This window comes from Actinacidiphila polyblastidii, from assembly GCF_036353415.1.
Classification (GTDB): domain Bacteria; phylum Actinomycetota; class Actinomycetes; order Streptomycetales; family Streptomycetaceae; genus Actinacidiphila; species Actinacidiphila polyblastidii.
In genome coordinates this window covers 1-115,343 of sequence record NZ_JAZEWV010000005.1, presented here as the reverse complement: position 1 = coordinate 115,343, position 115,343 = coordinate 1, and the positions used below count along the sequence as shown (strand labels likewise).

The 115,343-nt window shown below is 73.9% G+C and carries 90 protein-coding genes, 3 tRNA genes and 3 pseudogenes (1 of these 96 running past the window's edge); 50 read left to right on the top strand and 46 right to left on the bottom strand.

Translation table 11 applies throughout. The annotated features are described in order from the left end of the window. The 5 genes from V2S66_RS08875 to V2S66_RS08855 all read left to right on the top strand — a co-directional run. Positions 1-303 carry the end of a sugar phosphate isomerase/epimerase family protein gene (locus tag V2S66_RS08875; protein WP_330794002.1) on the top strand. The gene continues 543 nt to the left of window position 1, outside the view, so the window shows 303 of its 846 coding nt (coding positions 544-846); the start codon falls outside the window, past its left edge; its stop codon occupies positions 301-303. Between the two features lie 303 nt (positions 304-606). Beyond that, a complete protein-coding gene (recD2, locus tag V2S66_RS08870) occupies positions 607-2,829 on the top strand; it encodes an SF1B family DNA helicase RecD2 (RefSeq protein ID WP_330794001.1) in 2,223 nt (740 codons plus the stop codon). A gap of 125 nt (positions 2,830-2,954) precedes the next feature. Next, complete coding sequence (locus V2S66_RS08865; RefSeq protein WP_330794000.1) at positions 2,955-4,244, top strand: citrate synthase; 1,290 nt, start codon at positions 2,955-2,957, stop codon at positions 4,242-4,244. Positions 4,245-4,724: 480 nt separating this feature from the next. Continuing rightward, positions 4,725-5,474, top strand: coding sequence for an SDR family NAD(P)-dependent oxidoreductase (locus V2S66_RS08860; protein WP_330793999.1), 750 nt, complete (start codon positions 4,725-4,727; stop codon positions 5,472-5,474). Positions 5,475-5,671: 197 nt separating this feature from the next. Continuing rightward, positions 5,672-6,412, top strand: a complete 741-nt coding sequence (locus V2S66_RS08855; RefSeq protein ID WP_330793998.1) for a DedA family protein — start codon at positions 5,672-5,674, stop codon at positions 6,410-6,412. Positions 6,413-6,517: 105 nt separating this feature from the next. On the opposite strand, the gene V2S66_RS08850 is transcribed toward V2S66_RS08855, so the two are convergent. Beyond that, entirely contained in the window at positions 6,518-6,721 is a 204-nt protein-coding gene (locus V2S66_RS08850) for a MarR family transcriptional regulator (protein ID WP_330793997.1), read from the bottom strand. A 264-nt stretch (positions 6,722-6,985) separates the two neighbouring features. Between V2S66_RS08850 and V2S66_RS08845 the strand changes: the two are divergent. Continuing rightward, a pseudogene (locus V2S66_RS08845) lies at positions 6,986-7,480 on the top strand (substrate-binding domain-containing protein); the annotation flags it as partial. Between the two features lie 108 nt (positions 7,481-7,588). Here V2S66_RS08845 and V2S66_RS08840 read toward each other — a convergent pair. Further along, complete coding sequence (locus V2S66_RS08840) at positions 7,589-8,434, bottom strand: class II fructose-bisphosphate aldolase (RefSeq protein WP_330793996.1); 846 nt, start codon at positions 8,432-8,434, stop codon at positions 7,589-7,591. An 85-nt stretch (positions 8,435-8,519) separates the two neighbouring features. After that, the gene (locus V2S66_RS08835) at positions 8,520-9,410 is read right to left on the bottom strand and encodes an SIS domain-containing protein (protein ID WP_330793995.1); all 891 of its coding nucleotides are present in this window, start codon (positions 9,408-9,410) and stop codon (positions 8,520-8,522) included. 224 nt (positions 9,411-9,634) lie between these two features. Between V2S66_RS08835 and V2S66_RS08830 the strand changes: the two genes are divergently transcribed. Next, the gene (locus tag V2S66_RS08830; protein WP_330793994.1) at positions 9,635-10,294 is read left to right on the top strand and encodes a hemerythrin domain-containing protein; all 660 of its coding nucleotides are present in this window, start codon (positions 9,635-9,637) and stop codon (positions 10,292-10,294) included. A gap of 71 nt (positions 10,295-10,365) precedes the next feature. Here the strand turns inward: V2S66_RS08830 and V2S66_RS08825 are convergent, their stop codons facing one another. The 3 genes from V2S66_RS08825 to V2S66_RS08815 form a co-directional block, all read right to left on the bottom strand. Further along, positions 10,366-10,869 (bottom strand): MarR family transcriptional regulator, encoded by a 504-nt coding sequence (locus tag V2S66_RS08825; RefSeq protein WP_330793993.1) that lies wholly within the window; start codon positions 10,867-10,869, stop codon positions 10,366-10,368. Positions 10,870-11,039: 170 nt separating this feature from the next. After that, the gene (locus tag V2S66_RS08820; RefSeq protein WP_330793992.1) at positions 11,040-12,239 is read right to left on the bottom strand and encodes a lactonase family protein; all 1,200 of its coding nucleotides are present in this window, start codon (positions 12,237-12,239) and stop codon (positions 11,040-11,042) included. Between the two features lie 200 nt (positions 12,240-12,439). Continuing rightward, positions 12,440-13,315 (bottom strand): SigB/SigF/SigG family RNA polymerase sigma factor, encoded by an 876-nt coding sequence (locus V2S66_RS08815; protein WP_413966336.1) that lies wholly within the window; start codon positions 13,313-13,315, stop codon positions 12,440-12,442. A 202-nt stretch (positions 13,316-13,517) separates the two neighbouring features. On the opposite strand from V2S66_RS08815, the gene V2S66_RS08810 reads away from it, so the two are divergent. Continuing rightward, entirely contained in the window at positions 13,518-14,705 is a 1,188-nt protein-coding gene (locus V2S66_RS08810; RefSeq protein WP_330793991.1) for a baeRF2 domain-containing protein, read from the top strand. Between the two features lie 142 nt (positions 14,706-14,847). Beyond that, a pseudogene (locus V2S66_RS34510) lies at positions 14,848-15,135 on the top strand (STAS domain-containing protein); the annotation flags it as partial. Between the two features lie 272 nt (positions 15,136-15,407). Here V2S66_RS34510 and V2S66_RS08805 read toward each other — a convergent pair. From V2S66_RS08805 to V2S66_RS08775, 7 genes are all read right to left on the bottom strand, one after another. Beyond that, positions 15,408-16,364, bottom strand: coding sequence for an SDR family NAD(P)-dependent oxidoreductase (locus tag V2S66_RS08805; protein ID WP_330793990.1), 957 nt, complete (start codon positions 16,362-16,364; stop codon positions 15,408-15,410). Positions 16,365-16,516: 152 nt separating this feature from the next. Continuing rightward, entirely contained in the window at positions 16,517-17,302 is a 786-nt protein-coding gene (locus tag V2S66_RS08800; protein ID WP_330793989.1) for a hypothetical protein, read from the bottom strand. Further along, the gene (locus tag V2S66_RS08795; RefSeq protein WP_330793988.1) at positions 17,299-17,721 is read right to left on the bottom strand and encodes an acyl-CoA thioesterase; all 423 of its coding nucleotides are present in this window, start codon (positions 17,719-17,721) and stop codon (positions 17,299-17,301) included. The genes V2S66_RS08800 and V2S66_RS08795 overlap by 4 nt, the downstream gene beginning before the upstream one ends. Then, the gene (ettA, locus tag V2S66_RS08790; protein WP_330793987.1) at positions 17,721-19,385 is read right to left on the bottom strand and encodes an energy-dependent translational throttle protein EttA; all 1,665 of its coding nucleotides are present in this window, start codon (positions 19,383-19,385) and stop codon (positions 17,721-17,723) included. The genes V2S66_RS08795 and ettA overlap by 1 nt, the downstream gene beginning before the upstream one ends. A 186-nt stretch (positions 19,386-19,571) precedes the next feature. Then, positions 19,572-20,003: a single-stranded DNA-binding protein gene (locus V2S66_RS08785; RefSeq protein WP_330793986.1), complete on the bottom strand. Its 432-nt coding sequence runs from the start codon at positions 20,001-20,003 to the stop codon at positions 19,572-19,574. A gap of 141 nt (positions 20,004-20,144) precedes the next feature. Then, positions 20,145-21,971 carry a dynamin family protein gene (locus V2S66_RS08780; RefSeq protein WP_330793985.1) on the bottom strand — a complete coding sequence of 609 codons (1,827 nt, stop codon included), beginning with the start codon at positions 21,969-21,971 and terminating at the stop codon, positions 20,145-20,147. A 5-nt stretch (positions 21,972-21,976) separates the two neighbouring features. Then, positions 21,977-23,623 carry a dynamin family protein gene (locus tag V2S66_RS08775; RefSeq protein WP_330793984.1) on the bottom strand — a complete coding sequence of 549 codons (1,647 nt, stop codon included), beginning with the start codon at positions 23,621-23,623 and terminating at the stop codon, positions 21,977-21,979. A 336-nt stretch (positions 23,624-23,959) separates the two neighbouring features. On the opposite strand from V2S66_RS08775, the gene V2S66_RS08770 reads away from it, so the two are divergent. Next, positions 23,960-24,032 (top strand) — tRNA-Arg (locus V2S66_RS08770). Between the two features lie 231 nt (positions 24,033-24,263). Here the strand turns inward: V2S66_RS08770 and V2S66_RS08765 are convergent. The 3 genes from V2S66_RS08765 to V2S66_RS08755 form a co-directional block, all read right to left on the bottom strand. Then, positions 24,264-24,644, bottom strand: coding sequence for a nuclear transport factor 2 family protein (locus tag V2S66_RS08765; RefSeq protein ID WP_330793983.1), 381 nt, complete (start codon positions 24,642-24,644; stop codon positions 24,264-24,266). A gap of 20 nt (positions 24,645-24,664) precedes the next feature. Continuing rightward, the gene (locus tag V2S66_RS08760; protein WP_330793982.1) at positions 24,665-25,378 is read right to left on the bottom strand and encodes an SDR family NAD(P)-dependent oxidoreductase; all 714 of its coding nucleotides are present in this window, start codon (positions 25,376-25,378) and stop codon (positions 24,665-24,667) included. A gap of 218 nt (positions 25,379-25,596) precedes the next feature. After that, complete coding sequence (locus V2S66_RS08755) at positions 25,597-26,550, bottom strand: LysR family transcriptional regulator (RefSeq protein ID WP_330793981.1); 954 nt, start codon at positions 26,548-26,550, stop codon at positions 25,597-25,599. A 120-nt stretch (positions 26,551-26,670) separates the two neighbouring features. Between V2S66_RS08755 and V2S66_RS08750 the strand changes: the two genes are divergently transcribed. From V2S66_RS08750 to V2S66_RS08740, 4 genes and pseudogenes are all read left to right on the top strand, one after another. Further along, positions 26,671-26,973, top strand: a complete 303-nt coding sequence (locus tag V2S66_RS08750) for a muconolactone Delta-isomerase family protein (protein ID WP_330794172.1) — start codon at positions 26,671-26,673, stop codon at positions 26,971-26,973. 287 nt (positions 26,974-27,260) lie between these two features. Further along, positions 27,261-27,335: pseudogene (locus V2S66_RS34505) on the top strand (hypothetical protein); the annotation flags it as partial. A gap of 76 nt (positions 27,336-27,411) precedes the next feature. Continuing rightward, positions 27,412-27,783, top strand: a complete 372-nt coding sequence (locus V2S66_RS34500) for a hypothetical protein (protein WP_413966349.1) — start codon at positions 27,412-27,414, stop codon at positions 27,781-27,783. A 131-nt stretch (positions 27,784-27,914) separates the two neighbouring features. Further along, the gene (locus V2S66_RS08740; protein ID WP_330793980.1) at positions 27,915-28,574 is read left to right on the top strand and encodes a GOLPH3/VPS74 family protein; all 660 of its coding nucleotides are present in this window, start codon (positions 27,915-27,917) and stop codon (positions 28,572-28,574) included. 55 nt (positions 28,575-28,629) lie between these two features. Here the strand turns inward: V2S66_RS08740 and V2S66_RS08735 are convergent, their stop codons facing one another. From V2S66_RS08735 to V2S66_RS08715, 5 genes are all read right to left on the bottom strand, one after another. After that, complete coding sequence (locus V2S66_RS08735) at positions 28,630-29,262, bottom strand: TetR/AcrR family transcriptional regulator (protein ID WP_330793979.1); 633 nt, start codon at positions 29,260-29,262, stop codon at positions 28,630-28,632. Positions 29,263-29,286: 24 nt separating this feature from the next. After that, complete coding sequence (locus V2S66_RS08730; protein ID WP_330794171.1) at positions 29,287-30,246, bottom strand: ABC transporter ATP-binding protein; 960 nt, start codon at positions 30,244-30,246, stop codon at positions 29,287-29,289. Positions 30,247-30,602: 356 nt separating this feature from the next. Further along, a complete protein-coding gene (locus V2S66_RS08725; RefSeq protein WP_330793978.1) occupies positions 30,603-33,482 on the bottom strand; it encodes an FtsX-like permease family protein in 2,880 nt (959 codons plus the stop codon). Position 33,483: 1 nt separating this feature from the next. Beyond that, positions 33,484-36,885, bottom strand: coding sequence for an ABC transporter permease (locus V2S66_RS08720; RefSeq protein WP_330793977.1), 3,402 nt, complete (start codon positions 36,883-36,885; stop codon positions 33,484-33,486). A gap of 182 nt (positions 36,886-37,067) precedes the next feature. Further along, positions 37,068-37,472 carry a globin gene (locus V2S66_RS08715; RefSeq protein ID WP_330793976.1) on the bottom strand — a complete coding sequence of 135 codons (405 nt, stop codon included), beginning with the start codon at positions 37,470-37,472 and terminating at the stop codon, positions 37,068-37,070. Between the two features lie 94 nt (positions 37,473-37,566). On the opposite strand from V2S66_RS08715, the gene V2S66_RS08710 reads away from it, so the two are divergent. Next, positions 37,567-38,481, top strand: a complete 915-nt coding sequence (locus tag V2S66_RS08710; RefSeq protein ID WP_413966335.1) for a methyltransferase domain-containing protein — start codon at positions 37,567-37,569, stop codon at positions 38,479-38,481. Positions 38,482-38,526: 45 nt separating this feature from the next. Here the strand turns inward: V2S66_RS08710 and V2S66_RS08705 are convergent, their stop codons facing one another. From V2S66_RS08705 to V2S66_RS08635, 15 genes are all read right to left on the bottom strand, one after another. After that, the gene (locus V2S66_RS08705; RefSeq protein ID WP_330794169.1) at positions 38,527-39,240 is read right to left on the bottom strand and encodes an N-acyl homoserine lactonase family protein; all 714 of its coding nucleotides are present in this window, start codon (positions 39,238-39,240) and stop codon (positions 38,527-38,529) included. Continuing rightward, positions 39,240-40,412: an FHA domain-containing protein gene (locus tag V2S66_RS08700; protein WP_330793975.1), complete on the bottom strand. Its 1,173-nt coding sequence runs from the start codon at positions 40,410-40,412 to the stop codon at positions 39,240-39,242. The genes V2S66_RS08705 and V2S66_RS08700 overlap by 1 nt, the downstream gene beginning before the upstream one ends. A gap of 79 nt (positions 40,413-40,491) precedes the next feature. Continuing rightward, positions 40,492-41,820, bottom strand: coding sequence for a vWA domain-containing protein (locus V2S66_RS08695; RefSeq protein WP_330793974.1), 1,329 nt, complete (start codon positions 41,818-41,820; stop codon positions 40,492-40,494). A gap of 60 nt (positions 41,821-41,880) precedes the next feature. Continuing rightward, positions 41,881-43,368 carry a protein phosphatase 2C domain-containing protein gene (locus V2S66_RS08690; RefSeq protein WP_330793973.1) on the bottom strand — a complete coding sequence of 496 codons (1,488 nt, stop codon included), beginning with the start codon at positions 43,366-43,368 and terminating at the stop codon, positions 41,881-41,883. Positions 43,369-43,371: 3 nt separating this feature from the next. Beyond that, on the bottom strand, positions 43,372-45,879 hold the full coding sequence (locus V2S66_RS08685) for a serine/threonine-protein kinase (RefSeq protein WP_330794168.1): 2,508 nt from the start codon (positions 45,877-45,879) through the stop codon (positions 43,372-43,374). 168 nt (positions 45,880-46,047) lie between these two features. Continuing rightward, a complete protein-coding gene (locus V2S66_RS08680) occupies positions 46,048-47,337 on the bottom strand; it encodes a hypothetical protein (RefSeq protein ID WP_330794167.1) in 1,290 nt (429 codons plus the stop codon). Between the two features lie 100 nt (positions 47,338-47,437). Then, positions 47,438-48,448: a glutamate ABC transporter substrate-binding protein gene (locus V2S66_RS08675; protein WP_413966334.1), complete on the bottom strand. Its 1,011-nt coding sequence runs from the start codon at positions 48,446-48,448 to the stop codon at positions 47,438-47,440. Between the two features lie 35 nt (positions 48,449-48,483). After that, positions 48,484-49,938: a hypothetical protein gene (locus tag V2S66_RS08670; RefSeq protein ID WP_413966333.1), complete on the bottom strand. Its 1,455-nt coding sequence runs from the start codon at positions 49,936-49,938 to the stop codon at positions 48,484-48,486. Positions 49,939-50,239: 301 nt separating this feature from the next. Further along, the gene (locus V2S66_RS08665; protein WP_330794164.1) at positions 50,240-51,214 is read right to left on the bottom strand and encodes an N-acetylglucosamine kinase; all 975 of its coding nucleotides are present in this window, start codon (positions 51,212-51,214) and stop codon (positions 50,240-50,242) included. A gap of 56 nt (positions 51,215-51,270) precedes the next feature. After that, the gene (locus tag V2S66_RS08660; protein WP_330793972.1) at positions 51,271-52,533 is read right to left on the bottom strand and encodes a 6-phospho-beta-glucosidase; all 1,263 of its coding nucleotides are present in this window, start codon (positions 52,531-52,533) and stop codon (positions 51,271-51,273) included. Beyond that, a complete protein-coding gene (locus tag V2S66_RS08655) occupies positions 52,530-53,438 on the bottom strand; it encodes a carbohydrate ABC transporter permease (protein WP_330793971.1) in 909 nt (302 codons plus the stop codon). Before V2S66_RS08655 ends, V2S66_RS08660 begins: the two co-directional genes overlap by 4 nt. 5 nt (positions 53,439-53,443) lie before the next feature. Further along, a complete protein-coding gene (locus tag V2S66_RS08650) occupies positions 53,444-54,394 on the bottom strand; it encodes a carbohydrate ABC transporter permease (protein WP_330793970.1) in 951 nt (316 codons plus the stop codon). Beyond that, positions 54,394-55,725: an extracellular solute-binding protein gene (locus tag V2S66_RS08645; RefSeq protein WP_330793969.1), complete on the bottom strand. Its 1,332-nt coding sequence runs from the start codon at positions 55,723-55,725 to the stop codon at positions 54,394-54,396. Before V2S66_RS08645 ends, V2S66_RS08650 begins: the two co-directional genes overlap by 1 nt. A 128-nt stretch (positions 55,726-55,853) precedes the next feature. Further along, positions 55,854-57,083 (bottom strand): ROK family transcriptional regulator, encoded by a 1,230-nt coding sequence (locus V2S66_RS08640; protein WP_330793968.1) that lies wholly within the window; start codon positions 57,081-57,083, stop codon positions 55,854-55,856. Positions 57,084-57,332: 249 nt separating this feature from the next. Continuing rightward, positions 57,333-58,289, bottom strand: a complete 957-nt coding sequence (locus tag V2S66_RS08635) for a mechanosensitive ion channel family protein (RefSeq protein WP_330794163.1) — start codon at positions 58,287-58,289, stop codon at positions 57,333-57,335. 315 nt (positions 58,290-58,604) lie between these two features. Here V2S66_RS08635 and V2S66_RS08630 point away from each other — a divergent pair, with 315 nt between their 5' ends. From V2S66_RS08630 to V2S66_RS08620, 3 genes are all read left to right on the top strand, one after another. Continuing rightward, positions 58,605-59,141, top strand: a complete 537-nt coding sequence (locus tag V2S66_RS08630; RefSeq protein ID WP_330793967.1) for an HNH endonuclease — start codon at positions 58,605-58,607, stop codon at positions 59,139-59,141. 368 nt (positions 59,142-59,509) lie between these two features. Next, positions 59,510-62,083 (top strand): aminopeptidase N, encoded by a 2,574-nt coding sequence (gene pepN / locus V2S66_RS08625; RefSeq protein WP_330793966.1) that lies wholly within the window; start codon positions 59,510-59,512, stop codon positions 62,081-62,083. Positions 62,084-62,608: 525 nt separating this feature from the next. Then, positions 62,609-64,036, top strand: a complete 1,428-nt coding sequence (locus V2S66_RS08620; protein ID WP_330793965.1) for an alkaline phosphatase family protein — start codon at positions 62,609-62,611, stop codon at positions 64,034-64,036. Between the two features lie 258 nt (positions 64,037-64,294). On the opposite strand, the gene V2S66_RS08615 is transcribed toward V2S66_RS08620, so the two are convergent. Together V2S66_RS08615 and malQ are read right to left on the bottom strand one after the other, a co-directional pair. After that, positions 64,295-64,537 carry a hypothetical protein gene (locus V2S66_RS08615; RefSeq protein ID WP_413966332.1) on the bottom strand — a complete coding sequence of 81 codons (243 nt, stop codon included), beginning with the start codon at positions 64,535-64,537 and terminating at the stop codon, positions 64,295-64,297. 47 nt (positions 64,538-64,584) lie between these two features. Continuing rightward, the gene (gene malQ / locus V2S66_RS08610; protein WP_330793964.1) at positions 64,585-66,657 is read right to left on the bottom strand and encodes a 4-alpha-glucanotransferase; all 2,073 of its coding nucleotides are present in this window, start codon (positions 66,655-66,657) and stop codon (positions 64,585-64,587) included. 284 nt (positions 66,658-66,941) lie between these two features. On the opposite strand from malQ, the gene V2S66_RS08605 reads away from it, so the two are divergent. Beyond that, entirely contained in the window at positions 66,942-67,691 is a 750-nt protein-coding gene (locus tag V2S66_RS08605; protein WP_330793963.1) for an ABC transporter ATP-binding protein, read from the top strand. After that, a complete protein-coding gene (locus V2S66_RS08600) occupies positions 67,688-70,297 on the top strand; it encodes an ABC transporter permease (protein ID WP_330793962.1) in 2,610 nt (869 codons plus the stop codon). Before V2S66_RS08605 ends, V2S66_RS08600 begins: the two co-directional genes overlap by 4 nt. Positions 70,298-70,355: 58 nt before the next feature. Here V2S66_RS08600 and V2S66_RS08595 read toward each other — a convergent pair whose 3' ends face one another. Next, a complete protein-coding gene (locus V2S66_RS08595) occupies positions 70,356-71,360 on the bottom strand; it encodes a hypothetical protein (RefSeq protein WP_413966344.1) in 1,005 nt (334 codons plus the stop codon). Positions 71,361-71,577: 217 nt separating this feature from the next. Then, complete coding sequence (gene pepN / locus V2S66_RS08590; protein ID WP_330793960.1) at positions 71,578-74,196, bottom strand: aminopeptidase N; 2,619 nt, start codon at positions 74,194-74,196, stop codon at positions 71,578-71,580. A 192-nt stretch (positions 74,197-74,388) separates the two neighbouring features. On the opposite strand from pepN (V2S66_RS08590), the gene V2S66_RS08585 reads away from it, so the two are divergent. From V2S66_RS08585 to V2S66_RS08565, 5 genes are all read left to right on the top strand, one after another. Then, entirely contained in the window at positions 74,389-75,030 is a 642-nt protein-coding gene (locus tag V2S66_RS08585; RefSeq protein ID WP_330793959.1) for a DsbA family oxidoreductase, read from the top strand. A 29-nt stretch (positions 75,031-75,059) separates the two neighbouring features. Then, positions 75,060-75,446 carry a VOC family protein gene (locus V2S66_RS08580; protein WP_330793958.1) on the top strand — a complete coding sequence of 129 codons (387 nt, stop codon included), beginning with the start codon at positions 75,060-75,062 and terminating at the stop codon, positions 75,444-75,446. A 381-nt stretch (positions 75,447-75,827) separates the two neighbouring features. Beyond that, the gene (locus tag V2S66_RS08575; RefSeq protein WP_330793957.1) at positions 75,828-76,430 is read left to right on the top strand and encodes a biotin transporter BioY; all 603 of its coding nucleotides are present in this window, start codon (positions 75,828-75,830) and stop codon (positions 76,428-76,430) included. A 108-nt stretch (positions 76,431-76,538) separates the two neighbouring features. Then, positions 76,539-77,027, top strand: a complete 489-nt coding sequence (locus V2S66_RS08570; RefSeq protein WP_330793956.1) for a ribose-5-phosphate isomerase — start codon at positions 76,539-76,541, stop codon at positions 77,025-77,027. A gap of 8 nt (positions 77,028-77,035) precedes the next feature. Then, complete coding sequence (locus tag V2S66_RS08565) at positions 77,036-77,848, top strand: Fpg/Nei family DNA glycosylase (RefSeq protein WP_330793955.1); 813 nt, start codon at positions 77,036-77,038, stop codon at positions 77,846-77,848. A gap of 98 nt (positions 77,849-77,946) precedes the next feature. Here the strand turns inward: V2S66_RS08565 and V2S66_RS08560 are convergent, their stop codons facing one another. Continuing rightward, a complete protein-coding gene (locus V2S66_RS08560; RefSeq protein WP_330793953.1) occupies positions 77,947-79,176 on the bottom strand; it encodes a GNAT family N-acetyltransferase in 1,230 nt (409 codons plus the stop codon). Positions 79,177-79,304: 128 nt separating this feature from the next. On the opposite strand from V2S66_RS08560, the gene V2S66_RS08555 reads away from it, so the two are divergent. Together V2S66_RS08555 and V2S66_RS08550 are read left to right on the top strand one after the other, a co-directional pair. Next, positions 79,305-80,447 (top strand): PP2C family protein-serine/threonine phosphatase, encoded by a 1,143-nt coding sequence (locus V2S66_RS08555; protein ID WP_330793952.1) that lies wholly within the window; start codon positions 79,305-79,307, stop codon positions 80,445-80,447. A gap of 133 nt (positions 80,448-80,580) precedes the next feature. Next, the gene (locus V2S66_RS08550) at positions 80,581-80,775 is read left to right on the top strand and encodes a hypothetical protein (RefSeq protein WP_330793951.1); all 195 of its coding nucleotides are present in this window, start codon (positions 80,581-80,583) and stop codon (positions 80,773-80,775) included. On the opposite strand, the gene V2S66_RS08545 is transcribed toward V2S66_RS08550, so the two are convergent. Continuing rightward, complete coding sequence (locus V2S66_RS08545; RefSeq protein ID WP_330793949.1) at positions 80,740-81,858, bottom strand: asparaginase; 1,119 nt, start codon at positions 81,856-81,858, stop codon at positions 80,740-80,742. The genes V2S66_RS08550 and V2S66_RS08545 overlap by 36 nt on opposite strands. 122 nt (positions 81,859-81,980) lie before the next feature. Between V2S66_RS08545 and V2S66_RS08540 the strand changes: the two genes are divergently transcribed. Both V2S66_RS08540 and V2S66_RS08535 read left to right on the top strand, forming a co-directional pair. After that, positions 81,981-82,433 (top strand): Lrp/AsnC family transcriptional regulator, encoded by a 453-nt coding sequence (locus V2S66_RS08540; RefSeq protein WP_330793948.1) that lies wholly within the window; start codon positions 81,981-81,983, stop codon positions 82,431-82,433. A 132-nt stretch (positions 82,434-82,565) separates the two neighbouring features. Beyond that, positions 82,566-83,384 carry a nuclease-related domain-containing protein gene (locus V2S66_RS08535; RefSeq protein ID WP_330793947.1) on the top strand — a complete coding sequence of 273 codons (819 nt, stop codon included), beginning with the start codon at positions 82,566-82,568 and terminating at the stop codon, positions 83,382-83,384. 224 nt (positions 83,385-83,608) lie between these two features. Here V2S66_RS08535 and V2S66_RS08530 read toward each other — a convergent pair. Next, positions 83,609-83,682, bottom strand: a tRNA-Gly gene (locus V2S66_RS08530). 111 nt (positions 83,683-83,793) lie between these two features. On the opposite strand from V2S66_RS08530, the gene V2S66_RS08525 reads away from it, so the two are divergent. The 5 genes from V2S66_RS08525 (at position 83,794) to clpX (ending at position 88,660) form a co-directional block, all read left to right on the top strand. Further along, positions 83,794-83,870, top strand: a tRNA-Pro gene (locus tag V2S66_RS08525). 151 nt (positions 83,871-84,021) lie between these two features. After that, a complete protein-coding gene (tig, locus tag V2S66_RS08520; RefSeq protein ID WP_330793946.1) occupies positions 84,022-85,407 on the top strand; it encodes a trigger factor in 1,386 nt (461 codons plus the stop codon). A gap of 366 nt (positions 85,408-85,773) precedes the next feature. Beyond that, complete coding sequence (locus V2S66_RS08515; RefSeq protein ID WP_330794161.1) at positions 85,774-86,391, top strand: ATP-dependent Clp protease proteolytic subunit; 618 nt, start codon at positions 85,774-85,776, stop codon at positions 86,389-86,391. 76 nt (positions 86,392-86,467) lie between these two features. After that, a complete protein-coding gene (locus tag V2S66_RS08510) occupies positions 86,468-87,151 on the top strand; it encodes an ATP-dependent Clp protease proteolytic subunit (RefSeq protein ID WP_330793945.1) in 684 nt (227 codons plus the stop codon). Positions 87,152-87,376: 225 nt separating this feature from the next. Further along, a complete protein-coding gene (clpX, locus tag V2S66_RS08505; RefSeq protein ID WP_330793944.1) occupies positions 87,377-88,660 on the top strand; it encodes an ATP-dependent Clp protease ATP-binding subunit ClpX in 1,284 nt (427 codons plus the stop codon). 96 nt (positions 88,661-88,756) lie between these two features. Here the strand turns inward: clpX and V2S66_RS08500 are convergent, their stop codons facing one another. Beyond that, the gene (locus V2S66_RS08500; RefSeq protein ID WP_330793942.1) at positions 88,757-89,794 is read right to left on the bottom strand and encodes a hypothetical protein; all 1,038 of its coding nucleotides are present in this window, start codon (positions 89,792-89,794) and stop codon (positions 88,757-88,759) included. A gap of 116 nt (positions 89,795-89,910) precedes the next feature. Here V2S66_RS08500 and V2S66_RS08495 point away from each other — a divergent pair, with 116 nt between their 5' ends. The 12 genes from V2S66_RS08495 to V2S66_RS08440 all read left to right on the top strand — a co-directional run bounded on the left by V2S66_RS08495 (position 89,911) and on the right by V2S66_RS08440 (position 105,888). Then, entirely contained in the window at positions 89,911-92,559 is a 2,649-nt protein-coding gene (locus V2S66_RS08495; RefSeq protein WP_330793940.1) for a valine--tRNA ligase, read from the top strand. A 58-nt stretch (positions 92,560-92,617) separates the two neighbouring features. Next, a complete protein-coding gene (folC, locus tag V2S66_RS08490) occupies positions 92,618-94,165 on the top strand; it encodes a bifunctional tetrahydrofolate synthase/dihydrofolate synthase (RefSeq protein WP_330793939.1) in 1,548 nt (515 codons plus the stop codon). Positions 94,166-94,178: 13 nt separating this feature from the next. After that, the gene (locus V2S66_RS08485) at positions 94,179-94,514 is read left to right on the top strand and encodes a DUF4233 domain-containing protein (protein WP_330793938.1); all 336 of its coding nucleotides are present in this window, start codon (positions 94,179-94,181) and stop codon (positions 94,512-94,514) included. Positions 94,515-94,624: 110 nt separating this feature from the next. After that, entirely contained in the window at positions 94,625-95,038 is a 414-nt protein-coding gene (gene ndk, locus V2S66_RS08480; RefSeq protein ID WP_330793937.1) for a nucleoside-diphosphate kinase, read from the top strand. A gap of 175 nt (positions 95,039-95,213) precedes the next feature. Continuing rightward, entirely contained in the window at positions 95,214-96,239 is a 1,026-nt protein-coding gene (locus tag V2S66_RS08475) for a rod shape-determining protein (RefSeq protein ID WP_330794160.1), read from the top strand. Positions 96,240-96,343: 104 nt separating this feature from the next. After that, a complete protein-coding gene (mreC, locus tag V2S66_RS08470; protein WP_330793936.1) occupies positions 96,344-97,453 on the top strand; it encodes a rod shape-determining protein MreC in 1,110 nt (369 codons plus the stop codon). Positions 97,454-97,456: 3 nt separating this feature from the next. Next, positions 97,457-98,122, top strand: coding sequence for a rod shape-determining protein MreD (mreD, locus tag V2S66_RS08465; RefSeq protein WP_330793935.1), 666 nt, complete (start codon positions 97,457-97,459; stop codon positions 98,120-98,122). Further along, the gene (mrdA, locus tag V2S66_RS08460; RefSeq protein ID WP_330793934.1) at positions 98,119-100,356 is read left to right on the top strand and encodes a penicillin-binding protein 2; all 2,238 of its coding nucleotides are present in this window, start codon (positions 98,119-98,121) and stop codon (positions 100,354-100,356) included. Before mreD ends, mrdA begins: the two co-directional genes overlap by 4 nt. Beyond that, entirely contained in the window at positions 100,353-101,549 is a 1,197-nt protein-coding gene (gene rodA / locus V2S66_RS08455) for a rod shape-determining protein RodA (RefSeq protein WP_330793933.1), read from the top strand. Before mrdA ends, rodA begins: the two co-directional genes overlap by 4 nt. Before the next feature lie 99 nt (positions 101,550-101,648). After that, entirely contained in the window at positions 101,649-103,199 is a 1,551-nt protein-coding gene (locus V2S66_RS08450; RefSeq protein ID WP_330793931.1) for a CYTH and CHAD domain-containing protein, read from the top strand. Between the two features lie 102 nt (positions 103,200-103,301). Next, a complete protein-coding gene (locus tag V2S66_RS08445) occupies positions 103,302-105,254 on the top strand; it encodes a TIGR03960 family B12-binding radical SAM protein (protein ID WP_330793930.1) in 1,953 nt (650 codons plus the stop codon). A gap of 85 nt (positions 105,255-105,339) precedes the next feature. Further along, positions 105,340-105,888, top strand: a complete 549-nt coding sequence (locus V2S66_RS08440; protein ID WP_330793929.1) for a GNAT family N-acetyltransferase — start codon at positions 105,340-105,342, stop codon at positions 105,886-105,888. Between the two features lie 36 nt (positions 105,889-105,924). Here V2S66_RS08440 and V2S66_RS08435 read toward each other — a convergent pair whose 3' ends face one another. Continuing rightward, positions 105,925-106,185, bottom strand: a complete 261-nt coding sequence (locus V2S66_RS08435) for a hypothetical protein (protein ID WP_330793928.1) — start codon at positions 106,183-106,185, stop codon at positions 105,925-105,927. Positions 106,186-106,328: 143 nt separating this feature from the next. Between V2S66_RS08435 and V2S66_RS08430 the strand changes: the two genes are divergently transcribed. Next, positions 106,329-106,754, top strand: coding sequence for a hypothetical protein (locus V2S66_RS08430; RefSeq protein WP_330793927.1), 426 nt, complete (start codon positions 106,329-106,331; stop codon positions 106,752-106,754). A gap of 20 nt (positions 106,755-106,774) precedes the next feature. On the opposite strand, the gene V2S66_RS08425 is transcribed toward V2S66_RS08430, so the two are convergent. Further along, positions 106,775-107,944 (bottom strand): ROK family transcriptional regulator, encoded by a 1,170-nt coding sequence (locus tag V2S66_RS08425; RefSeq protein ID WP_330793926.1) that lies wholly within the window; start codon positions 107,942-107,944, stop codon positions 106,775-106,777. Between the two features lie 100 nt (positions 107,945-108,044). Between V2S66_RS08425 and V2S66_RS08420 the strand changes: the two genes are divergently transcribed. The 3 genes from V2S66_RS08420 to V2S66_RS08410 all read left to right on the top strand — a co-directional run bounded on the left by V2S66_RS08420 (position 108,045) and on the right by V2S66_RS08410 (position 115,279). Continuing rightward, complete coding sequence (locus V2S66_RS08420; protein WP_330793925.1) at positions 108,045-109,499, top strand: APC family permease; 1,455 nt, start codon at positions 108,045-108,047, stop codon at positions 109,497-109,499. A gap of 338 nt (positions 109,500-109,837) precedes the next feature. Beyond that, positions 109,838-110,608 carry a TIGR03936 family radical SAM-associated protein gene (locus tag V2S66_RS08415; RefSeq protein ID WP_330793924.1) on the top strand — a complete coding sequence of 257 codons (771 nt, stop codon included), beginning with the start codon at positions 109,838-109,840 and terminating at the stop codon, positions 110,606-110,608. 216 nt (positions 110,609-110,824) lie between these two features. Continuing rightward, the gene (locus tag V2S66_RS08410; protein WP_330793923.1) at positions 110,825-115,279 is read left to right on the top strand and encodes an Rne/Rng family ribonuclease; all 4,455 of its coding nucleotides are present in this window, start codon (positions 110,825-110,827) and stop codon (positions 115,277-115,279) included. The last annotated feature ends 64 nt before the right edge of the window (positions 115,280-115,343 follow it).

Sequence of the window (115,343 nt, the reverse complement as noted above, 5' to 3'; positions counted from 1 at the left end):
GACACCTACCACTTGTGGTGGGACGACCTCGCGCCGGCGCACATCGCGCGCGCGGGCGCGGGTGGCCGGATCGCCTGCTTCCAGGTGGCGGACTGGGTGACCCCGCTGCCCGAAGGGGTGCTCCTGGGCCGCGGACAGCTCGGCGAAGGGTGCGTCGACCTGCGCGGACTGCGGGAGACCACCGACGCGGCGGGCTACCGCGGCGCCGTCGAGGTGGAGATCTTCAACCCGGCCCTGTGGGCCCGCGACGGCGGTGAACTGCTCGCCGAGGTCATCGAGCGGTACCGCACCCACGTGGCCTGAAAAGATCTTCGGAAAATTCCGGTCCGGTCGTACAACCCTTGCCGGGGGTGGGCGGTCGTACATGGCATCACGGCTCTCGGGAGGGGTTCAGGGAGCCAAGAGGGTAGGTACGCCCGAGGGGGGCTTCGGGGGTAGTGGGGGGAACGAGAAAGGGGTCCGGCCTCGTGCCGGACCCCTTTCGTCCGTCCGCGGCCGGTCGCGCCGCCGGAGTCGTCCACAGGTGCGGGCGGAGTGCGGACGCGCTGTCCGCGCCGGGCGGTACCTTCGGAGCAGATCACCGCCGCAGCCCGGAGGGAGGCCGGTATGGGGGAGGCCGCGACGCATCTGTCCGTGCTGGAAGGCGTCCTGGAGCGGATCACCTACGCCAACGAGGACAACGGCTACACCGTCGCCCGGATCGACACCGGGCGCGGCGCCGGCGACCTGCTCACCGTGGTCGGCGCGCTGCTCGGCGCGCAGCCCGGGGAGTCGCTGCGGATGCACGGCCGCTGGGGGTCGCACCCCCAGTACGGCAAGCAGTTCACCGTGGAGAACTACACGACGGTGCTGCCCGCCACCATCCAGGGCATCCGCCGCTATCTCGGCTCCGGACTCATCAAGGGCATCGGTCCGCGGATCGCGGAGCGCATCGTCGACCACTTCGGCGTCGACACCCTGGACGTCATCGAGGGCGAGCCCAAGCGCCTGGTGGAGGTGCCGGGGCTCGGCCCCAAGCGCACCCGGCTGATCGCCGCCGCCTGGGAGGAGCAGAAGGCGATCAAGGAGGTGATGGTCTTCCTGCAGAGCGTGGGCGTGTCCACCTCCATCGCGGTGCGCATCTACAAGAACTACGGCGACGCCTCGATCTCGGTGGTGAAGAACCAGCCTTACCGCCTGGCCGCCGACGTGTGGGGCATCGGCTTCCTCACCGCCGACCGGATCGCCCAGGCCGTCGGCATCCCGCACGACAGCCCGGAGCGGGTGATGGCAGGACTCCAGTACGCGCTGTCGCAGGCCACCGACAGCGGCAACTGCTTCCTCCCGCAGGAGCAGCTGATCTCGGACGCGGTGAAGCTGCTCCAGGTGGACACCGGCCTGGTGATCGACTGCCTCGGCCGGCTCGCCCAGGAGGAGGGCGTCGTGCGGGAGGAGCTGCCCTCGCCCGACGGCGCCGAACCCGTCCGGGCCGTCTACCTGGTGCCCTTCCACCGCGCCGAGATCTCGCTGGCCGGGCAGCTGCTGCGGCTGCTGCGCGGCCCCGAGGACCGACTGCCGGTCTTCCACGACGTGGACTGGGACAAGGCACTGGGCTGGCTGGCCGGGGCCACCGGCGCCGACCTCGCCCCCGAGCAGCAGCAGGCGGTGCGGCTGGCGCTGACCGAGAAGGTCGCGGTCCTCACCGGCGGGCCGGGCTGCGGCAAGTCCTTCACGGTGCGCTCCGTGGTGGCGCTGGCGCAGGCGAGGAAGGCCAAGGTGGTGCTCGCCGCGCCGACCGGGCGTGCCGCCAAGCGGCTGGCCGAGCTGACCGGGGCCGAGGCGTCCACGGTGCACCGCCTGCTGGAGCTCAAGCCCGGCGGTGACGCCGCCTACGACAAGGACCGGCCGCTCGACGCGGACCTCGTGGTCGTCGACGAGGCGTCGATGCTGGACCTGCTGCTGGCCAACAAGCTGGTCAAGGCGGTGCCGCCGGGCGCCCACCTGCTCTTCGTCGGCGACGTCGACCAGCTGCCCAGCGTCGGGGCGGGGGAGGTGCTGCGCGATCTGCTGGCGCCCGGCAGCCCCGTCCCCGCGGTCCGGCTCACCAGGATCTTCCGGCAGGCCCAGCAGTCCGGGGTGGTCACCAACGCGCACCGGATCAACTCCGGGGTGCCGCCGGTCACCCAGGGCCTGCCCGACTTCTTCCTCTTCCCCGAGGAGGACTCCGAGGAGGCCGGCCGGCTCACCGTCGACGTGGTGGCCCGGCGCATCCCGGCGAAATTCGGCCTCGATCCGCGCCGGGACGTCCAGGTGCTGGCCCCCATGCACCGGGGGCCGGCCGGCGCCGGCGTGCTGAACGGGCTGCTGCAGCAGGCCGTCACCCCGGCCCGGCCCGACCTGCCCGAGCGCCGCTTCGGCGGCCGGACCTTCCGGGTCGGCGACAAGGTGACCCAGATCAGGAACAACTACGACAAGGGCGCCAACGGCGTCTTCAACGGCACCGTCGGCGTCGTCACCGCCCTGGACACCGTCGAGCAGCGCCTCACCGTCCGCACCGACGAGGACGAGGAGATCCCGTACGACTTCGACGAACTGGACGAACTCGCCCACGCGTACGCCGTGACGATCCACCGCTCGCAGGGCAGCGAATACCCGGCGGTGGTGATCCCCGTCACCACGGGGGCTTGGATGATGCTCCAGCGCAACCTGCTTTACACAGCCGTCACGAGAGCGAAACGCCTGGTCGTCCTGGTCGGGTCGCGCCGCGCGATCGGCCAGGCGGTCCGCACGGTCTCCGCCGGGCGCCGATTCACCGCTCTCGACCACAGGCTGTCCCAGGGCGCAAAATAGGCACTCCGTGCCACTTTTCGGCCCGATGGCCGACCCCGAGTGCACGCTTGCGTGCCAAATGGGGGACAGTGGACGTAGTCAGGGCAACCTCGAAGAAGAGGCAACACCGTCGGTGAGGGAATGACGTGAGCGACAACTCTGTAGTACTGCGGTACGGCGACGGCGAGTACACCTACCCCGTCGTGGACAGCACCGTCGGCGACAAGGGCTTCGACATCGGCAAGCTGCGTGCCGACACCGGCCTGGTCACTCTGGACAGCGGCTACGGCAACACCGCGGCCTACAAGTCCGCGATCACCTTCCTCGACGGCGAGCAGGGCATCCTGCGGTATCGCGGCTACCCGATCGAGCAGCTCGCCGAGCGCGGCACCTTCCTTGAGACCGCGTACCTTCTGATCAACGGCGAGCTTCCGACCGTCGACGAGCTCTCCGAGTTCAAGAGCGAGATCACTCAGCACACCCTGCTGCACGAGGACGTCAAACGGTTCTACGACGGCTTCCCGCGGGACGCGCACCCCATGGCGATGCTGTCGTCCGTGGTCAGCGCGCTGTCGACGTTCTACCAGGACAGCCACAACCCGTTCGACCCCGAGCAGCGCCACCTGTCGACGATCCGGCTGCTCGCCAAGCTGCCGACCATCGCGGCGTACGCGTACAAGAAGTCCGTCGGCCAGCCGGTGGTCTACCCGCGCAACGACCTCGGCTACGTCGAGAACTTCCTGCGGATGACGTTCTCCATCCCGGCCGAGGAGTACGAGCTCGACCCGGTGGTCGTCAGCGCGCTGGACAAGCTGTTCATCCTGCACGCCGACCACGAGCAGAACTGCTCGACGTCCACGGTCCGGCTGGTCGGCTCCTCGCAGGCGAACCAGTTCGCCTCGATCTCCGCCGGCATCAGCGCCCTGTGGGGCCCCCTGCACGGCGGCGCCAACCAGTCGGTCCTGGAGATGCTCGAGCGCATCCAGACCGAGGGCGGCGACGTCGACTCCTTCATCCGCCGGGTGAAGGACAAGGAAGACGGCGTGAAGCTGATGGGCTTCGGTCACCGCGTCTACAAGAACTTCGACCCCCGGGCGAAGATCATCAAGGCGGCGGCGCACGACGTGCTGTCGGCGCTCGGCAAGTCCGACGAACTGCTGGACATCGCGCTCAAGCTCGAAGAGCACGCGCTCAGCGACGACTACTTCGTGTCGCGCAAGCTCTACCCGAACGTGGACTTCTACACCGGCCTGATCTACCGGGCCATGGGCTTCCCGACCAGCATGTTCACCGTGCTCTTCGCCATCGGCCGGCTGCCCGGCTGGATCGCCCAGTGGCACGAGATGATCAAGGAGCCCGGCTCCCGCATCGGCCGCCCGCGGCAGATCTACACCGGCACCGTCGAGCGGGACTACCTCCCGGTCGAGGCTCGCTGACGCCCCACGCGCCCCACGCGCTCCAGACGCGCCACACGCTCCACGAACGGCTGGCCGCGGGCATCGGTCCCGCGGCCGGAGACACACAGAGAAGCGCCCCGCGACGGATCCCCCCACGGGTCCGGCACGGGGCGCTCCCGTTCCCGGTACGAATCCCCCCACGGGTCCGAACCGGGCGCTTTGTGGCGGCCGCGCTGAGCCGGGACGGTGGGACCAGGAGGGCCGCTCATAGCTCCCTGGACGTCGCCCCGGCGACGCGACCCGGACCGTCCCCCAAGACAGTCCGTACTGCACTCCCCAACACCGGCTCCGCCGGGAGCGCGGTGCTCAAGACATAAGACCCCCGAACCACCGTAATGGTTACGTTCCAAGCTATGTGATCTACGTCTCTGAAGGGAAGCTGTTTCCGCAGGCTACCCCGCGCGCGGCCGGATCGGGGCGATCCCGTAGCGTGCTGTCTCTTCTCGAGGGGCGGAGCACATGGCAGAGAACGTGGCAGGGGTCCGGAACATCGTCGTGACAGGCGGGGGCACGGGCATCGGTCTGGCCGTCTCCACCCGGTTCGCCGAGGCCGGTCACCGGGTCACGATCGTCGGACGCCGCCGCGAGGTACTGCAGGCCACCGCGGCCGACCTGCGCGCCCAGCGGGGCCTGGACGTCACCCCCGTGGTCTGCGACCTCGCCGACCCCGACGACGTCGAGGCGGCGCTGCCCCAGCTCCCCGACCGGGTCGACGTCCTGGTCAACAACGCCGGCAGCCGCGAGCTGGCGGTGGGGGCGGGACCGCACGGCGTGCTGGCCCGCTGGCGCGGCGACTTCGAGCGCAACGTGCTGACCGCGGTCCTCATCACCGAGTCGCTGCGCGACCGCCTCGCGGCCGAGGACGGACGGGTCGTCACCGTCACCTCCGTCGCGGCGCTGCGCGGCGGAGGCTCCTACGGCGCCTCCAAGGCCGCCCTGCACGCCTGGAACCACTCGCTGGCCGCCCAGCTGGGCCCCCAGGGCGTCACGTGCAACATCGTGGCGCCCGGCACGGTCGCGGGCACCGAGTTCTTCGGCTCACGGCTCAACGAGGCCGAGCTGACCCGCCGCGCGGGCCGCACCCTGGTCGGCCGGGTGGGCCGGCCGGCGGACGTGGCGTCGGCCGTGATCTTCCTGGCCTCGCCCGAGGCCGGCTTCATCACCGGCGAGATCCTGCAGTGCAACGGCGGCGAACTGCTCGGTCGCTGACCGCGACCGCGACCGCGAGGGGGACCGCGACGGCGACCGGCCCGCCGGTCGTCCCGCGGGACGACCCCACGACCACCCCTGAGGATGGGTTTCCCGGGGATTTGCCGAGAGATCCCCCCGCCGTGGGAAACCTGCTTGCCCCCGTCCGCACGACGCTGTCAGCGTTGGTGCCCGGGAGCGGGAAGAGGGGCGGCGGAATGGACGTTGCACTGAACGTGTCGTCTCTGGACTTCACCTCCGGGCTTGCGGAGTACCTGCGGGGTGGGCATGTCATCTGGGCGTACGCGCTGCTGGCCGCGACGACGGCTCCGCCGCTCGTACCGAACTCCGTGCTGCTCGTCACCGGCGGCGTCATGGCCGCGGAAGGCCACCTGAACCTGGCGCTGGTGCTGCTGGTGGTGGCGGGCAGCGCCGTGCTCGGCGACATGCTCATCCACCGCTCCGGCCGCGCCCTCAGCGGCCGGGTGCTCCGACGGATGCAGCGCCGCCCCGGGCGGGCCGCGCTGCTGCGCTGGGCGGCTCAGCGCATCCAGCGGCACGGTGTGCCCTTCGTGATCGCGGTGCGCTTCCTGCCCAGCGGCCGGGTGATCGGCGGCGTCGCGGCAGGCGTCATGCGCTACCCGGCCCGGCGGTACGCGATCGGCGCGGGAGTCGCCGAGATCGTGTGGGCCACGTACTCCGTGGGCGCCGGATACGTCAGCGGCAGAGCCGCGTCGAACTCCTTCTACGCCCTCAGCCTGGGCCTGGGCATATCGCTGGCCGTCGCCGGGATCGGCATGCTCGCGCAGTGGGCGTCGCGGACCCGCGAGCGGCAGCAGTCCCGCGCCGCGGGCGAGGTCGCCCGCCCGTCCACCGTGGTGGCGGCCTCGCTGGCCGGTGCCACCGACTCCGACGCCTTCGTCTGCCCGACCGGGCCACCGGGCGGTCAGGGCACGTAGTCCGTCTGCCCGCCTCCCCGGCCCGCCGACTCGGCCCGCCCGCCCTGCCCGAGCGCCGGCGGCCAGGGGCTCCCCGCAGGCGGCCGGGCCCGGGAGGCGGCGCCGTCAGTCGGGATCCCGGCGCCCGCGGTTCCCCGGGCGCCGCGCGCTCCAGGCCCGCACCGTGTCGGCGTACCAGTACGGCTTCCCGCCCTCCACCACATCGGGATCGGGCAGGTGCCCGTGCTTGCGGTAGGAGCGGACGGTGTCCACCTGCACGCGGATGTGGGCCGCGATGTCCGCATACGACCACAAGGTCCGGTCGGTCATGATGCACCTCCGAATGGTGGGGATGTCGATCAGCAACCTTCGTCGGGACAACGACACGTACGCGGTGCTGCACGCGCTTGTTGATCTCCTGTGACGTGGAACCCGCGTAACGGTGACAAACGTGGCGATCGGGTAACGGAGTGGTGGAAGTCGTCACCGATGGGTGCGGGGACGTCATGTCGGCCGCTCGCGGGAGCACGGGAGGTTCGGGAGTTGAAGCGCTTCGCCCGGCGCAGGCCCGGCGGCGGTGCGGCGGGTCGCGGCCGGCGGGTCGCGGCCGGCGGACCGGCGGACGCCATGATCATCGTGGACGTCGAGCTGGAGGACGAGCGGGCGCCGCTGCTGAGGGAGCCGGACCGGCCCTCGGACCTGGGCCACCGGGACGTCGCGGTGATCGGGGAGGCCGCCGCGTCCTCCGCCCGGCACACCGGGTTCGCCGAGCGGACCCTCGACGGGCTGCGCGGCCGCGCCAGGGAGCGCGGCATGCGGCTCGTCCACCGCCCCTGCGAGGGGAGCTGCGCGTCGACCGCGGGCGTCCTCGCCCGGATCTTCGAGGAGCGCCCCGGCACCAGCGCGCTGGTGGGGCGGAACGAGAGCGCCGTCGGGACGCTGCTCGGCCTGCTGCGGCAGCAGGGCCGGGCGGTGCCGGAGGACGTCTCGGTGATCGCGATCTGCCCGGACCAGGTCGCGTTGCGGGCGTCCGTGCAGATCGCCGCGGTGGCCATCCCCGCAGAAGAGACGGGCCGCCGCGCCGTCGAGCCGGCACGGGGCCGGCGCCCGCCGCCGGCTGACGACGCCGCGCGCCGACCCCGCGCCGCGGGCCCGTGACCGCAGGCCGGTGACCGGTGGCCGGTGGCCGGTGGCCGCTCAGCCGGCGCGGCCCGCCACGACGTCCAGCAGGTGCGCCGCCACGCCGGTCATGGCGTCGCGGGCCGGGCGCAGATAGCGGCGGGGGTCCACCACGCGGTCGTCCTGCGCGAGGTGCTCCCGGACGGCGCCGGTGAAGGCGATGTTGAGCGCCGTACCGATGTTGACCTTGACCATGCCGGCCGCCACCGCCGCCCGCAGCTCCGCGTCCGCGACGCCCGACGAGCCGTGCAGCACCAGCGGCACGGCCACCGCAGCCCGCAGCCGCCCGATCAGCTCCAGGTCCAGCCGCGCGGTCCGCTCGGTCATGGCGTGCGAGCTGCCCACCGCCACGGCCAGCGCGTCCACGCCGGTCGCGGCGGTGAAGGCGGCCGCCTCCGCGGGGTCGGTGCGCACGCCCGGCGCGTGGGCGCCGTCCTTACCGCCCACCTCGCCCAGCTCCGCCTCGACCCACACCCCGCGGCTGTGCGCCCACTCGGTGATCCGCGCGGTGGTCGCCACGTTCTCCTCGTACGGCAGCTTCGAGGCGTCGACCATCACCGAGGAGACCCCGGCCGCGACCCCGGCCCGCAGCAGGTCCTCGTCCTCGACGTGGTCCAGGTGCAGGGCCACCGGCACCGAGGCCCCGTGGGCGATCGCCGACGCCCCCGCGACGAGCGGCCCGACCCGTCCGCCGTGGAAGCGCACGGCGTTCTCACTGATCTGCAGCACCACGGGCAGCCCGGTGCGCTCGGCCGCGGCGGTGATCGCCTCGGCGTGCTCCAGCGTGATCACGTTGAACGCCGCGACGCCGTGGCGCGATTCGCGGGCGGCGGTGACGAGCGCGGACGTGGCGGCGGCAGGCATGAGGGATCCTCGGGTCGGTTCGGGAGGGGGCGGGGCGGGGGCGCTGGCTTCGGGTGGGCGGGCTGCGGGCGGCGTGCGGTACGGCTCAGGCGAGGATCACCGAGCGGGTGAGGTTGCGCGGCCGGTCCGGGTCGTAGCCCTTGGCCTCGGCGATCGCCACCGCGAGCCGCTGCGCCCGTACGAGGTCCGCGAGCGGGTCGGTGCCCGCCTGCGACTCCAGCCGTCCGCCGACCGCGGCGACGTCGTCGTCGAGGCCCTCGGGCAGCGGCCCGAACGACCACACCGCGCGGCCGGGACCGGTGATGCTGATCGGGCCGTGCCGGTACTCCATCGCCGGGTACGACTCGGTCCAGGCGCCGGCCGCCTCGCGCATCTTCAGCGCGGCCTCCTGCGCGAGCCCGTACGTCCAGCCGGTGCCGAGGAAGGTGAACTGCTCGGCGCCCGCGAGCCCTTCCGGCAGCTCACCGGCCACGGCCCGCTCGGCGTCGGCGATCGCGGCGCCGAGGTCCTCGCCGAGGTGGCTGCGCAGCAGCGCCAGCACCGTGGTCGCGAACCGGGTCTGCACCACGGACTGCTCGTCGGCGAAGTCCAGCACCACGACCTGGTCGGCCGCGGTCATCACCGGGGTGGTCGGGTCGGCGGTGATCGCGGTGACCGGCACGGCGCCGCGCAGCCGCTCGCAGGCCCGCAGCACCTCGGTGGTGGTGCCGGAACGGGTGATCGCCAGCACCCGGTCGTAGCGGCGGCCGAGCGGGAACTCCGAGGCGGCGAAGGCGTCGGTCTCGCCGTGCCCGCCCTGCTCGCGCAGCGCCGCGTAGGACTGCGCCATGAACCACGACGTGCCGCAGCCGATCACCGCGACGCGCTCGCCGCGCGCGGGCAGTTTCGCGCTCTCGGCCGGGGCGAGCGCGACGGCGCGCCGCCAGCACTCGGGCTGCGTCGCGATCTCGGTGGTGGTCAGGGACGACGCTGACATCGGGGCTCCTCGCCATGGGCCGGTGCGGACCGCGGCCCTGGTGCCGCGCGCGGGTACTGCCCTCAGTGTAGATGAGCGATCATGCTCGAAACGAGCATCTAACGAACAGAAATGCGCACGGCGGGTGAAGGTCGCGCGTCGGACGGTGCGAGGAGCGGTTGTGGCGTGCGTCTCAGTGCCCCGGCCGATGTCACACCGGGGCGCCCGCGCCGCCTCTCAGGGGTATGACCGCACCGCAGGCGCCCACCGAGCGCATCGTCACCGGCAACCACCCCGACCGGATCAACTTCACCGAGATGTACGTCACCCACGACTCCTTCCGGCGCGATCTGCGGCGCCTGGCGGCCGCCGTCGGCGCCGGGCGCGCCGCCGACCCCCGCGTCCGCGACGGATGGCGGAACTTCAAGCGGCAGCTCCACGTCCACCACACCGTCGAGGACGCCTGGCTGTGGCCACGGCTGAAGGGGCTCGTCGCGGACCGTCCCGACGACCTCGCGCTGCTCGCCGCCATGGAGGCCGAACACGCGGTCCTCGACCCGCGACTGGCCTCCGTCGACGCGGCGCTCGACGGCGCGGCCCCCGGGCTGCCCGCCGAGGTGGCGGAGCTGACCCGGGTGCTCGAGCAGCACCTGCGCCACGAGGAGGAGGACGCGCTGCCGCTCATCCAGTCCGTGATGACGCCCGCGGACTGGCGCGGGTTCGCCCGCGCGATGGCCCGCACGCAGGGGCCCCGCGGAGCCGCGGTGTGGGTGCCGTGGATCACCGACGGCATGACGCCGGCGGACGCGCGCAGGTTCCTCGACCGGCTGCCGGCTCCGCTGCGCGTGCTGAACAGGCTTGTCTGGCAGTCGCGTTACCGCGGCCGCCAGCTGTTCGCGCACTGACCGTGCGGCTCCGCCGCCCTGCGCACCCGTCCGGCGCACCCGCCCGCCTGCGAGTCCTCAGGCCGCCGGGCTCAGCTCTCCGCCAGGTGGTCCGTGGCGGTGCGGCTCGCGCGGGCCGTCCGGACCAGGAAGTCGGCTATCAGGTCCAGGTCGGTGTCCGCCATGCCGGCGCAGATGTCGTCCATCGCGTGGCCCAGCCCCGCGTACATCTGGGCCACCTCGGCCTCGCGCTCCTTGATGACCTGGACGAGGATCGCGCGCCGGTCGGTGGGGTTCGGGGTGCGCACGACCCAGCCGCCGCGTTCGAGACGGTCGAGCACCCCGGTCAGTGTGGCCGGGTGCAGCCCCGCGCGGCGGGCCAGCACGGTCGGTCCGATCGGCCCGAACCTGCCGATCAGGTAAAGGCATTCGAGGTCCGCGTCCCTCAGGTCGAGATGGGCGCCCACCTGGTGGTTGAGCAGTGCCATCTGGATGCTGAGATCCCGCAGGCCGTCCCTGATCAGACCGGTCAGTCTCCTGCGCCGCCGCGACGCCGCTGCAGCGGACGTCGCCTCCCCAGGCAGTGTGGAATCCATACGCAACGATCCTCACATCGCTCGCTTCAATTCCGAGTCAAGGCCCATGACTCAGGCGCATACAGTCTCACAGCACGGTTCGCGGCCCGTACCCCTTCAGGCAAACATTCGCGCCCTCCCCCGCCTGCGGAGACGGGGGAAGGCGAGGGTGGCGTGAGGGGCCCGCGGGGTCAGCCCGCGACGATGCCCTCGCCGCCGACGGCGTCGGGCACGGTGACCGCGCCGACCTGGGTCAGGGAGCCGTCCGGGCGCACCCGGAAGGCGTTGACGATGCCGGCCGCGCCGGTCTGCGCGTAGACGAAGCGGCCGTCGGAGGAGGCCGCGGCGTCGACCGTGCCGGCGTCGGTCGGGGTGTTCCCGAGCGAGGTCAGGGCGCCGCCCCGGCCGACCCGGTAGCCGGAGAGGGTGCCGCTGCCCGCGTTGGACGCGTAGAGGTGGTCGCCGGTGCGCACGATCCAGCAGGTCGCCGCCTGGCCGGTGGCCACCTGCCCGAGGTGGGTGAGCCGGCCGTCGGGGCGTACGGCGAAGGTGGCGACCGCGTTCGGGCCGGCCTCGGTGACCTGGAGGCGGCCGGCCCCGTCGAAGGTGAAGCCGAACGGGACCGCGTCGGGCGTCGAGGTGACGACCGGTCGGTCCGCGGGCGCCCCGTCCCTGTCCACCGGGAAGACGTCGATGGTGTCGGCCGCGGCCTTCGTGGTGACGACCAGCTGCGAACCGTCCGGGGTGAAGGAGACCTGCCCGGGGGTGTGGGTGAACTGCGGGGTGGCGGCCGGGTCGAGCCCGAGCGCGCGGTGCCACGACGGCACGCGCACCAGCCGGTCGCCGATCCGTGCGAAGCCCTGGACGGAACCGCCGTCGAGCGCGTTGGCGACGTAGACGAGGTTGCCGTGGAAGGTGACGCTCACCGGGAAGGTCCCGCCGGAGCCGATGACCTGCAGCAGCTCCAGCCGCTCGCCGTGCACGGCGAAGACGGAGACGGTGTCGCTGCCCGCGTTCACCGCGTAGAGCAGCCCGCTGTCGCGGTCGTAGCCGAGCGAGCCCTGCGAGGCGAGGTGGTCGACGACCGAGCCGTCGAGCACGCCGCCGCGGCCACCGGTCCGGTACACCCCGCGCTGGTGGAGGCTGCCGTCGGCGGCGCGGTGGTAGGCGACCACGGTGTTGGCGGCGGTGGCGTCGCTCTGGACGAAGACGGCCGTCGTGGCGTCGGCGTGGCCGGACGCGGTGGCCGGGTCGGCGTCGCCGGCCGCGGCGGAGGCGGCCGGCGCGCCGGTGAGCAGGGCTGTGGCGACGGCGGCCGCCGCGGCCGCGCCGGCGGCAAGGGCGGTGCGCGCGGTGCGGCGGCGCGGGCGGGCAGGGGTGGCGACGGTCATGACCAGGTGCTCCTTGGCGGAGAGGCGAGAGGTGCGTCGGCTCGTCCGGGCACCGCTCGTCAGCCGTCAACTCCCCGACGCGATAGGAGAGTTGACGGTTCTGGAGGGGTCACCGGACTGCTGCTCACGCTAGCCCGCACCGGGAGGGAACACCGGGATGAATCGGGTGAAAATACTTCAGTGTCGCGGGTCCGTAAGAACTACCACCCGGACGGGCCCGGGTCCTCCGCCAGGTCGCGGCTCAGCTCGGCGCGGATGGCCGCGCACGAGCGGGCGATCAGCCGGGAGACGTGCATCTGCGAGATGCCGAGCGAGTCGGCGATCGCGCTCTGCGTCATGCCGCGGAAGAAGCGCAGGTAGAGGATCCGGCGCTCGCGCTCGGGCAGGCGGCACAGCTGCGGCTTGACCGACTCGCGGTCCACCACCACCTCGATCGCGGGATCAGGCGCGCCGAGGGTCTCGCCGAGCGGCATCGGCCCGCTGTCCGTGGGTCCCCGCGCCTGCCAGTGGGCGTCGAGCGAGAGCGAGGTGAAGCTCTCCAGCGCCGCGAAGCCGTCCGCGACCTGGCTCTCGGTCAGTCCGGCGCGCGCGGCGATCTCCGCCGTGGTCGGGGTGCGGCCCGGCCGCTCCTGCGCCAGCTCCAGGCTCGCCGCCCTGACCCGGGCGCGCAGCACCTGCACCCGGCGGGGCACGTGCACCGACCACATGCAGTCGCGGAAGTGGCGCTTGATCTCACCGTCGATCGTCGGCACGGCGTAGCTCTCGAAGGCCGTGCCGCGCGCCGGGTCGTACCGTGTCACGGCCTTGACCAGGCCCAGTGCCGCCACCTGCCGCAGGTCGTCCAGGGACTCGCCGCGGTTGCGGTAGCGGGCGGCCAGCCGGTGGGCCATCGGCAGCCAGTCGGTGGCTATCTCCTGGCGCAGCCGCTCCTTGGGCGGCCCGTCCGGCAGCCGGGCCAGCCGCCGGAACGCCTCCGCGGTGTCGGGTGCGTCGTCGTGCGGATGCCCGGAACGCGGATGTCGCGCGGGGCCGGGGGAGCGGGTCCGCGCGGGTGTGGGATCTGCTGTCCGAAGCACGAAGGGGATGTGCCCGGCCGCCCGTACGTGAAACCTTTTGCGGCTTTTGTCGCAGTATATCCGCACCAGGGGGCGGGTAGTGACCGGAGGGAGGCCGAGGGTCGGGGGACCGGGGCCGGGCCAGGGACGCACCAGCCGGCCGCGGGTCCGCGCGCCGCCCCCGCCCCCGCCGGTTCGCGACCCCGTACGACCTGGAGACCCCATGGAGCTCACACCCTTCGCGCCGCTGTACGAGCGGACCTCGCCGTGGGCCGCGGTCTACCTCGACACGTCCGCCGGTGACGCGGCCGCCTGGGAGCAGACCGGCGCGGGCGGCGAGGGCGGCGCGGGGTTCCGGGCCCGCGGGATCGGTCGCGAGCTGGCCCGGCAGGGTGCGGACGAGGCGACCTGCCGCGCGGTCGTCGACGCCGCGGATTCCTGCCCGCACACGACGCAGCCGGCCGGCCGCGTGATCTTCGCCTCCTCCGGGAAGGTGGCTTTCGACCTGCCGCTGACCATGCCGCCGCCGGGCGGGTGGTCCGCCACCTGGTCCCGGCTGCCGCACGTGGCGCCCCTGCTGGAGCTGGTGCCGGACGAGCCGGACTGCCTGGTCGCGCACGTGGACCGAACCGGTGCGGACTTCGAACTGCGCACCGCCGCCGGGAGCGGGCCGGCCGGCGGGGGACCGGGCGGCAGATGGCCGCCGCGGCACGGCTCCACCGGCCCCGGCCACTGGTCGCAGCGGCACTTCCACCTCAACGAAGGGAACACCTGGGAGGAGAACGCACGGGCGGTCGCCGAGGAGATCCAGGACTTCGTCGTCGACACCGGCGCCGGCCTGGTGGTGCTCGCGGGCGGCGAACCCGAACGGCACGCGGTCCACGACCACCTGCCGCCCCCGCTGCGCACCGTCGTCGTGGAGGCCCCGTACGGCGACAGCGGTCCTTACGGTGACCCGCCTCCGTACGGCGACCGGGCGGCGGGCGCGCGCACGCCCCGGCTGGACGCGGACGTCAGGGCGGCCAGGCAGGACTACCTGCGGCGGCGCAGCATCGAGGAGCTGAGCCGTTTCGAGTCGGCCTGCAGCCCCGCGCGCGGGCACGCGGGCGCCGCGGAAGGGGTGCCCGCGCTGGTCGAGGCGGCTCGCGAGCACCGCATCGAGCGCCTCCTGCTGGCACCGGACGCCGAGGACGCCCACCGCGCGCTGTGGGCCGGCCCGGAACCGCACCAGCTCGCCCTGCGCCGCGGAGACGCTGCGCACCTCGGCGACGCCGAACCGTTCGCGGCGCGCGCGGACGACGTGCTGCTGCGGGCGGCGGCGGTCGGCGGCGCCGAGGGCGTCTGGGTCGGCGCCCGCGCGCACGGCCACCCCGAGGGCGGCCTCGGGGCGCTGCTGCGCTGGACGTTCTGAGCCGGCAGGACCCCCGCAGGCCCCCGGCAGGACCGGTCGTGGGCGGCTTCTCGCAACGGCGTACGCGACCAGCCCGGCGGGCGGCGCGGGCACGGCGGTGGGACGATGGGGCGGGGGAGCCTCCGGGAGGAGCGAATTTTTCATGCCTTCGTCAGGGCCGGGCCGGCCGAGGCCCGGGACGGTGCCGGGCGCGAGCGCGAGCGCGGGCGCGGTGCCCAGCCCGGCGCTGCGGGTCGCGACGAGACGGCTGCCCGACCGCGCGCTCGTCCTGACCCTCACCGGCGAGGTGACCGTGCACCGGCGGGAGATCCTGCGGCGCGCCCTGGACGAGGCCGTGCGGGCACGCCCCAGCCTGCTGGTCGTCGACCTCACCGGGATCGGCTTCTGCGACTCGACCGTGCTCAACGCCCTGCTCCACGCCCGCCTCGGCGCCCGCGCCGGGGGGGTTCCCGCTGGTCCTGGCGGGACCGCCGTCGCAGGTGATGCGGCTGCTCCGGCTGACCAGGACCGATGCGGTCTTCACGCTGCGCCCCGGCCTCGACGCGGCGCTCGCCGTGCCGCACCCGGGAGGCGGGGGCGGCGGCCGGCCGGGTGCGCGCGGGCCGCACTGACCTCGGTCCGGCGTGGGGTCGGCCGCCCATGGGGCGGACCTTCGTGGACGGGCCCCTGGTGGTCGGGTGCCCGGTGGTCGGGCCGGTGCGATCAGGCCGGGGTGTCCAGGGAGAGCGTGTCCCGGGAGACCTGCCAGAGGCGCGCCGCCGCATCCGGGTCCAGGGCGTGCGCCGCGACCCCGCCGAACATCCCCTCGGTGTGCGCAAGCGCCTCGCCGCAGTCCTCGAAGTACCGCCCGCCGACGCCCTCCAGAGCAGGGCGGGTCGCGACGAGCACCGAGGTGGCCGCGCCCTGCTCGATCGACTTGAAGGTGTAGCCGCCGCCGCTGACGGCACGGTCCAGCGCCTCCTGGCTCAGGTGCCGGGACAGGCTCGTCTCCAGGATCGCGCCGGGGTGCACCGCGTTGACGGTGATGCCGTCCGCGGCCCAGCGGCGGTGGGCCTCGACGGCGAAGAGCGAGGTCGCCGTCTTGGACTGGGCGTACGCGGCTGCCGGGTCGTAGGCGCGGCCGCGGAAGTGGATGTCGTCGAAGTGGACGCCGTCGCGCAGGTGCGCGATCGAGGTCAGGCTGACCACGCGGGCCCGGCCGGCCGCGGCGAGCGCCGGGTGCAGGCCGGTGGCGAGCGCGAAGTGGCCCAGGTGGTTGGTGGCGAACTGCAGCTCCCAGCCCTCGGGAGTGCGCAGTTCGGGGGTCATCATCACCCCCGCGTTGTTGATCAGCAGGTCCAGCGGACCGCTCCAGCCGCGGACGAAGGCGGCGACCGACGCCTGGTCGGCCAGGTCGAGGTGGGCGACCCGCACGGCGGCGTTGCCGGTGGTCGCGGTGATGGCGGCGGCGGTTCGCTCGCCGGCCGCCTTGTCGCGCACGGCGAGGGTGACCTCAGCTCCCGCGGAGGCCAGGGCGCGGGCCGTCTCGACGCCGATGCCGGAGGCGCCGCCCGTCACGACGGCGCGGCGGCCCGTGAGGTCGATGCCCTCGACGACCTCGGCCGCGGTCGACTCGGCGGTGAAGGGTGTGGTGTGGCGGGTGGGTGTCGTCTCGGTCATGGCTGAGCTGCGCCTTCCGGTCAGGGCGGTGCCGGGAGGACTCCTCCCGGGTCTTCGCCGTCCCTTCCAGGCAAACACTCCGCCGGGCCGCCCGGACGCCCCGAAGGGGGCAGGCTCGTCCGGGGGTCCGGCAGTACCCCCCACCTGCCGGGTCAGAGCGGTGAGACGGTCAGCCCGGAGGCGGCCGAGGCGACCCGCATCGCCACCGAGCCGTAGGCCGTACGCAGCCTGAGCCACGGTCCGGCGGTGAGCACGGCCACCGTGTCCGGGGATCGCGGGGAGCCCTCGGGGCCCCGCGCGCCTTGGGAGTCCCGCTCCCGCGCAGCGGCGGGGTCGCCCGCAGGCGGGCCGGGGCGCAGGAACCCCAAGGCGTGGGCGGCGTGCACGACCCGAAGCGGCACTTCGGTGCCGCCGCCGCCCGTGTGCGTCAGCGGTCTGCGCCACAGCTCCTCGGCCAGCGCGTCGAGCCCGGCCCGGGTGCGCTGCTCGGGCACCAGCGCCTCGGTGCGGGCGCGGAATTCCGCGACGGTCCGTGCCGCCGCCTCCCGCACCAGGGCGGCGTCCAGCTCGGCGTCCCTGCGCCAGTGCGAGCGCGGTGGGAGCAGCCCGGCCCAGGCCGGCCCGGTGACCGAGCCGGGCACGGTGAACTCTCCGCCGTCGACGGCGGTGGCCACCGCCTCCAGCAGCTCGCCCGCGGACACCGTCGCGTCGACCTGCCCGTCGACACCGGGACCGCTCAGCGCCATGCTCTTGACCGCGAGCACGCCCCCGAACGGCGGCTGCCCGAAGACCCCGAGCGCCGGCTCGCCCGGCGCCGACCTCAGCCGCACCACCGCTGCCTTGTCCCAGCGCAGCAGCCGGCCCAGGAAAGCGGCGGTCTCCGCCTCCCCGGCGCGTACCGTGCCGGTGTCCCCGGCCAGGGCGAGCCGCACACTCATGCGGCCACGACCTTGTCGTCCAGGTACCGCTCCAGGAACTCCTTCTCCTCCGGTGTGATCCGCCGCGGTCGCTGCGCCTGCAGGTTGTACGGCACCACGACCGTGGCGGCCCGGGCGTAGAGGACCTCCGGGTCCTTCACCTCGTACCGCACGGTCATGGACGCGGCGGTGATGTCGGTGACCCACGTCTCGACGGTGACCGGCTCATGCCGGTGCACCAGCGGCCGCAGGTAGTCGATCTCGTGCCGGGCCACCACACTCCCGCCGGTGAACGAGGCGCTGCCCTCGCCCGGCGCCAGGCGGAACATGAAGTCGATCCGCGCCTCCTCCAGATACCGGAGGAAGGCCACGTTGTTGACGTGCCCGAAGGCGTCCATGTCCGCCCAGCGCAGCGGGCAGCGGAAGATGTGGCGCGCCATCAGCCGCGGGTCAGCTTCTTGTAGGTGGCGCGGTGCGGGCGTGCGGCGTCCGGGCCCATCCGCTCCACCTTGTTCTTCTCGTAGGACTCGAAGTTGCCCTCGAACCAGAACCACTTGGACTCGCCCTCGTAGGCGAGGATGTGGGTGGCCACCCTGTCCAGGAACCAGCGGTCGTGGGAGACGACCACAGCCGCACCGGGGAACTCCAGCAGCGCGTTCTCCAGCGAGGACAGCGTCTCCACGTCGAGGTCGTTGGTCGGCTCGTCGAGGAGCAGCAGGTTGCCGCCCTGCTTGAGGGTGAGCGCCAGGTTGAGGCGGTTGCGCTCACCGCCGGACAGCACGCCGGCCGGCTTCTGCTGGTCCGGGCCCTTGAAGCCGAAGGCGGAGACGTACGCCCGGGACGGCATCTCGACCTGCCCGACGTTGATGTAGTCCAGCTCGTCGGAGACGACCGCCCACAGCGTCTTCTTCGGGTCGATGTTGGAACGGCCCTGGTCGACGTACGAGATCTTCACGGTCTCGCCGACCTTGATGGAGCCGGAGTCCGGCTGCTCCAGGCCCTGCAGCATCTTGAACAGGGTGGTCTTGCCGGCGCCGTTGGGGCCGATGACGCCCACGATGCCGTTGCGCGGCAGGGTGAACGACAGGTCGTCGATCAGCACCTTCTCGCCGAACGCCTTCGACAGGTGCTCGACCTCGACCACGATCGAGCCCAGCCGCGGGCCCGGCGGGATCTGGATCTCCTCGAAGTCCAGCTTCCGCATCTTGTCCGCCTCGGCGGCCATCTCCTCGTAGCGGGCCAGTCGCGCCTTCGACTTGGCCTGCCGCCCCTTGGCGTTGGAGCGGACCCACTCCAGCTCCTCGCGGAGCCGCTTCTGCCGCTTGGCGTCCTTCTGGCCCTCGACCTTCAGCCGGGAGGACTTGTTCTCCAGGTACGTCGAGTAGTTGCCCTCGTACGGGATCGCCCGGCCGCGGTCGAGCTCGAGGATCCACTGCGCGACGTTGTCCAGGAAGTACCGGTCGTGGGTGACGGCGACGACGGTGCCCGGGTACTTCGCGAGGTGCTGCTCCAGCCACTGGACGGACTCGGCGTCCAGGTGGTTGGTCGGCTCGTCCAGCAGCAGCAGGTCGGGGGCCTCCAGCAGCAGCTTGCACAGCGCGACGCGGCGCTTCTCACCGCCGGACAGGTTGGTCACCTGCCAGTCGCCGGGCGGGCAGCCCAGCGCGTCCATGGCCTGCTCCAGCTGGGCGTCCAGGTCCCACGCGTTGGCGTGGTCGAGCTGCTCCTGCAGCACGCCCATCTCGTCGAGGAGGGCGTCGGAGTAGTCCGTCGCCATCAGCTCGGCGATCTCGTTGAACCGGTCCAGCTTCGCCTTGGTGTCCGCGACGCCGTCCTGCACGTTCTCCAGCACGGTCTTGGACTCGTCCAGCGGCGGCTCCTGCAGGAGCATCCCCACGCTGTAGCCGGGCGACAGGAACGCGTCGCCGTTCGACGGCTGCTCCAGACCCGCCATGATCTTCAGCACGGTGGATTTACCGGCGCCGTTCGGGCCGACCACACCGATCTTCGCGCCCGGCAGGAAGCTCAGCGTCACATCATCGAGGATGACCTTGTCGCCGTGCGCCTTGCGCGTCTTGCGCATCGTGTAGATGTACTCAGCCAAGAGAAACCGTCCGGCATTCGAGAAGGGCCAATGTGCGGCTCCGCCGCGTGAGGGCAGATACACCCCATCTTGCCAGCCGTCCACCCCACGGGGCGAATGGGTCTCCGGCACCGGGGGCCTCCCGTCCCCGGCCGGGTCCCCTCGCGCGGGCGGTGCGACCGCGGGGCGACGGTCGACGCGGCGTCGTCAGGACACCGGTACGGGCTCGGGGAGGGGTGGGGCGGGCGCCGCGCGTTCCGCAGCCGGGACGGAGAGCGGCTGGGGGGTCCTGGTGAAGCGGGCCACGCCGCGGGTCAGGTCGTGCCCCACGGCGACCGCCTCGATCTCGGCGGAGTGGTAGCGGCGTCCGTCCTTCTCGTCCTCGCGGATCCTCAGCCTCCCCTGCACGAGCAGGGGTTGGCCGAGCCCGACGGACTCCTTCACATTGCCCGCGAGCGTGCGCCACGCGCGCACGGTGTAGAAGCTCGTGGGGCCGTCCGTCCACGCCCCGCGCTCCGCGTCGAAGCGGCGGGTGGCGGTGGCGAGCCGGAATCGGGTGAACTGCACGCCTGTGGCTGTGACCTGCGATTCGGGCTCGGTGGCGACATTTCCCACGACGGTCACCAGGGTCTCGTTCATCGCGCTGTCCCCTTTCGGATTTCACCGGTTTTCGGCCGCGCCCCCGGTCGGAGCGCGATGAGAACAGCGTGGACGCATTCCGGCGGCCGGGAAGGGGACGGATGAAAACTGTGGAAAACCTGCCCGCTGTGGATAACAGCGTCACCCGGAGGAGTGGCGCACCGGGCCTGGAGCGGCGCCGGAGACCACCGCGAACTGCTCCCGGACCTCGCGGTAGCGCATCAGCTCGGCCGCGACCGGTTCGAGGACCCGGGCGCGCCCGCAGTCGGCGGCCGCGTCGCGCAGCCGCCGCTCGGCGGTCTGCCCGCAGCGTCGGGCCGGGCCGCGCGCGGCGACGTGGCAGACCCAGCCGGCCAGCGGTCCGCCGACCCCTCCGACCCCCGCCATGACCAGTGGAATCCACCAGGTCAGCGTCAGCCAGCCGGTCCAGACGGCGGTCAGGCAGACCAGTCCCGCCAGGCCCAGGGTCATCAGCAGCCACTGCACCCCGCCGGCTGCGGACCACCAGCGGGGTCGCTCGGGCGCCCCGGGCCGGGCCCTGGCGATCGCGGCGTCCAGCGCGGCCGGCAGTTCCTCGCCGCCGCGCCGGGCCGCTTCGCGGACGGCCTGGGCCCACGGCGCGGGCAGCCCCCGGGCGGCGTCCGCGGCCAGCCCGCGGACGGCTTCGTCGATCACCGGGCGGGACGTCGAAAGGCGCGGGGCCGGTGCGGAGAAGCGGTCGTCGGAGCGCGAGGCAGGGGCGGGCCGCCGGCTGTGCGCCCGAACGGGTGAACCATGCTTTTTCCGTGCGAACCGGGAACAGCCTCCCGACCCGGTCCGTTCTCCGAGCAACCGACCCCACGGTGTGCCGCAAGCCTCCCGAGCGGCACGCCGCCAGTCCCTTTCCGCTGACTGACCGGCTCCGCAGGCGCCCACCGCGTCCGCAAGCCGGTCGATGAACTCCTCGCGCGCCGGATCGGTGAGCCCGGCGCCGCCTTCGCCGACGTAGAGCGGCTGGAGACTGCTCGCCGCGCGGTCCATGTCCGCCGCCAGCCGTCGCCTCGCCGCGGTGCCTTCGGCGACGATCTGGGCCAGCACGGCGCGCAGGTCCGGCAGTCCCTGCCCGGTGAGGGCGGACGCGGCGAGCACGAGTGCCCCGGCCTCCCCGTGCTCGCCCACCGCGAGGCCGTCCTCGTCGAGCAGCCTGCGCAGGTCGTCGAGGACGAGATCGACCGCGTCCTCGGGCAGCCGGTCGATCTGGTTGAGCACCAGCACGGTGACGTCGGCGTGCCCGGCCAGAGGCTGCAGATACCGCTCGTGCAGGGCGGCGTCCGCGTACTTCTCCGGGTCCAGCACCCAGATGACGACGTCGACCAGTCGCAGCAGCCTGTCCACCTGCTCGCGGTGCCCGGTCGCCGCGGAGTCGTGGTCGGGGAGGTCGATGAGCACAAGCCCTTCGAGGCTCTGCTCCTTGGCGCCGGCGTGGCCCTCACCGGCCGCGCCGCCGCCGCCAACTGAAGAGTGGACAGCACGGGACGGCCCCCCGTCCTGTGCCGCGGCCGCCAGGGCGTCGGGCGGTCCCTCCATCCGGCCGTACCTGGCGTACCGGTCCCGCGGGGCGATGCCCAGCCGGTCCAGCAGCCCCGCCGCGCGCTCCGGCTGCCACGCGCAGGCCACCGGACGGGCGGTGGTGGGCCGGCGCACGCCGGTGGGCGACAGGTCGAGTCCGGTCAGCGCGTTGAAGAGGGTCGACTTGCCGCTGCCGGTCGCGCCGGCCACGGCGACCACGGTGTGGGCCGGGGAGAGCCGCCGCCGCTCGGCCACGCGGGCCAGCAACTCCCCTGTCTCGGCGAGGGCCTGCGGGCTGATCCGGGTCCTGGACAGGCCGATGAGCTCGCCGAGCGCGTCGACCCGCGCGCTCAGCGGGTCGGTCTGCCGGTGGGCGGCGGGGCCGCCATGGGTGCGGGCGGAGGTGTCGGCGCTGGTCACCGCGGTCACCTTTCCTTCTGCAGTAGGGACACGGCGGCGATCAGGGCGGACTGCTGGGCGGCGGTGACGTCGTGGGCGTCGATGGGCGCCAGCCGCCGGTCGCGTTCGGCGTGCAGCAGGGCCGCCACCGTGCTGTCGAGGCGGTCGCCCGCGGCGTCGCGCAAGGAGAGGGCGGACTGGACGCCGACGGTCTCGGCGAGTTGCTCGCCGGCCGCCCGCCCGTGGCGTCCGCCGAGCAGGGCGGTGGACAGCAGGGCGGCGACGGCCTCCGGGTCTGCCGGCGGCCGGTCGGCGGCGCGGGCCTTGCGGACCTCGGCGCGGGCGAGGTCCCTGACGGTCCGTCGCCAGCGGCGGACCCGTTTGTCGATCCGGGCGGCGAGGGCGACGCGGTCCCGGTCGGGCCGCGCGGCGGGCAGGTCGAGGAGGACGGCGCCCGCGGGGTCCTCCTGCCATGCCTCGGCGATGTGCTCGTCCGCGGCGTCGGTCTCGGTGCGCAGCAGGGTGGCGAGTTCCTCGCTGAGGGCCCGCTGGAGGGGGCCGGGGCCGCAGGAGGGGTAGCCGTGCCAGCGGGCGAGGGCCTCGCCCGCCAGGGGGACGCCGGTGGCGACGGCGTCCCCGATCCGGAGGGCGGCCTGCTCGTAGGCGTCCTCGGCGGTCCTGGCGAGCCGGACGGCGGCGGCGTGCTGGGCGGCCGAGGCGGACGCCAGCGCGGGCAGGCGCGAGGTCAGCGAGTCCAGGGCGCCGACCGCGGTGCGCCGGGCGGCGTGCTGGCGGGCGGCCGGGTCGTCGGCGCAGTGTGTCAGCCAGGCGCGCAGCGGGGCGACGGTGGTCTGCGGCAGCAGTCCGCCGCCGCCGGCCGACTCGGGCAGTTCCGGGACGGTGAAACGGGGTACGTCGCCGAGTCCGGCCTTGGTGAGCAGGGCCCCGTAGTGGCTGCTGACGGCGTTGGCGATCTGGTGCGGGACGCGGTCGAGCACGGTGGCGAGGGTGACGTCGTAGTCGCGGGCGGTCCGCAGCAGGTGCCAGGGGACGGCGTCGGCGTAACGCGAGGCGGTGGTGACGAGGATCCAGATGTCGGCGGCGCAGATCAGCTCGGCGGCGAGTTCGCGGTTGCGGCCGACGAGGGAGTCGATGTCGGGGGCGTCCAGGAGGGCGAGGCCGCGGGGCAGGGAGTCGTCGGCCTCCAGCCGCAGTTCGGCCCGCACCGGCAGGGTCACGTCGGCGGCGCCGCGTTCGAGGTCGGCCCGGTCGTGCCCGTCCTCGTCGGCCCGGGACCGCTGGCGGACCGCCCAGGTCCTGGTCAGTCCGGGCAGCACGCGGGGGTCGGCGAACCAGGCGCGGTCCTCGGGGTGGCAGACCAGCACCGGGGTCCGGGTGGTGGGGCGCAGCACGCCGGAGGGGCTGACGCGACGGCCGATGAGGGAGTTGACGAGGGTGGATTTCCCGGCCCCCGTGGACCCGCCGACGACTGCGAGCAAGGGTGCTTCCGGGGCCTTGAGCCGGGGTACCAGATAGTCGTCGAGCTGGGTGAGCAGCTCAAGGCGGGTGCGGCGGGCCCGGCCGGCCCCTGGCAGGGGGAAGGGGAAGCGTGCGGCGTCGACACGATCACGCAGAACGGACAATGCGTCCAGCAGCTCAGGCCGTACGTCCAAGATCACCACAATGGCAGAATGCCCCATATTGCAGCGCTTTAGAAGCGCATTCGGGGCAGTTTGCCCTATTCGGCCCGCTGAGTGCCCCCATGTGACGAACGGGGGACGGGGGACAGAATGAGCCATCGGCATAACGACTGCACAACAGCAGCATTTCGACGCGTCAAAAGCGATGCACCTTCCGCGGCCGCCTGCGATTATCGGACCGCTTCACCGAACCTCCACACCATGTCACGCGGGTGAAGCGCCCGGCAGCAGGCGTGTGACGCCCTATCCTTGACCCGATACGAGGTCACGGAACCACCCAGGGGCGGAGACAGCCGCGGCCACTGTCCGGCCCCCGTAGCTCAGTGGATAGAGCAGGCGCCTTCTAAGCGCTTGGCCGCAGGTTCGAGTCCTGCCGGGGGCGCGCTCGCCGATGGAGCGCCCCGCAACTGCCGTGGGGCGCATAGCCGCAGGTCGTGGTGACGTTATCCGGGCCCCGGTAGGAATCGCGTGAGAACCGGGGCGCCGCTGCGGGCCCATGGGTCGAACTCCGCGCCCGGTGGCTGAAACCGGACCTCCCCGACAAGCCGCGCCGCACCGGCGCCGGGCGGGCGGCCGCACGGTGGCGGTCCGCCCATCGCCCGTACTCCCGGCCTCAGTCGAGGCGTGAGATCTGGTAGTGGTCGAGGAGCCAGGTGCTCCCGGTCCGCCGCGCGAGCACTCCGAGACGGAAGGTCCTGGTGGGCTGGTCGGTGAACGAGAAGTCGACGGCCAGGTAGCCGAGCACGAGGTCGTCGGCGAGGCGCCGGGTCTCGAGGATCCGGTAGGCGACCTTCATGTCGAGCGGCTGGGCGGCGTAGTAGTCGGTGACGCCCTGCCGTCCCACGCTGTACGGACGCAGCCCCTGGAAGATCGCGTCCTCCGTGAAGGCGGCGGCCACCCGCTCCGGCTCATGGTCGTCGATGCCCGACTTCCATCGGTCGAGGACGCCGCGCAGGACGGCGGTGATGTCCGTGGTGGCGCTCGTGGCGCTCATCGGTCCTCCTCTCGGGAGGGTCAGTGGCCGGCGCTCTGGCCGCCGTCGACGTGCAGGATCTCGCCGGTGACGTAGGGGGCGTTCTCCAGGAAGACCACCGCGTCGACGATGTCGCTCGTCTCGCCCATCCGCCCGGCCGGGACCAGGCCGGAGAGGGCCTCGTGGGTCTCCTCCGCGTGCATCGGGGTCTTGATCAGGCCGGGGGAGACGGCGTTGACGCGGACGCCGCGGGTCGCGTACTCGATCGCCAGCGACTTGGTCGCCGACTGGAGCCCGCCCTTGGTGAGGGAGGCCAGGACGGACGGGACGTGGGAGTCGGCGTTGTCGACCAGGCTGGTGGTGACGCTGACGACATGGCCGCCGCCCTGGGTCAGCATCTGCCGGATGGCCAGCTGGGTGATGTGGAAGAAGCCGGTCACGTTCACGCCGGTGGTCGCCGCGAAGTCGGCCGCGGTGTAGTCGGTGAAGGGCTTGGCGACGAAGATGCCCGCGTTGTTGACGAGGGTGTCGATACGCCCGAAGCGCTCAAGGCCCGCCGCGATGACGCGCTCGGCGGTGGCGGGGTCGGCGATGTCGCCCTGGACGGTGACCAGGTCCGGGTCCTGGGAGGGGGCGATGGTGCGCGAGGTGGCGACGACCGCGTAGCCGAGCTTGCGGTAGCCGTCGACCAGGCCGGCGCCCAGGCCCTGCGAGGCGCCGGTGATGACGGCGACCTTCTGGTTCTGCGTGTCCATGACGTTCCTTCACGGGGAGTCGGGGGGTGAACGCGTCCGGCCCTGCTACTAGCCGACCGGTCGCCTATGTGAAGGTAAGCGGCACCGACGGCGAAGTCAAAGGCGCGGAGGGTCTGCGGCAGGACCTGATTTCTCGCAGGTGGAAGGCGCAGGCTCGCAGTCGGGGAGCGGGAGCGGGAGCGGGAGCGGAGGAGGGGGAGCGGGAGGGCGGCGCGGGCTCAGCCGGTGGCGGGGCGGGCGCCGCCGGACCGGTACGGATCTCCGGCCGGCAGCCAGGAGTCCGGGGCGTCGATGCCGGCGCCGCCTCGGTCCACCCCGTCGCAGAGCACCTCGACGACGGCGAGGACCGCGGGCCGGACCTCACTCCTGCGCCAGACCAGGGACCAGGTCCAGTGGATACGCGGTGCGACGAGCGGGCGGCGGACCAGGTCGGGCGGGAGCGGGTCGTTCTGGCCCTTGGGGGAGTTGACGACCGGACGGCCGAGACGGCGGACGTGGTCGTAGAAGGCCGGGCCGGTGATGCCGCCGTCGGCGATGCGGACGGCACGGGCGCCGGTGTCGGCGGCGAACTGCTCCGCGTAGACGTCCCAGGACGACCAGGACGTGGCGTCGTCGTCGAGCAGGACGAGGGTGTCCCGGGCGGCCACGTCCTCAGTGGCGTCGCCGGGGGAGACCGCGTGCAGCCGGTCGGCGCCGAGAAGCCTGGCGCGCAGACCGCGGCGTTCCAGGTCCTCGGTGCGCACCCAGCACACCGCGAGGTCCAGGCTGCCGTCGGCGACCCGGGCGGCCTGCGTGTGCGAAGGGGCGATCCAGGCGTCGATGTGGAGCCGGGCCACCGCGGAGGTACGGGCCGTCATGTCGGCGGGCAGCCAGTCGACGTAGCCGAGCCGGACCGGTTCGGAGCCGGCGAGGCGGCCGGCGCGGCGGCGGAGGTCGTCGGCCCGTTCGAGCAGCGAGCGGGCGTCCGCCAGCAGCGCGGCGCCGGCCGGGGTCAGGGCGACCGAGCGGCGGTCGCGGTCGAAGAGGCGGACACCGAGGTCGCGTTCGAGTGCCTTGATCTGCTGGGAGAGGGAGGGCCCGGCGATCAGGAGGCGCCCGGCGGCCCGGCCGAAGTTGAGTTCCTCGGCTACCGCGACGAAGTACCGCAGCTGGCGCAGCTCCACAATCGCCATGCTACGTGCGGTGGGAGGCCGCGCCTACCAGCAAGGAGGAGGCCGGTCGTGGCGTCGCCCGCGGCGGTCGGCGGACCATGGGCGCGCAGGCGTCGAGAGCTGGTCGAACGGAGCAAGGGCATGCGCGAGTTCCTGGTGGAGATCACCACCACGATCCCCGAGGGCACCCCTGAGGACGAGGTCGGCCGGCGCCGCGCCGCCGAGGCCGTCCGCGCCCGGGAACTGGCGGCCGACGGCCGTCTGGCACGGCTGTGGCGCCCGGTCGGAGAACTGCGCGGCATCGGCGTGTGGTGCGCCGCCGACGAGGACGAACTCCACGAGAAGGTCCTCGGCACACTGCCGCTGCGCCCGTGGATGTCCCTGGACGTCACCGCGCTCCAGCCGCATCCGAACGATCCGGGGTGGGCCGGGACCGCGAGGTGACGGGCGCGAGGGCCTGTTTCCGGCCATCGGTCCGGCCCGGGTCCCCGCCTCGACCCGGCCGCCGTTCGGCCCCGCCGGCCGCCTGCCACCCTGATCGCCCGCCCGACAGCCCCGCCGGCCGCTCGCTGATCGGATCACCTGACCGCGCCAGCCGTCCGCACCGCGCGCACGAGGACCCGCCATGAGCGCACGAACCACCCGCGCCCTGCCCGCTCCGACCGGCGGGCCGCCCGCCGGTCTCGCCGTGGACGCACGTCGTGCGGGCGGGAGCGGCGCCGGCCGCCGGCATGGGGGTCGGGCGGTTCGTCTTCACGCCGATCCTGCCGCTGATGCACGCCCACGCCGGGCTCTCCTCCGCCGCCGGAGCGAACCTGGCGACGGCCGACTACGCCGGGTATCTGACCGGCGCGCTCGCCGGCATCCCTGCCTCCCGCACTGGTGCGTTCGGCGCTCGCGCTGCGCGGGTCCCTGGTCGTGCTGGTCGCCACCCTCGCCGGCATGTCCGTCACGCACAGCACGGCGGTGTGGCTCGCACCGCGGCTGATGGCCGGTTCGGCGAGCGCCCTGATCTTCGTCATCGCGGCCAGTGCGCTCCTCGGGCCGCTGGTGGTCACGCCGTTGCTGCGGCACGGCTACCACCAGGCGCTGCTGCTGGCCGCAGGGGTGGTGCTGGCGGCGGCGGCCGCCGCGGGGCTGCTGCGGATCGGGTTCCCGCACCGGATCGGCACCGCCGCCCCCGCCCCCGCCGCCCCGGACCGCCGGCCGGCAGGACCGGCGGAAACCGCCGCGGCACGGTCCGGTCGCCGGTGAGCCAGCGGGTTACAGTCGGCCACGTGCGGGAAGCTCCCTTTTCCGGACTCCGCTCCGGTCGTGCCGCACGCACGGCCCGGCCGGTCGTCCGGCGACGTCCCGCCGCCGATGCCTCTGATCTGGAGCCGTTCATGAGCACACCGCAGGACCTGCTGATCGTCGCCAAGGACCTCGCGCAGCCCAGCCCTCCGGTGGAGCAGGGCGACCTCTCGCTCGCCCTCGCGGGAGCCGAGCTGCTCGATCTCCTCGACGCCCAGGCGGTCACCCTGGAGGAGGACCGCATCGTGCCGAGCGGCCCGTGGACGCCGTCCGAAGGACCGCTCGGCGACCCCGCCTCGGCGCTCGTGCGGCAGCAGCCGTACGAGTCGGTGGAGGACTGGCTGTGGCGGCGCGGCGAAGGGCTGGCGTCGGCCTACCTGGCCGTCCTGGAGGCGGAAGGGCAGATCACCCGCGAGCGCGGCCGCTGGATTCCGGTGCGGACGAGCAAGACCGTGTTCGCCGACTCGCCCGCCCGCCGCCACGCAGCTGAGCGCTGGGCTGCCGGTGAGCCCGTACTCGCCGCCCTCGCGGCCGCGATCCGCGTCGGGGAAGACCCGGTGGACCCGGTGGACCCGGTGGACCCGGTGGACCTGGCGGACCCGGTGGCCGGGGACGGTTTCGACGGGATCGACGACGAGTCCGTCGCGGCGGTGCTCGCCACCGTGAGCGGGGCCGTGGTGGAGCTGGACTCCGTACGGCAGCGCAAGACTGTGGAGGACGCGGCCTTCGACAACATCTGGCGGGCGCCGTGACCGTCCGCCGCCGCGGGCGGCGGCCCGGTGGGGCCGCGGCGGCGGGCGCGGGACGTCAGAGCGCGGCCAGGGCTCCCTGGGGAGTCCGCGGCGCCTGGGCGCCGAGCAGGGCCAGGCAGTTGGCCCACAGGACGCCGAGCTGTGAGGCGTTGTTGTAGAGCTTGGCGAACAGCACCTGGCCCTCGACCTGGGCGACGACCGAGCGGGCGGCCTCGCGGGTGTCGGCGACGGTGACCTCGCCGCGTTCGAGGGCGGCGGAGACGACCGCGGCGACCATGTCGACCTGGGCCTCGAAGATCTCCTGGAGCCGGGCGCGGACGGCCTCGGTCCTGTTGCTCATCTCCAGGGAGAGGTTGCCGAACATGCAGCCCGCCACGGTCCCGCAGCTCTGCTGGCCCGCGCGCTGCATCGCCTCGGTCTCGTCGAACAGCCGGCGCAGCCGCACCAGCGGCTCCTCGTCGCCCTCCCGCAGGACGCGCGTCCAGTCGCGCTCCTGGCGGGCCCAGTGCTCGTCGATGACGGCGAGGGCGAGCGCCTCCTTGGACTCGAAGAAGTAGTAGAAGCTGCCCTTGGGCACCCCGGCGGTCTTGCAGATCTCGGCCACGCCCAGCGCCGAGTAGCCGCGCAGCTCGATGAGCGAGCGCCCGGCGCTGAGGATCTTCTCTCTGGCGTCACTGGTCCGTCCCATACCGGACATGGTACGACCGGTCGACTACTTCGGATCGCCCGGCCGCTCCGCGCGGTCCTGGGGGAGGTCAGGCCAGACACCGATGTGGTCGGGCTCCAGCTCCAGCAGCACCCGGGACCTGATGTCCAGGGCATCGGTGTAGTCGCGCGGCAGCTGGAGCCGCCCGGCCCGGTCGACGGTGGCGTACTCCCTGGCGACGACGGACTCCTGCCCGTGCTCGTCGACCTCCGTGCGGCGTACGACCTCCGAGGCCGTACGGCCGTCCCGGATCGCCACGGTGCGGCGGACCGCGTCGGCGACCGCGTGGTCGTGGGTGACCACGACGACCGTGGTGCCCAGCTCCTCGTTGGCGGTGCGGAAGGCCGCGAAGACCTGTTCGCCGGTGGCCGAGTCCAGCTCGCCGGTCGGTTCGTCGGCGAGGACGACCGCGGGGTCGTTGGCCAGGGCGACCGCGATCGCGGCGCGCTGCTGCTCGCCGCCGGACATCTGCGCGGGGCGGCGGTCGTGGCAGTAGCCGACGCCGAGCATGTCGAGCAGTTCGGCGGCCCGTGCGGCGCGCTTGCGGCGGGTGCGGGGCCCGCTGCCGCGGGCGGCGAGCTGCATCGGCAGCACGACGTTCTGCGCGGCGGTCAGGTAGGGGAGCAGGTTGCGGGCGGTCTGCTGCCAGACGAAACCGACGATCTCGCGCCGGTACCGCAGCCTGGCCGCGGCGTCCATGGCGAGCAGGTCGTAGCCGCCGACGGACGCCGCGCCCGCGGTGGGCACGTCGAGGCCGGCGAGGATGTTCAGCAGCGTCGACTTGCCGCTGCCCGAGGCGCCGACCAGCGCCATCAGCTCGCCCTGCGCCACCAGCAGGTCGAGCCCTTGCAGGGCCTGCACCTCCACGCCGTCCGCGGTGAAGATACGGACGAGGCGGTCGCAGCTGATCAGCGAGTCCTTGCCGTACGCCGGCCGCTCGCGGCGTTCGGCGGCTGCCCGCTCCAGCTCCGCGAGGCTCCGCGCCTGCGGCCGCCCCCCGCCGGTGTCCGCTGCGCCGGACGCGGTAGCGGGGCCCGTGCCGGTGCCCGTGCGTGCACCTGCCGTACGGTCCGCGTCGGCGGCGCTGCCCGCACCTGCGGCACGTGCGTCGGCGCCCGCCGGGCGGTCCGCGTCCGCCGGGCCGCGCGCTCCGTCCGCCGCGGCGGGCCCCGCCGCTCCCGTCGTCCCGGCGGCAGCCGGACCCGCGCCCGGAGCGCGATCATCGCCAGGGCCAGGGCCAGGGCCAGGGCCAGGGCCAGGGCCAGGGCCAGGGCCAGGGCCAGGGCCCGGGTTCGTGCTCGGACCCGTCGTGTCGTGGTCGCTCATACCCGGTCCCCCACTCTCAGCTCGGTGCTCTCACGTCGTCGTGCGCCTATCCACGCCTGGACCAGGAGCACCGCGCAGGCCAGGACGAGCAGACCGGCCGAGGGGAGCGCCAGCGACCAGGGGTCGGCGTGCAGGCCCAGGCCGAAGTCGACCGGGGCGAGGTCCTGCGGGCCGCTGCCGAAGGTGAGGGCGCGCAGGTCCACACCCGGTCCCAGCAGCGGGATCACCGCCAGGCCGACGAGTACGCCGCCGACCGCCGCGAGCAGCACCTGCGGCAGCATCTCCAGCAGCACCAGGCGCTGGGACTGCGCGCGGGTCATGCCCATCGTGCGCAGCCTGGCCAGCAGCGTGGTGCGCTGCGGGGCGGCCTGGAGCAGGGACAGCAGCAGGGCCAGGGCGCTGTACACCGCGCCGGCGGCGACCGCCGCCAGGTAGATGTCCCGCGCGCCGTGCTGGAGCGGGGTGTCGGTCAGCGCCGCGCGCTGCTCGCCGCGCAGCAGCACGGTGACGTAGGTGGTGCTCTCGCGGGCGGCCTTGTGCAGGGCGGGGCCGTCGATGTGCGCGCCCGGGGCGTTCATCGCGAGCAGCGTGGTCGGCTCGGTGTACTGGTCGTACGCGGCCATGTCCGGGTGCACGCGGTGCAGTTGGGCGGCCGAGACGATCATGAACGCGGCTCCCGGTGCGGCCGGCGTCGCCGGCAGGGTCGCGGCGGCGCTGATCTCGACCGCGCCGACACCCGTGGTGATCTGCGTCGGACGGCCGGCCATCCTGCGGGCCAGGTCCGGCGAGACCACCGCGGGCAGCGGGCCGTGCCCGTCCCAGCGGGCGTAGGCGGCGGCCGGGAAGGCGGGCAGGCCGGCGGCGCGGGTGATCGCCGCGTAGCTCGCCGGGTCGACGATCACCACCGAGTAGGTGGAGTCGAAGGGCGGGGTGGGACCGTTCGGCTCGACCCGCACGGTGACCAGCCGGCCGACGCCCGGCACCTTCCGGACCTGCGCCGCCAGCTGCGGTGAGAGCGCGAACCGTGCGTCGATCCGGGCGTCCGCGCCCACCGTGGCGGCCGCCGCACGGTCCCGGCCGTGGTCGATCCCGGCGAGCACCGAGCCGCCGAAGGAGGCGACGGTCAGCGACACCAGCAGCGCCAGCAGAGGCAGTTGGGCGGTCGCGGGGGAGCGGCCCGCGCGGGCCAGGCCGAGGTGGGTGACCGCCCCGCTGAGCCGCGCGGCCGGGCGGGCCAGCACCCGCAGCGGCATCGGATAGAGCCGCAGCAGCACCAGGGCGGCGGCCACCGCGACCAGCACCGGCGCGGCGGCCAGATAGGGGTCGTCGCCGCCGTCGGTGCCGCGCTGCCGCAGCGCCGCCACCGCGCCCGCCACGAGGACGGTGACGGTCAGTTCGAGGACGAGGCGGCGCCGTGAGGGCCGGGCGGCGGCGAGGTCCTCGCGGCTCGCCGGGCGCGGCCTGCGCACCGTCCAGGCGGCCCGCAGCGGCAGCGCGAGCACGGCGATCACGGTGACCAGCGCGCCGAGGGCCACCGCGGTGGCCGCGCGGTCGGTCGGCAGCAGGAGCAGTGCGAGCGCGGTGCCGAGGACGCCGCCGGGCACCGCGGCCGCCGCCGTCTCCGCGGCGAGCCGGCGGGCGATGCCGCGCAGCGAGCCGCCGCGGGAGCGCAGCAGAGAGATCTCGACGCGCCGCCGGTCGGCGGCCAGCCCGCCCGCCATCAGCAGCACCGCGAAGGCCGTCGTGCCCACCCCGACCGCGGCGACCAGCACCAGCGGCGAGGCCGCCGCCCGGTCCCGGCTGAAGGCGCCGAGGAGGGTGCTCGCGCTGCCGCCGACGGCGACCGGGGTCCCGGTCCTGCGCTGGAGCGCGACCGAGTCGGGTCCGCTGTCGAAGGACGACAGCTCCTTCTGCAGCGCGGGCACCTGGTGCGCGCTGAGCCGGTCGACGTCCATCGGGTGGTGCCAGTACAGCGAGATGCCGCCGCCGAGCACCGGGAAGGTCATCGCGGTCGTGCGGTCCACGAGCACGGTGAAGTACCAGTACGTCTGGGGTGCTTCGCCCGGAGGCGGCGGCGGCGCGTGGACGAGGGGATGCAGCAGGTCGGGGTCCTCGTTCCACCACGGCGAGGCCGGGTCGAGCGGCGCGACGATGCCGGACACCCGCACCGGCAGCGGGACCGGGCTCAGCTGCGACAGGTGCACGGTCTGGCCGACCTTCAGGTGCAGCACCTGCGCGGTCTTCTCGGTGACGACGCCTTCGACGGTGCGCGGCCGCTCGCCTTCCTGGGGCGGCGCGGCGGGCTGGGGCAGCCGGCCCGCGACCACCCGTACGTGCCCGGCGAGCCCGGCCTGCGCGATCAGCGACGCGGCCGGGTCGTTGGGGCTGGTGCGGGCCAGGCCGGGATCGGGCACCTTGGCCTCGCCGGCCGTGCGCACTCCGTAGACCGCCTGGCCCTTGAGCAGGCTCAGCGGCGGTCGTACGAGGCTCTGGAAGGTCCGCTCGACCTGGTCGGAGCCCACCGGGTCGAGGGAGGTCTGCTCCAACGGGTCCGGCTCGTAGGAGTCGAGCAGCGTGACGCCGCGCTCCCTGAGGTCGGCGTGCCGCAGCGACTCGCGCAGGGCGTGGTTCTCGTAGCGGTCCACGCCGCGGGGGAGAGCGGCGGCGAGGAAGGCGGTGGCCAGCACCAGGGCGAACAGCGCGAGCGCCGCGGCGGGCGCGGTCCGCAGCCGGACCCGCACCCACGCGAGGCCCCCGCGCCCGCCCTCCGCCTCCGGCCCGGCCGCCTCGCGCCCGGCGTCGGCCGCGGCCTCGGGCCCCGGCTCGCGCCCCGGCCCGTGCTCTGTCCCTCGCTCCGGATTCTGCTCGTCGGTCATCTCAGTCCTCCCCCTGGCGGCGCAGCGCGGTGGCCGGGTCGCCGCGGCGTAGGGCGGTCGCCAGGACCACCAGGAGCGGTACGGCCACGACGACCGCGAGCAGTTCTGCCAGCCGGCCGGGCGGGAGTTCGACGCGCAGCTCCGGGACGGGTCTGGCCGCCTGGGCGGTCAGCACGATCAGCGGGGTGACCATGCGGGTCAGCAGCGCGCCCAGGACGATGCCCACCGCCAGGGACACCAGCACCAGCAGGCCCTGCTCGGCGGCGATCATGCGGGCGAGTCTGCGGCGGGGCGCGCCGAGCGCGCGCAGCACCGCGAACTCGCCGCTGCGCTCGCGGACCGCGCCGACCGCGGACACCGCGAAGCCGACCGCGGCCAGGACCGACGCGGCGATCACCGCGGCGGGCAGCGCGGACTGCGGGCCGGCGCCGAGCGGGTCGGCGCGCAGCTCGTCCGCGGTCTCGTCGCGCACCAGCAGGGTGTCGACGTCGGTGCGGGCGCGCAGGGCGGCCGCGACCTTCGCCGCGTCGCCGGGCCGTGCGGCCACCCACCACTCGCTGGGCTGGAGCGGCAGCGCGTCCTGCCGTTCGAGCAGCCGGTCCACCGCGCGCAGGTCGAGGACGAGCGCGCCGGCGTCCTTGACCGCGTCGCCGCCGGCGGCGGCGTCCGCGCCGGCGAGGCCGGGGTCGGCCGCGGAGGGGTCGCCGGTCAGTCCCGGGCCGGTGCCGGGCAGGGCGTGGACGGCCGCCGTGATGCGCACCGGGATGTCCACGCCGGACAGCTGCACCTTCACCATGCCGCCGACCTTGGCGCCGACGGCCTTGAGGTAGGAGTCGGTGGCGACGCCCGCGATCGGCGGCGGCGCCGGTGCGCGCGGCCGCAGCCGTACGGTGACGCTCGGCGGCTGGTCGTAGGCGTGGGGGTCGATCTTCTCCGAGCCGGTGGTGTAGGCGACGGCGAGCAGCGTGCCGCCGGTGGTGCGCGGGGCGCTCACCTGGGGCTGCACCTGGTCGGGCAGGCCGCCGAGATCGGGGTTGTCGAAGGACGAGCGGGCCTCCCACGGCTCACGCGGGTCGGCGGCCAGGTCCCGCACCGAGCCGTCGGCGGCGGTCACCCGGGCCGAGCGCAGGGTGAGCAGGTGGTGCTCGCTGACGCCGGGCAGCGAGTACACCGCGTCGACGCCCACCAGCCGCACCGGTCCGGCCGGGGCGCCGCCCGCGGTGCCGATCTGGGAGCCGAGGTCCAGGACCAGCCGGTGCGGGGCGCCGTCCGGCGGCAGGTCGCCGAGGACGAAGCCGTACGCGGCCCCCGCGCCGTCCACCACGGTCGCCACGAGATGGTCCTCGCCCGCGCTGCCCGGCTGCGGTCGTCCGTCCGCGCCGACGGCGCTGAGGGTGGCGGTGAACGCCACCGTCCTGGCGCCCTGCGGCAGCGCGAAGCCGGCCGGGTCGGCGGCCCTGCCGGCCCGCAGCGGCGCCAGCAGCGCCGCGATCGGCCGCCCGTCGGTCAGGTCGGAGCGCAGCTGCATCGCGCGGCCCGCCTGCCGGGTGTCGACGACCAGCGCGGTCGCCTCCCGCTGCTGGGTGAGCAGCAGCTGCTCGCGGGTGGCGGGGGCCGCCGCGGCGACGCCGGGGACCGAGGCGAAGATGCCCGCCTGGCCGAACGGCGGCGTCGTCATGCCGGTCACCCGCACGTCGGAGCCGACCGCGAACTGCGCCTGGTCGCGCTGCGAGCGGTCCCAGCTCGCGCCCTGCCCGATCGCGAACATGCCCATCGCGACGGACAGCACCAGCAGCATCGCCGCCCCCGCGCCGCGCCGCGGCCGCCGCGACAGCTGCCAGCCGGCCAGGGCCAGCGCGAGGCCGCGGCCGCGGGCGGCCCGCCGCTCGCCGAGCCGGGCGGCGAGCGGCAGCAGCCGCAGCACCAGGACGGTGCCCGCGAGCAGGCACAGCGCGGGCGCCGCCACCAGCACCGGGTCCACGCCGAGGCCGCCGCTCGCCTTGGTGCTGAGCGTGCCGCTGCCGGACGCCCGGCGTTGCAGCTGCCAGTAGGCGACGCCGGCGATCACCAGCAGGCCGAGGTCGCCGCCGGCCTGGAGCGCGCCGGGCAGCGCGCCGCGCCTGGCGCGGGCCGCCCGCTCGACGGCGTAGGCGCCGCCGGACCGCACCGCGGGCGCGGTCACCGCGACGGCGCAGGCCAGTGCCGCGCCCAGCGCGACCAGCCAGGCCGCGGCGGCGCTGCCGTCGCCCAGACTCACCCCGGTGCGGGCCATCGCGCCGGTGCCGGCGAGCAGCCGTGTGACGGGTCCCGCCAGCAGGGGCGCGGCCACCGCCGCGGGCACCGCCAGCAGCAGCGCCTCGGTGGCCGCGAGCCGGCCGACCCGGGCCCGCGAGCCGCCGCGGGCCCGGAGCAGCGCGGTCTCCCCGGCCCGCTCCTCGGCCAGCAGCTGCGCCACCAGCAGCAGCGCGAAGGCCGCCAGGATGACCAGCTGGAGCGCGCCGATGAGCAGCGTGGAGCGGGTGACGAGCATGCTGCGGCGCAGCGCGTCGATCAGGCCGGGCAGCGCGCTGGTGGTCTGCACCGACGCGGTCGCGGAGCCGTCCTTCAGGTCCTGCACGGTCTGCCCGACGCTGTTCTCCAGCGCGTCCATGCCGCTCGCCGAGGCGTGCCGGAAGTCGCCCTGCGCCTGCCACGCCATCGCGGCGGCGGCCACCCGCCCCGAGGTGAAGTCGGCGGGGTCGACCAGCATCGGCCCGTACGTGGTGAACGCGACGGTGTGCACGCCGCGCCCGCCGAGCGGGTCCAGGTGCCAGTACGGCGACGCGGGGTCGGCCGGGCGGTAGACGCCGGCGACGCGGACGCGCAGACGGGGGCCGCCGAGCCGGTTCGTCAGCTCGATCGTCCGGCCGGGGGCGACCTTCAGCGCCTGCGCCGCAGCCAGCGGCAGCGCGGTCTGCACCTCGGCGCTGCCCGGAGCGGCCGGCGCCGGCCACGATCCGGAGACGAGCGTCAGCCGGGACCGGTCGAAGGTGGCGAGCAGGGTCAGATCAGGGTCGCCGCCGCGGGGCGCGCCGGCCGGCCGCAGCGCGAACGGCAGCCCGTAAGGGCCCGACCGGGTGGTCCCGTGCACCTGCGTGGGCAGCCCGGCGAAGGAGCCCGCCAGCCGCTCGCGCACGGCGGTGTCGAGCGCGGAAGCACCAGATTCGGACACGTCCGCCTCGACCTCGACGGTCGCGCGCGCGGCGTCCTGGTGCTGGAGGGTGCGGCGCAGCGCCGCGTCGCCTATCGCCCCGGTGAACGCGGTGAAGGTGGCCAGCACGCTCGTGGTCAGCACCACGGTGAGCAGGGCGGCCGCCAGCAGCAGCCGGTGGGCGCGGACGCGCAGCAGTACGAACCCTGTCACCGACGCTCCCCCCATTTGCCCGCTGACCGGATGCTCTCAAACGGACGAGCGAGAGGAGAACGGCGGGAAGACGGTCGCAACGCGATCGTGACCGACCGCGGGGCGCGGCGAGGAAGCGCTTTCCGGGCGGCGCCGGGTGGCTGGAACACGACGCCCCGCGCCGTGCCGGGACCGGGGCCCGGTCAGCCAGGGGTGTTGACCATGGACGCGGCCGCGTAGACCAGGTAGTCCCAGAGCTGCTGCTCATGCTCCGGCGGGAGGGCCAACTCGTCGACGGCCGCGCGCATGTGGCGCAGCCAGGCGTCGTGGGCGGCCCTGTCGACCGTGAAGGGGACGTGCCGCATGCGCAGCCGGGGGTGGCCGCGCTCGTCGCTGTAGGTGCGGGGGCCGCCCCAGTACTGCATGAGGAAGAGGGTGAGGCGCTCCTCGGCCGGACCCAGGTCCTCCTCCGGGTACATCGCCCGCAGCTCGGGGTCGTCCGCGACGCCCTGGTAGAAGCGGTGCACCAGCCGGCGGAAGGTCGGCTCACCGCCGACCAGCTCGTAGAACGTCTGCTGCGGAAGCGAGCCGCGCCGGATCTCAGTCACCCCACCATCGTCGCAGACGCGGTGGCCGAGGACCGAAGTCGTAGGTCCTGGCGGCCGGGAGCAGGATGGACAGATGGGGGAGCAGGATGGAGACATGACCGGACCCGCGGACGGCAGGGAGGACGACGAGCGCTGCCGGGTGGCGGCGCGGGCGCTGCGGGCCCGCATGGTGCGGCGCATCGTGGCCGGCGGCGGGCTCACCGATCCGGCCTGGCGGGCGGCGTTCGCCGAGGTGCCGCGGCATCTGTTCGTGCTCGGCTACCCGCCGGACGACGAGACGCCGCAGTGGGCGGGCGGCGACCTGCGCGGAAGGCTGCGGGGGCTGTCCGGCGCGTACGCGGACCGGCCGATCGCCACCCACGTGATCGGCGGCGAGCTGGTCTCCTCCAGCAGCCAGCCGTCGCTGATGGCGCTGATGTGCGAGGCGCTGCGGGTGGCCGACGGGCACCGGGTGCTGGAGATCGGCGCGGGCACCGGCTACAACGCGGCGCTCCTCGCCCACCGGCTCGGCCCCGGCGCGGTGACCACCGTGGACCTCGACGCGGAGATCACCGACGCGGCCCGCGCGCACCTGGCCGCCTACGGCACGCCCGCCGCCCGCTCGGTGGCCGTCGTCACCGGGGACGGCGCGCTCGGCGTCCCCGACCGGGCGCCGTACGACCGGATCATGGCGACCTGCGAGCTGCCGCTGATCCCCGCGGCCTGGCTGGAGCAGTGCCGGCCGGGCGCGCTGCTGCTCGCGCCCTTCGCGACCGGCCTGGTGCTGCTCACCGTGCACGGGCCGGGGCACGCGGAGGGACGGTTCCTGCACACCCCGGCGTTCTTCGTGCCGCTGCGCGGCGCGGCCGGGGGCGGCGCGCACGGCGGGATCGGCGAGGAGCTGTTCGGCCGGGGGCGGCACCCGGACCGCAGCCGCTTCGGGATGACCGTGGCGGACGGCCGCCAGTGGGTGTGGCTGGACGACCCCGACGGCCCGGACGTCTGGGACGTCACCTCCGCCGCGCGCTGACCCCGGCCCGGTGGCCCCGCGGACCGGTCAGGCCCCGCAGGCCGGTCAGGACGCGGACCCCGCCTCCCACACCGACGCGTCGTGCGCGAACAGCACCCGGCGCGGATCGAACTCCAGCAGCCGGGCCGGCCAGCCGTCCGGCTCCGGCAGCGGTGGCAGCGCGCCCTCGGCGGCGGCGGTCGCGGCGAGCCGGGCCGCGGCGAAGTCCGAGGCGGAGGCGTGGGTCTGCCCGGCCAGGATCACCGTGCCGCCGGGCCTGCGCACCACCAGGGACTGGTGGCCCGCGGTGTGGCCGGGGGTGGGCACGATCCACAGGCCGGGGCGGATCTCGGCCTCGCCGGCCAGCTCCTCGTACCGCGCGCCGGGGAAGCCGACGAGCGGCTCGGGGGTGTGCTCGCCGGCTCTGACCAGGGCGAGTTCGGCGGCCTGGGCGAGGATCGGGGTGCGCGCGAAGAGCGGGTTGCCGCCGATGTGGTCGAAGTGCAGGTGGCAGTTGGCGACCAGGGTGATCTCGTCGGGTGCCACGCCGGCCGCGGCGAGTGCCTCACGCAGCGGGCGGCGGTGCGGCCGGTAGTGGGCGTCGGTCTCCTCGTCGGCCTCGCCGATGCCGGTGTCGAAGAGCAGCAACTCCCCGCCGTGCCGCACCAGGTAGCCGAAGGCGGGCTCCACCCGTGGCCTGCCGTCCGCGGTCTCCGCGCCCGGCCGGACGAACCAGCCGAGGTCGAGCCTGCGCAGCGCGGGCGCGGTCGCGGCGCCCATCAGGCCCGCCGCAGGGTGATCGTGGTCCACGCGCCGACGTGCACCCGGTCGCCCTCGTCGAGCGGCACCGGGGTGTAGGGGCGGATCGGGTCCTCGCCGAGGTTCACCGTGGTGCCGTTGGTGGAGTCCTGGTCGACCACCGCCCAGGTGTCGTCCGGCTGCCGGACCAGCACGGCGTGCTGGTGCGAGACGCCGGGGTCCTCCGGCGCGCGGGCCAGGTCGATGTCCGGCGCCTCGCCGGTGCTGTGCCGGCGGCGGCCGATGGTGATCTGGTTGCCGGTCAGCGGCAGCCGCACCTCGGGCGAGAAGGCCGGGAAGTACAGGCCCTCCGCCTCCGGCCCGCTGCGGGCCATCATCGCGGTGAAGTACTCCCGGTCCGCGGCGATGACCGCGACCCAGGCGGTACGGGAGACCGGGCCCGACAGGCCGGCCGAGTCCGGTCCGGCGACGGACGTCCCGGCGCCCGCGCCGGCGGGCCCCGCGCCGCCCTGCGCCGGCGACGGTAGGGGGGACGTGAGCGGATCGGCGGCGGGCGCGGCCGGTCCGGCGAGTCCGGTGGCGGTGGCCGGGGCGACGGGCGGCGCGACGGTGTGCGAGGGGGGTGGCGCGGCCGGCGGCGCGCTGTGCGCCGACGTCCCGGCGGCCGGCTGCACGGGCTGGACGGGCCGGGACGGCGGGTCCAGCAGGAAGTCGCCGGACCCGGAGGTGACCGTCACCGACTCCGAAGGCACCGGCTCCGCGGGCCGGTTGATCTGGGAGGGCCTGGAGCGCTGCGACTCGTAGCGCTGGTACGGCGGGAAGCCGGGCGCGGTGGGGGAGGGCGGCGGACCGCCCGGAGCACCGGGTCCGCCGGGTCCGGTGGGCGCCACCGTCGGCGAGTGGGTGCGGAAGTTGTACCGGCACTCCTCGCAGAACAGCGCCGCGCCCTCGCGCGGCGTGCCGCACTGCGGGCAGACCTCCGCGACCGCCGCCGGGTCGGCCTCGTACCCGGAGCCGCCGTAGCCGGGCGGCGAGGGGGAGGACGGCGGGGCGGAGGACGGGGACGTGGAGGAGGACGACGCGGACGACGGCGGGCGGGACCCGTAGGTCGACGAGGGCGCGGCCATCCGCATGCCGCAGATCTCGCACCAGTCGTCGGTTCCCGACTGGTGGCCGTTCGGACACATCGGCATGCTGCCGGCTCCCCCTCCGCCCGCCGGGGCGGGTCCACAGGTGTGGCGCGGAACGTACGTACCCGTCCGTACCCGCCCGTTACTTCTTCACGCGCACGGTCTTCGTCGACCGCGTCTCCAGGGTCATCTCGTCGGCGTCCGCGACCCTCGCCTTGAGCCGCACAGTACCGCTCGCCGCGTCCACGACGTCGACGACTTTCGCCAGCAGCTTGGCGGTGTCGGCGTTGCCCGAGGCGCTCGCCAGCTGCACCGCGCGGCCCAGCTTCGCGGTCGCGCCGTCCAGGTCACCTGCCTTGCGGGCCTCCAGGCCCTGCTGGATGACCTGGGCCAGCTCGGCCTGTCCCGTGTAGTGCGCGACCTGCGGGCTGATCCGGGTGGAGGAGGCCATGTCGTCCGTCCACACCGCGCGCACCAGACCCTGGCCGAGCACCCGCGGGGCGCCGTCGGGCTGCGGCAGCACCAGCGACAGCCGGGCGGCGAGCATCTCCTGGCCCACGCCCGCGGCCGGCACGCGCACCTGCACGTGGTAGTCGCGGGACTCGTCGCCCCACGAACCGGTCGGATAGTCGCCGGCCCGCGGCCCGGCCTCGGTGCGGCGGGCGGTGAGGTCCTCGACGGTCGGCGCGACCTGCTTGACGAAGGCGATCTCGGAGCCCTGCGGGGTCCACAGCCGCAGCGCCACGTCCGCGACCTCCTTGCCCATCGCGTTCTCCATCATCGACTGGAAGTCCGCGGCCAGGCCCTGCGGGTCGGCGACGATGTCGACCGAGCCGAGCAGCGCGGAGGCGATCCCGGTCAGCTCCTTGACCTCCCAGTCGGTGCCGACGCCGCGCGCGTCGCAGGTGAAGCGGCCGGCGCAGGAGTCGAGCGCGGCCTGCAACTCCTCCGGCTTCTCGTGCTCGTTGCGGCCGTCGGTGAGCAGGATGCCGTGCCGTATGGACACCTCCGCGCCGCCCAGCAGCCGGTCGGCGAGCCTGAGCCAGGTGCCGATGGCGGTGCCGCCGCCCGCGGTCAGCTTGCGCAGCGCCTGCTTGGCCTGCGCGCGGGTGGCGGGCCCTGCGACCGCGAGCGCGCCGTTCGCCGGGAACACCTCGCGGGCCTGGTGGGTGCCGGCCACCACGGCGAAGGACACCCCGTCGCGCAGCGCGTCGATGGCGACAGCGGTGGCCTCCCTGGCGCCGCGCATCTTGGTCGGCGGGTACTCCATCGAACCGGAGCAGTCGACCATCAGGACCACGCCGGCGCTCGGCCCGCTCTGCCCGTCGGCCGGCCGCCCGCCGGAGGTGCCGCCGCCCGTGGAGGTGACGGTGACGATCGCGTTGACCTCGCGGCCGCCCTCCGGCAGGAACTCGTTCTGGTAGACGTCGACCGAGAACTGCGGCACGTTCGACTTCGAGAAATTGGCCATCGCTTACCCCTGCGCTCCTTGTGCCCTTGCCCGTACCGCCCCCCGGCTTCCCCGGAAGCATCAGGTGGCGGGTGGGAATCCTGCCCGTGACACGGCGGCCGGGAACGGCAGCACCGCGACCGTTACGTTGTCGTGGCCGCCGCCGTCCAGCGCCAGGCCCAGCAGGGCGCGGGCGCTGTGCAGCGGCCGGGTGCGGGCGTCCGGCGGGACGGCCTCGGCCATCTCCGCGGCGGACTCCGCGTAGTTCCACAGTCCGTCGGTGCAGACCACGATCACACCGGTCCCCTCCGGCTGGAAGGCCGCGACGTGCGGGTCGACCTCGACCGCGTCCGCGCCGAGCCAGCCGGTGATGGCGTGCGCCCGCTCGTCCGCGTACGCCTCCGCCTCCGTCATGAGCCCGGCGGCGACCATCCTGGCCGCCCACGAGTCGTCCTCGGTCAGCCGGGAGGAGGGCAGGCCGCGGTCGTCGGGAATCCAGTAGGCGCGGCTGTCGCCGATCCAGCCGACGGTGAAGACCGGGCCGGTCACGACCGCGCTGACGCAGGTGCAGGCGGGGGAGTTGTGGTGCGGCGGGGCGTCCGGGTCCTCCTCCGCGGCGAGCGCGACGACCGCGTCGAAGGCGGCCATCAGCGCGGTGCGCATGGCCTCCTCGGGCGGGGCGCCGCGCTCCAGCGAGGCGAGCAGGGAGTCGCTGCCGGCCGCCGCGGCGGCGGCCGAGGCGTCGTCGGGCCGGTAGGCGGTGGACACGCCGTCGCACACCACGGCGGCCACCGCGGGGCTGCCGTCCGGCAGCGAGGCCGTGCCCAGCGTGAAGGCGTCCTCGTTGCGGTGATGGCGCAGGCCGCGGTCGCTGACCGCGGCCACCCCCTCCAACTCCTTCTCCTGGTGGTCGCGCTGGCGCGGCTGGGCGTGACCGCAGTGCTCGCAGTAGCCGTCCTCGTCGACGCCGCCGAGCCCGCAGGCCACGCAGACCGGGCCGTCGGCGGTGGGCGTCGCGGGCGCGTCAGGACGACCCGCCGCCGGCTGCTCCCGCGCCTCCTCCTGAGGGACGTCCCGCTCCCGCGCGTCGTCGCGCATCTCCTCGCGGGGGTCGGCGGGCCTGGCGACGCCGGCCAGCACGAGGGTGTCGGAGTCGGCGGCCTGCGGGGGCGCGAGCAGGAAGGCGTCGGTGCTCTCGGCGTCGGCGAGGCGACCGGCGCGACCTGCGCCGGCGGCGTCGTCGGCGCGCCCGGCGTCCGGGCGGCCCGGTGCGGCGGCCTCGGGCGCCGGTTCCGCCGCCCTCGGCGCCGGCGGGGTGCCGCCCGCCCGCCCGGCCGACGCCCCGGCCGCGTCGGAAGCGCCGTCGGAGCCGGCTTCGGAACCGCCCGCGCCTCCCGGCGCCGGCTGCGGGGCGGCCGCGGTCAGGTCGTGACCGCATCCGCCGCAGAAGCGGTCCTCGGCGTCGAGGGGGTCGCCGCAGGACGGACACGCGGCGGAGAGCGTACGGGCCTGGCGGGCCGCGGCGGGCGCGGGGGCCGCGGAGCGGGCCGACTCGGGCAGTGGTGGCATGTGTTACACCCAGGTCCTGGGGCGGAAGCGGTTGGCGCGCTCCACCAGTTCGATCCTCGTACCGCCCTGCTGGGCCAGCCGGGCCAGCACCCGGTACGAGCGCTCCAGGCCGAACCGCAGGCCGCGCTCGGTGAGTTCGGCGCCGAGCAGGTGCCGGCCGCCGTGCGTCGACGGTACGCCCGCGGCGGGTCCGCCGGCCTCCCCGACACGGCCCGCGAGCACCCAGTCCAGGGCGCTGCCGAGCACCTCGGTGGCGAGCTGCTCGCGCCGGTCGGCGTCGAGTCCCTGCCGTTGCAGGTCCTCCACCTGCCGGGCGGCGGCCCGCAGGTCGTCCAGCAGCGGGTCGGCGGGCGCCCGGTCGCGCAGCCGGGCGCGGATCGCCGCCACCCGGGCCGCGGTGTAGTGGATGGAGGACTCCGGCACCGACTCCAGGGCGCGCACCGCGCCGGCCCTGTCGCCGGACCGCAGCAGCACCCTGGCCAGTCCGAAGGCCGCGCTGACGTAGCTCTGGTCGGTGGTCCACACCAGCCGGTAGTACTCGGCGGCGTTGTCGAGCTGGCTGAGCACCTCGGCGCAGATGGCGAGCCCCAGCTTCGGCGCGGGCTCGCCGGGGAAGGCGTCGTACACCGCGTCGAAGCTCAGTGCGGCGGCGCCGTCGTCGCCCGCGCAGAGCGCGGCGAGGCCGCGGTGCCACACCACCCGCCAGTCGGCGGTCGCGTCGTCGTCGGCCTCCAGCTCGGCCAGCGTCCCCAACGCGTCCTGGTGCTGGCCGAGTTCGAGCCAGGCCCGGACGACGCGCAGCTGCTTCTCCACCGAGTCCTGCGGCGCCGACCGGAGGGCCGCGACCAGTTCGGCCGGCGCGGCGGCGGAAAGGCCCGCCAGGAAGCCCGCGTTGGGGTCGGCCGGATCGACGTGCGGCACCGGCAGCGCGAGCACCGCGGCGACCGGGTCGAGCCGCGAGACGACCGGTATCGACGGCCCCCAGGCGCCGGCGGGCCCGGCCGGCGCGGGGGCGCGCGCCGCGAGGGCGGGCGCCGCGGTTCCGGGGACTCGTCTGCGGGCCTGCCGCTCCAGCGCCCTGTCGGCGCCCAGCGCCGAGGTGTCGCCGGTCACCGGGCGCACCAACGCGGTGTCGACGACGCGCAGTTCGGGGCCGAACAGGGTGGAGAGGGCCGGCCGCGGCCGTCCGGTCTCCAGCGCGACGACCTCGCGCAGCACCCCGAGCAGCTGGTCGGACATCTCCTCGGCGGAGGCGAACCGCTTGCCCGGGTCGGGGTCGGTGGCCCGCACCAGCAGCCGGTAGAAGGACTCGTAGCGGGAGAAGACCTCGATGTTGCCGGGGTCGGGCAGGCTGTCCACGAAGACGTTCGTGTAGCCCTGGAAGTCGAAGGTCAGCACGGCGAGCGTACGGGCCACCGTGTACAGGTCGGAGGCCACCGAAGGCCCCACCTCGGCGACTTCGGGCGCCTGGTAGCCGACGGTGCCGTAGATCGCCGACTCGGTGTCGTCCATCCGCCGCACCGCACCCATGTCGATGAGCTCCAGCCGGTCCTCGGTCTGGATGGCGTTGTCGACCTTGAAGTCGCAGTACAGCAGGTTGCGGCTGTGCAGGTGGCCGAGCGCCTCCAGCGCCTCGATGGCGTACGCGATGGCCTGGGCGACCGGCAGCGGTGCGCGCCTGCCGTCCGGTGTGCGCCGCTCGTTGGCGATCTCCTTCATCGACTTGCCGCCGACGTAGGCCATCACGATGTAGCCGTCGAGGGTGCCGGTGCGCTGGTCGAGGTGCTCGACGAAGTTGTAGATCCGGACGATGTTGGGGTGCTCGATCTCGGCGAGGAAGCGGCGTTCGGAGACGGCCGCGGCCAGCGCGTCCTCGTCGCCGGTGTCCAGCAGGCCCTTGAGCACGACCCAGCGGTCGGACACCGCGCGGTCCACGGCCAGGTAGATCCAGCCGAGCCCGCCGTGCGCCAGGCAGCCCACCACCTCGTACTGCCCGTGCACGATGTCGCCGGCCCGCAGCTTGGGCGTGAAGGAGTACGGGTGGCCGCACTTGGTGCAGTAGCCCTCGGTGCGTCCCGGGCGGTCGCCGCGACTGCGGCCCACCGGTGCGCCGCAGTCGCTCCTGCTGCAGTAGCGCTTTCGCTCGGGCACCTCGGGGTCGGTCAGCACGGCGGCGGCCGGGTCGGGTCGCGGGATCGGCGGTACGGAGACCAGGCCCGCGCCCAGCTTGCCGCGGGTGGGGCCGCTGCCGCCGGCGCGGCCGCTGCGCACCGAGACCGAGCGTCCGGCGCCCGCGCCGGTCAGCGCCTCGGACAGCCGGCCCGAGACCGAGCGGCGCGAGGCCTGCGAGGTGGACCGGGAGGAGCGCGAGGTGTGGCCCGACGAGGACCGCCCCGAGTCGGCGCTGGCGCGCGCCGAGGGAACGGCGGGCACCGGGGGCGCGACGCCGGACGCGGCGGCCGTCAGCGGCGCGAGGCCGCAGGTGTCGCAGTACAGCCCGCCGTCGCCCATGTCCTCCAAGGTCCCGTCGCAACCGGGCCGTTGGCACTTGCTCACGGTCTCCCCCTCAGCCTTCCCCTGCGGTGCCGGTGGTCCTCGTCGCGGATGCGGGTCCGGATGTGCGTGCGGATACGGGTACGGATGTGCGTGCGGTCGCACTTGCGGTCACGCGCGGGCCGGTCATCCCGGTTCCCCGCGGTCCGTGGGCGTGCGCGGCGCGGCGATCTCGGCGACCGCCTGCTGGTAGCGCCGCACGGTGCGGTCGGCCCCGGCCAGGTCGCACGGCGCGCTCCACAGCAGCCGGCGCGCCTGGTCGTAGCGCTCTATCAGCAGCGGGTCCTCGGCCATGCCGAGCCGGGCCACCTTGGCCCGGTAGGCGTCGAGCCGGCCGCGCAGCTCCGCGCGCACGGCCAGCGGCGCGGTCACCGCGGTCAGCGAGTCGCGGGCCCGCAGCAGCTCCTCGTCGGCCTGCTCCTCCAGGCCGTCGAGCAGCGGGGAGAGCCGGTGCCATCGCGCGGTCCTGGCGAACTCCTCGGCGGCGGCGAGCCGTTCGTGCAGCGCCGAGGCCGGGCCGCTGACCGCGGGCACGTCGGAGGCGAGGATCTTGGAGAGCACCTCGACCCGCGCGGCGCGCGCCTCGGTGAGGGTGCGGTCGGCCCTGGACAGCACGTCCCGCAGCCGCTTGAGGCGGTGCTCCGCGTCGTCGCGCACGTGCAGCACGGCCTCGACCTCGCGGCGGATGTCCTCCAGACGGCGGCCGGCGTCCTCGTAGCGGGCGGTGTCCGGCCGCCCGGGGGTGGGCGCGGCCCGCCAGAAGGCCAGCGGGTCGGAGACGGTCTGCGCGCGCAGCGCGGTCAGCTCGGCGATCAGCTCCTCCAGGTCGTCACCGCTGGGATGGGCGCCGGGCCGCACGCCCACCGAGTGGGCGAGCGAGCGCACCCGCTGGGTCTCGGCGGCCAGCAGGTCGATCCTGGCGGGCAGCGCGGACCACACCGAGTCGGCCGCGGCCACCGTCTCCATCGCCTGGTCGTACCAGCCGTTCATCCGGCGCAGCAGCTCGTCCAGGCTCAGGTGCTCGGTCAGCCGGGCCGGGCCGGTCAGCGCGCGGGCCGCGTCGGGCACCGCCGCGCCGGTGACGGTCACCCCGTCGCCGCGCAACAGCTCGGTCAGCCGGGCCAGTTCGGTCTGCGTCGGCCAGCGGCGGCGGGCCCGCAGCTCGCGGGCGTCCTCCAGCGCGCCGGTGTACGCCTCGAAGTGCGTCCACAGCGAGGTGACGGCCGCGTCGGTGACCGCCCACCGCTCCCTGGTGACGCCGGTCAGCTCCGCGCCCTCCAGCAGCCTGCGGCCCGAGTGGTCCTGCAGGGCGAACAGGGACGACTCGATCGCCTCGTGCTCGGCCCCGAGACGTGCCAGGGCCCGGTCCACGTCCTCCCGGCTCATCACCGGTCCGGCTGGTCCCGCGACCGCCATCGCACCCTCTTCCGTCTCCGTCACCCGTTCATGTCCGTCCGCGGCCCCGATCCGCCGGCCGCCCGAATCCGTCGACCGGCCGCCGGTCCGCCGGCGGCCGTCACCTGTACGCGGGCGGCGGCGGCCCGTCGATCCCCGGCAGGTCGGCCTGCAGCCAGTGCCGGTAGGAGCGCATCCACGGACTGTCCGTGCCGCCCGAACGGTACGCCTCCAGCACGCTGTTGACCCTGCGTACCAGATCGGAGTCGCCGAGGTTCATGGCCACACCGTACGGCTCCTGGGTGACCGGCTGTCCGACCAGGCGCACCGAGGGGTCCTGCGCGGCCTGTCCCGCGGCCAGCGCGTTGTCGGTGAACACGGCGTCGGCCAGACCCAGTTGCAGTCTGACGAGGCAGTCGAGCTGGTTGTCGACGGTGAGCACGGTGGCGCCGTGCGGGTCCTGCCGCAGCTTGGTCTCGCCGGTCGAGCCGTCGGCGGTGCAGACGGTGCGGTGCTCCAGGGAGTCGTCGAAGCCGGAGACCGTCGATCCGTTCGCCACCAGGATCTGCTGTCCGGCCGTGAAGTAGGCGGTGGAGAAGGCGACCTGGCGGGTCCGGTCGCAGTTGATCGTCATGGTGCGCACCACCATGTCGACCTTGTGCTCCTGTATCGCCGGTATCCGCTGGTCGGTGGGCACGGTCAGGAACTGCACCGCGTCGGGGTCGCCCAGGATGTCCTGGGCGATCGCGTGCACGATGTCGATGTCGAAGCCGGCGAAGGTGCCGCTGGCGGGGTCGCGGAAGCCCCACAGGTAGCTGTTCTGGTCCACGCCGACGATCAGCCGGCCGCGGTCCTTGATCCGCCGCACCGCCGCGCCGTCGGTCGTACCGGACGTCGGCCGCAGGCTCGCGTCACAGCTGCCCGAGGCGTCCAGCGGCGTCGTCCAGCGCGCCTGCCGTGCCTCGCCCTGCTGCACCCGGCCCCGCGGCTGCCCGGTCTGCTGTGCCCGGGACGTGGCCCGCGCCTGTGCGTGCGCGCAGTCGCCCAGCGGGGTGAGGGTGGCCGCCACGGCCAGTGTGCAGGCCGCCGCCATCGTCGCCACGCCGCCCCAGCCCCGCCACCTGCGCTGCACCGTACGCCTCCCGCGCGGCCCGCCGCGCCCGCCGTTCACCGGTACTCCGACAGTCGACGTCCGATGCCGAAGACCGCTCCCGCCGCCGCGAGCACCGCCAGCAGGCCCGCGCCCGCCGGAAGCATCGACAGGGCGCCCCTGCCGTCGCCCGCGGCGCTCTCGAACTCCCTCGTCTCCTGGCCGACCGCCAGCTGAAGGCTGCGGTCGACGTTGTCGAAGCACTGGCCGGTGGTCGCCTGGACGACCTTCCCCTTGCTGTCCTTGCCGCCGATCACGTCGGCGACGGCCGTGGTGTAGTCGCCGTTGTCGTCGCTGGCGCGGGCGGCGGTGTGCCGGCCGCGCCAGGTCTGCACGCTCTTGATCGCGGTGTCCACCGGGGCGCGCCCCGCCGGGTCGTCGGCGAGCGCGAGCGCCTGCGCGAGCCGGCCGCCGACGCCTCGGGGGTCGTTGCCCGCGAGGCCGTTCATGCCGGTGCTGAAGTTGGCCTCGTACGCCTCGCCGGAGCCGCGCGCCACCAGCGTCAGGTTCTCGTCGCCGCGGGCCTGGAGCACCGCGATCCGGGCGGTGTTGAGCACCTGCAGCGACTTGGAGCCGTGCCGGGCGGACTCGTCGAGCTGGGCGCGCGCCACGGTGTGCCCGACCAGCAGCCAGATCAGCACCACCGCGCAGGCGCCGCTGGCCGCGACCATGCCGCGGTTGAACACCCGGTTGGTGCGCCGGTAGTGCCTCCGCTGCGCCCACACCAGCGCGGCCAGCGCGACCAGGCCCAGCCCCCAGGCGGCCCACGGCAGTGCCTTCGCGTGGTCGTAGTCGTGGCCGAGCCGCTCGGTCTCGGCCTGGTAGAGCTTGTCGGCGGCGTCCAGCAGGCCGCCCTTCTTGCGCATCTGGTCGTTGGCGTACCGCAGATACGCGCCGCCCAGCGGCAGACCCTGCCGGTTGTCGGCCTGCGCGGTGGCGACCAGCTGCGTGTAGTACGGCAGTTGCTCGTTGAGCGCGGAGATCTGGCTGCGCGCCTCGGCGGAGCCCTGGTTGTTGGCCGCGGCCTCGGCGATCAGGTTCGCGGCGGTCCTGACGTCCTTCTGGTACCGCGCGGAGACCGCCGCGGGCTCCTGACCGCCCACCAGGAAGCCGCCGGTGACGGTCGCGTCGGCGTCCGCCAGCGACCGGTAGATGTCGGCGGCCTTCGCGCTGAGCGGCGCGCTGTGGTCCAGCACGTTGCCCGCGGCGGTGGAGCGGTCCTGGATCTGCCAGGCGGTGACGGCGCCGAAGGCGACGACGAGCAGGGCGAGCACGGCGCCGATGATGCGCAGCCGGCCCGGTTCCGTGGTGGCCGCGGCGCGCACCCGCGCCGCGGAGTCCGTCCAGGCGGGCCGGGGCGCGGCGGGCGCCGAGGGACCGCCGGGGAGGCCGGGCGCCCCGGCGTCCGGCAGGCTCCCGGCGCGCACACCGCCCGTGCCCGGCCCGCCGCCCCGTGTCGGTGTCTGCGTCACGCACCCTCCCCCTGCGAATACCGCTGTCGACCAGCAGTATGGCTGCCGCCGGCCGTACTGCTCCAGCGTCCCCCGGGGATCCTCCCCGAGCCCCCACCCGCCCACACGCCGCGACCGGTCCCGCCGGTTCCGCCGGGGCATGCCCGCGGGCGCCCCGGAAACGTTCCCGGGACGCCCGCGGACGCCGTCCCCGGCCGACCGGCCGTCACGCGGCGCCCGCCGCACCGGACCTGACGCACCGGACCCGCCGCACCGGCCCGTGCGGGCCGGGCCGTGCGGGCCGGGCGGGCCGCACGGGACGTCAGGAGTAGTGCGCGCGCAGCCGGGCGTGCGACTCGGCGGGGGCCGCCGTGTGGTCCAGGCCGAGCAGCGCGGCGCCGAGCACCGGCGGCGCGGTCACCACATGGGGTCGGGCCTTGGGCGCGCGGGAGGCGAGCCGCTCGGTGAGCCCGTCCATCAGGTACGGGTTCCCCGCGGCCATGATGCCGCCGCCCAGCACCACGTCGGCCTCCTCGTCGAGCAGGCCGAGCCGGCCGAGCGCGACCGCGGCCAGCGCCACGATCTCCTCGGCCTGCCGGTCCACGATGCGCCGCGCGACCGCGTCGCCGGCGTCCGAGGTGGTGAAGAGCACGGGCGTCAGCTCGTGCCGCCTGGCCGGCGCGATCCGCTCCAGGTGCAGCGCCTCGATCAGCGCGTACATCGAGCCGAGCCCGAAGTGCGCGGGCAGCGTGGCGGCCAGCGCGGTGGGCTCGCCGCGCCCGTCCTCGGCGCGGGCGGCGTAGTACAGCGCCTCCTCGGCGAGGCCGGAGCCGCCGCCCCAGTCGCCGGAGATCTTGCCGATCGCCGGGAACCGCGCGGTGCGGCCGTCCGGCAGCATGCCCACGCAGTTGATGCCGGCGCCGCACACCACCGCCACGCCGCGCGGCTCGTCCACGCCGGCCCGCAGGATCGCGAAGGTGTCGTTGGCGACCCTGGTGCTGCGCGCCCAGCCGCGGGCGTGCACCGCGGCCTCCAACTGCCGTTCCTCGACCGGAAGGTCGGCGTTGGCCAGACACGCCGAGGTGTGCGCGGCCAGCGGTCTGCCGCCCGGCTCCTCGACGCGCAGGCCGGCCGCCGCGGCGGCCCGTTCCACGATCTCGGCGACCGTCGCGACGGCCGCGGCGATCCCGACGGTCGGCGGCTGGAAGCCGCCGCCGCGGGCGGCGCCGAGCACCGTCCCGTCGGCGGCGACCAGCGCCACGTCGGTCTTGCTGTTGCCGGCGTCGACGGCGAGTATCCCGCCGGGGACGAGCGGCTGGGGATACCTCCCAGGCCGGAGGCTCTGGGGGACGGTCACGCCCACGCGAGGTGCTCCCGGTTGTGCGCGATCAGACGGTCGGTCAGCGCCTCCGCGTACTCGTACTGCCCGATCAGCGGGTGCGCGAGCAGCGCGGTGAAGACCCGGTCCCGGCCGCCGCGCAGCGCCGCCTCCAGCGCCAGGTCCTCGTACGCGGTCACGTTGGCGATCAGGCCGGCGTACAGCGGCTCCAGCGCGGGGACGGGCAGCGGCGCGGTGCCGGTGGCGTCCACCACGGCGGGCACCTCGATGACGGCGTCGTCGGGCAGGAAGGGCAGCGTGCCGTTGTTGTAGGCGTTGACCACCTGGACGTCGCCGGTGTTGCGCAGCAGCGAGGAGGCCAGGGCGACCGCCGCCTCGGAGTAGAAGGCGCCGCCGCGCTTGGCCAGCAGCGCGGGCTTCTCGTCCAGCGCCGGATCGCCGTACATCTCCAGCAGCTGCTTCTCCATCGCGGCGACCTCCGCGGCCCGCGACGGCTTGGTCCCCAGTTCGCGCACCACCTCGTCGTGCGCGTAGTAGTAGCGCAGGTAGTAGGACGGCACCACGCCGAGCCGGTCGACGATCTGCCGCGGCATGTGCAGGTCGTCGGCGATGGCGTCGCCGTGCTCGGCGAGCAGCTTGGGCAGCATGTCCGCGCCGTCCGGGCCGCCCAGGCGCACCCCGCGCTCCCAGGTCAGGTGGTTGAGGCCGACGTGGTCCAGGTGCACCTGCTCGGGCGCGACGTCCAGCAGCGCGGCGAACTTGCGCTGGAAGCCGATCGCCACGTTGCACAGGCCGACCGCCTTGTGGCCGGCCTGCAGCAGCGCCCGGGTGACGATGCCCACCGGGTTGGTGAAGTCGATGATCCAGGCGTCCGGGGCGGCCCTGCGCACCCGTTCGGCGATGTCCAGCACCACCGGGACGGTGCGCAGCGCCTTGGCCAGGCCGCCGGCGCCGGTGGTCTCCTGCCCGATGCAGCCGCACTCCAGCGGCCAGGTCTCGTCCTGGTTGCGGGCCGCCTGGCCGCCGATGCGCAGCTGCAGCAGCACCGCGTCGGCGCCCTCGACGCCCGCCTCCAGGTCCGCGGTGGTCACGATCCGGCCGGGGTGCCCCTGCTTGGCGAAGATCCTGCGGGCCAGGCCCCCCACCAGTTCGAGCCGGTCCGCGGCCGGGTCGACCAGTACCAGCTCCTCGACCGGCAGGGTGTCGCGCAACCGCGCGAATCCGTCGATCAGTTCGGGGGTGTACGTGGACCCGCCGCCCACGACTGCCAGTTTCATCCCTTGACTCCCGTCAGGGTCACGCCTTCGATGAAGGCCTTTTGCGCGAAGAAGAAGACCACGATCACCGGCGCCATCACGAGGACGGTCGCGGCCATGGTGAGGTTCCAGTTGGTGTGGTGGGCTCCCTTGAAGGATTCCAGGCCGTAACTGAGCGTCCAGGCGGCCGGGTTGGAACTCGCGTAGATCTGCGGCCCGAAGTAGTCGTTCCAGCAGTAGAAGAACTGGAACAGCGCGACCGCCGCGATGGCCGGCCTGATCATCGGCACGATCACCGTGACCAGGGTGCGCAGTTCACCGCAGCCGTCGACCTTCGCGGCCTCGGTGTACTCCTTGGGGATGGTCAGCAGGAACTGCCGCAGCAGGAAGATGGTGAACGCGTCGCCGAACGCCATCGGGATGATCAGCGGCCACAGGGTGCCGTCCATTCCCATCTGCTTGGTCCAGAACAGGTACATCGGGATGATGACCACCTGCGGCGGCAGCATCATCGTCGAGATGACCAGCACCATGACCAGATTGCGGCCGCGGAAGCGGAACTTGGCGAGCGCGTAGGCCACCGGCAGTGACGACACCACGGTCAGGACGGTGCCGCCGACCGCGTACAGCAGGGTGTTGCGCCACCAGGTCAGGAAGCCCGGGGTGTGCCACACGGTGCTGAAGTTCGACCACTGGAAGGGGTGCGGCCACAGGTCGCGGGTGAGCGCCTGGTTGTCGCTCATCAGCGCGGTGAGCAGCACGAAGACGAACGGCAGGATGAAGAACGCGGCGGCGGCGATGCCGAGCGCGTGTACGCCGATCCAGTGCAGCGTCCTGCGCCGCCGCAGCGAGCGGCGGGCGCGGGCGTCCGCGCCGGGGGCGGCGCCCCGGGCGGGGGTGTTGCGGGCGAGAGTCGCCTGGGTCATCGGAATCAGTCCTCCGCCGACAGGAAGCCGCTGCGGCGGCGCATGAGCAGCGCGGTGAACGCCATGGAGAGCACGAACAGCACCAGCGCGATCACGCACGCGGAGCCGTAGTCGAAGTGCTGGAAGCCCTGGCTGTAGACGAGCTGCGGCAGGGTCAGCGTCGACTTGTCGGGGTAGCCGGGCTCGAACTGCTGCCCGGAGTTGCCGATCACGCCGGAGGCGACCTTCCCCGCGACCAGCGGCTGCGTGTAGTACTGCATGGTCTGGATGACCCCGGTGACCACCGCGAACATCACGATCGGCGAGATGTTCGGCAGCGTCACGAAGCGGAACCGCTGCCAGGAGCCGGCGCCGTCCAGCTCGGCCGCCTCGTACTGCTCCTTCGGCACGTCGAGCAGCGCGGCCATGAAGATCACCATCAGGTCGCCGATGCCCCACACGGCCAGCACGGTCAGCGCCGGCTTGGACCAGTGCGGGTCGGTGAACCAGCCGGGGGTCGGCAGGCCGACGTCGCCCAGCAGGTGGTTCACCGGCCCGGTACCGGGGTTGAGCAGGAAGACGAAGGCCATCGTGGCGGCCACCGGCGGCGCCAGGTAGGGCAGGTAGAAGGCGGTGCGGAAGAACCCCGCACCGGTCTTGATCTTGGTGATCAGCAGCCCGATGCCGAGGCCGAAGACCACCCGGAGGGTCACCATCACGACGACCAGCCACAGCGTGTTGCGCAGCGCGGGCCAGAAGAACGGGTAGTCGGTGAAGACGTAGCTCCAGTTCTTCCCGCCCGTCCAGGTCGGCGGGTTGATGCCGTTGTAGTGCATGAAGGAGAAGTAGACGGTGGACAGCAGCGGGTAGACGAAGAAGACGCTGAACCCGATGATCCACGGCGACAGGAAGCCCAGGGTGCGCAGGGCGTTCCTGCGGCGCTTGGCCCGCAGCAGCGGGTGGACGGCGGCGCTCATCACTGGGCCTGCGCGATGTCCTTGTCGACCTGTGTGTCGACGCCCTGCAGACCGGTCGTGAGGTTCTTGGACTTGCCCGACTCGTAGGCGTAGCCGAAGTCCTGGAGCGTCAGCTGGTACGCGCCGCCGTTGATGCTGGGCGGGGTGGTGGTGCTGTCCGGGTTCTGCGCGATGCCGATGAAGGTCCTGAAGCCGGGGTCGGGGTCGAGCTTCGGCGACTTCAGCGCGGCCAGCGTGGAGGGCACATTGTGGATGGCGTTGGCGAAGGAGACCACCGCGTCGGTGTCGGTGGTCATGAACTTCACCAGCTCCCAGGCCGCGTTCTTCTTGGCGCTGGTGTTGGCGACGCCGATGATCGTGCCGGACAGGTAGCCCTTGCCGTAGCTGGCCGCCTGGTCGTCGGGGACCGGGAAGGGCGCCACGCCGAGGTCGTTCATGCCGGCGTCCTTGGCCATGCCGAGCCGCCACTCGCCGTCGATGCCCATCGCGACCTGGCCGGTCTGCAGCGGGTTCTTGGCGCCGAACTCGTCACCGAAGCCGGTGCGGAACTTCTCCAGCTTGGCGAAGCCGCCGAGCGACTTGACCATGTCCTGCTGCCAGTCGAACATCGCCGCGAAACCGGGGTCCTTGGCGACCTGCGACTTGCCGGCGGCGTCGAAGTACTTCACGCCCCACTGCGCGGCCAGGTGGGTCGTGGTCGACTCGTAGCCGTGGAAGTCCGGCATGTAGCCGAGCTGGGAGTACGAACTCCCGTCGGGCTTCGTCAGCTTGACCGCGTCGGCCTTGAACTCGCTGAGTGTCTTCGGCGGCGCGGTGATGCCGGCCGCCGCGAACGCCTTCTTGTTGTAGTACAGGCCGTACGCGTCGCCCAGCAGCGGCAGCGCGCAGCGCTTGCCCTGGTACTGGGTGTACTCCAGCATCGGCTTGGGGAAGGTCGCCGCGGGGTCGATCTTGTCCTTGGCCAGGAAGGGCGCCAGGTCGGCGAAGGCGCCCGAGGAGCAGAACTGGCCGACGTTGTCGGTGGTGAAGGAGGAGACGACGTCGGGGGCCTTGGAACCCCCCGCCCGCAGCGCCTGGTTGATCTTGTCGTCGGTGATGTTGCTCTGCACCTTGACGTGGATGTTGGGGTGGGCCTTCTCGAACCGGGCGACGTTGTCGTTGATCGCCTTCAGCTCGTTCGCGGCCGTCCAGCCGTGCCAGAAGGTGATGGTGACGTCCTTGCTCGCGTCGTCGCTCGCGGAGGACGAGTTCTGCCCGGTACACGCGCTCGCGAGCAGGGTTATCGCGGCGGTGGCCGCGAGTGCGGCCGTGGCCTTCGTCAGACGGGACACTGCTCTTTACCTCCGGGACTGGGGGCTGGGGACTGGGCGAGGGTGTGAGGTGCCGGCGGGGCGGCGGGGGCGCCGTTCCGCTCGGCCGGACGGGTAGGGGGTACGGGGTCGGGTGGTGCGGTGTGCGGTCAGCGCGCGGTGTCGAACACCTCGTCGCGGGTCGTGGCCAGCGCGCTCTCCAGCGCGCCGCTCAGCACCGGGTGGGTCTGGACCGTGCCGAGCACCAACCGGGGCCGCGGCACTGCCAGTTCGGCCAGCTCCGACTGGATGAGCGCGCGCAGCGGTTCGCCGCCGGCGACGGTCACGTCGCCCGACAGCACGATCAGCTCCGGGTCGAGCACCGCCACCAGCGAGGCCAGACCGACCGCGGTCCCGGTGGCGCAGCGCGCCAGCAGCTCCGCGTAGGGTCCCGACCCGGCCTGCGGGCCGGCCTCCTCGTGCAGCCGGGCGGCCGTGGTGAGCAGCTGCGCGGCGGCCTCCGGCTGGGTGCCGGCCGGCACGTCGATGCCCAGCTCGCGGGCGATGGTGAGGACGGCGTTGCAGCCGGCCAGCTCCTGGAAGCCGCCGTTGTTGGCCTTGGCGACGTTGCGCACCAGCGGGGTGCCGGGGACCGGCAGGAAGCCGACCTCGCCGGCGCCGCCGGTCCAGCCGCGGTGCAGCCGGCCGCCGATGACGATGGCGGCGCCGATGCCCTCCTCGTTCCACAGCAGCACGAAGTCGTCGTGGCCGCGGGCCGAGCCGATCCGCTGCTCGGCGACCGCCGCGAGGTTGACGTCGTTGTCGTACTCCAGCGGCATCGGCAGCGCCGCGGCCAGCTCGTCGAGCAGGCTCGCGGAGTGCCAGCCGGGCAGGTGGCTGGCGTAGCGCAGCCGGCCGGTGCTGGGGTCGAAGGCGCCGGGCGTGCCGACCACCACCCGGTGGACGTCGGCCCGGCTGAGCCCGGCGGCCTTCACCGCGCCGTCCAGGGCCTGGCCGACCTGCTCCACCGCGCTGCCGGCCCGGCGGCTCGGGGTGAGCAGCCGGAAGGTGCCGACGGTGCGGCCGGTGATGTCGGCGACGGCGGCCCTGATCCGCTCGCTGTTCACGTCCAGCCCCGCGACGTACGCGGCGGCCGGGTTCACCGAGTACAGCTGCGCGTTCGGCCCGGGGCGGCCCGCGGTGGTGCCGGTCGCCAGCACCAGCCCCGCGGCCTCCAGCCGGGCCAGCAGCTGCGAGGCGGTGGGCTTGGACAGGCCGGTCAGCTTGCCGATCCGGGTCCGGGACAGGGTGCCGTGCTCCAGCAGGAGGTCGAGCGCGGCGCGGTCGTTCATGGCGCGCAGGACGCGCGGCGTTCCAGGGGTGCCAGCCATGCGCGCCATCCTCCCTCAGGTCACTGTTAGGAAACTTTCCTATTGGTGAAAGTCAAGGTAGGCCCGCTGTCAGCGGAGCGTCAAGAGGGGTCGGCGCTGCGTCCCCCAAGTCGTTACCTTCGCTCTCCCCGCGCACACCTGCGGCCCCTGGCGCATCCAGCGTGCCAGGGGCCGTACGGCAGGAACAGGGGGTGGACCGGGCGGGCGCCCGCCGGGCGGGCCGGGCCGGCCCTCGCCGCGGCCCCGCCGTGGGCCGGGTCAGTCCTCGCCGGCGGGCTGCGGCGGCACCGCGGGGACCTCGGAGATCGCCGTGGGCGCCTCCCTGGCAGACGCCGAGGGCGAGCCGCTGACCATCACGATGCCGGCCGCGTCGAAGGCCCGCTTGATCCGCCAGCGCAGCTCCCGCGCCACCGCGGCCGCCTGCCCCGGCATGGTCTTGGCCTGCGCCTGGATCACCACCGAGTCCGCGCCCACCGACTCCAGGCCGAGCACCCGCACCGGCTCCCAGAGCCGCTCGTCCCACGGGTCGGTCTTGGCCATCTCCTCGGCCGTCGCGGTGATCACCGTACGGGCCCGCTCCAGGTCCTCGCCGGCGCCCACCTGGACGTCGACCACCGCGGTGGCCCAGCCCTGGCTGAGATTGCCGATCCGCTTGACCTCGCCGTTGCGCACGTACCAGATCTCGCCGTTGTCGCCGCGCAGCTTGGTCACCCGCAGGCCCACCTCGACGACCGTGCCGGAGGCCACGCCCGCGTCGATCTGGTCGCCGACGCCGTACTGGTCCTCCAGGATCATGAAGACCCCGGACAGGAAGTCGGTCACCAGGTTGCGGGCGCCGAAACCGATCGCCACGCCCGCCACGCCCGCGCTGGCCAGCAGCGGGGCCAGGTTGATCTTCAGCACCGACAGCACGGTCAGCGCCGCCGTCCCCATGATCAGGAAGGACGCGACGCTCCTGAGCACCGAGCCGATCGCCTCGCTGCGCTGCTTGCGCCGCTCCGCGTTGACCAGCAGGCCGCCGAGCGCGGTGCCGGCCGCCACCTCGACGCCCTTGTTCATCCGTTCGATGGTCCGGCTGATGGCCCGGCGCACCACCGTGCGCAGCACCGCCGCGATGACCACGATGAGCAGGATTCTCAGCCCCGCCTGCAGCCATCCGGCCCAATTGTCGTCGACCCAGCTGCCCGCTTGCGCTGCGGTACGGGGAAGGGCCATGGGTGCGGCGGCGAGGGGCGTCGCGGTGGACACGGGCGAGAACCTCCGGCGTGGTGGGGAAGCCTCCAATCTAACCGCCCGACCGATGCGTTCTCATTGCACGTTCGAGGAGCGGAGAGGCGCCGGAGCGGGGAACAAAGGAGTATGAGCCCACCGACGCGCCCGCGCGCCCGCCCCCGCGCCACCAAGGGTGTGGTCCAAAACACCCCCGGTCCGTTACCCGGGCATGGTGGCGCGCCGCACCGCCTTCCGGAGAGACTTGAGCCAGATCGTCCCGGCGCGAGCCACGCGCCGCCGGCGTTAAAGGAGGCATCCGTGCCGCATGTCCTGGTCCTGAACGCGTCGTACGAGCCGCTCGGCGTCGTACCGCTCCGCCGCGCGCTCGTCCTCGTGCTCAACAACAAGGCCGTGTGCCTCGAGGAATCCGGCGCCTATCTGCACAGCGAGTCACAGGCGCTCCCGGCGCCCAGCGTCGTGAAACTCACCAAATTCGTGCGCGTGCCCTTTCGGGGCACGGTGCCTCTCACCCGCCGAGCACTCTTCGCCCGCGACGGCGGCAAGTGCGCGTACTGCGGAGCCGCCGCCACCAGCGTCGACCACGTCATCCCGCGCAGCCGCGGCGGACAGCACGCCTGGGACAACGTGGTGGCCGCGTGCAGGCGCTGCAACCACGTCAAGGCCGACCGCCACGTCGCGGAGCTGGGCTGGCGGCTGCGCCATCAACCCGCCCCGCCGTCCGGGCTCGCCTGGCGGATCATCGGGACCGGGCACCGGGACCCGCGCTGGCTGCCATACCTGCAACCCTTCGGCGCGGACGACGCCCTGGCCCGGATCGACGGCATCTCAGCCTGAGATCCGGGCTCTGCTTTATCCGGGCCGCGCCCTCGGCCTGCGGTTTCGCCGGTCGAGGGCGCGGCCCGCGCGCTGCCCCCGATCGATCACGGCCGCGCGGACCCGGCCCGCGCGTCGTGCGCCCGCGCCCCGCCGTGCGATCGGCGCGGGGGCGGGCGGGCCCGTGGCCGGGCGGACGGGCGGGCGGCGCGGCCGCCGCGCCGCCGGGTGCGGGGTGACCGGGTCGCGGGGTTCGGAAATCGGTGCGGGCGGCGGGCCCGGAGCGGGCGCGGAAGCCGTGCCGGGCGGGTTGTCCACAGGGCTTCCGCGGGGTGGTCGGAGGGTGTGTGAGGATGGGCGTCTCACCTGACGAGAAGGAGTGGGCCGCTGTGGCTGGTACGAACCTCACGCGTGAGGAGGCGCAGGAGCGTGCGCGCCTGCTCACCGTGGACGCGTATGCGATCGAGCTGGATCTCGGCGGGGCCCAGGACGGGGGGACCTACCGTTCGGTGACCACCGTGACGTTCGAGGCGCGCGAGGCCGGCGCGACCTTCATCGACCTGGTCGCGCCCGCCGTGCACGAGGTGGTGCTCAACGGCGAGTCCCTGGACCCGGAGACGGCCTTCCAGGACTCGCGGATCGCGCTGCCCGGCATCAAGGCGGGGGCGAACGAGCTGCGGGTCGTCGCCGAGTGCGCGTACACCAACACCGGTGAGGGCCTGCACCGCTTCGTCGACCCGGTCGACAAGCAGGCCTACCTCTACACGCAGTTCGAGGTCCCGGACGCCCGCCGGGTCTTCGCCAGCTTCGAGCAGCCCGACCTCAAGGCGACCTTCGCCTTCACGGTGAAGGCGCCCGAGGGCTGGACCGTGATCTCCAACTCCCCGACCCCGGAGCCCGACGCGGACGGCGTGTGGACCTTCGCGCCGACCCCGCGGATCTCCACGTACATCACCGCGCTGATCGCCGGCCCGTACACCGCCGTGCACAGCAGCTGGGAGGGCGGCGGCCGCAGCGTCCCGCTCGGCATCTACTGCCGCCCCTCGCTGGCCGAGCACCTCGACGCCGAGGCGATCTTCGAGGTCACCCGGCAGGGCTTCGACTGGTTCCAGGAGAAGTTCGCGTACGACTACCCGTTCGCCAAGTACGACCAGCTCTTCGTCCCGGAGTTCAACGCCGGCGCGATGGAGAACGCCGGCGCGGTCACCATTCGCGACCAGTACGTCTTCCGCTCCAAGGTCACCGACTCCGCGTACGAGCTGCGGGCCGAGACGATCCTGCACGAGCTGGCGCACATGTGGTTCGGCGACCTGGTCACCATGGAGTGGTGGAACGACCTCTGGCTGAACGAGTCGTTCGCGACGTACACCTCGATCGCCTGCCAGGCGGACGCCCCCGGCTCCCGCTGGCCGCACTCCTGGACGAGCTTCGCCAACTCCATGAAGACCTGGGCCTACCGGCAGGACCAGCTGCCCTCGACCCACCCGATCATGGCGGAGATCAACGACCTGGACGACGTGCTCGTCAACTTCGACGGGATCACGTACGCCAAGGGCGCCTCGGTGCTCAAGCAGCTCGTCGCCTACGTCGGGACGGACGCCTTCTTCGCCGGCGTGCAGGCGTACTTCAAGCGCCACGCGTGGGGGAACACCCGGCTCACCGACCTGCTGGGCGCGCTGGAGGAGACCTCGGGACGCGACCTGAAGACCTGGTCGAAGGCGTGGCTGGAGACCGCGGGCATCAACGTGCTGCGGCCCGAGCTGACGGTCGACGCGGACGGCGTGATCACCTCCTTCGCCGTCCGCCAGGAGGCCCCCGACCTGCCGGCCGGCGCCAAGGGCGCGGCGGTGCTCCGGCCGCACCGCATCGCCGTCGGCGGCTACGACCTCCAGGACGGCAGGCTGGTCCGCACCACCCGCGTCGAGCTGGACGTGGAGGGCGACCTGACCGAGGTGCCGGAGCTGACCGGCGTGCGCCGCCCGGACGTCGTCCTGCTCAACGACGACGACCTGTCCTACGCCAAGGTCCGGCTGGACGAGCAGTCGCTGGCCACCGTCCGCGACCACGTCGGCGACTTCACCGAGTCGCTGCCGCGCGCGCTGATCTGGGCCTCCGCCTGGGACATGACACGGGACGGCGAGCTGGCCACCCGCGACTACCTGGAGCTGGTGCTGCACGGCATCGTCAAGGAGAGCGACATCGGTGTGGTGCAGTCGCTGCACCGCCAGGTGAAGCTGGCCCTGGACCTGTACGCCGATCCGGCGTGGCGCGACACCGGCCTGAGCCGCTGGACCGAGGCGACGCTGGCCCAGCTGCAGACCGCGGCCCCCGGCAGCGACCACCAGCTGGCCTGGGCGCGGGCGTTCGCCGACACCGCGCGCACCCCCGACCAGCTGGACATCCTGCAGGGCCTGCTCGACGGCACCCGCGGCTACGAGGGCCTGGCCGTGGACACCGATCTGCGCTGGGCGCTGCTGACCCGGCTGGCCGCGACCGGCGTGGCGGGCGACGAGGCGATCGACGCCGAGCTGGTGCGCGACGCGACCTCCGCGGGCGAGCAGCATGCCGCGGGCGCGCGGGCGGCCCGTCCCACCGCCGAGGCCAAGGCCGAGGTGTGGGCCTCGGTCGTCGAGGGCGACAAGCTGCCGAACTCGACGCAGGAGGCCGTCATCGGCGGCTTCGTGCAGACCGACCAGCGCGAGCTGCTCGCGCCCTACGGCGAGCGGTACTTCGAGGCGGTCAAGGAGGTCTGGGAGTCCCGCAGCCACGAGATGGCCCACCAGATCGTGGTCGGCCTCTACCCGTCGCTCCAGGTCTCGCAGGCCACGCTGGACGCCACCGACGCCTGGCTGGCCGACGCCGAGCCCACCGCGCCGCTGCGCCGCCTGGTGGTCGAGTCCCGCGCGGGCGTCGAGCGTGCGCTCAGGGCCCAGTCCGTCGACGCTCAGGCCACCACCGGCTGAGCCCCGGGGGCTCCGGCCCCCGTCACAGGCCCGCCCCCCGGCGGTCCGGCCCGCAGCCGGGCCGCCGGGGGACCGGCCGCCGCCCGCCACGCCTGCGCCGCCCGCCGCCCCGCGGGCGCCGCGATGACCGACGCGCACCCCGCCGGGCGGCGGCGCGCCTGCGGACCACCGCCCACACCGCCGAGCCGGCGCACGCCGAGCTGGACGCCGGCCGCTGCACCGGGGCCGTGCGCCGCGCACCGGGTGGGTGCGCTCCCGCCCCCCCCCGCCCCCGCATCCGGACCTGACCGCCCCGCTGACCTGCGACGGCCGGGACGGGGAGGTCGGGTGGGCCGGCCCTCCGCCGGGCGGGGGCATCCTCCGATCGCCCCGGCGTGCCTTCCGTGACCCCCGCTCGAATCGGGTCAAGGTGAGGCAACCGCGTCCTGCTTCTCGGCCACGTGTCCACCCCCGGCCCCCCTCACCGCTCCACGCTCAGCGCGCCCAGGCTCGACGTCCTGGTCACAGCTCTAGGGAGGAACGTCCATGGCCGAGCTGACACGACGCCGGCTCCTCGGATCGGCGGCGGGCGCCATCGGCGGTGCGGCGGCGCTCGCACTGCTGCCCCCCAGCGTGCAGAAGGCGGTGGCGGCCGGCCCGCCCCGCAGGAGTTCGATCGCCGACATCCAGCACGTCGTGCTGCTGATGCAGGAGAACCGCTCCTTCGACCACTACTTCGGCACCCTTTCGGGGGTACGCGGCTTCGCCGACCCCGCCGCGCTGACCCTGTCCACCGGCCGCTCGGTCTTCCACCAGCCCGACAGCGTCAACCCCGACGGGTACGTGCTGCCGTTCCGCCTGGACACCAAGAGCACCAGCGCCCAGGCCATCCCCTCGACCAGCCACGCCTGGTCGGTGCAGCACCAGGCGTGGAACAACGGCGCGATGGACAAGTGGCTGCCGGCCCACCGCGCCGCCGACGGCGCCAACGGCCCGTACGTGATGGGCTACTACACGCGCGAGGACATCCCGTTCCAGTTCGCGCTCGCCGAGACCTTCACCGTCTGCGACAGCTACTTCTGCTCGGTGATGGGCCCCACCTGGCCCAACCGGCTGTACTGGATGACCGGCACCATCGACCCCGGCGGCGCCAGGGGCGGCCCGGTGATCTCCAACAGCGACCCGAAGCCGTACACCTGGACCACCTACGCCGAGCGGCTCCAGGCGGCCGGGGTGAGCTGGAAGGTCTACCAGGAGGACGACGACTACGGCTGCAACGTGCTGGAGTACTTCGCCAACTTCAAGAACGCGCAGCCCGGTTCCGCGCTCTACGAGCAGGGTGTGCGCCCGCAGGCCGCCGACGCCTTCGAGGAGGACGCGCGCAACGACCGGCTGCCGACCGTCTCCTGGATCATCCCGACCAGCGTCCAGTCCGAGCACCCGGACTACCTGCCGGCCGCCGGCGCGGACTTCGTCGCCAAGAAGCTGGAGGCTGTCGCGGCCAACCCTGCGGTGTGGGCGAAGACCGCCTTCATCCTCAACTACGACGAGAACGACGGCCTGTTCGACCACGTGCCGCCGCCGACGGCGCCCGCGGGCACCGCGGACGAGTACGTGCAGGGGCTGCCCATCGGTGCGGGCTTCCGGGTCCCGGCGATCGTCGTGTCGCCGTGGACGGCCGGCGGCTACGTGGCGAGCGAGACCTTCGACCACACCTCGCCGCTGCGGCTCCTCGAACACCTGACCGGCGTCCAGGAGCCCAACATCTCCGCCTGGCGCCGCAGCACCTTCGGCGATCTGACGTCCGTCTTCCGCTTCACCGAACCGGTCGCGCCGCCGCCCACGCTGCCCGGGGACACCGCGGCGCAACTGGCCGTGGCCGTGCAGGAGGTGGCGAACCTGCCCAAGCCGGAGCTGCCGGGCGCCGCCCAGTCGCTCCCGCAGCAGGAGCCAGGGACCCGTCCGCACGTGTGACCGGCGTCCCAGGGCTCTGCCGTCCTCAGCTCAGCGGCTGACCACCGGCCGACCACCGTCCGGGCGATCGGGCGGTCGCGCGGGCGGCTGCGTCGGCCGTCGCACGCTGCTCGGGCTCCATCGGCCCGCACCCATTTCCCGGCCCGCGCGCTGCGGGACCGTTCGGGTGGGCCCGCGCGTCGCGCGACGACGGTACGCCTCAGCGCGGCAGCGGCCGGACGGCCGCTCCCGGGTGGCGCCGCAGGACCGGCGAGGGCGTCAGCCCTGCTGCTGCTTGCGGGACTTGTCGGTCACGATGACCAGGCCGGCGATGATGCCGAACAGCGCCAGCGGGATCGCCACGAACAGGCCGAGCGTCTGGAGGACGCTCAGGCCGGAACCCGGGTCGTCACCGTCGTCGCGGGTCAGCGCGAACGCCGGCGACGAGATCAGCAGCATCAGCGCCGTGCCCGTGGTGACGACCCCGGCGCGCATGACCTTCTTGTTGAGCTTCTTGTCCACGCGCTCAATGTAGTGACCGCGGTCCCGGCCCGCGCGCCCGGGGTGCCTTACGGGGTGCGCGCGCCGTCCCCCAGCGCCCGTCTGACCTCCTCGGCCAGGTCGTGCAGTCTGCGGGACGCGGCCAGCTGCTCCAGCGTCAGCGGCGTGCCCTGGGCGTCCGCGACCGGCAGCCGCCAGTTCGGGTAGGCGTCCGAGGTGCCCGGAAGGTTCTGCGGCCTGCGGTCGCCGACCCCGTCGGGCAGCCACACCCCGACCATCCGCGCCGGCGTGCGGGCCAGGAACCGGTGCACCGCCTTGACCACGGCCTCCTCGTCAGCGGCGCCCTCCGGCAGCAGCCGCAGCCGGTTCAGCAGTGCGATCCACTCGGCCACCTCGGCGGCGTCCGCCGCCTGCTCCTCGGCGAGCGGCCGGGTCAGCAGCCCCAGCCGGTGCCGCAGCTCCACGTGCTCGCCGGTCAGCCGGGCCGCGGTGCTCGGCAGGTCGTGGGTGGTCGCCGTGGCCAGGCAGGACTCGCGCCACGCGGACGGCGGCAGCGGCCGCCGGTCGGCGTTCTCGCCGGTGTAGTCGCGCTCGAACCACAGCACCGAGGTGCCCAGCACGCCGCGGTCGGCCAGCTCGTCGCGCACCCCGGGCTCGACCGTGCCGAGGTCCTCGCCGATCACCACCGCGCCCGCCTCGTACGCCTCCAGCGCCAGCAGTCCGAGCATCGCCTCCGCGTCGTAGCGGACGTACGTGCCCTCCGTCGGCGGGCGGCCCTGCGGCACCCACCACAGCCGGAACAGGCCCATCACGTGGTCGATCCGCAGGCCCCCCGCGTGCCGCAGCATCCGCGCGACCAGGTCCCGGTAGGGCGCGTAGCCGGTGGCGGCCAGCGCGTCGGGACGCCATGGCGGCAGCCCCCAGTCCTGGCCGCGGGCGTTGAAGGCGTCCGGCGGGGCGCCGATCGACATGCCGGCCGCCAGCACGTCCTGCATCGACCAGGCGTCGGAGCCGCCCGGGTGCACGCCGACCGCCAGGTCGTGCACGATGCCCACCGGCATGCCGGAGTCCCGCGCCGCGCGCTGCGCCTCGGCGAGCTGGCCGTCGGTCAGCCAGGCCAGCCAGCTGTGGAAGTCCACCCGGTCCAGGTGCGCGCTGCGCGCCCTGGCCACCTGCGTCGAGCGCGGGTCGCGCAGCGCGGCCGGCCAGGTGTGCCAGTCGGGGCCGTGCAGTTCGGCGAGCGCCGACCAGGTGGCGTGGTCGTCCAGCGCCTGGCCCTGCTCGGCGAGGAAGTCGGCGTAGGCCGCGCGGCGCCCGGGGCTCAGCGGCACCGCCCGCAGCAGCGCCAGCGCGGCGGCCTTCAGCTCCCACACCGCGTCCCGGTCGATCAGGGCGTCCTTGAGCAGCACGTTGTCGCGCAGCGCGGCGGCCCTGCGCAGCAGCCGGTCGGTCTCCTCGCGGGCGTCCGGCGGCAGGTACGCGTACTCCGGGACCGCCTCGATCCGCAGGTACACCGGGTCGCGGAAGCGGCGCGAGGAGGGGCGGTACGGGGAGGGGTCGGTGGGGTGTCCCGGCACCGCCACGTGCAGCGGGTTGATCTGCAGGAAGCCCGCGCCGAGCGTGCGGCCCGACCAGGCGGCGAGGTCGGCCAGGTCGCCGAGGTCGCCCATCCCCCAGGAGCGCGCGGACAGCACCGAGTACAGCTGCGCCATGAAGCCGAAGGTCCGCCCCTGCGGTCCGGGCAGCCGGGCCGGCGCCACCACCAGGTCGCCGTGCGCGGTCCTGCCGTCGGGGGCGGCGGCGCGCAGCGTGTACCGGCCGGGAGCGCGCGGAGTCTCCGGCAGCGCGTCGCCCGCCCCGGCGTGCACGGTCAGCTGGGTGCCCTCCGGCAGTCCGGGCAGCACGCCCTCCAGGGTGCGGCGGCCGGCCGTCAGCACCGTGCACGGCGGCAGCAGCGCGTGGCTGCGGTGCTGCTCGGCGGCGGCCAGCGCGTCGCGCACCGCGCGGTCGGTGCCGGCGTCCACGCCGAGGGACCCGAGGACGGCGATCACCGTGTCGACCGGGACGGGGCTCGCCACGCCCGGCGCAGAGTGGTAGGCGACGTCCACGCCGTACATGGCGGCGAGCCGTTCCCGGGTCATCGGGCCTCCGTCCTCACGGGCGGCCGCTCGGGCCGCCTCACTGGGTGCAGCGGAACCCTTCCCGCAGCCGCGCCCCTTCTACCCTGCGCCCGCCGTGCGCCATCCCTCGCGCGTTCCTCGCGCCGTTCCTCGCGCCACGCTCGCGCCGGTTCCTCGCGCCGTTCCGCCGTGCGCGGGCCCGCAGGGGGGTTGTCCCCACCCCGAGGACGGCGGGGAGCGTCATGGTCCGTCCGCGAGCCACTCCGTAGCGTCGGCAGGGACGCCACGGAAGGAGCCCGAGGACCATGGACCACGCGGTCGAACTGCGCGACGTGCGCCGCACCTACGGCAGGGGCGGCCAGGCCGTCCACGCCCTGCGCGGGGTGGACCTGGCGCTGCCCCGGCAGAGCTTCACCGCCGTGATGGGCCCGTCGGGCTCGGGCAAGAGCACCTTCCTGCAGTGCGCGGCCGGCCTGGACCGGCCCACCTCGGGCGCGGTGCTGCTCGGCGGCCGGGACATCACCCGGCTCGGCGAGAACCAGCTGACCAGGCTCCGCCGCACCAGCGTCGGCTTCGTCTTCCAGTCCTTCAACCTGCTGCCCTCGCTGACCGTCCAGCAGAACGTGCTGCTGCCGCAGCGGCTGGCCGGGCGCCGCCCGGACCGCAGGCGCGCCGCCGAGCTGCTCGCCCGGGTCGGGCTGGACGGCCAGGGCAGGCGCCGCCCCGGGCAGCTGTCCGGCGGCCAGCAGCAGCGCGTGGCGATCGCCCGCGCGCTGGTCACCGACCCGGAGGTGATCTTCGCGGACGAGCCCACCGGCGCGCTGGACACCGTCACGGCCCGCGAGGTGCTCGGCCTGCTGCGGCACGCCGTGGACACCATGGGCGCGACCGTCGTCATGGTCACCCACGACCCGGTCGCCGCCTCGTACGCCGACCGTGTGGTCTTCCTCGCCGACGGCGCGCCGGCCGGCGAGCTGGCCGCCCCCGACCCCGCCGCGGTCGCCGACCGGATGGTCGCGCTGACCTCCCGCGGCCCGCTGGGCGCCGCGGCGTGAACGGCCTGGCCCGCGCCTCGGTCCGGTTCCGGCCCGCGTCCTTCGCCGGCACCTTCGTCGCGCTGCTCTTCGCCGCGGCCGTCGTCACCGCCTGCGGCTCGCTGCTGCAGACGGGGGTCACCGCGCACCTCGCGCCGGTGCGGTACGCGGCGGTGCCGGTCGTGGTGGCGGCCGATCCGCAGGCGAGCATCACCACCGGGCACGGCGACGACAAGGACACCGAGTCCGAGCCGCTCACCGACCAGCCCCGGGTGGCCACCGCGCTCGCCGCCCGGATCGCGGCCGAGCCCGGCGTCGCCGCGGCGGTGCCCGACGTGGCCTTTCCCGTGCAGTCCGGGCGCCTGCCGCCGCTCGCGCAGCTCACCGGCCGCGACTGGTCGGCCCGCGTCATCACGGCCGCGCGCGGCCCCCGTTCCGCGGGCGCGGCGCGCACGGCCGCCGGGCCCGGCGCCCCGGCGCTGACCGGCCGCGCCCCGGGCGGGCCCGGAGACGTGGTTCTCGACGCCGCCGCCGCGCACGCCGCGGGCGTCTCGGTCGGCGACCGCGTCACCCTGACCACGCCCGGGGGCGCCGCCGCCTACCGCGTGTCCGGCCTGCTCGGCGCGGACCCGCACATCGGGCGGGAGCCCGCGGGCGCCCCCGCGGACGCCTACTTCGCCGACCCCACCGCCGCCGTCCTGTCCGGCCATCCGGCGAAGGCCGACGCCATCGCCGTCTTCGCGCGCCCGGGGGTGGGCACGGCGACGCTCGCCGCACAGGCGGAACACGCCGTGCACGGCGCGGCGAAGGTCCGCACCGGCGACGGGCGGGGCACCGCGGAGCAGCCGCTGCTGGCCTCCGCGAAGGAGATGCTCACCGCGATCGGCGGGTCGTTCGGCGGGATCGCCACCGCCACCGCCGTGTTCGTGGTGATGGGCACCGTCGCGCTGGCGGTCGGCCAGCGCGGCCGGGAGATCGCCCTGCTGCGCGCGGTCGGCGCGACCCCGCGGCAGATCCGCCGCACGGTGGCGACCGAGGCGCTGCTGGTCGCGCCGGCCGCCGGCGCGGCCGGCATCCTGCCGGGCGTCGCACTGGCCCGCTGGTGGCTGCGCCAACTGGTGGACAAGGGCGCGGTGCCGCCGGGCCTGACGCTGTCCACCGGCTGGATCCCGATGGTCGCCGCCGTCGGCGCCGGGCTGCTCGCCGCGCTGGTGGCCGGGTACCTGGCGGCCCGCCGCCCCTCCAGGGCCCGGCCCGGCCAGGCGCTGGGGGAGGCCGCGGTGGAGCGCCGGCGGCCCGGCGTGATCCGTACGGTGCTGGGGCTGGCCGCGACCGCGGGCGGCTGCGTGCTGGCCGCGGTGGCCGCGCGGACCACCGGTGACGACGCCGCGTCCGTGGCGCTCGGCATCGTGTTCAGCTTCATGGTCGCGGTGGCCTTCCTCGGCCCGGTCGTCGCCTGGCTGGCGGCGAGCGTGCTGGGGCTGCCGCTGCGGGCGGGCGGCGGCGCGCCCGCGGCGCTCGCGGCCGCCAACACCCGGGCCAACGCGCGCCGGCTGGCCTCCGCGATCACCCCGATCGTGCTGGTCACCGCCTTCTGCGGCACCCTGCTGTGCATGCAGTCCTCGGTCACCCACGCCTCGCAGCGGCAGATCCGCGACGGCGTGGTGGCCGACCAGGTGCTCGGGTCCCGGGGCGCGGGGCTGCCGGCGTCCGCCGCGGACCGGGCCGCGCGGGTGCCCGGCGTCGACACCGCGGTCGGCGTGCTGCGCACCGGTGCGCTGTACCGCGCGAGCGGCTCGCTGAACGCCGTGAGCGTCCTCGGCGTCGGCGGCGACCCGCGGCGGCTGCCGCGGGTGCTCGACCTCGGCGTCACCTCGGGCTCCCTCTCCGCCCTGGGCGGCGACGGGCGCACCGTCGCGGTGGACGGGCTGCTCGCGGGCACCGCGCACGTCACGGTCGGCGACCGGCTCACGCTCTGGCTCGGCGACGGCGCGCGGATCCGCCCGAAGGTGGTGGCCGTCTACGGACGCGGCCTCGGGCTCGGCCAGGTGCTGCTGCCGCGGGCGGCGGTCGCCGGGCACGCCGCGACCGCGTACGACAGCGAGGTGCTGGTCCGCGACCGGGCCGGTGCGGCGCCCGCCGCCGTGGGGCGGTCGCTCGGCCGCATCGGCGACCCGGCCCCGACCGTCACCGACCGCGCGGGATACCGCGCCCGCGCCGACAAGGACCTGGAGCTCAACGCCTGGGCCAACCGGGTGATGGCCGCCGTGCTCGGCGGGTTCGCGGCCGTCGCCGCCGCCAACACCCTGGTGATGACGGTCCTCGACCGCCGCCGGGAGGTCGCCCTGCTGCGCCTGGCCGGCGGCACCCGCCGCCAGGTCCTGCGGATGCTGCGCTGGGAGGCGCTGCTGGTCGCCGCCGCCGGGCTGCTGGTGGGCGGCGCCATCGCCTGGATCACCGTCATCCCCATCGCCCGCGGCCTGACCGGCGGCTCCCCCTACCTGCCGCCCGTCACCGCCCTGACCCTCACGGCCGCCACGGTCGCCCTCGCCCTGGCCACCACCGCCCTCCCCGCCCGCGCCCTCCTGCGCACCAGCCCCGCGGCCGCGGGCGCCGCCCGCGAGTAGGCGGGCGGGGGCGCGGGGCGCGCGCGAGCGGGGCGCCCCCGGGGCCGCCACGGCCCGGTCAGCGGGGGGTCACCACGACGTACGCCGCGGGGGTCCGGTCGGTGGACGCCGTCAGCGCGGTCCTGACCACCGCCGCCTGCTGCTCGGGGGAGGCCGCCAGCTTGGCCGGCGTCAGGTGCACCAGGGTGATGCCCAGCGCCTCCAGGTGCTCGCGCTGCCGCGCGTACCGGGTCCACGCCGCCTCGTCGGCCCCCGCCATGGCGCTGCGCGCGTCCAGCGACACCGCGACCGCGTGCTCCGGCCAGTAGGCGTCCACCCCGCCCAGCGGCGGTCCGCCCGGCAGCCGCAGCGCCACGTTCCACACCGGGTCGGGCAGCGCGTGGCGGCGCACCATCGCGTACAGCCGCTCCTCGGCCATCGTCCGGTCCGCGGCCCGCAGATCGGCCACCGCGCCCGCCACGTGGGGCAGTTCCAGCAGCCCGGCGTCGGCCAGCTCGCGCACCACCGCGGAGGCGTCGCAGTGGCCGCCGCGCACCGCCTCGCACAGCAGGACCCGTACGGTGTCCGGGTCGCCGATCACCCCGAGCGCGTCGGCCAGCGCCCGCGGCACCGGCGCGCAGGGCACGCCCCCGACGTCCTGCGGGCGCGGCAGCGTCCTGGCCCGGCGGACGGCCACCCCGCGGGTGTCGCGCAGCCGCCGCTGCCGGGACACCAGCACGTCGACGACGGGCACCCCCGGCAGCGGCGGCACCGCCTCGAACCGGTGCAGCGCCAGCGCGGCGAGCCCGGTCACCATCGCCTCCCGGCCGCCGCCCGCCGGGCCGTGCGCGCCCGGGTCCCGCCCCGCGTACAGCAGCGCGGCCTGCACCCGCTCCAGGCTGCTCGGCGGGCCCGCGTGCAGCAGGTACACCTGCGGCAGCAGTCGCTGCCAGGCGCCGCCGGGGCGGCAGCGCTCGGCGATCAGCGCGGCGCCGATGCCGCGCTCGCGCAGCTGACGCGACGTCAGGACGCTGGTGTCGAAGGCGGGGAGGCGGTCCGGGGCGGCGGGGGTGCGGTGGTTCACGTTCATGGCGGGAGACTTCCCGTCCTGCGCCGGGCCGCTAACCGCTGTTACACGCCCGTCGACACATCGGGACAACGCCGGCCTCAAGCCCATATGTCCGGTTGCCGAGATGCGCCGGTCCACCCGGGTGAACGCCGGCCGCTCTCCCGGGGGCGCGGGCCGTCCCGCGGGGGTGTGGGGAGCCTTCCCTAAGGCTCCCCACACCCCCGCCAGATCGTCAGGCGCGGGCGTCGCACTCCTGGGCGCGCAGGCCGCGCGCGAGGTCGTCGCGCGACTCGAGCACGAGCCGCCGCAGCGCCGGCGCCGCGTCCGGGTGGCCGTCGAGCCACGCGTCCGCCGCGTCGAGCGCCGCCGTGCCGTCCTGGAACTGCGGGAACAGCCCGCGCACGACCGACATGCCGATCTCGATCGACCGCGACGCCCACACCTCTTCGAGCGCCGCGAAGTACGGCTGCACGTAGGGCGCGAGCAGGTCCCGGCGGCCCGGCTGGGCGAACCCCGCGATGGTCGCCTCGACCAGCGCGTTGGAGAGCCGGTCGGACTCCACGACCTCCGACCAGGCCACCGCCTTGACCGCCGCTGAGGGCCGCGCCGCCAGGCACCGCACCTCATGGCGGTGGCCGGACGCGGTGTCGTCCCTGGCCCGCTCCGCGGCGATCACCGCCGCGTCCGCGACGCCCTCGGCGGTCAGCGTCTCCAGGAACGTCCAGCGCAGCTCCTGGTCGACGTCCAGGCCGTCGATCCTGGCCGAGCCGTCCAGCAGGCCGCCGAGCAGCCGCAGGTCGTCCGCCGAGCCGGCCACCGCGGCGAAGAACCGCGCCCAGGCCAGCTGGTGGCCGCTGCCCGGCTCGGCCCGCCGCAGCTCGCGCAGGGCGCCGTCGGCCAGCTCGCGGGCCGCGGTCCCGCGGTGCTGCGGCGCCACGTACGAGGCCAGCGCGGTGCGCGCCTGGAGGTGCAGGGACTGGAGCACGCCGATGCCGGTCTCCCTGCCGCCGAAGCGCAGCACCAGCGCCAGGTACTCGCCGGCCGGCATCAGTCCGTCCCGGGTGAGGCTCCACACCGCGGCCCAGGCCAGCGCGCGCGCCAGCGGGTCGGTGAGGTCGCCCAGGTGTCCGCGCAGCGTCTCCAGCGAGGCGTCGTCGAAGCGGATCTTGCCGTACGTCAGGTCGTCGTCGTTGACCAGCACCAGGTCGGGCCGCTGCTGCCCGGCGAGTTCGGCGACGACCGTCGAGGGTCCCGCGACGTCCGCCTCGGCCCGCGCGTACCGTTCCAGCGCCCCTTCGGCGGTCAGCCGGTACAGGCCCACCGCCACCCGGTGCGGCCGCAGTTCGGGATACGCCGGCTCGGCGGTCTGCAGCACCGCTAGCTCGGCGATCCGGCCCTCGGCGTCGTACCCCACCCGCGGGGTCAGCGAGTTGACGCCCGCGGTCTCCAGCCAGGAGCGGGACCAGGCCGCCATGTCGCGGCCCGACGTCTCGCCCAGCACCGCCAGCAGGTCGGCGAGCGTGGTGTTGCCGTAGGCGTGCCGCTTGAAGTACCGCCGGGCGGCCTCCAGGAAGGCGTCCCGGCCGACGTAGGCGACGAGCTGCTTGAGCACCGCCGCGCCCTTGGAGTACGTGATGCCGTCGAAGTTGAGCTTGGCGTCCTCCAGGTCGCGGATGTCGGCGACCACCGGGTGCGTGGAGGGCAGCTGGTCGGCGCGGTACGCCCACGCCTTGCGGCGGTTGGCGAAGGTGATCCAGCCCTCGGCGTACCGGGTCGCCTCGACCTGCGAGAAGGCGCCCATGAAGTCCGCGAAGGACTCCTTCAGCCACAGGTCGTCCCACCAGCGCATGGTCACCAGGTCGCCGAACCACATGTGCGACATCTCGTGCAGCACGACGTTCGCCCGGTGCTCGTACGCCGCCCGGGTCACCTTGCCGCGGAAGACGAACTCCTCCCGGAACGTGACCAGTCCGGGGTTCTCCATGGCGCCCAGGTTGTACTCCGGCACGAACGCCTGGTCGTACTTGCCGAACGGGTAGGGGTAGTCGAAGTGCTCGTGGAAGAAGTCCAGGCCCTGCTTGGTCACTTCGAAGATCTCGTCGGCGTCGAAGTGCCGCGCGAGCGACCTGCGGCACAGCGCCGACAGCGGGATGTCCAGCACCGCCGAGCGCCCGCCCGCGCCGCCCTCGCCCGGGGCCGCCGCGCGCGAGTAGTGGTCGTGCTCCACGTGGTAGGGACCGGCCACCACCGCGGTGATGTACGTGGAGATCGGCTGCGTGGGCAGGAACCGCACCACCTGGCCGCCGCCGTCGGCCGGCTGCGGCTCGCCGTCGGCCGCGCCGTTGCCCAGCACCGTCCAGCCCTCGGGCGCGGTCACCTGGAAGGTGAACGGCGCCTTCAGGTCGGGCTGTTCGAAGTTGGCGAAGACCCGCCGCGAGTCGGCCGGCTCGTACTGCGTGTACAGGTAGACCTCGCCGTCCTCCGGGTCCTCGAAGCGGTGCAGGCCCTCGCCGGTCCTGCTGTACGCGCAGAGGGCGTCCACCACGAGGGTGTTGCGCGCCTCCAGGCCGTCCAGCGCGACGCGCGACCCGTCGAAGACCTTCGCCGGGTCCAGGTCGCGGCCGTTGAGCCGGACCGAGGTCACCGACGGCGCGAGCAGGTCGGCGAAGGTCGAGGCGCCGGGCTCGGCGCAGCGGAAGTCGATCACCGTGGTGGACCGGAACGTCCGCGGCCGGTCGCCGTCCGCCGCCCCCACCGCCGACCGTACGTCGAGCGCCACGTCGTACCGCTCGACGGACAGGATCGCGGCCCGCTCTCGGGCTTCCTCACGGCTCAGGTTCTCGCCGGGCACGGGCGACTCCTTTGTCTTCCCTCGGATGGTGCACTGACATGCTGGATCGCAGCTCTGGCATCCTCCCACGGGGCCCCGCGAGGTCCCCTGCGCGGCTGCCCGCGCGCGCGGGGAATGCCGTCGGTCCGGTTCCCGTTGTCGGTCACAGACAAGAAGGTCGACAGACCGCTCAGCCCCCCGTAGGAGTTCGCTGTGACCACGACCGCTCCCGAGAAGACCCCGGCCGACTTCTGGTTCGATCCGCTGTGCCCCTGGGCCTGGATGACCTCCCGCTGGATGCTGGAGGTCGAGAAGGTCCGCCCGGTCGAGGTGCGGTGGCACGTGATGAGCCTCGCGGTGCTCAACGAGGACAAGCTCGACACCCTGCCGGAGAACTACGCCGCCTTCCTGCGCGACGCGTGGGGCCCGGTGCGCGTCGTCATCGCCGCCCAGCAGCAGCACGGCGACGAGGTGCTCGGCCGGCTCTACACCGCGCTCGGCACCCGCTTCCACAACCAGGAGCAGCCCAGGACCCGCGAGACCCTGGTCGCCGCGCTGGAGGAGGCCGGCCTGCCCGCCTCCCTCGCGGACTACGCGGACCAGGACACGTACGACGCCGAGCTGCGCGCCTCCCACAAGGAGGGCATCGAGAAGGTCGGCCAGGACGTCGGCACCCCGGTGATCGCGGTCCCCGGCGCCGACGGCGAGCAGGTCGCCTTCTTCGGCCCGGTCGTCACCCCCACCCCGCGCGGCGACGACGCGGCGAAGCTGTGGGACGGCACCCTGCTGGTCGCCTCCATCCCCGGCTTCTACGAGATCAAGCGCAGCCGCACGGTCGGCCCGATCTTCGACTGACCGACGACCGCCCTGAGAGACTCCCTGCCATGTCACACCTCGGCCTGACGGTGCTCGTCGTACGCGACTACGACGAGGCCATCGCCTTCTACACCCGTGCCCTGGGCTTCGAGCTGCGCGAGGACACCCCGCGCGGCGACGGCAGCCGGTGGGTGGTCGTCGCGCCCGCCGGCTCGCGGGAGACCGGACTGCTGCTGGCCCGCGCCTCCACCCCGCACCAGGCCGACCGGGTCGGCGACCAGACCGGCGGCCGCGTCGGCCTCTTCCTCACCAGCGACGACTTCGACCGCGACTACAAGCGGATGGTCGCCGAGGGCGTGGTCTTCGAGGAGGAGCCGCGCTACGAGCCGTACGGCGCGGTGGTGGTCTTCCAGGACCTCTACGGCAACCGCTGGGACCTGATCCAGCCGGCCTGACCGGCTCCCACCGGCTCCCGGCCGCCCGCACGCCCACCCGCCCGGGTCCCATCGGCCCGGATTGGCGGGTTCCCACACACCGGCGCGCCCGGCGGCCGGGCCCGGACGCCGTGGCCCGGCCCGGCCGCGCCCGGCGGGCGCGGCCGGCCGCCGTCCGCCGCCGGACGTGACGCAGCTCACGCGACCTGCCCGTACGCCGCCGCGGCGGCGGGCTGACGAGGGCCGAGGGCGGCTCCGGCCGCTGCCACGCGGCGCTCCCGCACCCCACCGAAGCCTCCAAGGAGCACCACGCGGCTTTGTGCGGGTCTCACGATGATCGGTCCCCGGCCGCTGGGTTAGCGTCACGGTGTCCCGATCACCCTCACCCCCCGCGGAGTCCCGATGAGCACCGCCGCCCCCGCCGCCACGCCCGCAGCCGGCGCCGTCCTGGCCGACCTGCTGCCCGCCTCCTCGGCCGCCCGCGCCCGGCTGCGCGACCTCGCGCTGGTGGCCGGCGGCGCCGCCCTGACCGGCCTGGCCGCGCAGGTGTCCGTGCCGGTCCCCGGCTCGCCGGTCCCGGTGACCGGGCAGACCTTCGCCGCGCTGCTGGTCGGCACCGCGCTCGGCGCCCGCCGCGGCGCCGCCTCGCTGGGCCTGTACGCGGCGGCGGGCGTCGCCGGCCTGCCGTGGTTCGCCGGCGGCTCCGCCGGCTGGTCGACGGCCAGCTTCGGCTACATCCTCGGCATGATCGCCGCCGCCGCGGTGGTCGGCGCGCTGGCCCGGCGCGGCGGCGACCGCACGGTGCTCAGGACGGCGGGCGTCATGGTGCTCGGCTCCGCGGTCGTCTACGCGGTCGGCGTCCCGTACCTCGCCCACTCCGCGCACCTGTCCGCCGCCCAGGCGGTCCGGCTCGGCCTGCGCCCCTACCTGCTGGGCGACGCGCTGAAGGCCGCGCTGGCCATGTCGCTGCTGCCGGCCGCCTGGCGGCTGCTGCCCCGCGGCTGACCGGACGCGACCGCGGCGGGCGCGTGCACCCGCCGGGCTGACCGCCCGCCCTGCCCGCCCCGCAGCCCCGGGCGCGCAGGGCGGGCGCGGTGGTGGAAGACTTCCGGTATGCGCGTCTACCTCGGCTCCGACCACGCCGGCTTCGAACTCAAGAACCACCTCGTCGAGTGGCTGAAGGAACACGGGCACGAGCCCGTGGACTGCGGCCCGCACGTGTACGACGCGGTCGACGACTACCCGCCGTTCTGCCTGCGCGCCGCCGAGCGCGCCGCGGCCGACCCGGACGGCCTCGGCATCGTGATCGGCGGCTCCGGCAACGGCGAGCAGATCGCCGCGAACAAGGTCAAGGGCGTCCGCGCGGCCCTCGCGTGGAGCGAGCAGACCGCCACCCTGGCCCGCGAGCACAACGACGCCAACGTGCTGAGCATCGGCGGCCGGATGCACACCCGGGACGAGGCCACCCGGTTCGTCGAGGTCTTCCTCGGCACTCCCTACTCGCACGAGGAGCGGCACCAGCGCCGTATCGACATGCTCAGCGCCTACGAGGCGACCGGCGAGCTGCCGCCGGTCCCCGTCCACCACCCGCGGCAGGGCTGACCCGGGCGATGCCCGAGGGCCATACGATCCACCGGCTGGCCGAGGACTGCCTGCGCCTGCTCGCGGGGTGGCAGGTGCGGGCGAGCAGCCCGCAGGGCAAGTTCGCGGACAGCGCGGCGCTGCTCGACGGCGCCGTGCTGGACGGCGTGGACGCCCACGGCAAGCACCTGTTCCTCGGCTTCGAGGGTGCCGGCTGGGTGCGCGTCCACCTCGGCCTGATCGGCAAGGTCACCTTCGACGGCCAGGTCAGCGACACCGTCCGGCTGCGGCTGCGGGGCGGCCCGCACGGCGAGCACACCATGGACCTGCGCGGGCCCGCCGCCTGCGAGCTGATCACCGGTCCCGAGAAGCAGGCGGTGCACGACCGGCTCGGCCCCGACCCGCTGCGGTCAGGCGACGACCCGCGGCGGGCGTACGCGCGGATCTCGCGCTCCCGGGTCTGCCTGGCAGCGCTGCTGATGGACCAGAAGGTGCTGGCCGGGGTCGGCAACGTCTACCGCGCCGAGGTGCTCTTCCGGCACGGCGTCGACCCGTACCTGCCCGGCCGGGCGCTCACCGCGCCGCTGTGGGAGGCGATGTGGGCCGACCTGGTGACGCTGATGCGGGCCGGGGTGCGCGACAACCGGATCGACACCGTGCGGCCCGAGCACGAGCCGGCGGCCATGGGCCGCCCGCCGCGCCGCGACGACCACGGCGGCGAGGTCTACGTCTACCGGCGGGCCGGGCTGCCGTGCCTGGTCTGCGGCACCGAGGTCCGCACCGCGCCGCTGGCGGCCCGGAACCTCTTCTGGTGCCCGTCCTGCCAGCCGCCGCACATCTGACCCGGCGCTCCTGACCCGGCACGTCTGACCCGGCGGCCCGCCGGCCAGGCCCCGCCGGGCAGCACCGGCCGGACCCCGGCCGCCCGCGGCCGCGCCGCTCAGAAGCCGTGCGGCAGCCAGGGCGCGGTGTCGGTGCGGAAGGCCGCGGACGCCTCCGCCAGCGCCCCCGGGCGCAGTTCCCGTACGAAGCCGGCTCCCGCCATCGAGCGCAGCGACGCGTCGCCGAGGTAGGCCGCGCCCAACTGCGCGACCGGAACGACCAGTTCGGCGGCGTCGGTGGTGCGCTCGCAGGACGCGCCCTTGGCGTCGCCGGTGAGCCGCCAGGTGCCGGAGTCCTCCGGGCGGAAGGCGTCCTCCACCGCCAGGACGACGTCCACCGGCGCGGCGTAGGAGCGCGCGGACAGCGCCGCGCCCACGTCCAGCACGCGCAGGTGCAGGGCGTCGCGGAAGCCCAGCGTGCAGCGGCGCGGGTCGGAGACCAGGTGCACCAGCGGGTCGTCGACCGGCAGGTTGCGGAAGGCGATCGTCGAGGTGAGGTCGATGCCCGCGAGATAGCGCCACAGCGCGGCGTACGTCACCGGATCGAGGGCGGAGACCTCCTTGAGGTTGACGGAGCCCTGCGGGCCCGCAGGGCTCCACCGGGAGGTCGTCGAGTACCGCGCGTAGCCGCGCACTTCGCCGTCGGTCTCGGCGAGCACGCACAGCAGCGGGCCCGCGCCGCCCCGCTCGCCCGGCGCGTCCACCACCGCCTGGGTCTCCCAGCCGGGCTGCCGGGCGAGCATCCCCGCACGGGCCGGGACGAGTTCGGCGTAGATCCGCTCGCACGCCCCGAGCGCCTCGGCGGCGGGCAGCAGCCGGAACCGCACCTGCTCCACGCCCTGCGGCGCGTGCAGCACGACCCGGTCGGTGTCGACCGTGCCGGACAGCTGCCGCGAGGCGATCCCGTACCCGTACCGGCCGTAGATCGCCGGCTCCGAGGCGGTGAGCACCGCGAACGGCTCGCCGCGGTCCCGGAAGTCGTCCAACTGCCGGCGCATCATCGAGGTGAGCACGCCGCGCCGCCGGTGGGTGGGCTGCACCGAGACCATCGTCACACCGGACACCGCGGCGGGCGCGCCCCCGGGCAGCGTCATGCGGAAGGAGAACGCGCCCGCGGTGCCGACCAGTTCGTCCCCGTCCCAGGCGGTGAGCATCCGGCCGGGCTCGCTGACCCTGCGCCACTGGGCCCGCCCCTCCGGCGACTCGGGCGCGCCGGTGAAGGCCCGCTCGATCCGGTCGAACATGGTGTCCCACTGCTCCGGCGCGAGCACGCGCAATTCGGTCGTCATACTCGTTGCCTACCAGTTCGGCTCTCCACCTGCGAACGTATTTCCGTCCCGTCCGCGCTGCGCACGGGTCGGCTCACAGGGCATCCGGCCTGCACAGCGGGCCGATCGATGGGTAGGGTCGCCGCAACATGGCAAAAGGCGTGGCAGGTGAGGAGCTGCGGCTACGGTGGAGCAGGCGGCTGCACCGGGCCCGGCTCGGCGTGCGCAGGTCCGCCGTCGACTACTTCCGCGGCGACGCCTCCGACTGGGCGGGCCTCGCGGTCATCGCGCTCACCATCCCGGTGCTCGGCTGGACCACCGTCGAGATGCCGGTGTGGTGCCCGCCCAGCGCGCTGGCGCTGCCGATCCTGGCCGGCGGCCTGCTGCTGCGCCCGGCCAGCCTGCTGCTGCTCTACGCGGCCTCCGCGGTCGCGCTCGTCGCGGAGTCCGCGGCGCTCGGCCCCTACCGCGAGGGGCCGGCCCGGGTCACCCCGGGCAGCGTGCTGGTGGTCACCGCGGTCGCGCTGACCGGCCTGGTCATCGCCCAGTTCCGGGCGCGGGTCGGGGTGCCCTGGCGGCGCGGCCACACGATGCTCTTCGACCTCCGGGAACGCATCCGGGTGCAGAGCAGGCTGCCGCGGCTGCCCGCCGGCTGGCACGCCGAGATGGCGCTGCGCCCGGCCGGCGGCCAGTCCTTCTCCGGCGACTTCGTGGTGGCCACCCGCAGCTCCGACGGCCGCATCCTGGAGGCGGTGCTGACCGACGTCTCCGGCAAGGGGATGGACGCCGCCTCGCGTTCGCTGCTGCTGTCCGGCGCCTTCGGCGGGCTGCTCGGCTCGCTGCCGCCGCACGCCTTCCTCGCCGCCGCCAACGGCTATCTGCTGCGGCAGAACTGGGATGAGGGATTCGCCACATCGGTGCACCTGGTGCTGGACCTGGAGAGCGGCGACTACGAACTGCTGTCCGCCGGGCACCTGCCGGGCGTCCAACTGCACGCCGGCAGCGGCCGGTGGGAGGAGAAGGCGGCCGAGGGGCCGCTGCTGGGCGTCTACGACAGCGCCGAATTCCACGGCGTCAAGGGCACGTTGCGCACCGGCGACGTCCTGCTGCTGTTCTCCGACGGCATGGTGGAGGCGCCGGGCCGGGACCTGTCCGAGGGCGTGGACCGGCTGATGGGCGAGGCGGACCGGTTCGTGGCGACCGGGTTCCGCGGCTCCGCCTGGCGGTTGATCGAAGCGGTCGCCAAGGACGTCAACGACGACCGGGCACTGCTGGTGGTGTGCCGGAACTAGCCCACGGGAATGGGACTATGGGTCACAGGGGCGTCAACCGTCAGTGGCTGATGGCACCATGAGAACGGGCGAGGCGGGGGCGGCGGCGTGGTCCCCGGACCGGCAAGGAATCCGAAAGAGGAAGTGATCCGCTGTGGTTATCTCCCTGTCCGCCGTGCTGTTGCTGGCGATCGTCCTGGTGGTGATGATCCGGAGCAAGTCCATCAAGGTGGGCCCGGCGATAGTGGCCGCCCTCTTCGGCTTCTTCCTCGCGTCGACGAACATGGCGCCGTCCGTCAACCGCTTCCTGACCTCACTTGCCGACACGATCAACCAGATAAAGCTCTGACGCCGGCACGTTGCGCGCGGGGGCGGCGAGAATCCGCTCCAGCGCGCGCCGGGCCGCCGCGGGCTCCGGCACCGTCACGGGGGCGTGCGCCAGGGCGTCCCCGGCCGCGCCGCCCGGTACCGCCACGCCGCCGGGCGCCGGGCGCTGCGTCGCGGGCGCGGACAGCAGCGCCGCGAGCACCGCGATCCGGGCCTGGCCGGGGCGCAGCGTCCCGGCCAGCAGCGCGCCGCCGGCCGCCAGGTCCACCGCGCCGCCGCCGGTGTAGAGCGGGGCGACCGCGCCGGCCGCGACGCGGGTGCTGACCGCGACCAGCACCCCGTCCCGCACCGCCGCGGCCACCGCCTCGGCGATCTGCGGGGTGGCGTTGCCCGCGCCGGTGCCGACCAGCACCAGGCCGCGCGCGCCGGCCGCCAGCGAGGCGTCCAGCAGGACGGTGTCGCCGTCGCTGTGGTGCATCACGACGTCCACCCGGGGGACGGCCGCGTCGCGCGGCGGCAGCGGCAGCGCCTCCGGGCGGCGGCGGCTGCGGCCCCAGCTGACCCGGCCGAACTCCACGCGTCCCAGCGGCAGTCCGTCCGGGTCGCCGAAGGCCCGCGGGTCCACGGTGTGCTTCTTGACGGTGCCGCGGGCGGCGAAGACCTGGCCGGCGAAGACGATCACCGCGCCGATGTCGCGGCCGGTGGCGGCGGTCAGCAGCGCGTCGTACAGATTGCCCGCGGCGTCGCCGTCGGCGGCGTCCAGCGGCTTCTGGGCACCCGTGAAGACCACGGGGCGGCGGTCGGCGTGGAAGAGGTCGAGGAGGAAGGCGGACTCCTCCAGGGTGTCCGTGCCGTGGGTGACGACCACGCCGTCGACCTCGGGGTCGGCCAGCACGTCGTGCACCGCGTGCAGCAGGCGCAGCTGGTGGGCGGTGGTCAGCCGCGAGCTGTTGACGGTGAACAGGTCCACCACCCGGACGTCCACGCCCTCCGGGACCGCCCCGGCGGCGAGGACCTCCTGCCCGGCGGCCTCGGCCGCGTAGCCGTCGCCCTGCCAGCGGCTGGCGATGGTGCCCCCGGTGCTGATGACCACGACGTGTCGCACGATGCCTTCGCCTCTTTCCGCTGCGCGGTCTGCACTCCTCGCACAATGATATGCGCGTAGACCTGCCAGGGGATTGCGAATGTCGATCGGGGTACGGCCCGATCGTGCTAGGAAATGCTCGCATGGACGCCATCGACAGAAGTATCTTGCGCGAGCTCCAGGCGGACGGCCGCCTGTCCAACCAGGAACTGGCCGCCCGGGTCGGGCTGACCCCGTCCCCCTGCCTGCGCAGGGTCCGCCAGCTGGAGGACGACGGGGTGATCCAGACCTACCGCGCCGTCGTCGACCCGGTCGCCGTCGGCCGCGGCTTCGAGGTCTTCGCCTCCGTCGAGGTCCGCCGCGACCGCGACTCCGTCGCCGCCTTCGAGGCCGAGCTCCAGTCCACCCCCGACGTCGTCGAGGCGTACCGCCTATACGGCGCCCCCGGCAGCCTGCTGCGTATCGCCGTGGCCGACTCCGACGCCTACGAGCGCTTCTGGACCGACCGCCTCATCGCCCTGCCGGGCGTCACCGACGTCAACTCCCAGATGATCATGAAGCGCATCAAGTCCCCCCGGGGCGTCCCCGTCGACTGACCCCACCGGCCCAGCCGGTTCTGAAGCCGGGTGCGGCCCCCCGCGCCGTCGGCCGAAGACGCGTCCTTGTGCGGCGGGTCGGCGGCCTGCTCCGATGGACCCGAGGCGGGATCACGGCTGCTGGGGGCGGGCATGGACGACTTACGGGTGTCGGTGTGGAAGCGGTACGGCAAGGACCGGCTCTACGTGAACCGGGCGACCGGAGAAGCGGTCGCCTGGTTCGACCGGAGCACCGGCCGTCTCGAAGTCCACGTCGACGCGCTCCGAGATGCCGCGCTCGACGCGCTGGCCCCGTACCTGGCCACCGCGCCGGCGCCGGCCGTCCCCCTCCCGCCCGCATTCGACCTCGCCGCCAACCGCCCCGGCGAGGCGCTGCGCGACAAGGTCGACGAGCTGTCGCCCGGCGTGCTGGGCCGCGCTCTCGCACGGCTGCTGCGGCTGCGCACCGAGGCCGACCCGTGGCGCACGGGCCTCGCGGGGGAGCGCGTCGTGGGCAGGGAGCTCGACCGGCTCGCCCGCCACGGCTGGCGCACCCTGCACTCGATTCCGCTGCCGCGGCTCGGCGCGGACATCGACCACCTCCTGATCGGCCCCGGCGGCGTGTTCACGATCAACACCAAGAACCACCGCGACAAGAAGGTCTGGGTGGGCGACGACTCGGTGCGGGTGGACCACGGCGACCCGTACCCGTACGTGCGGAAGATCCGCCGCGAGGCGGATCGGGTGAGCCGGGTGCTCTCGCGGGGATGCCCGTTCCCCGTCCGGGTGTACCCGGTCCTGGTGTTCGTCGCGCCGGCCGACCTCAGGACCGTGCCGACCCTCCAGGACGTGCGGGTGCTGCGCGACCGCGAGCTGGCCGCCTTGGCACCGCTGGCCGGCGTCCTCACGGCCGGGCAGATCGAGTCCGCCTACGCCGTGGCCCGCGACCGCCGCTCCTGGCAGACGGCCTGAGCCTCCCGGCGCCGGAATCGCATCCCGAGGTGCACGGAGAGTGAGGGCGGCGGACGCACCGTGGCGGCGCGCGGGGACGCGCACGGGAGCACGCGCCCGGCGCGCGGACGGAACCGCGGACCGGACGGGGGGCGGGGCCGAGGACCGGACCGACGACGGGACGGGGCCGAGAACGACTGCGGCCCGGGGAGCGGATTTCGTCCGCTGCCTGGGCCGCAGTGCTGTGGAGCGGGCGACGGGAATCGAACCCGCGTAGCTAGTTTGGAAGACTAGGGCTCTACCATTGAGCTACGCCCGCAGCGCCAGTGATTCTGGCACATCGCATAGTAGCCGGTCGAACCGGTTCGGTGGCGGGCGGAATACCGGCTGCCCACGCGTACGGGGGCATGTACTCTACGTGTCGCACCAGCGGGGTGTGGCGCAGCTTGGTAGCGCGTCCGCTTTGGGAGCGGAAGGCCGTCGGTTCGAATCCGGCCACCCCGACCAGGAGTTCTCTGCTGTCGTGGCCCGTACGGCACGAGCCAGTCCGGGACGTTTGGGGTACCGGTAGGATGGGCCGTCGGCGACCGATGCCGCGGCCCGGTCCGCACCCAGCGCGTCGCCCCCATCAACGTAAAGCCCCCAAGGAGACCCAACCGTGAAGAGCGCCGTCGAGACTCTGAACCCGACCCGGGTTCGACTCACTGTCGAGGTGCCCTTCGAGGAGCTCAAGCCCAGCCTCGACGCGGCGTACAAGAAGATCAACCAGCAGGTCACGGTGCCGGGCTTCCGCAAGGGCAAGATCCCTGCGCGCGTCATCGACCAGCGGTTCGGGCGCGGCGCGGTCCTCGAAGAGGCCATCAACGACGCGCTGCCGAAGTTCTACACGGAGGCGGTCAACGAGGGCGAGCTGAACGTGCTCGGCCAGCCCGACGTCGACATCACCGAGTTCAACGACGGCGACGAGCTGAAGTTCACCGCGGAGGTGGACATCCGCCCGGTCATCGAGATCCCGGACTACTCCGGCATCGAGGTCACCGTCGACGCCATCGAGGTGTCGGACGAGGACGTCGAGAAGTCGCTGGAGCAGCTGCGCGACCGCTTCGCGTCCACCACCGCGGTGGAGCGCGCGGCCGCCGACGGCGACGTCGTCGTGGTCGACCTCGAGGCGTCCGTCGACGGCGAGGTGCTGGAGGACGGCGTCGCCAGCGGCGTCAGCTACACCATCGGCTCCGGCCAGCTCCTCGACGGCATCGACGAGGCCGTCACCGGCCTGGAGAAGGGCGGCTCCGCCACCTTCACCTCCGAGCTGAAGGGCGGCTCCGCGGCCGGCCGGGAAGCGACCGTCAAGGTCGAGGTCTCCGATGTGCAGGAGCGCGAACTCCCCGCGCTGGACGACGAGTTCGCCCAGCTCGCGTCGGAGTTCGACACCCTGGAGGAGCTGCGCGAGGACAGCCGCAAGCGGCTGGAGCGGGTGAAGTCCTACGACCAGGCCACCCAGGCCCAGGAGAAGGTGCTCGACGCCCTCATCGAGCTGACCGAGGTGCCGATCCCGGAGAAGCTCCTCAAGGACGAGATCGAGACCAGGACGCACAACCTGGAGCACCACCAGTTCCCGTCGCTCGGGCTGACCTGGGACACCTACCTGGAGCGCGAGGGCAAGACCCGCGAGGAGCACGACGCGGAGGTCGAGTCCCAGGCCGTCAAGGGCATCAAGACCCAGTTCATCCTCGACGAACTGGTCAACAAGGAGAAGCTGTCGGTCAACCAGGAGGAGCTCACCGAGCACCTCATGCGCCGCGCCGCCACCTCCGGCATGACCCCCGACCAGTTCGCCCAGGCCGTCGTCGAGGGCGGCCAGGTGCCGGTGCTCGTCGGCGAGGTCGCCCGCGGCAAGGCCCTCGCGGTCGTCGTGGAGTCGTCCAAGGTCACCGACACCAACGGTGAAGAGGTCGACCTCTCGGACGACGACGAGGACGAGACCGCCGAGACGGTCGAGGCCGCCGACGCCGGCAGCGCGGACGCCGACGCCGACAAGGGCTGAGCCGAAAGCCCCGCACGCCGTGTCACGGGCCCGAACGCCATCCGCGTTCGGGCCCGTGCCCGTCGCGGCCGCCGGGGCCGCCAGGCCCCGCCTGCGGGCGCTCGGCGGCCGTCCGCCGGCCCGCCCCGTACCCGCCGCGGCCCGCCCCCACGCCTGCGCCCGCCCACCCTGCGCTCACAGCGAACAGTTCCGCGTAGGGGATTGCTGGGCCCCACCTGCGCGTTAGGGTCCACAAGTAGGAGGGCAGAGGTGCAGCAGCGCGACGTGATCGCGCGGGCCGCATCCCGGCCCTGACGAAGACGAAGAAGACCCTGTGACGGTCTGTCTACCGTCCGACAACGAGCAGGTGGATACGTGACGACTCCGATGCCTTCCGCCGCCGGCGAGCCGAATCTCGGTGGCCTCGGCGACCAGGTCTACAACCGACTGCTCGGCGAGCGCATCATCTTCCTCGGCCAGGCGGTCGACGACGAGATCGCGAACAAGATCACCGCGCAGCTGCTCCTCCTTGCCGCGGACCCGGACAAGGACGTCTACCTCTACATCAACAGCCCCGGCGGCTCCGTGACCGCCGGCATGGCCATCTACGACACGATGCAGTTCATCAAGAACGACGTCGTCACGATCGCCATGGGCATGGCCGCCTCGATGGGTCAGTTCCTGCTGACCGCGGGCACCCCCGGCAAGCGGTTCGCGCTGCCGAACACCCGCATCCTGATGCACCAGCCCTCCGCGGGCCTCGGCGGCTCCGCCACCGACATCAAGATCCAGGCCGAGCAGCTGCTGCACACCAAGCGCCGGATGGCCGAGCTGATCGCCCAGCACTCCGGCCAGACCTTCGAGCAGATCACCAAGGACTCCGACCGCGACCGCTGGTTCTCCGCCGAGGAGGCGAAGGAGTACGGCCTGCTGGACGGCGTCATGCTCTCCGCCGCGCACGTTCCCGGCGGCGGCGGCACCGGCGCCGGCGGCCCGGCCGCGTGACGGCCGCCCGCTCCCGGTCCTGCGCCTCCCAGATCCTCTCGAAGCTCCCCATCACCAGGACGGTGGTCTGAATCCCATGAACCCCTTGAACTTCCCCGGCAGCGGCCTGTACGAGCGCACCGAGGCCGAGCGTCCTGGCGTGTTCGGCGCCGAGGCCCGCTACGTCATCCCGCGATTCGTCGAGCGCACCTCGCAGGGTGTGCGGGAGTACGACCCGTACGCCAAGCTCTTCGAGGAGCGGGTGATCTTCCTCGGCGTGCAGATCGACGACGCGTCGGCGAACGACGTGATGGCGCAGCTGCTCTGCCTGGAGTCGATGGACCCCGACCGGGACATCTCGGTCTACATCAACAGCCCCGGCGGCTCCTTCACCGCGCTGACTGCGATCTACGACACCATGCAGTTCGTGAAGCCCGACATCCAGACGGTCTGCATGGGCCAGGCGGCCTCCGCCGCCGCGGTGCTGCTGGCGGCCGGCAGCCCCGGCAAGCGGATGGCGCTGCCGAACGCCCGGGTGCTGATCCACCAGCCGTACAGCGAGACCGGCCGGGGCCAGGTCTCCGACCTGGAGATCGCGGCCAACGAGATCATCCGGATGCGGCAGCAGCTGGAGGAGATGCTGGCCAAGCACTCCACCACGCCGATCGAGCAGATCCGCGACGACATCGAGCGGGACAAGATCCTGACCGCCGAGGAGTCGCTGACGTACGGCCTGATCGACCAGATCGTGTCCACCCGTAAGAGTTCCGTGAGCGTCTGACGGATGTGGCGGCCCGGCCGGTTCGGTCCGGCAGGGCCGCGCCGACCGGAACCGACCGGTTCCGGCCGGTTCCGGTCGTGCCCGCGCGGGGCGGCCTCCCTCGGACTCGGAACGCGAGTACGTCCAAGGGGGGCCCACACGGGGGGCGCGGCAAGGTACCGTCGATGAGAGAAGCACCAGGCTCCGTTGAAGGCCGGCGGATCCCAGGCGAAGGGGAAAGACCTCGTGGCACGCATCGGTGACGGCGGAGACCTGCTGAAGTGCTCGTTCTGCGGAAAGAGCCAGAAGCAGGTGAAGAAGCTCATCGCAGGCCCTGGTGTGTACATCTGCGACGAGTGCATCGACCTCTGCAACGAGATCATCGAGGAGGAGCTGGCCGAGTCCTCCGAGGTGCGCTGGGAGGACCTCCCGAAACCGCGGGAGATCTACGAGTTCCTGGAGAGCTACGTGGTCGGGCAGACGCCCGCCAAGAAGGCTCTCTCGGTGGCGGTCTACAACCACTACAAGCGCGTCCAGGCGGGTGAGAACGGCCGGCCCGGCCACGACGACGCGATCGAGCTGGCCAAGTCCAACATCCTGCTGCTCGGTCCCACCGGCTCGGGCAAGACGCTGCTGGCGCAGACCCTGGCCCGGATGCTGAACGTGCCCTTCGCGATCGCCGACGCCACCGCCCTCACCGAGGCCGGGTATGTCGGCGAGGACGTGGAGAACATCCTGCTGAAGCTGATCCAGGCGGCCGACTACGACGTCAAGAAGGCCGAGACCGGGATCATCTACATCGACGAGATCGACAAGGTCGCCCGCAAGAGCGAGAACCCGTCGATCACCCGGGACGTCTCCGGCGAGGGCGTGCAGCAGGCGCTGCTGAAGATCCTGGAGGGCACCACCGCGAGCGTCCCGCCGCAGGGCGGACGCAAGCACCCGCACCAGGAGTTCATCCAGATCGACACCACGAACGTGCTGTTCATCGTGGGCGGCGCGTTCGCCGGCCTGGAGAAGATCATCGAGTCGCGTGCCGGCGCCAAGGGCATCGGCTTCGGCGCGACGATCCGCTCCAAGCGCGAGCTGGACATGGCCGACCGGTTCTCCGAGATCATGCCGGAGGACCTGGTCAAGTTCGGCATGATCCCCGAGTTCATCGGCCGCCTGCCGGTCATCACCAGCGTCCACAACCTGGACCGCGAGGCGCTGCTGCAGATCCTCGTCGAGCCGCGCAACGCGCTGGTCAAGCAGTACCAGAAGCTCTTCGAACTCGACGGCGTGGAGTTGGAGTTCGAGCGCGGCGCGCTGGAGGCCATCGCCGACCAGGCGATCCTGCGGCAGACCGGCGCCCGCGGCCTGCGCGCCATCATGGAAGAGGTCCTGCAGTCCGTGATGTACGAGGTGCCGTCGCGCCAGGACGTGGCCCGTGTGGTCATCACCGCCGACGTCGTCCACTCCAACGTCAACCCCACGCTGGTGCCGCGTGAGCCGCGGATCGTCGGCAAGGGCGAGCAGAAGAGCGCGTAGCGCCCGACGGCGGACAACACAGAGGGGGGCGCCCGGTTCACTCGAACCGGGCGCCCCCTTCTGCGTGTCCGGGGTGGCGCGGTGTGCGCCGCCCGGTCAGGACAGCGGCACCCGCACGTCCTTGCGGACCTTGGCGGTCAGGTCCGCCGCGTCGGCGACCGAGGTGGCCTTGCCGCCCCCGGCGACGATCGACGCGAGGTCGACCGGCAGCACGTAGCCGACCGTGCTGTAGTCCGCCCACAGGCAGATCGTGGTGGGGAAGGACTTGCCGGACGAGCCGTCGGTGGACTTCGCCTGCTGGCACTCCATGACGGCGTCGTCCGCGCCGGCCGGGTGCACCGTCTGCGCGCCGCCGATGAGTTCGGTCTTCGAGCCGTCGCTGCTCTTGTCCTGGCTCGCCTGCGCCCGCAGTTCGGTGAACATGCCGTCGACGACCTTCTGCGGGTCCTTGACGGTGCCGTACACGCCGCTGAACTGCAGCAGCGAGCCGGTCAGCTGACTGCCCTTCATGTAGCCGGCGGTGACCTTGGTGGGGCCGGTGACGCCGAGCGCCTTCATCTTGGCCACGTCGCTGTCGTCGAAGCCGTCGTCGCTGCCGCTCATCGCGTCGTCGCTCTTCTTGTAGTCGGCGGCGACCGTGTCCGGCGTGATGAGCTTGTACTTCTTACCGTCGTCCTTCAGCGCGCTGCCGCTGCCGCCGTCGCCCTTGGTGAGGAGGAAGACGCCGGCGCCCACCGCCACCAGCGCCACCACGACGCCGATGATCACACCGGTGCGCTTGCCGCTGCCGCCGCCCTGCGGGCGCTGCTGCGGGTAGCCGCCGTACCCCGGCTGCTGCGGGGGCTGGCCGTACGGGGGCTGCTGGCCGTAGGCGGGCTGCTGCGGCGCCTGGCCGTAAGGGGCCTGGGCGGGCGGCGCCTGCTGCGGGTACCCGTAGCCGGGCTGCGGCTGCTGCTGGCCGTACCCCGGCTGGGGCTGGCCGTAGCCGCCCTGCTGCGGCGGCTGGGGCTGGCCGTAGCCACCTTGCTGCGGCGGCTGGGGCTGGCCGTAGCCGCCGCCCTGCTGCGGCTGACCGTAGCCGCCGCCCTGCGGCTGCTGGCCGTACGGGTCCGGCGGCGGCTGGTTGTAGCTCATGGAATTCGTCCCCTCCGTCAACGAGTCCGCTCATCCTCCCGTAGGACGGGGCGGTTCCCCACGGCGGGGGCGCAACTGGTTCGTAACAGCCCTGTCCGCCCCCGTAGAATCGGTGCGTGACCGACAACACTCAGCAGCGCCACGACAGCAACCCCGAACTGCCGACCCAGTACGCGCCGGCCGACGTGGAGGGTGCGCTGTACGAGCGCTGGGTAGAGCGCGGTTACTTCGAGGTCGACGCGAAGAGCGAGAAGCCCCCGTACACCATCGTCATCCCGCCGCCGAACGTCACCGGCTCGCTCCACCTGGGGCACGCCTTCCAGCACACGCTGATGGACGCACTGACCCGCCGCAAGCGCATGCAGGGCTACGAGTCCCTGTGGCTGCCCGGCATGGACCACGCCGGCATCGCCACCCAGAACAAGGTCGAGCAGCAGCTCGCCGAGGAGGGCAAGTCGCGGCAGGACATCGGCCGCGAGGCGTTCGTCGAGCGCGTCTGGCAGTGGAAGGAGGAGTACGGCGGCAGGATCCTCGGCCAGATGCGGCGCCTCGGCGACGGCGTCGACTGGTCCAGGGAACGCTTCACCATGGACGAGGGCCTGTCCCGGGCCGTCCAGACCATCTTCAAGAAGCTGTACGACGACGAGCTGATCTACCGCGCCGAGCGGATCATCAACTGGTGCCCGCGCTGCCTGACCGCCATCTCCGACATCGAGGTGGACTACCAGGACGACGACGGCGAGCTGGTCTCGCTGCGGTACGGCGAGGGCGAGGACACCGTCGTCGTCGCGACCACCCGCGTCGAGACGATGCTCGGCGACACCGCGGTCGCCGTCCACCCCGACGACGCGCGCTACCGCCACCTGATCGGCAAGCGGATCAAGCTGCCGCTCACCGACCGTACGATCCCCGTCGTCGCGGACGCCCACGTCGACCCGGAGTTCGGCACCGGCGCGGTCAAGGTGACCCCGGCGCACGACCCCAACGACTTCGCCATCGGCCAGCGGCACGGCCTGGAATCGCTGACGGTCATGGACGAGCGCGCGGTCATCACCGTGCCGGGCCCCTTCCAGGGACTCGACCGCTTCGAGGCCAGGTCCGCGATCGTGGCCGCGCTGCGCGAGCAGGGGCGGATCGTCGCGGAGAAGCGCCCGTACGTCCACTCCGTCGGCCACTGCTCGCGCTGCCACACCACCATCGAGCCGCGGCTGTCGCTGCAGTGGTGGGTCAAGGTCGCCCCGCTCGCCCGGGCCGCGGGCGATGCGGTCCGCGACGGCCGGGTGAAGATCCACCCGCAGGAGATGGAGAAGCGGTACTTCGACTGGGTCGACAACATGCACGACTGGTGCATCTCGCGCCAGCTGTGGTGGGGTCACCGCATCCCGGTCTGGTACGGGCCGAACGGCGAGCAGGTCTGCGTCGGACCGGACCAGGAACCGCCGGCGGGCGAGGGCTGGACGCAGGACTCCGACGTCCTGGACACCTGGTTCTCCTCGGGCCTGTGGCCCTTCTCCACGCTGGGCTGGCCCGAGCGGACCCGCGAGCTGGAGAAGTTCTACCCCACCGACGTCCTGCTGACCGGCCACGACATCATCTTCTTCTGGGTCGCCCGGATGATGATGTTCGGCCTGTACGCGATGGACGGCGTCGCGCCCTTCCACACCATCGCGCTGACCGGCCTGGTCCGCGACGAGTTCGGCAAGAAGATGTCGAAGTCCAACCCCAACTCGGTCGACCCGCTGGACTGGATGGACGCCTACGGCTCCGACGCCGTCCGCTTCACCCTGGCCACCGGCGCGAACCCGGGCGCGGACGTGCCGATCGGCGAGGACTGGGTCAAGGCGTCCCGCAACTTCGCCAACAAGATCTGGAACGCGACCCGCTTCGCGCTGATGAACGGCGCGACCGTCGAGGGCCCGCTGCCGGCCCCCGAGGAGATGTCGGCCGCCGACCGCTGGATCCTGTCCCGGCTGAACACCGTGGTCGCCGACGCGGACCGCTTCTACGACGACTACCAGTTCGCCAAGCTCAGCGACGCGCTCTACCACTTCGCCTGGGACGAGGTCTTCGACTGGTACGTCGAGCTGTCCAAGACCAGCTTCTTCAAGGGCGGCGACGGCGCCCGCGTCTCCGGCCGCGTCCTCGGCGAGGTCCTGGACGTGGTGCTGCGGCTGCTGCACCCGATCGTGCCGTTCGTCACCGAGACGCTGTGGACCACCCTGACCGGCCGTGAGTCCGTGGTGATCGCGGACTGGCCGACGGCCGTGCTCGTCCGCCCCGCCGACGCACCCGGCGGCTTCCACGACGCGGCCGCCGAGGCGGAGATCGCCGAGGTCCAGCGGGTCGTCACCGAGGTCCGCCGGTTCCGCAGCGACCAGGGGCTGCAGCCCGGCCAGCGGGTCCCGGCGCGCCTCACGCTGGACGGCACGCTGCTCGCCCCGCACGAGGACGCCATCCGCCAGCTGCTGCGGCTGCAGCCGGGGGGCGAGGAGTTCCACGCCACCGCGACGCTGCCGGTGGCCGGCGCCACCGTGGCGCTCGACCTGTCCGGCACCATCGACGTGGCCGCCGAGCGCAAGCGGCTCGGCAAGGACCTGGGCCTGGCCGAGAAGGAGAAGGCGCAGGCCGAGGGGAAGCTCGGCAACGACGCCTTCCTGGCCAAGGCGCCCGAGCCGGTGGTGGCGAAGATCCGCACCCGGCTGGCGGCCGCCGAGGCGGACATCGCACGGATCACCGGGCAGCTCGCGGCGCTTCCCGAGGCGTGACCGCCACGCGCACGGGCCGGGGCCTTCGGGCCCCGGCCCGTTCCGTAGACTGGACGCCGTGAGCCAGCCCCCCTCGAACGACCCCCTCGACGGACCCTTCGACCGCCCCTTCGACGACGACGGGGACGACGCCTTCGACGACGACCGGGACGACGCCGGTCCGCGCGAAGCCGACATGGCGGTGATCGAGGCCGGCAGCAGGACGCTGCGCGCCAACGTCGCGCCGCCCGCGCCCGAGGACGACGTGCCGTCCCGGCCCGCCGATCCCGAGGTCGACCGGGAGCTGCGCGCCGTGGAGGAGGAGCTGCTCGCCCGCTGGCCCGAGACGAAGCTCGACCCGTCGCTCGACCGGATGAACGCGCTGATGGACATCCTCGGCGACCCGCAGCGCAGCTATCCCTCGATCCACATCACCGGCACCAACGGCAAGACCAGCACCGCCCGGATGATCGAACGGCTGCTGCTCGCCTTCGAGCTGCGCACCGGCCGCTACACCAGCCCGCACGTGCAGGCGGTGACCGAGCGGATCAGCCTGGACGGCCGCCCCATCGACCCGGAGCGGTTCATCGAGGTCCACCGCGACCTGCAGCCGTACATCGGGATGGTGGACGCCGCGCAGCCGCACCGGATGTCCTTCTTCGAGGTGCTCACCGCGATGGCCTACGCGGCGTTCGCGGACGCGCCCGTCGACGTGGCGGTGGTCGAGGTCGGCATGGGCGGCAGCTGGGACGCCACCAACGTGATCGACGGCCAGGTCGCCGTGGTCGCCCCGATCGCCCTGGACCACACCGACCGGCTGGGCGGCACACCCGGCGAGATCGCGGTGGAGAAGGCCGGGATCATCAAGAAGGACGCCGTCGCGATCCTCGCCCAGCAGCCCGCCGACGCCGCCCGCACCCTGCTGCGGCACGCCGCGGACACCGGTGCGACGGTCGCCCGCGAGGGCGCGGAGTTCGGCGTGGTGCACCGCGAGGTCGCCGTCGGCGGACAGCTGCTCACCCTCAGGGGCCTGGGCGGCGAGTACGAGCAGGTCTTCCTTCCGCTGCACGGCGAGCACCAGGCGCGCAACGCCGTGGTGGCGCTCGCCGCCGTCGAGGCGTTCTTCGGCATCGGCAGCACGCACCAGCGCACCCTGGACCAGGACACCGTGCGCACCGCGTTCGCCGCGGTCACCTCGCCGGGCCGGATGGAGGTGGTCCGCCGCAGCCCGACCGTGGTGCTGGACGCCGCCCACAACCCGGCCGGCGCGCAGGTCACCGCGGCCGCGGTCGGCGAGGCCTTCGGCTTCAGCCGGCTGGTGGGCGTGGTCGGGCCCAGCGCCGACAAGGACGTGCGCGGTCTGCTGGAGGCGTTCGAACCGGTCTTCGCCGAGGTGGTGGTGACCCGCAACTCCACCACCCGGGCGATGGACGTGGACGCGCTGGCCGCGCTGGCCGTCGAGGTGTTCGGCGAGGACCGGGTGCAGGTCGAGCCGCGGCTCGACGACGCCCTGGAGGCCGCGATCACCCTGGCCGAGGAGGAGGGGGAGTTCTCCGGCGCCGGGGTGCTCGTCACCGGTTCGGTCATCACCGTGGGAGAGGCCCGGCTGCTGCTGGGCCGCAAGTGAGAGGTACCGCGCCATGCGCACGCTGTGTTCGTCCACGCTGATCGGCGAGTTCTTCGTCATCGGCTTCGCGGGGCTGGTCGCGATGAAGCAGCCCGACCTGTCGATGGGCACCGTCTGGATCGTGTGCGGTGTCGCCATGGCGGTCTGCGTGCTGCTGTGCGGGATGCTGTCGCGGCCCGGCGCGCTCGCGGTCGGCTGGGCGCTGCAGGCGGGCCTGGTCGCCGGCGGGTTCGTGGTCGGTACGATGTTCTTCCTCGGTGTGATCTTCGCCGGGTTGTGGTGGGCCTCCATCCACTACGGCCGCAAGGTCGACGAGATCAGGGCCCGCAACGCGCCGCAGGCCACCTGACGCGCGCCTTGTAGGCTCGTCGTACTTCCACCGTTCCGCCTCGTCTGCTCTCACCGTCCCGTACCGCCTCGTTCCGGCTGTCGCCTGTCCCACGCCCCAGGAGCCTCACCGTGTCCCAGCGCACCCTCGTCCTTCTCAAGCCGGACGCCGTCCGCCGCGGCCTCGTCGGCGAGATCCTCGGCCGGATCGAGCGCAAGGCGGGCTGGACCATCGGCGCCCTGGAGCTGCGCACGCTGGACCGCGCCACCCTCGAACAGCACTACGCCGAGCACGTCGGCCGCCCGTTCTACGAGCCGCTGGTGGAGTTCATGGCGTCAGGTCCCGCGGTGGCACTGGTCGTCGAGGGCGAGCGGGTGATCGAGGGTGTACGCGCGCTGGCCGGTCCGACCGACCCGATCGCCGCGGCGCCCGGGTCCATCCGGGGGGACTTCGGCACCATCGTGCGGGAGAACCTGGTGCACGCCTCGGACTCCGAGGAGTCCGCGGAGCGCGAGATCACGATCTTCTTCCCCGGTCTGGCGTAACGCCCGGGGCCCACGGGAACCAAACACACCGACACGGCGTCACCATTACTGAGGTCCGCTGTGTGTTCTGATGACAATGGCGTCGGAACCCCGACACCGCGCTCGTCCGGGCGCGACTACGATGGAACCTCCGCCCACGCTCGGGAAGGCCAGACGTATCCACATGGCGAACAACATGTCGTTCATCGGCCGTGACATGGCTGTCGACCTCGGGACGGCCAACACGCTGGTGTACGTCAGGGGCCGCGGGATCGTCCTGAACGAGCCGTCGGTCGTCGCGGTCAACACCAACACCGGGGGCATCCTCGCGGTCGGCTCCGAGGCCAAGAAGATGATCGGCCGCACACCCGGCAACATCGTCGCGGTGCGCCCCCTGAAGGACGGCGTCATCGCCGACTTCGAGATCACCGAGCGCATGCTGCGCTACTTCATCCTCAAGATCCACCGCCGCCGCTACATGGTCCGCCCGCGCGTGGTGATCTGCGTGCCCTCCGGCATCACCGGAGTGGAGCGCCGCGCCGTCATCGAGGCCGCGACGCAGGCCGGCGCCCGTACCGTGCACATCATCGAGGAGCCGATGGCCGCCGCGATCGGCGCCGGGCTCCCCGTGCACGAGGCCACCGGCAACATGGTGGTGGACATCGGCGGCGGCACCACCGAGGTCGCGGTGATCAGCCTCGGCGGCATCGTCACCGCGCAGTCCATCCGGGTCGCCGGCGACGAGCTGGACAACGCGATCATCCAGCACATCAAGAAGGAGTACAGCCTCCTGCTGGGGGAGCGGACCGCCGAGCAGATCAAGCTCACCATCGGCTCCGCCTTCGACCCCAAGCCGGAGCAGGAGGAGCACACCGAGATCCGCGGCCGCGACCTGGTCAGCGGGCTCCCCAAGACCGTGGTCATCTCCGCGGGCGAGGTCCGCAAGGCCATCGAGGAACCGGTCAACGCGATCGTCGACGCGGTCAAGACGACCCTCGACAAGTGCCCGCCGGAGCTGTCCGGCGACATCATGGACCGCGGCATCGTGCTGGCCGGCGGCGGCGCGCTGCTGCGCGGCCTGGACGACCGGCTCAAGCACGAGACGGGCATGCCGATCCACATCGCGGAGTCCCCGCTGGACTGTGTCGCCCTGGGCGCCGGCAAGTGCGTCGAGGAGTTCGAGGCGCTCCAGCAGGTCCTCGACGCCGCTCCCCGCAGATGACCCGCCGCGCACGGCGGCACCGGCATTACCCCGCACAGTAGTTCCGACCGGCTGCGGCCCCTCAGCGGCGGCGGGTCCGACAGGGAAGGCACGGACTGGCGCCCGTGAGGGACACAAAGGAGAGCCGGCTGCTGCTGGTGCTGCTGGTGGTGGTGGCGTTCGCGCTGATCACCGTGGACATCCGAGGCGGCGAGAACTCACCGCTCGACCGGCCCCGGCAGGCGGCGCAGTCCGTCTTCGGGCCGGTGGAGAACTCGGTGGCCGGAGCCGTCGACCCGGTGGGCAACGCCATAGACGCGGTGCGCGACTCGAACGGCCGCAGCAGCACCATCAACCGGCTGCGGCGCGAGAACGAGGCGCTCAAGGAGCAGCTCGGCAGCAAGGACATCACCCGCAACCGCGCGCGGGAGCTCGACAAGCTGCTGAAGACCGCCGGCGCCGGGCAGTACACCATCAAGGGCGCCCAGGTCATCGCCATAGGAGCGGCCCAGGGCTTCTCCTGGACGGTCACCATCGACGCGGGCAGCCACGACGGCATCACCCGCGACATGACCGTCATCAACGGCGACGGCCTGGTCGGCCGGGTCACCACCGTCGGCCCCTCCACCTCCACGGTGCTGCTCGCCAACGACCCGGACTTCACCGTCGGCACCCGCCTGGAGGGTTCGATGGAGCTGGGCTTCGCGACCGGCCAGGGCGACCGGCCGATGCAGGTCCAGCTCCTCAACGGCAAGGCCGACGTGCGCGACGGCGACCGCCTGGTCACCTTCGGGTCGCAGGCGGGCAAGCCGTTCGTGCCCGGCGTCCCGGTCGGCAAGGTCATCGGGATCTCGCCGTCGGCGGGCAACCTCACCAAGACCATCCAGGTGCAGCCGTTCGTCGGCTTCAGCCGGCTGGACGTCGTCGGCGTCGTCGTGGTCGGGCCGCGCAGCGACCCGCGCGACAGCGTGCTGCCGACCCGGCCCACCCCGTCGCCCCGGCCCACCCCGAAGACCACCCCGAGCGGCCCGCACAGCCCGGGGACGCAGAGCAGCCCGGGAACGCAGAGCAGCCCGGGAACGCAGGACAGCCCGAACACCCAGAACACCCAGAGCACCCAGGACGGCGGCCAGACCCTCACCGGGGACGGCGCCTCCACCCCGCAGGACGAAGCGAGTCCCGGCGCGCAGGACACCCCGGGCCTCGAACCCACCCCGACGAACAGCGGGGGCTGACCCATGCGCCTCAACCGGATCGTGCTCTCCACCGTCTTGGTGGTCATCGCCATGGTCGCCCAGGTCAGCGTGCTGGCCCGGCTGCATCTGCCGGGGGCCGTCCCCGACCTGCTGCTGCTCACCGTGCTCGGACTGGCCCTCACCTACGGCCACGTCGGCGGCTGCCTCGTCGGCTTCTTCGCCGGCCTGCTCGCCGACGTCGCACCGCCCGCCGACCACGCGGTGGGCCGCTACGCCCTGGTGCTCTCGGTGATCGGCTACGCCGCCGGCCTCGCCAAGCCCGAGACCGGCCAACTGCGCACCGCCGCCGGGCCGATGATGGTCGTCATCGGCGCCGCCATCGGCACCACACTGCTCTACGCCGGCGTGGGCAGCCTCGTCGGCGACACCGCGGGCGCCCATGTGGGACTGGCCAAGCTGGTCTTCACCGCGGCGCTCTACGACCTGCTGCTCGCGCCGTTCGTGGTGCCGCTGGTGATGGCGCTGGCCCGCAGATTCGACCGCGACCCGCTCACCGAGGACACCGCCGGCGGCTACGGCGGCCGGATCGGCGGCGGACGCCTCGGCGGCGGCCGGGCGCGCGGCAGCCGCGGCGGCATGGCTCCGCAGCGCGGCATGTTCGGCCGCGCCGGCAAGCTGGTGACGATGCCCAGGGGGGCACGGCGTTGAGCAACATCCCGGAGACCGGCAGGACCACTCGGGTCACCATCCGGCTCGTCATCCTCCAGGTCCTGGTGGTCTCGCTGCTGCTCACCCTCGGCGGGCGGCTGTGGTACCTCCAGATCCGCAACGGCCAGGAGTACGACCAGAAGGCCGCGAACAACCACATCCAGCAGGTCGTCACGCCCGCGGTGCGCGGCGCGATCCTCGACGACCGCGGCGTGCCGCTCGCCGACAACGAGACCCGCCTGGTGGTCTCCGCCAGCCGCACCGACCTGCTCAAGCAGGCCGACGACGGCAAGGCCGTGCTGACCCGGCTGGCCGGGGTGCTCGGCATGAAGCCGCAGGAGGTCCTGGACAAGGTCCGGCTCTGCGACTCCCAGACGCCCAAGCCCTGCTGGAACGGTTCGCCTTACCAGCCGATCCCGATCACCGACAGCGCCACCACCCAGCAGGCGCTCCAGATCATGGAGCGCCGGGAGGACTTCCCCGGCATCACCGCGGAGCCCACCGCGGTGCGCCGCTACGCGGGACCGTACAAGTCGAACTCCGCGCAGGTGCTCGGCTACCTCGGCCCGGTCACCGACGACGAGGTCGCCGCCTCCGAGAAGACCGACACCCCGCTGCTGCGCGCCGACCAGATCGGCCGCTCCGGCCTGGAGAGCGTGTACGACGAGCAACTGCGCGGCAAGGCCGGCGTCACCCGCTACGAGGTCGACAACCTCGGCCGGGTCATCGGCCAGGCCGGCGACACCCCCGCGCAGCCCGGCAGCGACCTCGTCACCAGCATCGACGCCCGCGTCCAGGCGGTGACCGAGAAGGAGCTCAACGACGCGATGGTGGCCGCCCGCAAGACGTACGACACGGTCAGCCACGAGAACTACAAGGCGGACTCGGGCGCCGCGGTCGTCATGGACAACCGCACCGGCCAGATCATCGCCATGGCGAGCCTGCCCAGCTACGACCCCAACGAGTGGGTCGGCGGCATCTCCGCCAAGGACTACGCCGCGCTCACCGACAAGAAGTCCGACTACCCGCTGCTGAACCGGGCCATCCAGGGCCAGTCCGCGCCGGGCTCGACCTTCAAGGTGATCTCCACCTCGGCCGCGATCAACGCCGGCTACCCGGAGGACGGCGGCTACCCCTGCACCTCGTCGATGACCATCGGCAACCGCGTCTTCAAGAACTTCGAGAACGAGAGCTTCGGCGACATCTCGCTGGGCCGCGCGCTGGAGGTCTCCTGCGACACCGTCTTCTACGGCATCGCCTACAACGAGTGGAAGAAGGACGGCGGCACCGACCCCAAGCACCCCAGGGACTTCTTCTTCAAGACCGCCCACCAGTTCGGCCTCGGCGCGAAGACCGGCGTGGACCTGCCCGGCGAGGTCACCGGCCGGGTGCCGGACCGCAAGTGGAAGCAGGACTACTACGACCAGATGAAGGGCTACTGGTGCCGTACCGCCAAGGCCCACAAGAACGACACGGACCCCGACCTCGACACCCAGATCGCCATCGAGAACTGCCCCGACGGCTACGTGGTGCGCGCCGGTGACTCGGTCAACTACGCGATCGGGCAGGGCGACACGCTGGTCACCCCGGTGCAGATGGCCCGGATCTACGCCGCCCTCGCCAACGGCGGCACGCTCTACCAGCCGACCGTCGGCAAGGCCGTGATAAGCGCCGACGGCAGGACCGTCACGCCCATCAAGCCCAAGGTCGCGGGGAAGCTGCCGGACACCAGGACCACCCTGAAGTACATCGACAAGGCGCTGGCCGGCGTGGTCACCGAGGGCACCGCCGACTGGAAGTTCGGCGGCTGGCCGCAGAACAAGATCGCGCTGCACGCCAAGACCGGTACCGCCGAGGTCGAGGGCAAGCAGACCACGTCCTGGTTCGACACGTACACCAAGGACTACACGATCGTCATGACGATCTCCCAGGGCGGCACCGGCTCCGGCGGCTCCGGTGAGGCGGTCCGGCGGATCTACGAGGCGATGTACGGCATCAAGAAGGACAGCGCGACCATCGATCCGCGCAAGGGCATCATGCCCCGGCCGGTCACCGCGCTGCCGAAGATCTCCGCGGACGGCGCCGTCGAGCACACCTCCGCGTCGCTGCCCGCGCCCGGCGTGCTCCAGCTGCCGGACTCCCCGCGCACCGCGGGCTTCGACGGCCCGGTGCTCGCCGCCCTCACCCCGACCCGCACCGGCCGGCTGATGTACGGCAGGAAGTACACGGCATGAGCGCCCACACCTACTCCGTCCGGCGCTTCTCCCCGGAGAAGTCCACCCTCGGCAAGCTCTTCGCCCGCGACTCGGTGGCCCGCCGGATGGACTGGCTGCTGCTCTTCGCCACCCTGCTGCTGTGCGGCCTCGGCACCATGCTCGTCTACTCCGCCACCCGCAACCGCACCAACCTCACCCACGGCGACCAGTACTACTTCCTGATCCGGCACCTGATGAACGCCGGCATCGGGTTCGGCCTGGCCGCCGGCGCGGTCGCCATAGGGCACCGCAGGATGCGCACGATCGTGCCGTTCCTCTACGCCCTGTCGATCCTCGGCATCCTCGCCGTGCTCAGCCCGCTCGGCTCCACCGTCAACGGCGCCCACGCCTGGATCGTGATCGGCGGCGGCTTCTCGATCCAGCCGTCGGAGTTCGTCAAGGTCGCGCTGATCATCGGCATGGCCATGGTGCTGTCCGCGCGGGTCGACGCCGGCGACAAGGCGCACCCGGACCACCGCACCGTCCTCCAGGCGATCGGCCTGGCGGTGCCGCCGGTGCTGATCATCATGCTGATGCCCGACCTCGGCTCGATCATGGTGCTCGGCGTCATCATCCTCGGCGTGCTGCTCGCCTCCGGCGCGTCCAACCGCTGGGTGTTCGGCCTGATCGGCGCGGGCGTCGTCGGCTCGCTGCTGGTCTGGCAGCTCGGCATCCTCGACAAGTACCAGATCGACCGGTTCGCCGCCTTCGCCAACCCCGCCCTCGACCCCTCCGGCGTCGGCTACAACACCAGCCAGGCCCGGATCGCCATCGGCTCCGGCGGGCTGCTCGGCAAGGGCCTCTTCCACGGCAGCCAGACCACCGGCCAGTTCGTGCCCGAGCAGCAGACCGACTTCGTCTTCTCGGTGGCCGGCGAGGAGCTGGGCTTCGTCGGCGCGCTCCTGATCATCGTGCTGATCGGCGTCATCCTGTGGCGCGCCTGCGCCATCGCCCGCAACGCCACCGACCTCTACGGCACGATCGTCGCCGCCGGGATCGTCGCCTGGTTCGCCTTCCAGTCCTTCGAGAACATCGGCATGACGCTCGGCATCATGCCGGTCACCGGCATCCCGTTGCCGTTCGTCTCCTACGGCGGATCGTCGATGTTCGCCAACTGCATCGCCATAGGGATGCTGCAGTCCGTGAAGATGCAGCGCCCCATGTCCGCCTGAGCCGCTCAGGTCCGCCTCAGCGGCCCGGTCGGCAGGGCGGCCGTGACCGGTCCGGCCCGGATCATTGCCCCCCGCACCGACCCGGGTTACCGTCCCAGCATGGGCCGACGCTTCAGCGAGACCGAGCGGAAGTACGAGGCCGGGCACGGTCAGGGCAGCGTCCGCCCCGACCTCGACGGGCTGGCCGCCCGCACCCGCGACCTGGACCCCGTACGGCTGGACGCCCTCTACCACGACACGCCGCGCCTCACCCTCGCCGCGCACCGGGTGACCCTGCGCCGCCGCACCGGCGGGGACGACGAGGGCTGGCACCTGAAACTCCCCGCCGGCGGGTTCGGCGCCGGCGCCGCCGCGAACGCCGACACCCGCACCGAGGTGCACGCGCCGCTCGGGCGGCCCGGCGGCGGGCCGCCGGACGAACTGCGCACCGAGATCGCCGCACTGGTCCGCGGCCGCCCGCTGGAGCCCGTCGTCAGACTGCGCACCACCCGCCGCCGGGTGCTGCTGCTGGACGCCGCAGGCCGCACCCTCGCCGAGATCGCCTACGACGAGGTCGTCGCCGAGCCCGGCGGCGCCGCCTGGGCCGAGATCGAGGTCGAACTCGGCCACGGCGCACCGCGGCTGCTGGACGCCGTCGAGGAACGCCTGCTCGCCGCGGGTGCCCGCCGCTCCGGCTCCGGCTCCAAACTCGCCCGCGCGCTCGGCGCCCGGCTGGTCCCCGCGCCCCGCGGCCCCGACCCGGTGCGGACCGCGGGAGAGACCGCCACCGCGTACCTGCACGCGCAGTACACCGCGATCCTCGACCTCGACCCCGCCGTGCGCCGCACCGAGGAGGACGCCGTGCACCGGATGCGCGTCGCCACCCGCCGCGCCCGCAGCGCCCTCAAGAGCTTCCGTGCGGAACTGGACCGCGCCGCCACCGCACCGCTGGGCGCGGAGCTGAAGTGGCTCGCCGCCGCACTCGGCGCCGAACGCGACCGCGAGGTCCTCGCCGAACGCCTCGCCCGCCGCCTCGCCGAGATCCCCCGCCCCGAAGGCGCCGGGACGGCCGGGACGGCGGGAACCGCCGCCCAGGAAGCCGCACGACGCCGCCTCACCGCCGCCACCGGCGGCACCGCCACCGCCGGACCGCCGCACACCGCGGGCGCGCCCCCCGAACTCGACGACGCCCGCTACTTCGCCCTCCTCGACGCCCTGGAAGCGCTCCTCGCCCACCCCCCGTACACCCCGCGGGCCACCGCCCCCGCCCCCCGCGCCGCCGAAGCGACCGTCCGGCGCGACCACACCCGGCTGCGCCACGCCGTCGAGGCCGCCCTCGCGCTGCCCCCCGGCGACACCCGCGACACGGCCCTGCACGAGGCCCGCAAGGACGCCAAACGCGCCCGCTACTCCGGCGAAGCCGCCGAGACCGTCCTCGGCCCGCGCGCCGCCGCCCACACCGGCCGGATGAAGAGCGTCCAGCAACTCCTCGGCGAGCACCAGGACGCCGTGATGTGCCGCACCGCCGTCGCCGCCGTCCGGACCGCCGCGCTCGCCGCCGGCGAGGACCCCGCGCCCTACGACGCGATCATCGACCGCGAACGCCGGACCGCCGCCGACACCGAAGCAGCGCTGCCCGACCTCTGGCGGTCCGCCGACCACCCGCTGTGAGGCGCCGGACCCACCGCGCGACTCCGGTACCGTTGAGGGTCGTCATCACCACCGCGGCCCGCACCGGGCCCGCGCCCGCACCCGCTGATGAAAGTCGCCGAGATGCCTGTCGAGTCGGTCTTCCCTCGCCTGGAAGCGCTTCTCCCGCACGTCCAGAAGCCCATCCAGTACGTCGGAGGAGAACTGAACTCCACCGTCAAGGACTGGGACAGCGCCGAGGTCCGCTGGGCGCTGATGTACCCCGACGCCTACGAGGTGGGCCTGCCCAACCAGGGCGTCATGATCCTCTACGAGGTGCTCAACGAGCGTGACGGCGTCCTCGCCGAACGCACCTACAGCGTCTGGCCCGACCTTGAGGCGCTGATGCGCGAACACGGCGTGCCCCAGTTCACCGTGGACGCCCACCGCCCGGTCCGCGCCTTCGACGTGTTCGGCCTGAGCTTCTCCACCGAGCTCGGCTACACCAACATGCTCACCGCCCTCGACCTGGCCGGCATCCCGCTGGCCGCCGCCGACCGCGGCCTCGACGACCCGATCGTGCTGGCCGGCGGCCACGCCGCCTTCAACCCCGAGCCGATCGCCGAGTTCCTGGACGCCGCGGTCATCGGCGACGGCGAGCAGGCCGTCCTGGAGATCACCGAGGTCGTCCGCGCCTGGAAGGCCGAGGGCCGCCCCGGCGGCCGCGACGAGGTGCTGCTGCGGCTGGCCAGGACCGGCGGCGTGTACGTACCGCGCTTCTACGACGTGGAGTACCTGCCCGACGGCCGCATCGCCCGCGTCGTCCCCAACCGCTCCGGCGTCCCGTGGCGCGTCTCCAAGCACACCGTCATGGACCTCGACGAGTGGCCCTACCCCAAGCAGCCGCTCGTCCCGCTCGCCGAGACCGTGCACGAGCGCATGTCGGTGGAGATCTTCCGCGGCTGCACCCGCGGCTGCCGCTTCTGCCAGGCCGGCATGATCACCCGCCCGGTCCGCGAGCGCTCCATCACCGGCATCGGCGAGATGGTCGAGAAGGGCCTGAAGGCCACCGGCTTCGAAGAGGTCGGCCTGCTCTCGCTGTCCTCCGCCGACCACACCGAGATCGCGGACGTCGCCAAGGGCCTCGCCGACCGCTACGAGGAGGACAAGATCGGCCTGTCGCTGCCCTCCACCCGCGTCGACGCCTTCAACATCGACCTCGCCAACGAGCTGACCCGCAACGGCCGCCGCTCCGGCCTGACCTTCGCCCCCGAAGGCGGCTCCGAGCGCATCCGCAAGGTCATCAACAAGATGGTCTCCGAAGAGGACCTGATCCGTACCGTCGCCACCGCCTACGGCAACGGCTGGCGCCAGGTCAAGCTGTACTTCATGTGCGGCCTGCCCACCGAGACCGACGAGGACGTCCTGCAGATCGCGGAGATGGCCAAGCGGGTCATCCAGAAGGGCCGCGAGGTCACCGGGCAGAACGACATCCGCTGCACCGTCTCCATCGGCGGCTTCGTCCCCAAGCCGCACACCCCCTTCCAGTGGGCCCCGCAACTCGGCGTCGCCGAGACCGACGCCCGCCTGGAGAAGCTCCGCGACGCCATCCGCAGCGACCGCAAGTACGCCCGCAACATCGGCTTCCGCTACCACGACGGCAAGCCCGGCATCATCGAGGGCCTGCTGTCCCGCGGCGACCGCCGCGTCGCCGCCGTCATCCGCGCCGTCTACGAGGACGGCGGCCGCTTCGACGGCTGGCGCGAGCACTTCTCCTACGACCGCTGGATGCGCGCCTGCGACACCGCCCTCCCGGCCGCCGGCCTGGACCTCGCCTGGTACACCACCCGCGAGCGCACCGTCGAGGAGGTCCTGCCCTGGGACCACCTCGACTCCGGCCTGGACAAGGACTGGCTCTGGGACGACTGGCAGGACGCCCTCGACGAGACCGAGGTCGACGACTGCCGGTGGACGCCGTGCTTCGACTGCGGGGTGTGTCCGCAGCTCGACACGCATATTCAGATCGGCCCGACCGGCCGCAAGTTGCTGCCCCTGTCGGTCGCCGCTCCCGCGACGGGCGCGGACGCGTCTTCCTGAAGTCCCACACGGCGTTCCGGGGGCGGCCGTCGGGGGGCTCTCCGCGGGGGCCGGCGGGCCGGGCGGGTGCGGTAGTTTGCGCGCCATGACCGCGCTCGGAGCCCCCGCCTGGCCGCCCGCCCCGATCAGCACCGAGCGGCTGGTGCTGCGCGAGCCCGAGGCGGGGGACCGTGAGGCGTTCATCGCGTTGTTCGCCTCGCCGGAGGTGGGCGCCTTCATCGGCGGGTCCCGGGCGCGTGAGGAGCTGGAGCGCTCGATGCCGGTGGTGCCGGGGCGGCGGGCCGGGCTGTTCGTGACCGCTCTCGACGGGGCGATGATCGGCATGGTCACGCTCGATCGGCGCGGCGCGGAGCGTCCCGGGCATGTGCGACCGGACGCGGGGGAGGCCGAGCTGGGCTACATGTTCCTGCCCGGGGCGTGGGGGCGGGGGTACGCGGGGGAGGCGTGCGCGGCGGCGCTCGGCTGGTTCGCGCGGGCGCTTCCCGGCGAGCCGGTGGTGCTCTGCACCCAGACCGCCAACGCGCGTTCGCTGCGGGTCGCGGCGAAGTTGGGGTTCACCGAGGTGGAGCGGTTCCAGGAGTACGGCGCCGAGCAGTGGTTCGGCGTGTGGTCCTCGGGTCCGCCGGCCGTGTGACGCGGGACGCGTCCTCCGGGGCCGGGGCAGGGGGCGTCAGGTCCTGAGCCGCAGTTGGAGAGCGGCTCCGACGAGCACGGCGAGCAGTCCGGCGGCGGCGACCGAGGCGCCGACGGCGGTGGACCACCCCGCGATCATGGGCACGCCGTCGGCCGCGAGCCCGGCTCCCATGAGGACGCGTCCGATCCCGCCCCGCAGCGGGGTGCGCGGTTGCCGGTCGCCGCCCGCGGCGAGCGCCCGTACCCCCAGTCCCGCGATCGTGCATCCGCTGACGAACATCACCCAGGCCGCCACCATGTCGCACCCTCCCCTGCTGCGGATGCTACGCGCTCGGGCGGGCGGCGGGGCACGCGTTCGGCGGCTCATGAGTGGGCCGGACCCGGGCCGGCGGGCATCCTGGCGGGAGTGAGGTCCTGCGGACGCACGGTGAGGAGCCGGAGATGATGAAGTTGCGGGAGGTCCCGACGAGGGCCGCGACGGGGGCGTTCATCCTGCGGTCCGGGTGGCAGAAGTGGAAGGGCGACGAGGAGACGGCGCGGGGTCTGCACGGTTTCGCGACGGGCACGTACCCGTTTCTGGGGAAGCTGGAGCCGCGGCGGTTCATGCGGCTGCTGGCGGTCAGTGAGCTCACCGTGGGCACGCTGCTGCTGACTCCCGTGGTCCCGACGCTGGTCGCGGGCGCGGCGCTGACCGGGTTCTCCGGTGGGCTGCTCGGGTTGTACGCGCGGACGCCGGGGATGCGCGAGCCGGGGACGGTCTGGCCGACGCAGGACGGTGTCCCGCTGGCGAAGGACTCCTGGATGGTCGGCATCGGGCTGGGCCTGATCGCGGACGCGGTGGCCTCCGACCGAGGTTGCGGCGGCTGACGCGGGGGAGCGGCGTACGGTCAGGGCCGGCGGGCGAACACCACGTCGCGGGCGGCGCCGCGGGCCGTGGCGACGGCGCCGAGCAGCACCGCGTCCTCGCCGAGCGCGCTGGCGGCGACCTTCGGCCGCAGTGGGGTGAGCCGCCGCAGGGTGTCGCCGACGGTCTCCAGCAGCAGGTCGGCGCTGTGGCCGACGCCGCCGCCCAGCACGACGAGTTCGGGGTCGAGCACGGCGGCGACGGCGGCGACGGTGTGGGCGAGCCGCTCGCCTTCCTGGCGGACGGCGGCGACGGCGGGCCGGGTGCCGGCGCGGGCGGCCTCGAAGACCGCCTTGGCGGTGAGCGGCCCGGTCATGCCGAGCGCGCGGGCGGCGCGGACCACGGCCACGCCGGAGACGGCGTCCTCCAGGGTGTCGGGTTCGCGTCCCGACCACGACCAGGGCAGGAAGCCGATCTCGCCGGCGGCGCCGTTCGCGCCGGTGAAGGGCCGGCCGTCGGCGACGATGCCCATGCCCAGGCCGGTGCCGATCATCACGTAGACGAAGAGCCTGCTGCCGGCGCCGATGCCGAAGGTGTGCTCGCCGAGGGCGGCGAGGTTCGCGTCGTTGTGGACGGCGAGGGGCACGCCGAGTTCGTCACGCATGCGGTCGAAGAGTCCGGCGCGGCCCCAGCCGGGAAGGTGCAGGGCGTAGCGGACGCGGCGGGCGTGCGGGTCGTAGACGCCGGGGGTGCCGACGACGGCGTGCACGACCTTGGCGGCGTCGACGCCGGATGCGGCGACGACGCCGTGCGCGGTGGCCACCACGAGGTCGGCCATGGCGCCGGAGGTGCGGGCCCGGTTGCGGACGTCGGCGCGGGCCACGATGGTGCCGTCGAGGTCGGCGAGGGCGGTGCGCAGCCAGGTCCTGCCGATGTCGATGCCGAGGGCGTAGCCGGCTGACGGGTCGGGGGTGTAGAGGACGGCGGCGCGGCCGCGCTCGGGGGTGTGGTGGCCGGCCTCGACGACCAGTCCCGCGGCTTCGAGGGAGGCCAGCGCGCTGGACACGGTGGGTTTGGACAGGCCGGTCTCGCGGGCGAGCTGGGCGCGGGAGGCGGGCGCGGCGCGCAGGCGTTCCAGCAGCAGGCGCTCGTTGGAACTGCGCAGTCGCTGCTGGTTCCAGGGCTGGTTCGAGCCGGCCTCGCTGCTGGTCATCCGGTCATTGTCCCGTATGCCCTGCACGGTCGGGGCGGGCCCCGCGCGGAGTCGGTCCGAACCCTTGACGGTATTAGTAAGGGAACTTAACTTGAACCGCATGTCCGGCACCCCGCGTCCCCAGGGCGGCTTCGTCCGCCGCATCGGCCTGTTCCAGGCCACCGCCATCAACATGAGCCAGATGTGCGGCATCGGTCCCTTCGTCACCATCCCGCTGATGGTCGGCGCGTTCGGCGGCCCGCAGGCCGTCATCGGCTTCGTCGCCGGTGCGCTGCTCGCCCTGGCCGACGGCCTGGTGTGGGCCGAACTCGGCGCCGCGATGCCCGGCTCCGGCGGCAGCTACGTCTATCTGCGGCAGGCGTTCCAGTACCGGTCCGGCAGGCTGATGCCGTTCCTGTTCGTGTGGACGGCCATGCTCTTCATCCCGCTGATCATGTCCACCGGCGTGGTCGGCTTCGTGCAGTACCTCGGCTATCTCGCCCCGCACATGGGCAGGACCACCGGCGACCTGGTCGGCCTGGCGGTGATCGTGCTGGTGATCGCGCTGCTGTGGCGGGGCGTGGAGCACATCGCGCGGCTGACCGCGGTGATGTGGGCGGTGATGATCGTCTCGGTGCTGCTGGTGATCGCCGCCTCGGCCACCCACTTCTCCGGCCACCTCGCCTTCACCTACCCGCCGCACGCCTTCGCGCTCACCACCGGGCACTTCTGGACGGGCTTCGCGGCGGGCCTGACCATCGGCATCTACGACTACCTCGGCTACAACACCACCGCGTACATGGGCGCGGAGATCAAGCGGCCGGGCCGGGTGCTGCCCCGCTCCATCGTCTTCTCGATCGTCGGGATCATGGCGATCTACCTGCTGCTGCAGATCGGCACGCTGGGCGTCATCGACTGGCACCGGATGACCGATCCGCACGACATCGCCTCGACCTCGGTCGCCTCGGCGGTGCTGGAGAAGACCTGGGGCAAGGGCGCCGCGGACACCGTCACCGTGCTCATCCTCGTCACCGCCTTCGCCTCGGTCTTCGCCGGGCTGCTCGGCGGCTCCCGGGTGCCTTACGACGCCGCGCGCGAGCGGGTGTTCTTCCGCCCCTACGGCAGGCTGCACGAGCGGCACCGCTTCCCGGTGTGGGGGCTGGCCACCATGGGCCTGATCACCGCGGCCGGCTTCCTGATCGGCCGGCACACCGACCTGCAGACGCTGATCCAGCTGCTCACCACCGTCATGGTCATCGTGCAGGCGCTCGCCCAGGTGCTCGCCGTCGGCGTGCTGCGCCGCCGCCAGCCGGGGCTGCGCCGCCCCTACCGGATGTGGCTCTACCCGGTGCCCGCGGTGGTCGCGCTGGTCGGCTGGCTGGTCATCTACGGCTACGCGGACAAGAACTCCCCCGGCCGTCACCCCATCGAGTGGTCGCTGGCCTGGGTCGCGCTCGGCGGCGTCGCCTTCGTGCTGTGGTCGCGCTACGAGAAGGTGTGGCCGTTCGGCCCCAAGGAGATCGACGAGGAGTACCTGGAGGGCGCCGACCCGGACGCGGAGCCGGTCGCGGTCTGAGGTTCCCGCCGACGTCCCCGCGGTCCAGATCCCCGCGGTCCGACGCCGTCCACGGCCCGGGACGGCGCCCACGACCCGCCACCGCCCGCGCCACCCGGGGACGCCCCGGCGGCGCGGGCGGCGCGGCTCGTCCCGTCCACAGGCCGGGAGCCCGTCCACAGGCCGGGAACCGGGCGGCGCCGGGCCCGCGCGCGGCGGCGTAACCTTGTGTACGTATCCGCGGCGGGACGGTCGCATCCGGCGGCCCCCGCCCGTGGCGCATCGCCACCCGCATCCGTACGAAGGACTGAGCGACACTGGGCAAGCGACAGCCCGAAGGCCCGCCGCCCGCACCGACGGTGCAGCGCATCCGACTGCGCTACACCAAGCGCGGCCGCCTCCGGTTCACCAGCCACCGCGACTTCCAGCGCGCCTTCGAGCGGGCGCTGCGCCGCGCCGAGGTGCCCATGGCGTACTCGGCGGGCTTCACCCCGCACCCCAAGGTGTCGTACGCCAACGCCGCACCCACCGGCGTCGGCAGCGAGGCCGAGTACCTGGAGATCGCGCTCGCCCGGCACCGGGACCCGGAGGAGCTGCGGCTGCTGCTGGACGAGTCGCTGCCGGCCGGACTGGACGTCGTCGACGCGGTCGAGGTCAGGACCTCAGGTCTGGCCGAGCGCCTTGAGGCGTCGGTGTGGCAGCTCCGGCTCGACGGCGTCGAGCCGGAAACAGCACGTCAGGCGGTCGCGGCGTTCCTCGCCGCGGACGCCGTGGAAGTACAGCGCGGCACGAAGAACGGCGTCCGCACCTTCGACTGCCGGGCCGCGGTGACGCGACTCGAGGTCGAGGAGAGCGCGGCCGCCGAGGACACGCCGACGCGGGAACAGGGTGCCGATGGGCCGCGGGACGCCGCCTGTGCGATACTGCGCCTGGTTGTGCGGCACCTGACACCTGCCGTACGGCCCGACGACGTACTGTCCGGCCTCCATGCGGTGGCTGACCTCGCGCCGCCGGTCCCCGCAGCGGTGACCAGGCTGGCGCAGGGGCCGCTCGACGAGGAGTCCGGCACGGTCACCGACCCGCTCGCGCCCGATCGCGACGCCGTGGCGGTACCTGCCGGTACCGCCTAGGTATGGCGTCGACGCGACGCCGAGGACACCGGGAGCCACCCGGAGCCGGCGCCGCTGACCACTTGAGACTTTCGCCGGCCCCCTGCGGGCGGGCCGGCGAGCGACACAGCAGCTCCCGTGCGGCGCCCGCGCCCCGGAGGCCGGCCCCGCGATCCAAGCGGCTGCCGGCCCCGAACAGGGCGCGGCGCCCGGGAGCATGACGGGAGCACTGCCCGAATGCCCGACCAGACCGATCCGACCACCCAGCCCGACACATCGACCCCGGCGGACGACTCCGCCGCGCCGCGCCGCCGTCGCCGCGCCGCGTCCCGCCCGGCGGGATCCCCCGCGGGCGCCCCCGACGAGACAGGCGCCGCCGCACCGGCGGACGCCGGCGAGGGCGCCGAGGAGGCGCCGAAGCGCCGCCGCGCCACCCGCAAGACCGCGGAGCCCGCGCCGGCCGCCGCCGCACCGGCGGACACCGGCGAGAGCGCCGAGGAGGCGCCCAAGCGCCGCCGCGCCACCCGCAAGACCGCCGAGCCCGCGCCGGCCGCCGAGGCCGCGCCTGCCGTCGCCGCCACGGGCGACGAGCCCGCCGCCGCGCCGGTCCGCCGCCGCGCCACCCGCAAGGCCACCGCGCCGGCCGCCGAGGCCGTGCCCGCCGCCGAGGCGGTGCCTGCCGCCGCTGAGGAGTCCGCGGAGTCCGCGGAGCCGGCCCGGCCGCGCCGCCGCGCCACCCGTAAGGCGACCGCGCCGGCCGGTGCGCCCGCCGAGGCCGCGCACACACCCGAGACCCTGGCCGAGCCGGTCGCTCCGGCTGAGGCCGCGCCCGCCGTCGCTGAGGAGTCCGCGGAGTCCGGTGCGCCCGCCAGGCCGCGCCGCCGCGCCACCCGTAAGGCGACCGCCCCCGCCGGTGCGCCCGCCGCCGCCGAGCCCGCCGAGATCGTCGTGGACACGCCGCAGGCCGCCGCCGCGGAGACCGTCGCCGAGGCCGTGCAGGACGAGCCGCAGGCCGCGCCTGCGCCGGCCCGCCGCCGCGCGACCCGTAAGGCGACCGAGCCGGCCGGTGCGCCCGCCGCCGCCGAGCCCGCGCAGGCCGCCGCGGCTCCGGCCACCGAGGCCGCGCCTGTTGCGGAGACTGCCGTCGCTGAGGAGTCCGCGGAGTCCGGTGCGCCCGCCAGGCCGCGCCGCCGCGCCACCCGTAAGGCGACCGCCCCCGCCGGTGCGCCCGCCGCCGCTGAGCCCGCCGAGCCGACGCAGGCCGTACCGGCCGCCGCGCAGCCCGCCGCCGAGGCGGCTCCCGCACCGCAGGCGCCTCAGGCCGCGCCCGCCCGTTCCCGCCGCAGGGCCGCCGACGCGCCCGAGAGCGGCGCGGGACGCCGGGGTGGCCGTGGCCGCAAGGCCGCGCCCGCGGCGACCTTCTCCGCGGGCGACGGCTCGCGCCGCCTGCGCCCCGGATCGCTCGCGCCCAGGGAAGAGGCGGCCGCAGAGGCCGCCGCGCCCGAGACCACGGCGCCCAAGGGCGCCGCACCCGAGGCCCGCGCGTACACCGGCCGCGGCTTCCGCGACGGTGACGGCTGGGGCGTCGAGATCGACGACGCGTACGAGATCCGCGGCTACGGCGAGACGCTGGAGGACGCGACCGAGGAGGCCGTCACCGCGGTCGCCGAGGCGTTCGGCGTGCCCGCCGCCTCCGTACGGCTGGAGGTGCGCACCGACGAGCCCGAGGCGCAGGAGCCGCGCTCCGGCCGTGGCCGGCGCCGCGCCACCCGGCCCGCCGTGGCCGTCTTCCAGGCCCCGGTCTTCCAGGCCCCCGAGCCCGGCGCGCCCGCCGCGGCCCCCGCGCAGGTCCCCGTCCAGGAGCAGGACGAGGACGAGGCGGAGGCCGAGGAGGACCGCTCGCCGCGCCGTCGCCGCCGTCGCCGCGGGGGACCGGTCGAGCAGACCGCCGCCGCCGCGATCGCCGACGAGCCGGAGGCGGAGGCCGCCGAGCCGCAGGACGCCGAAGCCGAGCCCGAGGACGATCAGGACGAGCAGGGCGCGGACGACGACCGTCCTTCGCGCCGTCGCCGCCGCGGCGGCCGCCGCCGTCGCCGGGGCGACGCAGCCGACCACGACGAGTCCGGCTCTGACGAGCACGACCCCGACGACCCCAACGAGCAGGACGACCACGACGAGCAGGACGAGCACGACGACCACGAGGGCGAGGAGTCCGAGGACGGGCACGGCCCGGCCGGCTCCAGCACCAGCAGCCGTCGCCGCCGTCGCCGCCGCCGTCGCGGCTCCGACGGGGGCGGCGACGACGGCAACGCCGTGGACGACCCCGAGCGCACCGTCGTCAAGGTCCGCGAGCCGCGCCCGAAGTCCGAGGGCACCGGCGTCGACGAGGTGCAGTCCATCAAGGGCTCGACGCGTCTGGAGGCGAAGAAGCAGCGCCGCCGTGAGGGCCGTGAGCAGGGCCGCCGCCGGGTGCCGATCATCACCGAGGCCGAGTTCCTGGCCCGCCGTGAGGCCGTCGAGCGGGTGATGGTCGTCCGGCAGAACGGCGACCGCACCCAGATCGGCGTGCTGGAGGACAACGTCCTCGTCGAGCACTACGTCAACAAGGAGCAGGCCACCAGCTACGTCGGCAACGTGTACCTGGGCAAGGTGCAGAACGTGCTGCCGTCCATGGAGGCCGCGTTCGTCGACATCGGCAAGGGCCGCAACGCCGTGCTGTACGCGGGCGAGGTCAACTTCGAGTCGCTCGGCATGTCCGGCGGCCCGCGCCGCATCGAGTCCGCGCTGAAGTCCGGCCAGTCCGTGCTGGTCCAGGTCACCAAGGACCCGATCGGCCACAAGGGCGCCCGGCTCACCAGCCAGGTCTCGCTGCCCGGCCGCTACCTGGTCTACGTGCCCGAGGGCTCGATGACCGGCATCAGCCGCAAGCTGCCCGACACCGAGCGGGCCCGGCTGAAGTCGATCCTGAAGAAGATCGTCCCCGAGGACGCGGGCGTCATCGTGCGCACCGCGGCGGAGGGCGCGAGCGAGGACGAGCTGCGCCGCGACGTCGACCGGCTGCAGTCGCAGTGGGAGGACATCCAGAAGAAGGCCAAGAGCGGCGGCGGTGGCGGCAACGCGCCCACCCTCCTCTACGGCGAGCCGGACATGACCGTCCGGGTCGTCCGGGACATCTTCAACGAGGACTTCTCCAAGGTCATCGTCAGCGGCGACGACGCGTGGCAGACGATCCACGAGTACGTCACCCACGTCGCGCCCGACCTCGCCGACCGGCTCTCGCGCTGGACCTCCGAGGTGGACGTCTTCGCGACCTACCGGATCGACGAGCAGCTGCTGAAGGCGCTGGACCGCAAGGTCTGGCTGCCGTCCGGCGGTTCGCTGGTGATCGACAAGACCGAGGCGATGGTCGTGGTCGACGTCAACACCGGCAAGTTCACCGGCCAGGGCGGCAACCTGGAGGAGACGGTCACCCGCAACAACCTGGAGGCGGCCGAGGAGATCGTCCGCCAGCTGCGGCTGCGGGACCTCGGCGGCATCGTCGTGATCGACTTCATCGACATGGTGCTCGAATCCAACCGGGACCTCGTCATGCGCCGGCTGCTGGAGTGCCTGGGCCGCGACCGGACCAAGCACCAGGTGGCCGAGGTCACCTCGCTGGGCCTGGTCCAGATGACCCGCAAGCGGGTCGGCCAGGGACTGCTGGAGTCCTTCTCCGAGACCTGCGTGCACTGCAACGGCCGCGGCGTGATCGTCCACATGGACCAGGCCACGACCGTCGGAGGCGGCGGCAAGCGCAAGCGCCGGGGCGGTCGCGGGACCGGCGCCGAGGGCGCGGAGCACGAGCACACCCACGAGCACGTGCACGAGCACGAGGAGCCGTCCGGCACGGAGGCCGCCGAGGCGGCCGAGGCCGGTGTGGACGCCGACGAGCTGCCCGAGCTGGAGCCGATCGAGGTCGGCGAGTCCGACCTGGTGCCGGCGGTCGGCGATCCGGAGGAGGAGTGGTTCGGCAGCGCCGCCGAGGCCGAGGCCGCCGCCAACTCCGGTCGCGGACGCGGCCGTCGGCGTGGCGCCCGCAAGGCGACCGCGCCGGCCGGAGCGCCGGCCGCGGCGAGCCGCGAGCCCGAGCCCGCGGTGGTCGTCGTGCCGGTGAGCGAGCCGGACGTGGAGCCGACGGCCCTGCAGGAGCTGCAGCCGGTGGTCTCCGCCGAGCCGCCCGCCCGGACGCGCCGCCGCGCCACCCGCAAGGCCACCGCGCCCGCGGGTTCGCCGACCGCGTCGCAGGACGCGGAGGTCGTGGTGGTCGCAGCCGAGCCGGCTGCCGCCGCGGAGGCCGTGGCGGCCGTGGCGGCCGCGGTGGAGGCCGAGCCCGCGGTGTCGGCGGAGCCGCCGGCCCGGACCCGGCGGCGGGCCACCCGCAAGGTGACCGCTCCCGCGGGCTCGCCCGGCGGGGGCGAGGACGCCGCCGTGGTGGTCGTCGCCACCTCTGCCGCCGCGGAGGAGTCCGCGCCGGCCGGCGCCGAGTCCGGTGCGGTGCCCGGCGACGACGCCGCCGAGCCGAAGAAGCGTGCGCCGCGCAAGGCCGCCGCCAAGAAGACGGCCAAGAAGGCCGCGACGAAGAAGGCGGCCGCCGCCAAGAAGACGACGGCGAAGAAGCCCGCCACGAAGAAGGCCGCCACCTCGGCCGAGTAGTTCCCTCAGGGGCGGGGGGCCCCCCCCCGGGGGGCCCCCCCCCCGGCCCGGCCCCCCCGGGGGC

What these genes read in the sequence shown, in the direction of transcription:
- recD2 (WP_330794001.1), top strand. Translation starts at nt 607, where the DNA reads ATGGGGGAGGCCGCGACGCATCTGTCCGTGCTGGAAGGCGTCCTGGAG.
- V2S66_RS08860 (WP_330793999.1), top strand. Translation starts at nt 4,725, where the DNA reads ATGGCAGAGAACGTGGCAGGGGTCCGGAACATCGTCGTGACAGGCGGG.
- V2S66_RS08855 (WP_330793998.1), top strand. Translation starts at nt 5,672, where the DNA reads ATGGACGTTGCACTGAACGTGTCGTCTCTGGACTTCACCTCCGGGCTT.
- V2S66_RS08850 (WP_330793997.1), bottom strand. Translation starts at nt 6,721, where the DNA reads ATGACCGACCGGACCTTGTGGTCGTATGCGGACATCGCGGCCCACATC.
- V2S66_RS08840 (WP_330793996.1), bottom strand. Translation starts at nt 8,434, where the DNA reads ATGCCTGCCGCCGCCACGTCCGCGCTCGTCACCGCCGCCCGCGAATCG.
- V2S66_RS08835 (WP_330793995.1), bottom strand. Translation starts at nt 9,410, where the DNA reads ATGTCAGCGTCGTCCCTGACCACCACCGAGATCGCGACGCAGCCCGAG.
- V2S66_RS08830 (WP_330793994.1), top strand. Translation starts at nt 9,635, where the DNA reads ATGACCGCACCGCAGGCGCCCACCGAGCGCATCGTCACCGGCAACCAC.
- V2S66_RS08825 (WP_330793993.1), bottom strand. Translation starts at nt 10,869, where the DNA reads ATGGATTCCACACTGCCTGGGGAGGCGACGTCCGCTGCAGCGGCGTCG.
- V2S66_RS08820 (WP_330793992.1), bottom strand. Translation starts at nt 12,239, where the DNA reads ATGACCGTCGCCACCCCTGCCCGCCCGCGCCGCCGCACCGCGCGCACC.
- V2S66_RS08810 (WP_330793991.1), top strand. Translation starts at nt 13,518, where the DNA reads ATGGAGCTCACACCCTTCGCGCCGCTGTACGAGCGGACCTCGCCGTGG.
- V2S66_RS08805 (WP_330793990.1), bottom strand. Translation starts at nt 16,364, where the DNA reads ATGACCGAGACGACACCCACCCGCCACACCACACCCTTCACCGCCGAG.
- V2S66_RS08800 (WP_330793989.1), bottom strand. Translation starts at nt 17,302, where the DNA reads ATGAGTGTGCGGCTCGCCCTGGCCGGGGACACCGGCACGGTACGCGCC.
- V2S66_RS08795 (WP_330793988.1), bottom strand. Translation starts at nt 17,721, where the DNA reads ATGGCGCGCCACATCTTCCGCTGCCCGCTGCGCTGGGCGGACATGGAC.
- V2S66_RS08785 (WP_330793986.1), bottom strand. Translation starts at nt 20,003, where the DNA reads ATGAACGAGACCCTGGTGACCGTCGTGGGAAATGTCGCCACCGAGCCC.
- V2S66_RS08765 (WP_330793983.1), bottom strand. Translation starts at nt 24,644, where the DNA reads ATGAGCGCCACGAGCGCCACCACGGACATCACCGCCGTCCTGCGCGGC.
- V2S66_RS08760 (WP_330793982.1), bottom strand. Translation starts at nt 25,378, where the DNA reads ATGGACACGCAGAACCAGAAGGTCGCCGTCATCACCGGCGCCTCGCAG.
- V2S66_RS08755 (WP_330793981.1), bottom strand. Translation starts at nt 26,550, where the DNA reads ATGGCGATTGTGGAGCTGCGCCAGCTGCGGTACTTCGTCGCGGTAGCC.
- V2S66_RS08750 (WP_330794172.1), top strand. Translation starts at nt 26,671, where the DNA reads ATGCGCGAGTTCCTGGTGGAGATCACCACCACGATCCCCGAGGGCACC.
- V2S66_RS08740 (WP_330793980.1), top strand. Translation starts at nt 27,915, where the DNA reads ATGAGCACACCGCAGGACCTGCTGATCGTCGCCAAGGACCTCGCGCAG.
- V2S66_RS08735 (WP_330793979.1), bottom strand. Translation starts at nt 29,262, where the DNA reads ATGGGACGGACCAGTGACGCCAGAGAGAAGATCCTCAGCGCCGGGCGC.
- V2S66_RS08725 (WP_330793978.1), bottom strand. Translation starts at nt 33,482, where the DNA reads ATGACCGACGAGCAGAATCCGGAGCGAGGGACAGAGCACGGGCCGGGG.
- V2S66_RS08710 (WP_413966335.1), top strand. Translation starts at nt 37,567, where the DNA reads ATGACCGGACCCGCGGACGGCAGGGAGGACGACGAGCGCTGCCGGGTG.
- V2S66_RS08705 (WP_330794169.1), bottom strand. Translation starts at nt 39,240, where the DNA reads ATGGGCGCCGCGACCGCGCCCGCGCTGCGCAGGCTCGACCTCGGCTGG.
- V2S66_RS08700 (WP_330793975.1), bottom strand. Translation starts at nt 40,412, where the DNA reads ATGCCGATGTGTCCGAACGGCCACCAGTCGGGAACCGACGACTGGTGC.
- V2S66_RS08695 (WP_330793974.1), bottom strand. Translation starts at nt 41,820, where the DNA reads ATGGCCAATTTCTCGAAGTCGAACGTGCCGCAGTTCTCGGTCGACGTC.
- V2S66_RS08690 (WP_330793973.1), bottom strand. Translation starts at nt 43,368, where the DNA reads ATGCCACCACTGCCCGAGTCGGCCCGCTCCGCGGCCCCCGCGCCCGCC.
- V2S66_RS08685 (WP_330794168.1), bottom strand. Translation starts at nt 45,879, where the DNA reads ATGGGCGACGGCGGGCTGTACTGCGACACCTGCGGCCTCGCGCCGCTG.
- V2S66_RS08680 (WP_330794167.1), bottom strand. Translation starts at nt 47,337, where the DNA reads ATGGCGGTCGCGGGACCAGCCGGACCGGTGATGAGCCGGGAGGACGTG.
- V2S66_RS08660 (WP_330793972.1), bottom strand. Translation starts at nt 52,533, where the DNA reads ATGAAACTGGCAGTCGTGGGCGGCGGGTCCACGTACACCCCCGAACTG.
- V2S66_RS08655 (WP_330793971.1), bottom strand. Translation starts at nt 53,438, where the DNA reads ATGACCCAGGCGACTCTCGCCCGCAACACCCCCGCCCGGGGCGCCGCC.
- V2S66_RS08650 (WP_330793970.1), bottom strand. Translation starts at nt 54,394, where the DNA reads ATGAGCGCCGCCGTCCACCCGCTGCTGCGGGCCAAGCGCCGCAGGAAC.
- V2S66_RS08640 (WP_330793968.1), bottom strand. Translation starts at nt 57,083, where the DNA reads ATGGCGCGCATGGCTGGCACCCCTGGAACGCCGCGCGTCCTGCGCGCC.
- V2S66_RS08635 (WP_330794163.1), bottom strand. Translation starts at nt 58,289, where the DNA reads ATGGCCCTTCCCCGTACCGCAGCGCAAGCGGGCAGCTGGGTCGACGAC.
- V2S66_RS08620 (WP_330793965.1), top strand. Translation starts at nt 62,609, where the DNA reads ATGGCCGAGCTGACACGACGCCGGCTCCTCGGATCGGCGGCGGGCGCC.
- malQ (WP_330793964.1), bottom strand. Translation starts at nt 66,657, where the DNA reads ATGACCCGGGAACGGCTCGCCGCCATGTACGGCGTGGACGTCGCCTAC.
- V2S66_RS08605 (WP_330793963.1), top strand. Translation starts at nt 66,942, where the DNA reads ATGGACCACGCGGTCGAACTGCGCGACGTGCGCCGCACCTACGGCAGG.
- V2S66_RS08580 (WP_330793958.1), top strand. Translation starts at nt 75,060, where the DNA reads ATGTCACACCTCGGCCTGACGGTGCTCGTCGTACGCGACTACGACGAG.
- V2S66_RS08575 (WP_330793957.1), top strand. Translation starts at nt 75,828, where the DNA reads ATGAGCACCGCCGCCCCCGCCGCCACGCCCGCAGCCGGCGCCGTCCTG.
- V2S66_RS08570 (WP_330793956.1), top strand. Translation starts at nt 76,539, where the DNA reads ATGCGCGTCTACCTCGGCTCCGACCACGCCGGCTTCGAACTCAAGAAC.
- V2S66_RS08565 (WP_330793955.1), top strand. Translation starts at nt 77,036, where the DNA reads ATGCCCGAGGGCCATACGATCCACCGGCTGGCCGAGGACTGCCTGCGC.
- V2S66_RS08560 (WP_330793953.1), bottom strand. Translation starts at nt 79,176, where the DNA reads ATGACGACCGAATTGCGCGTGCTCGCGCCGGAGCAGTGGGACACCATG.
- V2S66_RS08555 (WP_330793952.1), top strand. Translation starts at nt 79,305, where the DNA reads ATGGCAAAAGGCGTGGCAGGTGAGGAGCTGCGGCTACGGTGGAGCAGG.
- V2S66_RS08540 (WP_330793948.1), top strand. Translation starts at nt 81,981, where the DNA reads ATGGACGCCATCGACAGAAGTATCTTGCGCGAGCTCCAGGCGGACGGC.
- V2S66_RS08535 (WP_330793947.1), top strand. Translation starts at nt 82,566, where the DNA reads ATGGACGACTTACGGGTGTCGGTGTGGAAGCGGTACGGCAAGGACCGG.
- V2S66_RS08515 (WP_330794161.1), top strand. Translation starts at nt 85,774, where the DNA reads ATGCCTTCCGCCGCCGGCGAGCCGAATCTCGGTGGCCTCGGCGACCAG.
- V2S66_RS08510 (WP_330793945.1), top strand. Translation starts at nt 86,468, where the DNA reads ATGAACCCCTTGAACTTCCCCGGCAGCGGCCTGTACGAGCGCACCGAG.
- V2S66_RS08500 (WP_330793942.1), bottom strand. Translation starts at nt 89,794, where the DNA reads ATGAGCTACAACCAGCCGCCGCCGGACCCGTACGGCCAGCAGCCGCAG.
- V2S66_RS08485 (WP_330793938.1), top strand. Translation starts at nt 94,179, where the DNA reads ATGCGCACGCTGTGTTCGTCCACGCTGATCGGCGAGTTCTTCGTCATC.
- V2S66_RS08475 (WP_330794160.1), top strand. Translation starts at nt 95,214, where the DNA reads ATGTCGTTCATCGGCCGTGACATGGCTGTCGACCTCGGGACGGCCAAC.
- mreD (WP_330793935.1), top strand. Translation starts at nt 97,457, where the DNA reads ATGCGCCTCAACCGGATCGTGCTCTCCACCGTCTTGGTGGTCATCGCC.
- rodA (WP_330793933.1), top strand. Translation starts at nt 100,353, where the DNA reads ATGAGCGCCCACACCTACTCCGTCCGGCGCTTCTCCCCGGAGAAGTCC.
- V2S66_RS08450 (WP_330793931.1), top strand. Translation starts at nt 101,649, where the DNA reads ATGGGCCGACGCTTCAGCGAGACCGAGCGGAAGTACGAGGCCGGGCAC.
- V2S66_RS08445 (WP_330793930.1), top strand. Translation starts at nt 103,302, where the DNA reads ATGCCTGTCGAGTCGGTCTTCCCTCGCCTGGAAGCGCTTCTCCCGCAC.
- V2S66_RS08440 (WP_330793929.1), top strand. Translation starts at nt 105,340, where the DNA reads ATGACCGCGCTCGGAGCCCCCGCCTGGCCGCCCGCCCCGATCAGCACC.
- V2S66_RS08435 (WP_330793928.1), bottom strand. Translation starts at nt 106,185, where the DNA reads ATGGTGGCGGCCTGGGTGATGTTCGTCAGCGGATGCACGATCGCGGGA.
- V2S66_RS08430 (WP_330793927.1), top strand. Translation starts at nt 106,329, where the DNA reads ATGATGAAGTTGCGGGAGGTCCCGACGAGGGCCGCGACGGGGGCGTTC.
- V2S66_RS08425 (WP_330793926.1), bottom strand. Translation starts at nt 107,944, where the DNA reads ATGACCAGCAGCGAGGCCGGCTCGAACCAGCCCTGGAACCAGCAGCGA.
- V2S66_RS08420 (WP_330793925.1), top strand. Translation starts at nt 108,045, where the DNA reads ATGTCCGGCACCCCGCGTCCCCAGGGCGGCTTCGTCCGCCGCATCGGC.
- V2S66_RS08410 (WP_330793923.1), top strand. Translation starts at nt 110,825, where the DNA reads ATGCCCGACCAGACCGATCCGACCACCCAGCCCGACACATCGACCCCG.